Annotated in this window: 119 protein-coding genes, 1 tRNA gene and 1 pseudogene (2 of these 121 only partly in view); 39 read left to right on the top strand and 82 right to left on the bottom strand. The window is 58.9% G+C overall.

Annotated features, from left to right (window positions below; translation table 11 throughout):
- On the top strand, positions 1 to 1001 hold the 3' portion of the coding sequence (locus V8G57_RS16070) for an AraC family transcriptional regulator (protein ID WP_342830220.1). 13 nt of this gene lie to the left of the window's left edge; only the last 1001 of its 1014 coding nucleotides appear in the window; the start codon falls outside the window, past its left edge; its stop codon occupies positions 999 to 1001.
- 1 nt (position 1002) lies between these two features.
- Here the strand turns inward: V8G57_RS16070 and nhaR are convergent, their stop codons facing one another.
- Positions 1003 to 1923 (bottom strand): transcriptional activator NhaR, encoded by a 921-nt coding sequence (gene nhaR, locus V8G57_RS16065; protein ID WP_342830219.1) that lies wholly within the window; start codon positions 1921 to 1923, stop codon positions 1003 to 1005.
- Between the two features lie 98 nt (positions 1924 to 2021).
- On the opposite strand from nhaR, the gene V8G57_RS16060 reads away from it, so the two are divergent.
- The 3 genes from V8G57_RS16060 to V8G57_RS16050 all read left to right on the top strand — a co-directional run bounded on the left by V8G57_RS16060 (position 2022) and on the right by V8G57_RS16050 (position 3429).
- Positions 2022 to 2384 carry an HPF/RaiA family ribosome-associated protein gene (locus V8G57_RS16060; protein ID WP_092398210.1) on the top strand — a complete coding sequence of 121 codons (363 nt, stop codon included), beginning with the start codon at positions 2022 to 2024 and terminating at the stop codon, positions 2382 to 2384.
- Between the two features lie 17 nt (positions 2385 to 2401).
- The gene (locus V8G57_RS16055; protein WP_425458290.1) at positions 2402 to 3088 is read left to right on the top strand and encodes a Bax inhibitor-1/YccA family protein; all 687 of its coding nucleotides are present in this window, start codon (positions 2402 to 2404) and stop codon (positions 3086 to 3088) included.
- Between the two features lie 62 nt (positions 3089 to 3150).
- On the top strand, positions 3151 to 3429 hold the full coding sequence (locus tag V8G57_RS16050; RefSeq protein WP_342830218.1) for a TFIIB-type zinc ribbon-containing protein: 279 nt from the start codon (positions 3151 to 3153) through the stop codon (positions 3427 to 3429).
- A gap of 60 nt (positions 3430 to 3489) precedes the next feature.
- Here V8G57_RS16050 and V8G57_RS16045 read toward each other — a convergent pair whose 3' ends face one another.
- From V8G57_RS16045 to V8G57_RS16015, 7 genes are all read right to left on the bottom strand, one after another.
- Positions 3490 to 5799 (bottom strand): NADP-dependent malic enzyme, encoded by a 2310-nt coding sequence (locus V8G57_RS16045; protein WP_092398206.1) that lies wholly within the window; start codon positions 5797 to 5799, stop codon positions 3490 to 3492.
- Between the two features lie 296 nt (positions 5800 to 6095).
- Complete coding sequence (locus V8G57_RS16040) at positions 6096 to 6536, bottom strand: dihydroneopterin aldolase (protein WP_092398204.1); 441 nt, start codon at positions 6534 to 6536, stop codon at positions 6096 to 6098.
- Positions 6533 to 7141 carry a sarcosine oxidase subunit gamma gene (locus V8G57_RS16035; protein WP_342830217.1) on the bottom strand — a complete coding sequence of 203 codons (609 nt, stop codon included), beginning with the start codon at positions 7139 to 7141 and terminating at the stop codon, positions 6533 to 6535. Before V8G57_RS16035 ends, V8G57_RS16040 begins: the two co-directional genes overlap by 4 nt.
- Positions 7131 to 10136, bottom strand: coding sequence for a sarcosine oxidase subunit alpha family protein (locus V8G57_RS16030; RefSeq protein WP_342830216.1), 3006 nt, complete (start codon positions 10134 to 10136; stop codon positions 7131 to 7133). The genes V8G57_RS16035 and V8G57_RS16030 overlap by 11 nt, the downstream gene beginning before the upstream one ends.
- Complete coding sequence (locus tag V8G57_RS16025) at positions 10133 to 10417, bottom strand: sarcosine oxidase subunit delta (RefSeq protein WP_061541023.1); 285 nt, start codon at positions 10415 to 10417, stop codon at positions 10133 to 10135. The genes V8G57_RS16030 and V8G57_RS16025 overlap by 4 nt, the downstream gene beginning before the upstream one ends.
- 27 nt (positions 10418 to 10444) lie before the next feature.
- Positions 10445 to 11689, bottom strand: a complete 1245-nt coding sequence (locus V8G57_RS16020; RefSeq protein WP_342830215.1) for a sarcosine oxidase subunit beta family protein — start codon at positions 11687 to 11689, stop codon at positions 10445 to 10447.
- Positions 11690 to 11734: 45 nt separating this feature from the next.
- Entirely contained in the window at positions 11735 to 13126 is a 1392-nt protein-coding gene (locus tag V8G57_RS16015; RefSeq protein WP_092398194.1) for an L-serine ammonia-lyase, read from the bottom strand.
- A gap of 463 nt (positions 13127 to 13589) precedes the next feature.
- Here V8G57_RS16015 and V8G57_RS16010 point away from each other — a divergent pair, with 463 nt between their 5' ends.
- On the top strand, positions 13590 to 14678 hold the full coding sequence (locus V8G57_RS16010) for a threonine aldolase family protein (RefSeq protein ID WP_342830214.1): 1089 nt from the start codon (positions 13590 to 13592) through the stop codon (positions 14676 to 14678).
- Positions 14679 to 14733: 55 nt separating this feature from the next.
- On the opposite strand, the gene fdhA is transcribed toward V8G57_RS16010, so the two are convergent.
- From fdhA to V8G57_RS15985, 5 genes are all read right to left on the bottom strand, one after another.
- Positions 14734 to 15936: a formaldehyde dehydrogenase, glutathione-independent gene (fdhA, locus tag V8G57_RS16005; protein WP_342830213.1), complete on the bottom strand. Its 1203-nt coding sequence runs from the start codon at positions 15934 to 15936 to the stop codon at positions 14734 to 14736.
- Positions 15937 to 15990: 54 nt separating this feature from the next.
- Positions 15991 to 16935 carry a choline ABC transporter substrate-binding protein gene (locus V8G57_RS16000; RefSeq protein WP_425458289.1) on the bottom strand — a complete coding sequence of 315 codons (945 nt, stop codon included), beginning with the start codon at positions 16933 to 16935 and terminating at the stop codon, positions 15991 to 15993.
- 162 nt (positions 16936 to 17097) lie between these two features.
- Positions 17098 to 18153, bottom strand: coding sequence for a GlxA family transcriptional regulator (locus V8G57_RS15995; RefSeq protein WP_342830231.1), 1056 nt, complete (start codon positions 18151 to 18153; stop codon positions 17098 to 17100).
- Between the two features lie 160 nt (positions 18154 to 18313).
- Positions 18314 to 19210 carry a choline ABC transporter permease subunit gene (gene choW, locus V8G57_RS15990; protein WP_425458288.1) on the bottom strand — a complete coding sequence of 299 codons (897 nt, stop codon included), beginning with the start codon at positions 19208 to 19210 and terminating at the stop codon, positions 18314 to 18316.
- A complete protein-coding gene (locus V8G57_RS15985) occupies positions 19203 to 20393 on the bottom strand; it encodes a quaternary amine ABC transporter ATP-binding protein (protein WP_092398184.1) in 1191 nt (396 codons plus the stop codon). The genes choW and V8G57_RS15985 overlap by 8 nt, the downstream gene beginning before the upstream one ends.
- Before the next feature lie 566 nt (positions 20394 to 20959).
- Between V8G57_RS15985 and V8G57_RS15980 the strand changes: the two genes are divergently transcribed.
- Entirely contained in the window at positions 20960 to 21838 is an 879-nt protein-coding gene (locus V8G57_RS15980) for a TorF family putative porin (protein ID WP_342830212.1), read from the top strand.
- A gap of 124 nt (positions 21839 to 21962) precedes the next feature.
- On the opposite strand, the gene V8G57_RS15975 is transcribed toward V8G57_RS15980, so the two are convergent.
- From V8G57_RS15975 to V8G57_RS15925, 12 genes and pseudogenes are all read right to left on the bottom strand, one after another.
- The gene (locus V8G57_RS15975) at positions 21963 to 23240 is read right to left on the bottom strand and encodes an amidohydrolase family protein (protein ID WP_092398180.1); all 1278 of its coding nucleotides are present in this window, start codon (positions 23238 to 23240) and stop codon (positions 21963 to 21965) included.
- A 133-nt stretch (positions 23241 to 23373) separates the two neighbouring features.
- Complete coding sequence (locus V8G57_RS15970; protein WP_092398178.1) at positions 23374 to 24231, bottom strand: glycine betaine ABC transporter substrate-binding protein; 858 nt, start codon at positions 24229 to 24231, stop codon at positions 23374 to 23376.
- A 93-nt stretch (positions 24232 to 24324) separates the two neighbouring features.
- Entirely contained in the window at positions 24325 to 24558 is a 234-nt protein-coding gene (locus V8G57_RS26275) for a 2Fe-2S iron-sulfur cluster-binding protein (protein ID WP_425458292.1), read from the bottom strand.
- Positions 24559 to 24629: 71 nt separating this feature from the next.
- Positions 24630 to 25374: pseudogene (locus tag V8G57_RS15965) on the bottom strand (FAD-binding oxidoreductase); the annotation flags it as partial.
- An 81-nt stretch (positions 25375 to 25455) separates the two neighbouring features.
- Complete coding sequence (locus tag V8G57_RS15960) at positions 25456 to 26769, bottom strand: aromatic ring-hydroxylating oxygenase subunit alpha (RefSeq protein ID WP_425458287.1); 1314 nt, start codon at positions 26767 to 26769, stop codon at positions 25456 to 25458.
- 48 nt (positions 26770 to 26817) lie between these two features.
- On the bottom strand, positions 26818 to 27630 hold the full coding sequence (locus V8G57_RS15955) for an electron transfer flavoprotein subunit beta/FixA family protein (RefSeq protein ID WP_342830209.1): 813 nt from the start codon (positions 27628 to 27630) through the stop codon (positions 26818 to 26820).
- A complete protein-coding gene (locus tag V8G57_RS15950) occupies positions 27627 to 28787 on the bottom strand; it encodes an electron transfer flavoprotein subunit alpha/FixB family protein (RefSeq protein ID WP_342830208.1) in 1161 nt (386 codons plus the stop codon). Before V8G57_RS15950 ends, V8G57_RS15955 begins: the two co-directional genes overlap by 4 nt.
- A 2-nt stretch (positions 28788 to 28789) precedes the next feature.
- A complete protein-coding gene (locus V8G57_RS15945) occupies positions 28790 to 30712 on the bottom strand; it encodes a (Fe-S)-binding protein (RefSeq protein ID WP_342830207.1) in 1923 nt (640 codons plus the stop codon).
- Positions 30713 to 30714: 2 nt separating this feature from the next.
- On the bottom strand, positions 30715 to 32778 hold the full coding sequence (locus V8G57_RS15940) for an oxidoreductase (RefSeq protein ID WP_342830206.1): 2064 nt from the start codon (positions 32776 to 32778) through the stop codon (positions 30715 to 30717).
- A 9-nt stretch (positions 32779 to 32787) separates the two neighbouring features.
- The gene (locus V8G57_RS15935; protein ID WP_092398166.1) at positions 32788 to 33318 is read right to left on the bottom strand and encodes a DUF5943 domain-containing protein; all 531 of its coding nucleotides are present in this window, start codon (positions 33316 to 33318) and stop codon (positions 32788 to 32790) included.
- A gap of 28 nt (positions 33319 to 33346) precedes the next feature.
- Positions 33347 to 34318 carry a dipeptidase gene (locus V8G57_RS15930; RefSeq protein WP_342830204.1) on the bottom strand — a complete coding sequence of 324 codons (972 nt, stop codon included), beginning with the start codon at positions 34316 to 34318 and terminating at the stop codon, positions 33347 to 33349.
- A 10-nt stretch (positions 34319 to 34328) separates the two neighbouring features.
- On the bottom strand, positions 34329 to 35597 hold the full coding sequence (locus tag V8G57_RS15925) for a serine hydroxymethyltransferase (protein ID WP_342830203.1): 1269 nt from the start codon (positions 35595 to 35597) through the stop codon (positions 34329 to 34331).
- Between the two features lie 464 nt (positions 35598 to 36061).
- On the opposite strand from V8G57_RS15925, the gene V8G57_RS15920 reads away from it, so the two are divergent.
- Complete coding sequence (locus V8G57_RS15920) at positions 36062 to 37075, top strand: GlxA family transcriptional regulator (RefSeq protein WP_342830202.1); 1014 nt, start codon at positions 36062 to 36064, stop codon at positions 37073 to 37075.
- 95 nt (positions 37076 to 37170) lie between these two features.
- Here V8G57_RS15920 and mgrA read toward each other — a convergent pair whose 3' ends face one another.
- Positions 37171 to 38214 carry an L-glyceraldehyde 3-phosphate reductase gene (gene mgrA, locus V8G57_RS15915; RefSeq protein ID WP_092398155.1) on the bottom strand — a complete coding sequence of 348 codons (1044 nt, stop codon included), beginning with the start codon at positions 38212 to 38214 and terminating at the stop codon, positions 37171 to 37173.
- Between the two features lie 242 nt (positions 38215 to 38456).
- On the opposite strand from mgrA, the gene V8G57_RS15910 reads away from it, so the two are divergent.
- Both V8G57_RS15910 and V8G57_RS15905 read left to right on the top strand, forming a co-directional pair.
- Positions 38457 to 40610, top strand: a complete 2154-nt coding sequence (locus V8G57_RS15910) for a TonB-dependent siderophore receptor (protein ID WP_342830200.1) — start codon at positions 38457 to 38459, stop codon at positions 40608 to 40610.
- A gap of 11 nt (positions 40611 to 40621) precedes the next feature.
- Positions 40622 to 42544, top strand: coding sequence for a PstS family phosphate ABC transporter substrate-binding protein (locus V8G57_RS15905; RefSeq protein WP_342830198.1), 1923 nt, complete (start codon positions 40622 to 40624; stop codon positions 42542 to 42544).
- Between the two features lie 51 nt (positions 42545 to 42595).
- On the opposite strand, the gene V8G57_RS15900 is transcribed toward V8G57_RS15905, so the two are convergent.
- On the bottom strand, positions 42596 to 43105 hold the full coding sequence (locus V8G57_RS15900; protein WP_092398149.1) for a DinB family protein: 510 nt from the start codon (positions 43103 to 43105) through the stop codon (positions 42596 to 42598).
- Positions 43106 to 43232: 127 nt separating this feature from the next.
- Between V8G57_RS15900 and V8G57_RS15895 the strand changes: the two genes are divergently transcribed.
- Together V8G57_RS15895 and recJ are read left to right on the top strand one after the other, a co-directional pair.
- Positions 43233 to 44312, top strand: a complete 1080-nt coding sequence (locus V8G57_RS15895) for a hypothetical protein (protein WP_342830197.1) — start codon at positions 43233 to 43235, stop codon at positions 44310 to 44312.
- On the top strand, positions 44309 to 46003 hold the full coding sequence (recJ, locus tag V8G57_RS15890) for a single-stranded-DNA-specific exonuclease RecJ (protein WP_342830195.1): 1695 nt from the start codon (positions 44309 to 44311) through the stop codon (positions 46001 to 46003). Before V8G57_RS15895 ends, recJ begins: the two co-directional genes overlap by 4 nt.
- Positions 46004 to 46119: 116 nt before the next feature.
- Here recJ and V8G57_RS15885 read toward each other — a convergent pair whose 3' ends face one another.
- The 3 genes from V8G57_RS15885 to V8G57_RS15875 form a co-directional block, all read right to left on the bottom strand.
- Positions 46120 to 47127 (bottom strand): GlxA family transcriptional regulator, encoded by a 1008-nt coding sequence (locus V8G57_RS15885; protein ID WP_342830194.1) that lies wholly within the window; start codon positions 47125 to 47127, stop codon positions 46120 to 46122.
- Complete coding sequence (locus V8G57_RS15880) at positions 47115 to 47717, bottom strand: DJ-1/PfpI family protein (protein WP_092398143.1); 603 nt, start codon at positions 47715 to 47717, stop codon at positions 47115 to 47117. Before V8G57_RS15880 ends, V8G57_RS15885 begins: the two co-directional genes overlap by 13 nt.
- A 136-nt stretch (positions 47718 to 47853) precedes the next feature.
- Complete coding sequence (locus tag V8G57_RS15875) at positions 47854 to 48618, bottom strand: hypothetical protein (RefSeq protein ID WP_092398141.1); 765 nt, start codon at positions 48616 to 48618, stop codon at positions 47854 to 47856.
- A gap of 204 nt (positions 48619 to 48822) precedes the next feature.
- Between V8G57_RS15875 and prfB the strand changes: the two genes are divergently transcribed.
- From prfB to V8G57_RS15860, 3 genes are all read left to right on the top strand, one after another.
- Positions 48823 to 49927, top strand: a protein-coding gene (prfB, locus tag V8G57_RS15870; protein WP_139220064.1) for a peptide chain release factor 2 whose coding sequence is annotated in 2 segments (ribosomal slippage) — positions 48823 to 48903 and positions 48905 to 49927 — 1104 coding nt in all. Because the reading frame shifts where the segments join, the coding sequence is not laid out codon by codon here.
- Between the two features lie 106 nt (positions 49928 to 50033).
- Positions 50034 to 51560, top strand: a complete 1527-nt coding sequence (gene lysS, locus V8G57_RS15865; protein WP_342830193.1) for a lysine--tRNA ligase — start codon at positions 50034 to 50036, stop codon at positions 51558 to 51560.
- A gap of 329 nt (positions 51561 to 51889) precedes the next feature.
- A complete protein-coding gene (locus V8G57_RS15860; RefSeq protein ID WP_175501015.1) occupies positions 51890 to 52570 on the top strand; it encodes an outer membrane lipoprotein in 681 nt (226 codons plus the stop codon).
- An 85-nt stretch (positions 52571 to 52655) separates the two neighbouring features.
- Here the strand turns inward: V8G57_RS15860 and iscX are convergent, their stop codons facing one another.
- The 9 genes from iscX to iscR all read right to left on the bottom strand — a co-directional run bounded on the left by iscX (position 52656) and on the right by iscR (position 59053).
- Positions 52656 to 52850, bottom strand: coding sequence for a Fe-S cluster assembly protein IscX (iscX, locus tag V8G57_RS15855; RefSeq protein WP_342830229.1), 195 nt, complete (start codon positions 52848 to 52850; stop codon positions 52656 to 52658).
- Positions 52851 to 52878: 28 nt separating this feature from the next.
- Positions 52879 to 53217 (bottom strand): ISC system 2Fe-2S type ferredoxin, encoded by a 339-nt coding sequence (gene fdx / locus V8G57_RS15850; RefSeq protein WP_092398135.1) that lies wholly within the window; start codon positions 53215 to 53217, stop codon positions 52879 to 52881.
- A gap of 49 nt (positions 53218 to 53266) precedes the next feature.
- Complete coding sequence (gene hscA, locus V8G57_RS15845; protein ID WP_342830192.1) at positions 53267 to 55132, bottom strand: Fe-S protein assembly chaperone HscA; 1866 nt, start codon at positions 55130 to 55132, stop codon at positions 53267 to 53269.
- 21 nt (positions 55133 to 55153) lie between these two features.
- Positions 55154 to 55768: a LysE family translocator gene (locus V8G57_RS15840; RefSeq protein WP_342830191.1), complete on the bottom strand. Its 615-nt coding sequence runs from the start codon at positions 55766 to 55768 to the stop codon at positions 55154 to 55156.
- Positions 55769 to 55809: 41 nt separating this feature from the next.
- A complete protein-coding gene (gene hscB, locus V8G57_RS15835) occupies positions 55810 to 56325 on the bottom strand; it encodes a Fe-S protein assembly co-chaperone HscB (RefSeq protein ID WP_092398129.1) in 516 nt (171 codons plus the stop codon).
- Positions 56326 to 56414: 89 nt separating this feature from the next.
- Entirely contained in the window at positions 56415 to 56738 is a 324-nt protein-coding gene (gene iscA / locus V8G57_RS15830) for an iron-sulfur cluster assembly protein IscA (RefSeq protein ID WP_014007106.1), read from the bottom strand.
- Between the two features lie 32 nt (positions 56739 to 56770).
- On the bottom strand, positions 56771 to 57169 hold the full coding sequence (gene iscU / locus V8G57_RS15825; protein WP_092357272.1) for a Fe-S cluster assembly scaffold IscU: 399 nt from the start codon (positions 57167 to 57169) through the stop codon (positions 56771 to 56773).
- Positions 57170 to 57287: 118 nt separating this feature from the next.
- Complete coding sequence (locus tag V8G57_RS15820) at positions 57288 to 58541, bottom strand: IscS subfamily cysteine desulfurase (protein WP_342830190.1); 1254 nt, start codon at positions 58539 to 58541, stop codon at positions 57288 to 57290.
- 17 nt (positions 58542 to 58558) lie between these two features.
- Complete coding sequence (gene iscR / locus V8G57_RS15815; RefSeq protein WP_092398125.1) at positions 58559 to 59053, bottom strand: Fe-S cluster assembly transcriptional regulator IscR; 495 nt, start codon at positions 59051 to 59053, stop codon at positions 58559 to 58561.
- Between the two features lie 332 nt (positions 59054 to 59385).
- On the opposite strand from iscR, the gene V8G57_RS15810 reads away from it, so the two are divergent.
- Positions 59386 to 60162 (top strand): TetR/AcrR family transcriptional regulator, encoded by a 777-nt coding sequence (locus V8G57_RS15810; RefSeq protein ID WP_342830189.1) that lies wholly within the window; start codon positions 59386 to 59388, stop codon positions 60160 to 60162.
- Here the strand turns inward: V8G57_RS15810 and V8G57_RS15805 are convergent.
- Positions 60159 to 60947 (bottom strand): uracil-DNA glycosylase family protein, encoded by a 789-nt coding sequence (locus V8G57_RS15805; protein ID WP_342830188.1) that lies wholly within the window; start codon positions 60945 to 60947, stop codon positions 60159 to 60161. The genes V8G57_RS15810 and V8G57_RS15805 overlap by 4 nt on opposite strands.
- Before the next feature lie 76 nt (positions 60948 to 61023).
- Positions 61024 to 63105 carry an excinuclease ABC subunit UvrB gene (gene uvrB, locus V8G57_RS15800; RefSeq protein WP_342830187.1) on the bottom strand — a complete coding sequence of 694 codons (2082 nt, stop codon included), beginning with the start codon at positions 63103 to 63105 and terminating at the stop codon, positions 61024 to 61026.
- Between the two features lie 127 nt (positions 63106 to 63232).
- On the opposite strand from uvrB, the gene V8G57_RS15795 reads away from it, so the two are divergent.
- Together V8G57_RS15795 and V8G57_RS15790 are read left to right on the top strand one after the other, a co-directional pair.
- Positions 63233 to 64450, top strand: coding sequence for an amino acid aminotransferase (locus V8G57_RS15795; RefSeq protein WP_092398115.1), 1218 nt, complete (start codon positions 63233 to 63235; stop codon positions 64448 to 64450).
- A 106-nt stretch (positions 64451 to 64556) separates the two neighbouring features.
- Positions 64557 to 64632: transfer RNA gene (locus tag V8G57_RS15790), tRNA-Asn, on the top strand.
- 93 nt (positions 64633 to 64725) lie between these two features.
- Here V8G57_RS15790 and V8G57_RS15785 read toward each other — a convergent pair.
- The 3 genes from V8G57_RS15785 to V8G57_RS15775 are packed head-to-tail and all read right to left on the bottom strand — an operon-like array spanning position 64726 to position 66289.
- Positions 64726 to 65064, bottom strand: a complete 339-nt coding sequence (locus tag V8G57_RS15785) for a hypothetical protein (RefSeq protein WP_342830186.1) — start codon at positions 65062 to 65064, stop codon at positions 64726 to 64728.
- Positions 65061 to 65699: a type VI secretion system amidase effector protein Tae4 gene (locus V8G57_RS15780; protein WP_342830185.1), complete on the bottom strand. Its 639-nt coding sequence runs from the start codon at positions 65697 to 65699 to the stop codon at positions 65061 to 65063. Before V8G57_RS15780 ends, V8G57_RS15785 begins: the two co-directional genes overlap by 4 nt.
- Positions 65696 to 66289 (bottom strand): PAAR domain-containing protein, encoded by a 594-nt coding sequence (locus V8G57_RS15775; RefSeq protein ID WP_342830184.1) that lies wholly within the window; start codon positions 66287 to 66289, stop codon positions 65696 to 65698. Before V8G57_RS15775 ends, V8G57_RS15780 begins: the two co-directional genes overlap by 4 nt.
- Before the next feature lie 161 nt (positions 66290 to 66450).
- On the opposite strand from V8G57_RS15775, the gene V8G57_RS15770 reads away from it, so the two are divergent.
- From V8G57_RS15770 to V8G57_RS15750, 5 genes are all read left to right on the top strand, one after another.
- Positions 66451 to 67131, top strand: coding sequence for an SOS response-associated peptidase (locus tag V8G57_RS15770; protein ID WP_342830183.1), 681 nt, complete (start codon positions 66451 to 66453; stop codon positions 67129 to 67131).
- Positions 67132 to 67146: 15 nt separating this feature from the next.
- Positions 67147 to 67428 (top strand): hypothetical protein, encoded by a 282-nt coding sequence (locus V8G57_RS15765; protein ID WP_342830182.1) that lies wholly within the window; start codon positions 67147 to 67149, stop codon positions 67426 to 67428.
- A gap of 2 nt (positions 67429 to 67430) precedes the next feature.
- Positions 67431 to 68135, top strand: a complete 705-nt coding sequence (locus V8G57_RS15760) for an SOS response-associated peptidase (RefSeq protein ID WP_342830181.1) — start codon at positions 67431 to 67433, stop codon at positions 68133 to 68135.
- A 161-nt stretch (positions 68136 to 68296) separates the two neighbouring features.
- Positions 68297 to 69280 (top strand): DUF2971 domain-containing protein, encoded by a 984-nt coding sequence (locus V8G57_RS15755; RefSeq protein WP_342830180.1) that lies wholly within the window; start codon positions 68297 to 68299, stop codon positions 69278 to 69280.
- Positions 69281 to 69364: 84 nt separating this feature from the next.
- The gene (locus V8G57_RS15750) at positions 69365 to 70060 is read left to right on the top strand and encodes a hypothetical protein (protein ID WP_342830179.1); all 696 of its coding nucleotides are present in this window, start codon (positions 69365 to 69367) and stop codon (positions 70058 to 70060) included.
- A 167-nt stretch (positions 70061 to 70227) separates the two neighbouring features.
- On the opposite strand, the gene V8G57_RS15745 is transcribed toward V8G57_RS15750, so the two are convergent.
- The 32 genes from V8G57_RS15745 to V8G57_RS15590 all read right to left on the bottom strand — a co-directional run bounded on the left by V8G57_RS15745 (position 70228) and on the right by V8G57_RS15590 (position 95351).
- Positions 70228 to 70599, bottom strand: coding sequence for a hypothetical protein (locus tag V8G57_RS15745; RefSeq protein ID WP_342830178.1), 372 nt, complete (start codon positions 70597 to 70599; stop codon positions 70228 to 70230).
- Entirely contained in the window at positions 70596 to 70874 is a 279-nt protein-coding gene (locus tag V8G57_RS15740) for a hypothetical protein (protein ID WP_342830177.1), read from the bottom strand. Before V8G57_RS15740 ends, V8G57_RS15745 begins: the two co-directional genes overlap by 4 nt.
- The gene (locus V8G57_RS15735) at positions 70871 to 71242 is read right to left on the bottom strand and encodes a restriction endonuclease (protein WP_342830176.1); all 372 of its coding nucleotides are present in this window, start codon (positions 71240 to 71242) and stop codon (positions 70871 to 70873) included. Before V8G57_RS15735 ends, V8G57_RS15740 begins: the two co-directional genes overlap by 4 nt.
- 36 nt (positions 71243 to 71278) lie before the next feature.
- The gene (locus tag V8G57_RS15730) at positions 71279 to 71824 is read right to left on the bottom strand and encodes a D-Ala-D-Ala carboxypeptidase family metallohydrolase (RefSeq protein ID WP_342830174.1); all 546 of its coding nucleotides are present in this window, start codon (positions 71822 to 71824) and stop codon (positions 71279 to 71281) included.
- Entirely contained in the window at positions 71800 to 72228 is a 429-nt protein-coding gene (locus tag V8G57_RS15725) for a tail fiber assembly protein (protein ID WP_342830173.1), read from the bottom strand. Before V8G57_RS15725 ends, V8G57_RS15730 begins: the two co-directional genes overlap by 25 nt.
- 1 nt (position 72229) lies before the next feature.
- Positions 72230 to 73177, bottom strand: a complete 948-nt coding sequence (locus tag V8G57_RS15720; RefSeq protein ID WP_342830172.1) for a gp53-like domain-containing protein — start codon at positions 73175 to 73177, stop codon at positions 72230 to 72232.
- Positions 73177 to 73779 (bottom strand): YmfQ family protein, encoded by a 603-nt coding sequence (locus tag V8G57_RS15715; RefSeq protein WP_342830171.1) that lies wholly within the window; start codon positions 73777 to 73779, stop codon positions 73177 to 73179. Before V8G57_RS15715 ends, V8G57_RS15720 begins: the two co-directional genes overlap by 1 nt.
- Entirely contained in the window at positions 73770 to 74855 is a 1086-nt protein-coding gene (locus V8G57_RS15710) for a baseplate J/gp47 family protein (protein WP_342830169.1), read from the bottom strand. Before V8G57_RS15710 ends, V8G57_RS15715 begins: the two co-directional genes overlap by 10 nt.
- Entirely contained in the window at positions 74845 to 75270 is a 426-nt protein-coding gene (locus V8G57_RS15705; protein ID WP_342830167.1) for a phage GP46 family protein, read from the bottom strand. Before V8G57_RS15705 ends, V8G57_RS15710 begins: the two co-directional genes overlap by 11 nt.
- Complete coding sequence (locus V8G57_RS15700; protein ID WP_342830165.1) at positions 75242 to 75781, bottom strand: phage baseplate assembly protein V; 540 nt, start codon at positions 75779 to 75781, stop codon at positions 75242 to 75244. The genes V8G57_RS15705 and V8G57_RS15700 overlap by 29 nt, the downstream gene beginning before the upstream one ends.
- Positions 75781 to 76881 (bottom strand): phage baseplate assembly protein, encoded by a 1101-nt coding sequence (locus tag V8G57_RS15695; protein ID WP_342830163.1) that lies wholly within the window; start codon positions 76879 to 76881, stop codon positions 75781 to 75783. The genes V8G57_RS15700 and V8G57_RS15695 overlap by 1 nt, the downstream gene beginning before the upstream one ends.
- Positions 76882 to 76889: 8 nt before the next feature.
- On the bottom strand, positions 76890 to 78122 hold the full coding sequence (locus V8G57_RS15690) for a DNA circularization protein (protein ID WP_342830162.1): 1233 nt from the start codon (positions 78120 to 78122) through the stop codon (positions 76890 to 76892).
- Entirely contained in the window at positions 78119 to 80086 is a 1968-nt protein-coding gene (locus tag V8G57_RS15685; RefSeq protein WP_342830161.1) for a phage tail tape measure protein, read from the bottom strand. Before V8G57_RS15685 ends, V8G57_RS15690 begins: the two co-directional genes overlap by 4 nt.
- A 126-nt stretch (positions 80087 to 80212) precedes the next feature.
- The gene (locus V8G57_RS15680) at positions 80213 to 80503 is read right to left on the bottom strand and encodes a phage tail assembly protein (RefSeq protein ID WP_342830160.1); all 291 of its coding nucleotides are present in this window, start codon (positions 80501 to 80503) and stop codon (positions 80213 to 80215) included.
- Positions 80500 to 80847: a phage tail tube protein gene (locus tag V8G57_RS15675; RefSeq protein WP_120237039.1), complete on the bottom strand. Its 348-nt coding sequence runs from the start codon at positions 80845 to 80847 to the stop codon at positions 80500 to 80502. The genes V8G57_RS15680 and V8G57_RS15675 overlap by 4 nt, the downstream gene beginning before the upstream one ends.
- Before the next feature lie 59 nt (positions 80848 to 80906).
- Positions 80907 to 82394 carry a phage tail sheath subtilisin-like domain-containing protein gene (locus V8G57_RS15670; protein WP_342830159.1) on the bottom strand — a complete coding sequence of 496 codons (1488 nt, stop codon included), beginning with the start codon at positions 82392 to 82394 and terminating at the stop codon, positions 80907 to 80909.
- A 1-nt stretch (position 82395) separates the two neighbouring features.
- Positions 82396 to 82593 carry a DUF2635 domain-containing protein gene (locus tag V8G57_RS15665; RefSeq protein ID WP_342830158.1) on the bottom strand — a complete coding sequence of 66 codons (198 nt, stop codon included), beginning with the start codon at positions 82591 to 82593 and terminating at the stop codon, positions 82396 to 82398.
- Complete coding sequence (locus tag V8G57_RS15660) at positions 82590 to 83171, bottom strand: phage tail terminator protein (protein WP_342830157.1); 582 nt, start codon at positions 83169 to 83171, stop codon at positions 82590 to 82592. The genes V8G57_RS15665 and V8G57_RS15660 overlap by 4 nt, the downstream gene beginning before the upstream one ends.
- A 55-nt stretch (positions 83172 to 83226) precedes the next feature.
- Complete coding sequence (locus V8G57_RS15655; protein ID WP_342830156.1) at positions 83227 to 83646, bottom strand: hypothetical protein; 420 nt, start codon at positions 83644 to 83646, stop codon at positions 83227 to 83229.
- The gene (locus V8G57_RS15650; protein WP_342830155.1) at positions 83615 to 83986 is read right to left on the bottom strand and encodes a head-tail adaptor protein; all 372 of its coding nucleotides are present in this window, start codon (positions 83984 to 83986) and stop codon (positions 83615 to 83617) included. The genes V8G57_RS15655 and V8G57_RS15650 overlap by 32 nt, the downstream gene beginning before the upstream one ends.
- A gap of 4 nt (positions 83987 to 83990) precedes the next feature.
- A complete protein-coding gene (locus V8G57_RS15645) occupies positions 83991 to 84335 on the bottom strand; it encodes a head-tail connector protein (protein ID WP_342830154.1) in 345 nt (114 codons plus the stop codon).
- Positions 84332 to 84562 (bottom strand): hypothetical protein, encoded by a 231-nt coding sequence (locus V8G57_RS15640; protein ID WP_342830153.1) that lies wholly within the window; start codon positions 84560 to 84562, stop codon positions 84332 to 84334. Before V8G57_RS15640 ends, V8G57_RS15645 begins: the two co-directional genes overlap by 4 nt.
- A 54-nt stretch (positions 84563 to 84616) precedes the next feature.
- Positions 84617 to 85948: a phage major capsid protein gene (locus V8G57_RS15635; protein ID WP_342830152.1), complete on the bottom strand. Its 1332-nt coding sequence runs from the start codon at positions 85946 to 85948 to the stop codon at positions 84617 to 84619.
- Positions 85949 to 86013: 65 nt separating this feature from the next.
- Positions 86014 to 86658, bottom strand: coding sequence for an HK97 family phage prohead protease (locus tag V8G57_RS15630; protein ID WP_342830151.1), 645 nt, complete (start codon positions 86656 to 86658; stop codon positions 86014 to 86016).
- A gap of 23 nt (positions 86659 to 86681) precedes the next feature.
- Entirely contained in the window at positions 86682 to 87980 is a 1299-nt protein-coding gene (locus V8G57_RS15625) for a phage portal protein (protein ID WP_342830150.1), read from the bottom strand.
- Positions 87970 to 88137: a hypothetical protein gene (locus V8G57_RS15620; protein WP_342830149.1), complete on the bottom strand. Its 168-nt coding sequence runs from the start codon at positions 88135 to 88137 to the stop codon at positions 87970 to 87972. The genes V8G57_RS15625 and V8G57_RS15620 overlap by 11 nt, the downstream gene beginning before the upstream one ends.
- A gap of 2 nt (positions 88138 to 88139) precedes the next feature.
- Positions 88140 to 89873 (bottom strand): terminase large subunit, encoded by a 1734-nt coding sequence (locus tag V8G57_RS15615; RefSeq protein ID WP_342830148.1) that lies wholly within the window; start codon positions 89871 to 89873, stop codon positions 88140 to 88142.
- Entirely contained in the window at positions 89833 to 90303 is a 471-nt protein-coding gene (locus V8G57_RS15610; RefSeq protein ID WP_342830147.1) for a phage terminase small subunit P27 family, read from the bottom strand. The genes V8G57_RS15615 and V8G57_RS15610 overlap by 41 nt, the downstream gene beginning before the upstream one ends.
- A 164-nt stretch (positions 90304 to 90467) precedes the next feature.
- Complete coding sequence (locus tag V8G57_RS15605) at positions 90468 to 90872, bottom strand: HNH endonuclease (RefSeq protein WP_342830146.1); 405 nt, start codon at positions 90870 to 90872, stop codon at positions 90468 to 90470.
- A 657-nt stretch (positions 90873 to 91529) separates the two neighbouring features.
- The gene (locus V8G57_RS15600; protein ID WP_342830145.1) at positions 91530 to 91982 is read right to left on the bottom strand and encodes a hypothetical protein; all 453 of its coding nucleotides are present in this window, start codon (positions 91980 to 91982) and stop codon (positions 91530 to 91532) included.
- Between the two features lie 34 nt (positions 91983 to 92016).
- Positions 92017 to 94566, bottom strand: coding sequence for a VapE domain-containing protein (locus V8G57_RS15595; protein ID WP_342830144.1), 2550 nt, complete (start codon positions 94564 to 94566; stop codon positions 92017 to 92019).
- Positions 94567 to 94838: 272 nt separating this feature from the next.
- Positions 94839 to 95351, bottom strand: a complete 513-nt coding sequence (locus V8G57_RS15590) for a phage regulatory CII family protein (protein ID WP_342830143.1) — start codon at positions 95349 to 95351, stop codon at positions 94839 to 94841.
- 86 nt (positions 95352 to 95437) lie between these two features.
- Between V8G57_RS15590 and V8G57_RS15585 the strand changes: the two genes are divergently transcribed.
- The 15 genes from V8G57_RS15585 to V8G57_RS15515 all read left to right on the top strand — a co-directional run bounded on the left by V8G57_RS15585 (position 95438) and on the right by V8G57_RS15515 (position 104117).
- Positions 95438 to 95746, top strand: a complete 309-nt coding sequence (locus V8G57_RS15585) for a hypothetical protein (RefSeq protein WP_342830141.1) — start codon at positions 95438 to 95440, stop codon at positions 95744 to 95746.
- Positions 95739 to 96524 carry a S24 family peptidase gene (locus V8G57_RS15580; RefSeq protein WP_342830139.1) on the top strand — a complete coding sequence of 262 codons (786 nt, stop codon included), beginning with the start codon at positions 95739 to 95741 and terminating at the stop codon, positions 96522 to 96524. The genes V8G57_RS15585 and V8G57_RS15580 overlap by 8 nt, the downstream gene beginning before the upstream one ends.
- A 327-nt stretch (positions 96525 to 96851) precedes the next feature.
- A complete protein-coding gene (locus V8G57_RS15575) occupies positions 96852 to 97124 on the top strand; it encodes a hypothetical protein (RefSeq protein ID WP_342830138.1) in 273 nt (90 codons plus the stop codon).
- 9 nt (positions 97125 to 97133) lie between these two features.
- A complete protein-coding gene (locus tag V8G57_RS15570) occupies positions 97134 to 97352 on the top strand; it encodes a hypothetical protein (RefSeq protein ID WP_342830137.1) in 219 nt (72 codons plus the stop codon).
- The gene (locus tag V8G57_RS15565) at positions 97349 to 97630 is read left to right on the top strand and encodes a hypothetical protein (RefSeq protein ID WP_342830136.1); all 282 of its coding nucleotides are present in this window, start codon (positions 97349 to 97351) and stop codon (positions 97628 to 97630) included. Before V8G57_RS15570 ends, V8G57_RS15565 begins: the two co-directional genes overlap by 4 nt.
- A 24-nt stretch (positions 97631 to 97654) precedes the next feature.
- Positions 97655 to 98284 carry a PRTRC system protein E gene (locus tag V8G57_RS15560; protein ID WP_342830135.1) on the top strand — a complete coding sequence of 210 codons (630 nt, stop codon included), beginning with the start codon at positions 97655 to 97657 and terminating at the stop codon, positions 98282 to 98284.
- Between the two features lie 9 nt (positions 98285 to 98293).
- Positions 98294 to 98683, top strand: a complete 390-nt coding sequence (locus V8G57_RS15555; protein WP_342830134.1) for a PRTRC system protein C — start codon at positions 98294 to 98296, stop codon at positions 98681 to 98683.
- The gene (locus V8G57_RS15550) at positions 98680 to 98916 is read left to right on the top strand and encodes a hypothetical protein (RefSeq protein WP_342830133.1); all 237 of its coding nucleotides are present in this window, start codon (positions 98680 to 98682) and stop codon (positions 98914 to 98916) included. The genes V8G57_RS15555 and V8G57_RS15550 overlap by 4 nt, the downstream gene beginning before the upstream one ends.
- Positions 98913 to 99935: a PRTRC system protein F gene (locus V8G57_RS15545; protein ID WP_342830132.1), complete on the top strand. Its 1023-nt coding sequence runs from the start codon at positions 98913 to 98915 to the stop codon at positions 99933 to 99935. The genes V8G57_RS15550 and V8G57_RS15545 overlap by 4 nt, the downstream gene beginning before the upstream one ends.
- Positions 99932 to 100675 (top strand): PRTRC system protein B, encoded by a 744-nt coding sequence (locus tag V8G57_RS15540; RefSeq protein ID WP_342830131.1) that lies wholly within the window; start codon positions 99932 to 99934, stop codon positions 100673 to 100675. Before V8G57_RS15545 ends, V8G57_RS15540 begins: the two co-directional genes overlap by 4 nt.
- Positions 100672 to 101460 (top strand): PRTRC system protein A, encoded by a 789-nt coding sequence (locus tag V8G57_RS15535; RefSeq protein WP_342830129.1) that lies wholly within the window; start codon positions 100672 to 100674, stop codon positions 101458 to 101460. The genes V8G57_RS15540 and V8G57_RS15535 overlap by 4 nt, the downstream gene beginning before the upstream one ends.
- A gap of 2 nt (positions 101461 to 101462) precedes the next feature.
- Positions 101463 to 102209 carry a PRTRC system ThiF family protein gene (locus V8G57_RS15530; RefSeq protein WP_342830127.1) on the top strand — a complete coding sequence of 249 codons (747 nt, stop codon included), beginning with the start codon at positions 101463 to 101465 and terminating at the stop codon, positions 102207 to 102209.
- The gene (locus V8G57_RS15525) at positions 102206 to 102472 is read left to right on the top strand and encodes a hypothetical protein (RefSeq protein WP_342830126.1); all 267 of its coding nucleotides are present in this window, start codon (positions 102206 to 102208) and stop codon (positions 102470 to 102472) included. The genes V8G57_RS15530 and V8G57_RS15525 overlap by 4 nt, the downstream gene beginning before the upstream one ends.
- Entirely contained in the window at positions 102469 to 102678 is a 210-nt protein-coding gene (locus tag V8G57_RS15520) for a hypothetical protein (protein ID WP_342830125.1), read from the top strand. The genes V8G57_RS15525 and V8G57_RS15520 overlap by 4 nt, the downstream gene beginning before the upstream one ends.
- Before the next feature lie 284 nt (positions 102679 to 102962).
- A complete protein-coding gene (locus V8G57_RS15515; RefSeq protein WP_342830123.1) occupies positions 102963 to 104117 on the top strand; it encodes a tyrosine-type recombinase/integrase in 1155 nt (384 codons plus the stop codon).
- Here the strand turns inward: V8G57_RS15515 and V8G57_RS15510 are convergent.
- Positions 104097 to 105206, bottom strand: coding sequence for an FRG domain-containing protein (locus V8G57_RS15510; RefSeq protein ID WP_342830121.1), 1110 nt, complete (start codon positions 105204 to 105206; stop codon positions 104097 to 104099). The two genes, V8G57_RS15515 and V8G57_RS15510, sit on opposite strands and share 21 nt — an antisense overlap.
- A 308-nt stretch (positions 105207 to 105514) precedes the next feature.
- On the opposite strand from V8G57_RS15510, the gene V8G57_RS15505 reads away from it, so the two are divergent.
- The gene (locus tag V8G57_RS15505; RefSeq protein ID WP_342830119.1) at positions 105515 to 106414 is read left to right on the top strand and encodes a hypothetical protein; all 900 of its coding nucleotides are present in this window, start codon (positions 105515 to 105517) and stop codon (positions 106412 to 106414) included.
- Positions 106415 to 106601: 187 nt separating this feature from the next.
- Here V8G57_RS15505 and V8G57_RS15500 read toward each other — a convergent pair whose 3' ends face one another.
- The 5 genes from V8G57_RS15500 to V8G57_RS15480 all read right to left on the bottom strand — a co-directional run bounded on the left by V8G57_RS15500 (position 106602) and on the right by V8G57_RS15480 (position 111350).
- Positions 106602 to 107651, bottom strand: a complete 1050-nt coding sequence (locus tag V8G57_RS15500; protein ID WP_342830117.1) for a tyrosine-type recombinase/integrase — start codon at positions 107649 to 107651, stop codon at positions 106602 to 106604.
- A 208-nt stretch (positions 107652 to 107859) separates the two neighbouring features.
- Positions 107860 to 109191, bottom strand: a complete 1332-nt coding sequence (locus tag V8G57_RS15495; protein WP_342830115.1) for a hypothetical protein — start codon at positions 109189 to 109191, stop codon at positions 107860 to 107862.
- Between the two features lie 91 nt (positions 109192 to 109282).
- A complete protein-coding gene (locus V8G57_RS15490; protein WP_342830114.1) occupies positions 109283 to 110071 on the bottom strand; it encodes a hypothetical protein in 789 nt (262 codons plus the stop codon).
- A gap of 75 nt (positions 110072 to 110146) precedes the next feature.
- Positions 110147 to 110872, bottom strand: a complete 726-nt coding sequence (locus tag V8G57_RS15485; protein ID WP_342830113.1) for a hypothetical protein — start codon at positions 110870 to 110872, stop codon at positions 110147 to 110149.
- Positions 110862 to 111350, bottom strand: a complete 489-nt coding sequence (locus tag V8G57_RS15480; RefSeq protein WP_342830112.1) for a hypothetical protein — start codon at positions 111348 to 111350, stop codon at positions 110862 to 110864. The genes V8G57_RS15485 and V8G57_RS15480 overlap by 11 nt, the downstream gene beginning before the upstream one ends.
- A gap of 461 nt (positions 111351 to 111811) precedes the next feature.
- Between V8G57_RS15480 and V8G57_RS15475 the strand changes: the two genes are divergently transcribed.
- Positions 111812 to 111938, top strand: partial view of a hypothetical protein gene (locus tag V8G57_RS15475; protein WP_342830110.1) — the 5' portion only. It continues 77 nt past the right edge of the window; 127 of the gene's 204 nt are visible here — the first part of the coding sequence; it begins with the start codon at positions 111812 to 111814; the stop codon falls past the right edge of the window.

Here is a 111938-nt window from a genome sequence, read left to right as displayed (position 1 = left end):
AAAAGGGTACGATCGCCATCAGCTTCGTCGATGAAGCGCTGCACAGCATGCGCCAGCGCGGCATGGATACCGAATCGCTGCTGCTCGAGGCCGGCATCGCGCCGCGCTGGCTGCACGAACCGCACGCCCGGGTCGCCGCCGCCAACTACGGCCGGCTGTGGTACCTGATCGCGCATGCCATGGACGATGAATTCTTCGGCATGGACAGCCATCCGATGCGGGTCGGCAGCTTCAACATGCTGTGCCGCAGCGCCCTGCACAGCGCCAATCTCGGCAAGGCCCTTGAACGCATGCTGGTTTTCCTGCGTCTGGTGCTGGACGACATGTCAGCCACCCTCACCGAACAAGACGGCCTGGCGCGCATCGCCATCAGCGACAGCGGCCACCCGCGCCGCATGTTCGCCTACGGCACCTTCCTGATGATCGTGCACGGCATCGGCAGCTGGCTGATCGGACGCCGCATCCAGCTGCTGTCGGCGGACTTCCGCTGCGAGGAACCGCTGGCCAGCCTGGACTACAAGATCCGCTTTTGCGACCAGGCGCGTTTCAGCCAGCCGCAAACCAGCATCACCTTTGACGCCGCCTGCCTGGCTTTGCCGATCGTGCAGAACCAGCGCACGCTGCAGCCTTTCCTGCGCGAAGCGCCCGGCAACCTGCTGGTGAAATACAGCAACCACGACAGCCTGGCGGCGACCATCCGCCGCCGGCTGCGCCAGCTGCCGCTGACGGAATGGTCGGATTTCGACAGCCTGTCGAGACAGCTGAACACGCCGGCTTCGACCCTGCGCCGCAAGCTTAGCCAGGAGGGGCAATCGTACCAGGCGATCAAGGACAACCTGCGGCGCGACCTGGCGATCAATTACCTGAGCGGCTCAGCCAGGAGCATAGAAGAGATAGCCATCAGCCTTGGTTTTGCCGATTCCAGCGCCTTCCACCGAGCCTTCAAGAAATGGACAGGAAGCAGCCCCGGCGAGCACCGGCGCGCCTTGTCAGAGGCCTAGCTCATTTACGCTTGACCGGGGTGAACACCCTGCCGTGTATCGCCGACAGAATCGCCTCCACCGCCGGATGCTTGATCTTGCGCTCATTCGACACCGCATAGAACTGCTCATGCACCTGGTCCAGCTCGCCGATCAGCACCGCGCCGAACTGTTCCTCGACGTCTACGGCGAGCGCCGACGGCGCCGGAAACAGGCCCAGGCCGTTGCGGCCGAAGGTGTTCAGCAACGCATTGTCATCGAATTCGCCGACCACGTCCGGCCGCAGTTCATGCGTCTCGAACCAATGGTCGATGCGGCCGCGGATCACGTTGTTGCGGGTCGGCAGCAGCAAGGGCGCGCCGCTCAGGCTGGCCGGGAATCCTGCGCGGTAACGCTTGGCCAGCTCCTTGCTGCCAAACAGCGCGATGTCGCTTTCGCCGAGCAGATGGCTGAACACACGTAATGCCGCGCCGGACGGCGCCGGCCGGTCAGTCAGCACCACATCCAGTTTGTGCATGGTGAGGTCGCCCAGCAGCGACTCGAACTTGTCCTCGAAACACACCAGCTTGACCCGTTGCGGCAGGCGCAGCGCGGCTTCCAGCAGGCGCGACGAGATCAGTTTCGGCAGCGAATCCGAAATGCCGACCGCCAGCCGCAAGGTAGGTTCGTCTTCGACGGCGGCAAGCGCCTCCTGCATCTGTTCGCCCAGCAGGAAGATCTGGTCGGCGTAGCCCAGCGCCAGGCGTCCCGCTTCGGTCAATACCAGCCGCCGCCCCTGCGGCGCCAGCAGCGACTTTCCTATCGCCTGCTCCAGCAGCGACAGCTGGGCGCTGACGGTTTGCACCGCCAGTCCCAGCCGTTCGGCGGCGCGCGTGACGCTGCCCTCCTTGGCCACCACCCAGAAATAATGCAGGTGGCGGAAATTCAGTCCCGATGTCTTCATTGTTCCGTTTTTCCGAAGTAATTCTTCGATTATCTTCGCTTTTTAAGTTCATGTCGCGGCTATATGATGATTTCTCCTGAAACGAACTGGAGTCTTTGATGAAACCGACTATCGCCATCGTCGCTACCAAAGGTGTAAAACTCAGCCGCAGGCTGCGCGAGTACGTTATCCGTCGCTTGAGCCTGGCGCTCGACAGGAGGCAATACAGCATCCAGGCAATGAAAGTGCGCATCAGCGACCAGAACGGCCCCAAGGGCGGCATCGACAAGCATTGCCAGATCCAGCTGACCTTGCCCGGCCTGCCGACCGTGGTGATCACCGAAAAAGGAAACGATGTCGCGGCCATGGTCGACCAGGCCGCGCATCGCGCCGCACAAGCCATCGACCGCCTGCTGTCGCGCGCCAAATCGATCCGGCATACCAGATACACGGTGCCGGTCAGCGAACCAGCTCTTATCTAATTTGACGAAAGACCATCATGAACAACCGTTACAACACTCTCAGAAACAGCAGCGCCAGGCATGCCGCCACCACGGTGATGGACGGCGCTGCGCGCAAGGTCCTGCGCAACACCTACCTGCTGCTGTCGCTGTGCCTGGGCTTCAGCGCCATCGTCGCCGGCGCCTCGATAGCGTTCAGCCTGCCCGCGCCCGGCATCATCATTACCCTGATCGGCTATTTCGGCTTGCTGTTCCTGGTGACCAAATACCGTGACCAGGGGCTCGGCGTGGGGCTGGTGTTCGCCCTGACCGGCTTCATGGGCTACACCCTGGGACCGATCGTCAGCCATTACCTGAGCCTGCCTAACGGCGGCTTGACGGTGATGATGGCGCTGGCCGGCACCGCCGTCATTTTCCTGGGGATGTCCGCCTACGCGCTGGTCACCAAGCGCGACCTGTCCTTCATGGGCGGCATGCTGACGGTTGGCGTGCTGGTGGCTTTCGTGGCCGGACTGGCAGCGATCTTCTTCAGCATCCCGGCCTTGTCGCTGACCGTATCCGCGGTGTTCGTGCTGCTGATGTCGGGCATGATCCTGTTTGAAACCAACAATATCGTGCGCGGCGGCGAGACCAATTATGTGATGGCTACCGTCAGCCTGTTCGTCTCGATTTTCAACCTGTTCACCAGCCTGCTGCAGCTGCTGGGATTCGCCAACAAAGAATGACGTCCGCAGGCAGGGTCGGCATGACCTGCCTGGCTTACGTTTGAATATTATGGAGAGTGCCTATGTATTGCCCCGTATGTAAAGACAAGGAGCTCGTCATGAGCGAGCGCCAGAGCATCGAAATCGATTATTGTCCCGGCTGCCGCGGTGTCTGGCTGGACCGCGGCGAACTGGACAAGATCATCCAGCAATCGACGCATGAACTGGCAAGCGCCAGGGTGCAGCCGGCAGCTCCGGTCCGGCATCAGCCCGAATATCGTCAGGAGCAGCACGGATCGCAGTACAGCGATTACCGCCGGCCGAAGAAGAAAGAGAGTTTCTGGCAAGAGCTGTTCGACTGACAGCATTGCAGGTATTGCATTGAGCGGGGGACAGGATCAAGCATCCTGTCCCCCGTCAGCTTATGCTCCCTGCTTGGCAGAGATCGCGTTCGCCACCACCAGCGCCGTCATGTTGACCACCCGCCGCACAGTCGCCGACGGATTCAGGATGTGCACCGGCGCCGCGGCGCCCAGCAATACCGGCCCCACTGTAACGCCCTGGCCGCCGGTCATCTTCAGCACATTGAACAGGATATTGGCGGCGTCCAGGTTCGGCGTCACCAGCACATTGGCATCGCCGCTGAGCGTGGATTTCGGCAGGAACTGCGCCCTCACCTCCGCGCTCAAGGCTGCATCGCCGTGCATCTCGCCATCGGCTTCGACGTCCGGCATGCGCTTGACGAACAGGTCGCGCGCGGCGCGCATTTTCTTGGCCGACGGCCGCGTGCTGGAACCGAACATCGAATGCGACAGGAACGCCACCTTGGGCGGCACGCCGAAACGCCGCACCTCTTCCACCGCCATCGCCGCGATATCGGCCAGCTGCTCGGCGTCCGGATCGTCGTTGACGAAAGTGTCGGCGATGAACAAGGTGTGCTTGTCCAGCACCAGGCCGTTCATGGTAGCGAAGCACTTGGCGCCGTCACGCAGGCCGATGATGTCGCTCACATGTTCCAGGTGGTTGTCGAAACGCCCGACCAGGCCGCACAGCATGCCGTCGGCGTCGCCCAGCTTGACCAGCAGCGAGGCGATGGTGGTGTTCGAACGGCGCAGCGTCGATTTCGCCATCTCCGGCGTAACGCCGTCGCGCGCCTTGATCTCGTGGTAGGTTTCCCAGTACTGGCGGAAACGCACATCGTCTTCCGGATTGATCAGCTCGAAATCGCGCCCTGCCTGCAAACGCAAGCCGGCGCGCTTGATGCGTGCCTCGATCACCGCCGGACGGCCGATCAGGATCGGCCGCACCAGCTTTTCTTCGAGCGCGATCTGCACCGCGCGCAATACGCGCTCATCCTCGCCCTCAGCGTAGACGATACGCTGCGGCTCGCCGCGCGCCGCGACGAACACCGGACGCATGAACATGCCGGTATGGCTGACGAAACGCATCAGCGACTGGCGATAAGCCTCCATGTCCTTGATCGGACGCGTCGCCACGCCCGACTCTTCGGCGGCGCGGGCGACCGCAGGCGCGATACGCAGGATCAGGCGTGAATCGAACGGCTTCGGGATGAGGTATTCAGGACCGAAATGCAGTTCCTGGCCGGCATAGGCGGAAGCCACTTCTTCGCTGATCTCGGCCTTGGTCAGGTCGGCGATCTCGCGCACGCAGGCGACCTTCATCGCTTCCGTGATGCTGGTGGCGCCGCAATCGAGCGCGCCGCGGAAAATATAAGGGAAGCACAAAACGTTGTTGACCTGGTTCGGATAGTCCGAACGGCCGGTGGCGATGATGCAGTCCGGCCGCGCTTCCAGCGCCAGCTCCGGGCGGATTTCCGGTTCCGGGTTGGCCAATGCCAGGATGATGGGCTGCGAACCCATGGCCCTGACCATGTCCTGGGTCAGCACGCCGGGCGCCGAGCAGCCGAGGAACACATCGGCGCCGACAATCGCGTCGGCCAGGGTGCGGGCATTGGTGGTTTGCTGATAGCGTTGCTTGGACACATCCAGCTTGTCTTCGCGCTTGTCATGGATCACGCCGCGCGAGTCGCAGACAAAAATGTTTTCACGCTTGACGCCCAGCTCGACCATCAGGTCGAGGCAGGCAATCGCCGCCGCGCCGGCGCCGGAAGCCACCAGCTTGACTTCGCCGATCTTTTTGTTGACCAGCTCCAGGCCGTTCAGCAAGGCTGCCGAGGAAATGATCGCGGTGCCGTGCTGGTCGTCGTGGAAGACCGGGATCTTCATGCGTTCGCGCAGCTTCTTCTCGATATAGAAACATTCCGGCGCCTTGATGTCTTCCAGGTTGATGCCGCCCAGCGTCGGCTCCAGCGCGGCGATGATCTCGACCAGCTTGTCCGGGTCGCGCTCGGCCAGTTCGATGTCGAACACGTCGATGCCGGCAAAATTGTGGAACAGGCAGCCCTTGCCTTCCATGACCGGCTTGCCGGCCAGCGGCCCGATGTCGCCCAGGCCCAGCACCGCGGTGCCGTTGGTGACCACGCCCACCAGGTTGGCGCGCGAGGTGTATTCCACCGCCATCTCTGGATCTTCGTGGATCGCCAGGCAGGCATAGGCGACGCCGGGCGAATACGCCAGCGACAGGTCGCGCTGGTTCGACAGGGGCTTGGTCGGCACCACGGCGATCTTGCCGCGCGTCGGGCTGCGATGGTACTCGAGCGCAGCGTCGCGCAGGGCCTGCTCGGCCGCAGAAAGAGTGGTAGGGGTGCTCATTGATGGTCTCCTGGGTACGCTAATGAAAATTCGGTGGCAGCGACATTATCACAATGTCTATCGATGCGGTTTCCCGGCGACCGATATCTCTGCTGGGGAAGATGCTTTTTGGAAAGGGAAATTATCCCGTGGGATCGTGGTTTGAATTGTGCGGCTCATGACAAATGGTAGACGAATCCCGGGCAACTTGCAGCGTTACCGCGAAAAATACCAGCCTAACTTATTCCGCAGTGCCGCATAAAAAAAGCCCGCGCATGCGGGCTTGCCATCGGAAGATTACTGCCATCATGCCAATGTCAGGCTGCGACGCTGCTTTCCAGCGGCTGCTGTATCAGCAGCGTCTCATAACTCCAGCGCGTCCAGCTCGAAGCCACGCCCAGCCGCGCGGTATTGGGACGGATCTTCGGTTTGTGGATCGCAACCCGGATTTCATCCAGCATGGGGAATTCGCGGAACGACAGGCTGGCGACTTCCGACGCCAGCGTCTCCAGCAGGCGGGTGTGCGGCTTGGCCTGCAGGAAAGCAGTCACCACGCCGCAGTAATGATCGTAGTCGATCACCGAAGCGGCGTCGTCATCGTGCTGGCCGCCGCCGGTGCGGTAGGACAGCTCGATATCCAGCTCCACCGGCTGCGGCTTTTCATGCTCATGCGGATGCAGGCCGATGCGCGTGATCGTCGACAAGGCTTCGACGAAGATCTGCCAGCGGACGCCGCTAGCGATGTTTTCATTCTTCATCGGAGATACTCCTGGCAAGCGTCGAGCAGGATACGGCCGAAATAGTCAGCGAAGCTGCGCCGGATGACCAGTTCATACGCATCGTCGGCCAGCGGCCGCAGCAAGACGCCGGCCTTGAAGAAATGACTCTGGGCGCATTGGCCAAGCGTGAACACAGCCGGATGAAAATCCAGCGGACACCCCTTCTGCAGCACCTCGCGCGCCTTCGTTCCGCTGAGCACCAGGCTGGTGTTGCCGCTGCTGACATCCACCACGGAAGCAAACTCTCCCGCCAGCGCGCCGGCCAGGTCGGTGCACAGCGCCGGCAGGCGCGGCTGCTTCGACTGGATCAGCCATTCGTTGGGCGCCAGCCAGTAGATGGTGAACTGTTCGCTGTCGCTTACCGTGTTCGGCTGCAGCGGCAAAACCGCGCCTGTGAGGCTTTTGACAGCTTTCTGCAATACCGTGGATTCCGCCCCGCCCTTGAGGTTGATCAATTCAAGGAAGGGTTTCTCCTCCATGCTGACGGCTGCGTTGGCGCCCGCCGCAAGCGGCGCCAGCATTTGCGTCAGTTCGGTGAACGGCGATTCCTGCTGCACCTGGAAAAGCTGGGTTTCATTCAACATGTTGACGGACTCCTTCTGCATCGTAAAACACCAGGCTGCTGATCTTGGCCGCGAGATTGCGTCCGTTCGCCAGCGGAATGCTGACTTCCTGCCCCATCTTGCCGAGGCCGCCCTTGATCAGCGCGAATGCAATCGAGCGCTGCAGGATCGGGCTGAAATAGCTGGACGTCACGTGCCCTATCATGTCGGCCACCGGTTCATTGCTCGGCTCCGCCAGGATCTGGCTGCCTTCGGGCAAGACAACATCCTTGTCATCGCTCAGCAGTCCGACCAGCTGCTTGCGGTCGCCGCGCGCGGTATCGGAACGGATCAGCGAACGCTTGCCGAGGAAATCCTTGGATTTGGCGACCAGGCCGCCCATGCCGAGGTCGAATGGCGTCACCGAGCCATCGGTATCCTGGCCGACGATGATGTAGCCCTTCTCTGCCCGCAGCACGTGCATGGTCTCGGTGCCGTAAGGCGTGATATCGAATTCCTGGCCGGCTTCGATGATCGCATCCCAGATCGCGCGCCCCATGTTGGCCGGCACGTTGACCTCATACGACAGTTCGCCGGAAAAGCTGATGCGCATGATGCGGGTGAACACGCTGTTGATGCTGCCTTCGCGGAACGACATGAACGGGAATTTCTCGTTCGAGAAATCAATGTCCTTGCACACTTTCTGCAGCACGCGCCGGGCATTCGGCCCCACCACCGCAAACGTCGCGAAGTGGTCGGTCACGGAAGTCAGGTTGACCTTCAGGTGCGGCCATTCGGTCTGCAGCCAACGCTCCATCCAATCCAGCACGCGCGCCGCGCCGCCGGTCGTGGTGCTCATCAGGAAATGCTGTTCGCCCAGGCGCACCGTGACGCCGTCGTCGAACACCATGCCGTTTTCATCCAGCATCAGGCCGTAGCGGCATTTGCCGACTTCCAGCTTGTTCCACGGATTGGTGTAGATCCAGTTCAGCAAGGTCACCGCATCCGGCCCCTGCACATCGATCTTGCCCAGGGTCGAAGCATCCAGGATGCCGACGCTGTTGCGCGCCGCCAGGCATTCGCGCGCCACCGCGGCGTGCAGGTCTTCCTTGCCGCGCGGGTAATACCATGGCCGTTTCCAGTTGCCGACATCTTCAAACAAGGCGCCCTGCTCCTGGTGCCAGGGATGGATGCAGGTCTTGCGGATCGGCGTCAGGAACTCGCCCAGTTCGCGCCCGGCCACGGTGCCGAAGGTCACCGGCGTGTAATTCGGGCGGAAGGTGGTGGTGCCGGTTTCCGGGATGGTCTTGCCCAGCACTTCAGCCAGGATCGCCATGCCGTTGATATTGCCGAGCTTGCCCTGGTCGGTGCCGAAGCCGAGCGCGGTGTACCGCTTGACGTGTTCCACCGAGTGGTAGCCCTCGCGCGCCGCCAGGTAGATGTCCGCCGCCGAAACGTCGTTCTGGTAATCGACGAACTGCTTGGGGCCGCGCCCCACCTGCTTGCGGTCGCCCACCAGCCACAAGGGCAAGATGGCGGCTTCGGACAGCTCAGCCACTTTCCAGTTAGGCAGCGCCACCGGCTTCAGGCCGGCTGCAAGGATCGCTTGCCGGGCCGCCAGAGCGCCGTCGCGCAAGGCGCCGCCGAGGCTGAAATCGCCGTTGGCGGCGCCCGCGCTGGTTTCCTTTTGCATCGCCGAGCCCGGCACAAAACAGGCCTTCTCGTTACTCCAATGGGCCTTGCCGCCGGACTGGGCAAACAGGTGGATCACCGGATTCCAGCCGCCCGACACGCCCAGCAGGTCGCAGGAAACCGAGGTGATGAACTGTCCCGGCACACCATCCTGGTGACGCGCCACCTCCACCAGCTTGACATGGCGGCCGCCGCTGGCAGCCACCACCACGGCGTCGTTGATGATGTTGACGCCATGCCGCCTGGCGGCAGCCGGCAAGCTGCTGCTGCCAGCCGGGCGCGGATCGACCACGGTCACTTCGGCGCCGTTGGCCTTCAGGTCCAGCGCGGTCTGGTAAGCATCGTCGTTATTGGTGAAGATCACTGCCTTGCGCCCCGGCAGCACGCCATAGCGGTGGATATAGGTCGATACCGCCGACGCCAGCATGATGCCTGGCAGGTCGTTGTTGCCAAACACGATCGGCCGCTCATGGGCGCCGGTAGCCAGTATCACGTGCTTGGCGCGCACTTTCCACAGGCGCTCGCGCACCGGGCCGCGCGCCGCCAGCGGCAAATGCTCGCTCAGGCGCTGGGTCACGGTCAGCAGGTTGTGGTCCTGGTAGCCGAATACCGTGCTGCGCGACAAGATCGTCACTTCCGGCAAACGCCTCAGGTCGGCGCTGATCTTTGCCACCCACTCGGCGGCAGGCAAACCGTCGATCACGGCCGGCCCGGACAGCAGGCTGCCGCCCAGTTCCGACTGGTCGTCGACCAGCACCACCCGCGCGCCAGAGCTGGCAGCCACCCATGCCGCCGCCAGGCCGGCCGGACCGGCGCCTGCAACCAGCACATCGCAATGCGCGTAGGTCTTTTCGTAGCGGTCAGGATCGAGCTCGGTCGGCGCCTTGCCGAAGCCGGCCGCTTCCCGTATCACTTCTTCGTACTTGCCCCACCAGCTGCGCGGCCACTTGAATGTCTTGTAATAGAAACCGGCAGGGATGAAGCGGGCAAACAGCTGGTTCACCGCCATCCGGTCGTTCTCGATGCTGGGGCTGGCGTTGACGCTGGCCGCGCTCAAGCCCTGGTACAGCTCGATTTCGGTGGCGCGGGCGTTGGGCACCGTGTAAGCGCCGGTTTCCAGCTGCACCAGCGCATTTGGTTCTTCCACGCCGGCGGTGACGATGCCGCGCGGACGATGGTATTTCCAGCTGCGCGCCACAAAATGCACGCCGTTCGCCAGCAGCGCCGAGGCCAGCGTATCGCCCTGGAAACCCTGGTAACTCTTGCCGTTGAAGGTAAAGCTGAGCGCCGCGCCGCGGTCTATGCGGCCGCCGCTCTGCAGTCGATGCGTTTGGCGGTTGCTCATGTTGCGCTCCCTGTTTCAGTCTTTTCGCCGAACTTGCTGTAGCCGAGGAATTCGTAAGTGACGGTGTCGCGCTCAGCCATGAACCAGCGCCGGCAGCCATGGCTGTGCAGCCACTGCTCGCGGTGCACGCCGCGCGGATTCTTGCGCATGAACAGATAGTCGCCCCAGGCTTCGTCGCTGATGTTTTCGGTGTCCAGCGGACGCGCGATGTCGGCTTCGCCGCCGCAATGGAATTCACTCTCGGCGCGCGGCCCGCACCAAGGGCAGGTAATCAATAACATGATGGATCTCCAGGCAGATGGCGGAAATTAGTGGGCGACGGCGGCGGCGCCGTGTTCGTCGATCAGGTGGCCGCTGTAGAAACGGTCCAGCGCAAACGGTGCGTTCAAGGGGTGCGGATTATCGTTGGCAATCGTGTGGGCGAACACCCAGCCCGAGCCAGGCGTAGCCTTGAAGCCGCCGGTGCCCCAGCCGCAGTTGAAGTACAAACCCTTGACCGGAGTCTTGGAAATGATCGGGCAAGCGTCCGGCGAAACATCGACGATGCCGCCCCACTGCCGGTTCATGCGGACCCGGCTCAGCACCGGGAACATTTCAACGATCGCCTGCAGCGTGCCTTCGATCACGTGGTAGCTGCCGCGCTGGCCGTAGCCGGTGTACTGGTCGACGCCGGCGCCGATCACCAGGTCGCCCTTGTCGGACTGGCTGATGTAGGCGTGCACCGCATTCGACATCACCACCGTATCGATGATCGGCTTGATCGGTTCCGACACCAGCGCCTGCAACGGATGGCTCTCCAGCGGCAGGCGGATGCCCGCCATCGCCGCCAGCACGCTGGAATGGCCGGCGGCGACTACCGCTACTTTCTTCGCCTTGATGAAACCTTTGACGGTATCCACCCCGGTCACCGCGCCATTCTCGCGCCGGATCCCGGTGACGCCGCAATTCTGCAAGATATCCACGCCGCGCTCATCGGCGCCGCGCGCAAAGCCCCATGCCACCGCATCGTGCCGCGCCACCCCGCCGCGCCGCTGGAACGAAGCGCCCAGCACCGGATAGTGGCTGTTCAGGTTAATGATCGGCACGATTTCCTTGACCTGCGCCGGCGTCAGCCATTCGGCGTCGACGCCGTTGAGGCGGTTGGCGTTGATGCGGCGGTCGGTATCGCGCACGTCCTGCAGGGTATGCGCCAGGTTCATCACGCCGCGCTGGCTGAACATGACGTTGTAGTTCAGGTCCTGCGACAAGCCTTCCCACAGCTGCATGGCTTTTTCATACAGCATGGCCGACTCGTCCCACAGGTAGTTCGAGCGCACGATGGTGGTGTTGCGGGCAGTGTTGCCGCCGCCTATCCAGCCTTTTTCGATCACCGCGATATTGCGCAAGCCGTGCACCTTGGCCAGGTAATAGGCAGTAGCCAAGCCATGGCCGCCGCCGCCGACGATGACAATGTCGTATTCCTTTTTCGGTTCCGGACTTTTCCAGGCCCGCTGCCAGTTCTCATGGTAGGAGAGCCCGTTGCGGATCAGGCTGAATATCGAATAATTGCTCATACACTCCTCAAAGTTCCGGAACCGCTGTTTATTGCCGCCGACTACTCAGCACTCGATGACATTTACCGCCAAACCGCCACGTGATGTTTCTTTGTATTTGGTCTTCATGTCGGCGCCGGTCTGCATCATGGTCTTGATCACATTGTCCAGCGACACATAATGCTTGCCGTTGCCGCGCAAGGCCATGCGGGCGGCGTTGATTGCCTTCACCGCGCCCATTGCATTGCGTTCTATGCAGGGAATCTGCACCAGGCCGCCGACCGGGTCGCAGGTCATGCCGAGGTTGTGTTCCATGCCGATTTCGGCAGCGTTCTCGATCTGCTCTGGCGTGCCGCCCTGGACCGCCGCCAATGCTCCCGCTGCCATCGAACAGGCGACGCCGACCTCGCCCTGGCAACCGACTTCAGCGCCCGAGATGGAAGCGTTTTCCTTGTAGATCAGGCCGATCGCTGCAGCCGTCAGCATGAAGGTCATGATCCCGTCTTTATTCGAACCGGGAATGAACTTGGTGTAGTAATGCAGCACCGCCGGCAATACGCCCGCCGCGCCGTTGGTGGGCGCGGTGACGATCCGCCCGCCCGCGGCGTTTTCTTCATTCACCGCCATCGCATACAGGTTGACCCAGTCCAGCATGGACAAAGGATCCGTGAACGATTCCTCGGAACGCTCCTTCAGCTGCCGGTACAGTTCGGAAGCGCGGCGCTTGACCCGCATCGGGCCCGGCAATTCACCGTCTATCGAACAGCCGCGCTTGACCGCCGCCGCCATCACGTCCCAGATGCCGAGCAGCTTGGTCCGCACTTCTTCCGCCGAACGCCAATGCTTTTCGTTTTCCATCATCAGCGCGGCAATCGTCAGGCCGCTTTCAGCGCACATGCGCAACAGCTCGTCGCCGGAATGGAACGGATACGGCAGCTCGCCTTCGCTTTGCACGCTGCCCGCCTGCACCAGGTTGACGCGCTGGCCTTCCTTGCTGACCACGAAACCGCCGCCGACCGAGTAGTATTCCTTTTCCGCGATCACGCTGCCGGCAGCATCCAGGGCGACAAAACGCATGCCGTTCGGATGTTGCGGCAAGGCTTCGCGGCGGAAAAACAGCACATGCTCTTTCTCCACGCAGCCAATCGGATGGCTGCCGTTCAACAGCAGTTTCCTGGTGCTGCGGATTTCCGCCAGGCGCGGCTCGACGTGGTCCGGGTCGATGTTGTCCGGCAGGTTACCTTCCAGTCCAAGCAGCACTGCCTTGTCGCTGCCGTGGCCCTTGCCGGTCGCGCCCAGCGAACCGTATAGCTCGACCCTGACCGCATGCACCGCATCGAGCAGGCCGCTATCGTGCAAATGCGCAGCAAACCGATTGGCGGCAATCATCGGTCCCACCGTATGCGAACTGGAGGGGCCGATGCCGACCTTGAATAAATCGAATGTGCTGATGTTCATAGGGAACCCGATTGGAAACACTGGCAAAACATGGTGCTAACGTTCATGACAACTCCTGGGTGGGTTGAAGTATTTTTCCCGGCAAACGGCAAGCAGCGCACGAGACACGACAACGCCAGGGTACAGCGCAACAGCCCCGATCCGGGCTTCGCTTCAAGCCACAATTCAAGCCACAATTCAAGCCTCAATCGGCAATCGGTTGCAGTGCTATTCCTTGGCATCATTTTGTCCTTGCACAGGCCGGCCTATTTTCCGTAGCTGACAAGTGTTTGTCCTTTTCCGACAAGCACGACAATATTTAATTTTACGGCCAAGTCACGGGTGCGGCGCGATGACATTTTCTTGTAGGGCATAAGCCGAATCCCGGAATATTACCAATTAGACATGTTCAGCCGGCATGCCGAATCCGGGTAAGATGGCAATCCCCTTCCTAACCCTGGCCCACGGGCCTGAGCCGCACACCATGTCAAACGCCGATCTGCGCAATCAATGCCATACCTTCTTTTCCGGCGCCGCACCGCGTCCTGCCGCCCAGGATTTTGCCGAGATGGCCGCCTGGTGCCAGGCGCACGGCATCCAGCACGACAGCTACGGCGAAGGCGCCCTGCTCCAGGATTTCGAAAACAAGGTTGCGGCGCTGCTGGGTTTCGAGGCGGCCCGCTTCGTGATTACCGGGACGCTTGCCCAGGCCGTCGCGCTTCGCATCGCCGGCCAGGACAGGAACAATCCGCTGGTGGCGCTGCATCCCACCGCGCATGTCTTGCTGCACGAAAGCAGCAATTACCAGCTGCTCGACCATTTCACCGCGCTCAATGTCGGCAATCCGCACCGGCCATGGACGGTCGATGACCTGAAAGCCATCCCTGACCGCCTGGGAGCTGCGCTGTACGAGCTGCCCATGCGTGAAATCGGCGGCCAGCTGCCGGCATGGGAAGAACTGGAGGCGGTCAAGCGATATTGCCGCGAACAACACATTCACCTGCACCTGGACGGCGCCCGCCTGTGGGAAGCAGCTGCCGGCTACGGCAAACCGCTGGACAGCGTGGCGGCCGGCTTCGACAGCGCGTACGTCTCGTTCTACAAGGGCATCGGCGGCCTGGGCGGCGCCATGCTGCTGGGCAGCCGCGATTTCATCGGCCGCACCTCGGCATGGATGAAACGGCTGGGCGGCAACGTCTACCAGCGCTCACCCTATGTAGTGGCGGCGGCAATGCGCTTCGATGAAAAACTGGCGCGCATGCCGGCCTACCTGCAGCGCACCCGGCAGCTGTACCAGCTGCTGGCGCGCTACCCGCTGTGGCAGGTCAATCCGCGGCAGCCGCATTGCAACATGCTGCATCTCTACCTGCCTGTCGGCCGCGAGGCAGCGAATGCCGCGCGTGACCAGCTGGCCAGGGAGCACGGCGTCTGGCTGTTCGGCGAAGCCAGGCATGCGGCCTTGCCGCAGCAGAGCCATGTCGAGTGGTATGTGGGAGAGGCGCTGCTGTCTTTGTCCGACGACAGGATTGCCGCGATCCTGGACCAGTTCCAGGCGCTGCTGGCGCCTGCGTGAGCGGCCCCTGACGGCGTAAAAAACAGCCATCAGCAGGCCATCAAGCCGATATTGCTCAGGCGGCTTTTTGCAGCAAGCGATGCGGATCGATGACAAATTTCTTCGGCGCGCCGGCATCGAACTGCTGGTAACCGGCCGGCGCCTGGTCCAAGGTGATGACTTCAACGCCGACGATCTCGGCGATCTTGATGCGGTCCCACAGGATCGCCTGCATCAGCTGCCGGTTGTATTTCATCACCGGCGTCTGCCCGGTATGGAAGCTGTGCGACTTGGCCCAGCCCAGTCCAAGGCGGATGCTCAAGCTGCCGCGCTTGGCGGCGCTGTCGACGGCGCCCGGATCGTCGGTCACGTACAGTCCCGGAATGCCGATCTTGCCGGCCACGCGGGTCACCTCCATCAGCGAATTGAGCACGGTCGCCGGCGCTTCCGACTGCGCCCCGGCGTGGCCGTGGCCGCGCGCCTCGAAACCGACGCAGTCGATCGCGCAATCCACTTCCGGCACGCCCAGGATCTGCGTGATCTGGTCGCCCAGCGACGCATCGAGGGACAGGTCGACCGTTTCAAAACCGACGCTGCGCGCATGCACCAGCCGCAGCGGATTGACGTCGCCGACGATCACCACCGCCGCTCCCAGCAAGCGCGCCGAGGCTGCCGCAGCCAGGCCGACCGGACCGGCGCCGGCGACATACACCGTGGCGCCGGGGCCGACCCCGGCCGTCACCGCGCCGTGGTAGCCGGTGGGCAGGATATCCGACAGGCAGGTCAGGTCGCGGATCTTGCCCATCGCTTGTTCTTTGTCGGGAAAACGCAGCAAATTGAAGTCGGCGTAAGGCACCATCACATACTCGGCCTGGCCGCCTATCCAGCCGCCCATGTCGACGTAACCGTAAGCGCCGCCGGCGCGCGCCGGATTGACGGTTTCGCAGACGCCGGTGTGCTGTTCCTTGCAAGTGCGGCAGCGGCCGCAGGCGACGTTGAAGGGTACCGAAACCAGGTCGCCCTTCCTGATGGTTTCGACATCGGAACCGACCTCGATCACTTCGCCGGTAATTTCATGGCCCAGCACCAGCCCGGCCTGGGCGGTAGTGCGGCCGCGCACCATGTGCTGGTCGGAGCCGCAGATGTTGGTGGAAACCACTTTCAGGATCACGCCATGCTCGATTTTCTTGCCTTGCGGATTGTCGAGCTTGGGAAAAGGGATCGACTGTATTTCGACCTTGCCCTGCTCGATATAAACCACGCCACGATTTTCAGACATTGTGTCTCCTCCAGTTATTAATTATGAAGATGGAAGCCGGAAAACGTTACGCCGTTACAGCCCCAGCGAGGTCTTGACCGCCGGCAGGCCGTCCTTGCCGTCGAAGGTCTTGACCCCGGCCAGCAGCTTGTCCAGGATCTCGGGATTCTTTTTCAGCCATTCCTTGGCCGCGGCCTTGGGATCGGATTTGTCCATGATGCGTCCCATCAGCTGGTTTTCGATGCCGGTGGAAAACTGCAGGTTGCCGGCCAGCTTGTCCGCGTTCGGACAGCGCGCCGCATAGTCGTTGGCCGCCACGGTGTACACCTTGGCCTCGCCGTAGTTGGGACCGAACACATCGTCGCCGCCGCTCAGGTAGCTGATCTTTTGCTGTACATTCATCGGATGCGGTTCCCAGCCCAGGATCACGATCCATTTCTTTTGCTTGACCGCCCGCCCCAGCTCGATCAGCATGCCGGCCTCGCTCGATTCCACCATCTTGAAATTCTTCAGGTTGAACTGGTTCTTGCTGATCATGCCCTGGATCAGCGCATTGCCGTCGTTGCCGGGCTCGATGCCGTAGATCTTGCCGTCCAGCTCTTTCGAGTACCTGGCGATATCGGCGAACGTCTTGAGGCCGGCATCGTAAGCATAGGTCGGCACCGCCAGCGTGTATTTGGCGCCGGTCAGGTTCGGCGTAGGCAATACCTTGAGCGATTTTTCCTTGACGAAGGGGGCAATGATGGGATCCATGGTGGGCGCCCAGTAACCGAGGAACAGGTCGATCTGCTTGTTCTTTACGCCGGCAAAGGTGATCGGCACCGAGGCGATGGTCTTGCTGGTGTGGTAACCCAGGCCCTCGTACACGGCGGAAGCCAGCCCGGTGGTGGCGGCGATGTCGGTCCAGCCGACATCGGCGAAACGCACGATCTGGCACGATTTCGGTTCCTGCGCCTGCACCGGCGCCAGCAGGCTGCACGCCACGCCGGCGCCGGCGACCATCAATCTGAATGATTTCATTGCTTTTTTCTCCTGAAACAAAGACGGCAGTCCGATGCAGGCATCGGCACAAGATGAATGGAAAGGGCATGCACGCAGACGCAACAGGAATAAATCATGCGTACCGGTACAGGTAAGAAATTACATCGCATCCGGGCTGGGCTTTAGACCGATTGCGACATGCTATTGCCTGCCGGCGTCAAACAGCTCGTCCACCGCCAGCGGCAAGGCCGGCAAAGGCGGCAGTTCGTCGACCGCGGACAGGTAGGGATGGCGCAGGTGCCGTTCGCTGCTGGGGGAGCGGCCGAACTGGTTGCGGTACGCCTTGCTGAAATGGCAGGACGACTGGAACCCGCAAGCCACCGTCACGCTCATGATCGACATGGTGGTCTGCAGCAGCAGCTCGCGCGCGCGCCGCAAGCGCAGCTGCAGGTAATAGTGGGTAGGCGTGACGTCCAGGTAATACTTGAACATGCGCTGCAGCTGGCGTTGCGACAAGCCCACCAGCCTGGCGATTTCTTCAAAGGACAGGGTTTCTTCGATGTGGGTTTCCATCAGCCTGGCGACTTCGATCAACTCCTTGCGGCTGAAGCCGAGCCGTGCGGCAATCGGGATATGCTGCTGGTAAGCGCCGTCGCGTATGCGCTCCAGGATGAACTGCTCGGAAATCTCGGCCGCCAGCGTCTTGCCGTAGCGGTTGGCGGTCAGGTTCAGCATCAGGTCGATGGGCGCGGTGCCGCCGGAACAGGTAAGGCGGTCGCGGTCTACCGCAAACAGTCCCTCGGTAAACAGCACGCGCGGAAATTCTTCGCGCAGGGCGGAAATGTTTTCCCAGTGGATGGCGCACTGGTAGCCGTTCATCAGGCCGGCCTTGACCAGCGCGTAGCTGCCGGTGCAGATGCCGCCCAGCTTGACGTTGCGCCGCGCCAGCTGGGCCAGCATGGCGTTCAGCTTGTCGTTGACCGCCTCGTGGATCTTGACGCCGCCGCAGACAAACAGGATATCCGGCGTGCCGGCCTGCTCCAGGGTCAGCGTCGGCGTAATCGGCAAGCCGTTGCTGGCCTGCGCCGGCGCGCCGTCGACGCTGATCACCGACCAGCGGTACAGGGTCTGGCGGCTGATGTAATTGGCCATGCGCAAAACTTCGATCGCACTGGCGAAAGCAATCATCGAGAAATTCGGCAAGGTCAGGAAACCGAAGTGCAGCACCGGCGCCGGCGCGGCGCCTGGCGGCAGCATGGGCGTTGACGGCGTTCCCGGTTTCGAAGCGGCTTGGTACGAAGACATCCTGCCTCCATCTATGGCTACCGGCACCGGACCTCCGGCGCGCGGATCACGTTGCTGCTATCTGTTGCTGCTATCTGTTGCTGCTATCTGTTGCCGCCCTTTTCCCCTGCCCTTAGCCAGCGACCAGCGCAGGGCTCTTGCGAAACCATTTGCGCAGCCGGAAAAAGCGCTGCACCTTGCCGGCTTCCGGCGTGCGGCCGAAACTTTCGGTGATGCGGTCGAGGATGATCGCCAGCAGCACCACGCTCAGGCCGCTCTCGAAGCCGAGGCCGATGTCGAGCCGCTGGATGCTGGCCAGCACATCGTTGCCGAGGCCGCCGGCGCCCACCATGGAAGCGATGATCACCATCGACAGCGCCATCATGATGGTCTGGTTGATGCCGGCCATGATCGACGGCAAGGCGTTCGGGAACTGCACCTTGTACAGCAGCTGCCAGCCGGTGCAGCCGAAAGCCTGGCCGGCTTCGACGATCTCGCTGTTGACCTGGCGGATGCCGAGCGCGGTCAGGCGCACCGCCGGCGGCATCGCAAAAATCACGGTGGACAATATGCCCGGCACCCGGCCCAGGCCGAACATCATGGCGGCCGGGATCAGGTAGACGAAGGCCGGCATGGTCTGCATCAGGTCCAGGATGGGACGCACCACCATCGCCACCCGCTTGCTCTTGGCGGCCCAGACCCCGACCGGGATGCCCAGCGCCAGGCTGATCAGGGTCGATGAAATGGTCAGCCCCAGGGTGACGATGGTCTGGTCCCAGAACCCTGTGTTATAGATGACGAAGAAAGACACCACGGTGAACAGCGCGAACTTGAAGCCGACGCGCCAGATACCCAGCACGATGAAAAAGCCCATCAGCAGCCAGAGCGGCAAAACCTGCAGGCCGTGCTCGATGGTTTCGGCAAACCAGCTGATGGCATTGCCGAAGCTGTCGAAACTGTTGCCGTGCTTATCGAGTATGTAATGGACGAACTGGTCGACCCAGCGTCCCAGCGGAAGATGTTCAGACATGCGAACCTCGGGATTTTGACAAAGCTTGGAGCACCATGGACTGGCTGATCGCGCCGCAATAGCAGCCGTCGCCGTCCACTACCGGCAATGGACTGCGGCTGCTGATCAGCCGGTCCATCACATCTTCCAGGTTGCTGCGGTGATGGATCACGTCGATGCGGTCCAGCCCGTTCAGCTGCAGGTTGCCGCTGGCGTCGGCATGGCGGCGCGTGGCAACGATGCCTTGCACCTTGCGCGCGGCGTCCACCACGAAGGCATAATCGGAGCGGCTGCTGCGGTACAGGTCGCCGTTGGCCTGCACCTCGCCGGCGGAAGCCACCAGAGGCACGGCATCGGTTTGCATGAGGTCGCCGGCGGTAAGATAGCGGTTGGTGTCGACGCCGTCGAAAAAGGCGCGCACATATTCTTCGGCAGGATGGTCGATGATTTCCTGGGCGGTGCCGACCTGCACCAGCCGGCCGCCCTCCATGATGGCGATGCGGCTGCCGATGCGCAGCGCTTCTTCCAGGTCGTGCGAGACAAAAATGATGGTGCGCTGCTGTTCCTTTTGCAAATCCAGCAGCACGTCCTGCATTTCCTTGCGCTTGAGCGGATCGAGCGCGGAGAACGCCTCATCCATGATCATCAGCGACGGGTTGACCGCCAGCGCGCGCGCCAGGCCGACCCGCTGCTGCATGCCGCCCGACAGTTCGCACGGCAGCTTGTTGGCGAACGACGCCAGGCCGACCTGCTCCAGCACCGCCATGGTGCGGCGCTCGCGCTCTTTCTTGCCGACCCCGGCCACTTCCAGGCCGAAGCAGGCATTCGACAACACCGTCCGGTGCGGCATCAGCGCAAACGACTGGAACACCATGCTCATGTCGCGCCGGCGCAGCTTGATCAATTGCGAATTCGTCATCTGCGCCACGTTCTGGCCATCCACCAGGACATTGCCGGCGCTGGGATCGACCAGGCGGTTGATCAGCCGGATCAGGGTCGACTTGCCCGAACCGGACAAGCCCATCAGCACGAATATCTCGCCCTCCTGCACCTCGAACGACACGTTTTGCACGCCGACCACCTGCCCGGTCTCGGCAAATATCTGGTCTTTCGACTGCCCTCTCTCCAGCATGTCCAAGGCTGACTGCGGGTTATTGCCGAAGACCTTGTACAAACGGTCAACTACTACTTTTGCAGACTTCATTACCTGTCTCCTGATTGTGCATTCGACGCTATTGCAGCCGGGATCATTCCTCACTGCAACAAATCGCTAGCGTGCGGGTCTGGCCGTCCTTGCCCGCTTGTTTCAAATCCACTGCTGCAGAGTGTATGTGCAGCACGGCTGGGAAGACAAGCGGCAACGCGTTGCCCGGCGCCCTTACGACGGCGGGAAATCCATGAGAAAAATTCGTCTTACGTTATTCACATAGTCGCGACAAAGGTTTTTTGCCGGATGACGATTTACGACAAGCACTTAATCAAAAACGACGAAGCACTTGTCGTGCCATGACTAGCCATTGCCTGTCCGTCACCAGTCGATTTTTTTATGTCGCAATTCCATCATTTTTAGTCGCAATTGCAGGGAGTTAGGTTTTCCTGCCGGGACAATAATTATCTGCAGGTATCGAAGCGAGCAATAAAACCGAGCGAGCCGCACAGCCTTGTTTCCTGTTGCTGCAATCGCTTGCTATCACGATATCGCGAAGGCGCAATCGGCAAGACAGGCGATTGATATCAAAATGGAAATACACCAAAAGGGGAGTTGCCAGCATGCTTCAGAAATCCAGCAGGACCCGCAGTTACCCGTGGCTTGCCGCGGCCGTCGCATTCAGTTTCCAGTTGCCGGCATCGGCCCAGGCCATCGACAGCAGCGCCGCTACGGCGCCGGCCGCCGCGGCACCGGCTGCCGCAGCATCGGCTGCCGCACCTGCATCGCCGTTCACCGCCAACGTCACCATCGCCTCGCAATACGTGTCGCGCGGCTTCCGCCAGACCTGGGGCAAGCCGGCGATCCAGGGCGGCTTTGACTATGCGCATCCGAGCGGCCTGTTTGCCGGCACCTGGATGTCGACCGTCAGCGACCATTTCATCGAAGGCGGTTCGGTCGAGTGGGACCTGTACGGCGGTTACACCGGCACCGCCGGCGATTTCACCTACACCGGGCAGATCTACTATTACCTCTACCCCGGCGCCGAGGCGTCGTTTGCAAAAACCAAATACAACTACGGCGAAGCGGTCGCCTCGCTGACCTACAAGTGGTTCAACGTCAAATACTGGCTGACTTACACCCCTGACTATTTCGGCTACAACAGCGCAACGCTAGGCATAGGCAGCGGCCAGCACAGCCGCGGCTCGGGCTACCTGGACCTGAACGGCACGTTCGACCTCGGCAGCGGCTACAGCCTGCTGCTGCACTACGGCAACGAGCGGGTGAGGAATTTCTCTGCCTACAGTTTCCAGGACGGCAAAATCGCCCTGTCCAAGGCGTTTGACGGCGGCTGGACTGTCGCCGGCGCGGTCACCAAAGGCTGGGGCAAGAATGGCGTTTATGACCACTACACCACCGGCGTGCTGAATTCGGCGGGCCAGGCCGAGGTATCCAACCCGCTGGCCACGACGCTGGTGCTGTCGCTGACCAAGACCTTCTGATCGTCCAGGTCCCCGGTCGCTTCGCGAGAAAAATGCTGCTCCGGCAAACGCGAGGCGCATTGCCGAAGTCATCGGATGCGCATGGCTTCGGTTCTTTTCAACAGCCTGCTCCAGGCGTCCTCGCTCAACCGGGATGCAAGCGGAAATCGACCGTTGCCGGCCGGCCCGGCAGCGCCAGCGTAGCCTGTATTGCCGGCGACTGGCTGATGACCTTGCCGCGCCGGATCACATATCTTCTGCCGGCACGCAGCCTGATCGCTTCGACCGTGCTGCGCGCATCGAGCACCACCAGGTCGGCGTTGCAGCCAGGCGTCAAACCGTAGCCGCTCAGGCCGAGTATCCGCGCCGGCGTTTCCGTCACGGCCAGGAAACAGGCGTGCATCGCTTCCTGCCCGGTCATCTGCGCCACGTGCAGGCCCATGTGCGCCACCTCCAGCATGTCGCCGGAGCCCAGGCTGTACCAGGGATCCATCACGCAATCGTGGCCGAAAGCGACATCGATGCCGGCCGCCAGCATTTCCGGCACGCGGGTCATGCCGCGGCGTTTCGGATAGCTGTCATGCCGGCCCTGCAAGGTGATGTTGATCAGAGGATTGGCGATCGCCGCCACCCCCGCTTCGCGGATCAGCGGCAGCAGCTTGCTGACATAGTAGTTGTCCATCGAATGCATTGAGGTCAGGTGCGATCCTGTCACCCGACCTTGCAACCCCAGCCGCTGCGCATGAAATGCCAGGGTTTCGATATGACGCGACATGGGGTCGTCCGATTCGTCGCAATGCATGTCGACGCGCAAGCCCTTTTCCGCGGCAAACTCGCACAGCAGGCGGACCGACTCGGCGCCGTCGGCCATGGTGCGTTCAAAATGCGGGATGCCGCCGACCACATCGACTCCCATGGCAATCGCTCGCTTCAGGTTGGCAAACGCGCTTGGGCTGCGCAACAGTCCATCTTGCGGAAACGCCACCAACTGCAAGTCAAGGTAAGGCGCCACCTGGCGCTTGACGTGCAGCAGCGCTTCTACCGCAAGCAAGCGGTCGTCGCAGATATCGACATGCGAGCGGATCGCCAGCAAGCCGCGCGCCACGGCCCAGTCGCAATATTGCATTGCCCTGGCGACCAGCGCTTCCTGCGTCAGCACCGGTTTCAGCTCGCCCCACAGCGCGATTCCTTCCAGCAGCGTACCGGAGCTGTTAACGCGCGGCAGCCCATAGCTGAGGGTGGCATCCATATGAAAATGCGCATCGACCAACGGCGGCGTCACCAGGTTGCCGCCGGCATCGATCTCCTGGGCGGCGCTGACCGCGAGCGCCGAGCCGACTGCCTGGATGCGGCCGTCGGCCATGGCGATATCAACACCGCTCCTGCCGTCCGGCAGCGTGGCATTACGAATAAGCAGGTCCATAGGCATCCTTTTAACTGCGCTACATGGCCGACTGCCGGGCATGATACCGGCACAGCGATGGACCATAGTAACGCCAAAGGAAATCCGATGACAACGCTAGCGCCGCGTCACCCTGCTTTAAAACCTGAGCGCTCTACTTCTGCAGCCACTGGCTGACGCGCTGCGGATGCGCATCGACCCATTGCTTGGCCGCCGCTTCCGGCTTGGCGCCGTTTTCAATGGCCAGCATGACGCTGTCGATTTCGCCCGGCTGCCATGAGAAACGCTTCAGCAGATCGTTGACCGGCCTGGCCTTCGCTTCCAGGCCAGGATTGGCGATGCTGTCGACATGCTCGGCTTCGCCGTAGACCTTTTTTGGATCGTCCAGGAACTTGAGTTTCCACTTGGCGAACATCCAGTGCGGCACCCAGCCGGTCACCGCAATCGCCTTGTTGTTGCGGATCGAACGCTCCAGCTCGGCCACCATGCCGCTGCCCGAACTAGGCACCAGCTTGTAATCCAGCCCGTAGTCCTTTATCGCCAGTTCCGTCTTGGTCATGACCCCGGCGCCGGCATCGATGCCGACGATGCGTCCCTCGAACGCAGCCTTCTGCGCAGGCAGATCGGCAATGCTGCCGGCATTCACGTAAGCAGGCACGATCAGCCCGATCCTGGCGCCCGGATAATTCACCCCCAGGTTCACCACCTTGTCCTTCAGCTTCTCGTAATACGCACCCTGCGTCACCGGCAGCCAGGCCGACATGGTAGCGTCCAGGTCGCCACGCGCCACGCCCTGCCACATCAGTCCGGCGGAAACCGGCACCAGCTTGACCTCATACCCCAAGTGCTGCCGGATGATCTGCGCCGCGACATAAGTAGTCGCCACACTGTCCGACCATCCTTCCACATAGCCGATCTTGATCCCCGGCTTGCCATCCGCCGCCGCCCCTCCCGCACCAGCCACGCACGCCAGCGCAACGATCAGCCAACATAATTTTCGTATCAGACTCATGCTCAACCCCTTCAATATATTCCAATCGGTGCTGCTGCTTTAATTAGGGTCAGAGTCGAATTAATTTTAAAAACAATTCGACTCTGACCCTAATTATTTGTCTACGACCAGGTTGCTTAGCGGTTTGCTGCAGCAGAGGAGCACCATGCCTTGGTCGATTTCGCGTTGGCGGATGCCGCCTTTGTGCTGCATGTCTACCGTTCCGGACACCAGCTTGACCTTGCAGGTGCCGCACATGCCTTGGGCGCATGAGGATGCCAGGCGGACGCCTGCGTTGCGGGCGGCGTCCAGCACATGCTGCTGCGGACCGCAGGTGATCTGGCGCATGCTTTTCTGGAAATTGACTTCGAAGCCGGTTGCTGTCGGCGCGTTTTCTGGCGTTGCCTGCGGTTGGCTCTCCTGTTGCAACGCCTCGAAGGAAAAACTTTCTTCATGGTAGCGGGCACGGTCGAAACCGGCTTCGTCGAGCATGCCGCGCACCGCTTTCATGTAAGGCGCGGGGCCGCAGACGAAGATTTCCCGCTCCATGAAATCGGGCGCCATCAGCTTCAGCGCCGCCAGCGACAGCATGCCGGTCGGACCCGACCAGTCGCGCCGCTGGCCCAGCCGCTCGCAGATGAAGCGCGTGCGGAAATTCTGCTGGCTGGCGGCGATCAGGCTCAGCTCGCGTTCGAAGATGATGTCGTCCGGCGTGCGCGCGCTGTGGACGAAAACGATGTCCCGGTCATCGCACAGGTCATGATGCGCGCGCGACATCGACATCAGCGGCGTGATGCCCGAGCCGGCCGAGAGGAACAGGTATTTTTCCGCCGGATGGACAGCGCAGGTAAATTCGCCGGCTGCGCGCAGCACCTTGAGCTTGTCGCCGGCCTTGAGATTGTCATGCAGCCAGTTCGAGACCGGCCCGCCGGGAACCCGCTTGACCGTGATCGAAATCGTGTGCGGCCGTGCCGGCGAGGATGAAATGGTGTAGCAGCGGTTGATCGCTTCGCCGTTGATTTCCAGCTCCAGCGTGATGAACTGGCCGGGCTGGAACGCAAAGGCGCCGCCGCCGGGCGCGGCGAAGAAAAAACTCTTTACATCGTGCGTCTCTGGCCGCACCTGGCAGCAGGCCAGCATCTCTTCGCTGTCGCTGTTCCACAGCGGCGGCATGCTGTCCCAGAAATTCCGGCGATTCAGTTTATAAGTATCCATGACCGGCCCTGGCAATATTTCGGCTTTCAATCAATTCTCCACGGCGATCGCTATGACGGTTGCCGAGCCCGTGCCTGGACCGGCAGCCAGGCCGGCCGACAAGCGGCCGATGTACCAGCTGCAGAATTTCTCGACCAGGCCCTCGGTAAACGGCGAATAAGGACCGGGCTGATAGGCTGCGCTGCGTGCTCCTTGCTGCGACAGCTCGACCAGTCGCTTGTCCTGGTCGTTGGTGGCGTTCCACACCGCGGTCAGGTTGTCGAGCTGGTAGTCGATGCCTTCGCGCGCATCCTTGTGCACCAGCCATTTGGTGCGCACCAGGGTGCGTTCCGCCGACAAGGGCAAGACCGAAAAACTGACGATATGGTCGCTCATGAAGTGGTGCCAGGAATTCGGCTGGGTCCAGAATGACAGGCCGCCCAGGTCGGCGCGTTCGAACTGTCCCAGCAGCTTGCCGGAAGCGACCTTGCCGTCCAGCGTCTGCGATTCGCCGGCGCGGTCCAGCGGCAGGCGCTGGGTGCGGAAGCCGGTCACCAGTTCGTCCAGCCGCTCTATCTCCGCCGACGGCAAGCCGCCCTGCTCCCATTCGGCGCAGCGCTGCGCGGCCAGGCGATCGAATTCGGCGATCTGTTCTGCATTGCCAGGCGCCGACTGGTAGCCGAAACCGAACTCGAACAGCGAGGCGGTCAGCTCAGGATGATTGCTCGCGCAGTGATAGCATTCGCGATTGTTTTCCATGGTCAGCTTCCAGTTGCCCTCCTCGATCAGATCGACCTGCTTGGCGATCTTGCAGTCCTGCAGCCCGTGCGGCAGCAGATAGGGCGCCATGGCGTCGCGCATGACCGCAAAATCCTGCGGCGGCTGTTCCGCCAGGCAGATGAATATCAGGCCCGCCAGGTTCTCGACGTGCACCGGCTTCAGGCCGTGCTTGCTGCGGTCGAATTTCTCGCCCATGTGGTCGGCATGGATCAGCTGTCCGTCCAGGTTGTAAGTCCACTGGTGATAAGGGCAGACCAGGTTGCCCACCGAACCCTTGTGTTCAGAACACAAACGCGCGCCCCGATGGCGGCATACATTGTGATAAGCACGCACCGACATGTCGTCGTCACGCACCACCACGATGGAATTGAGGCCGATCTCGACCGTGACGTAATCGCCCGGCTCGGGAATATCCGGCTCGACCGCCACATGGATCCAGTGCTTGCTGAAAATCTCCCGGATATCCAGGTCGAAGATTTCCGGGCTCAGGTAAAACGGCGCATCCAGGCTATGGCCAGGCAGGCGTCCGGCGATCAGTGATTGAATCTCTTTGGATACTTTCAATTGTTTCTCCATGCATTGCATTGATGGAACCGCCGCTTTGCAAATCCGGTTGCAAACCCATTTATAAAATCAATAAGCGACCAGGCGATGCTCGCGCAGATAGACCAGCACCACTTGCGCCTTGTCGGCCGCGCTGCCGTCCTGGACCACCTTGCCGCCGCGGCTTTCGCTCACGGTGGCGGCTTGCATGCGGGCATGGCCGGAGCGCTTTTCAGGCGCGACCAGCTTGCGCGGCACGGCTTTGGCAGGTTCGACCGTCCATTCCCCGGCGCTATCGCCGCTCGCCGCCGCGGCAGCAGAAAACGCCTGCTTCCTGATTTCGCCGCTACGCAACCTGGCGTAGGCATAACGCAAGCCGTTTGGCGCCAGCGGATGGACTGTCATCAGGGCCGGCAGCTTGAGCGCTACTTCACGGCGCCGGCCCTTGGGCAGGTATTGCTGGGCGACGATGCTGTCCCGGTCCCGGTCCGGCGTCACGGCAACCACGCCGGCCAGCAACGGCAGGCCCAGGCGCGCCGCCAGCAGGTAAGGCAGCATGCCGCTAGCCGCCCCGCCTTCGGCACGGCTGCCGCACAGCACCAGGTCATATGGTTGCAACTGAGCCTGCAGCTGTGATTGCAATGCCGGCAATACGTCCCGCGACGCCGCGGCTTCGATCAGGGTGATGCTAGCCGCACCCAACGCCAGGTATTCAGGCAGGGCTGGATTGCCGGCGTCGCCGGCATGGATCACATCGATGCTGGTTCCAGCCGAGCGCTGCGCCAGCTTGCCGGCCATGTCCAGCGCGGCGGCATCGTTACGGCTGTAGCGCGGCACGCCGCTGACCGGATGGCGGCCTATCGACACCAGCACGGCAATCCGTTTGATGACAGCCTGGTTCATGATCCGCCCTCCATGCTGCGGGCTTGCCGCACCTGGTCCAGCAGCGCCGTCATCAATTCCTGGGCGTCGCCGATGATGCTGAGGTCGGCGCGCTTGATCATCGGCGCGCTGGCGTCCAGGTTGACCGCGATCACATGGCGGCAATCCTTGATGCCCTGCAGGTGCTGGACCGCGCCGGAAATGCCGAAGGCCAGGTAGGCGCTGGCGCTGACGGTCTTGCCAGTAGCGCCGATCTGCTTGTCGCGCTGGAATTTGCCGTCGTCGACCGCGACCCGGCTTGCGCCTACCGCCGCATCCAGCGCATTTGCCAGCGAATTGAACAGCGCGACATCGTCAACGCCGTTGCCCGCCGAGACGATGAAATCGGCTTCATCCAGCGCCATCTGCGATGCCGCCATGGTCTTGCTGCCGAGATCCAGGAATGGACTGGATGATTTTTCCGCCTCCGCCTTGACGCCGATGGCCGCGCTCAGCTCGCCAGCGACCTGTCCGCGCCCGAGGAAAGGCAAACGCGCATCCACGACATCGGTTTCCAGCAGGACCACCTGCGCCAGGCTGCGCCGAGCCAGCATGCTGCCTTGCTGGCGGTAGGCCGCCAGGCCGCACTTGCTGATTTCGACCACATGGGTAGCGATGCTGGCCGCGGTCCCGGCCGCGCCCAGGCGCCGACCGAGGTCGCTGCCGGCGACGCCATCGTCGGCTATGAACACATGGGCTGGCTGCAATGTTTCCATCAAAGCCTGCAGCGCTGCAAGTTCCGCTTCCGGCGCAAACGCATGGTTGCCATATTGCGGCAGCACGACGCAGCGGTCGACACCCAGCGCGGCGGCGTCGTCGTCCAGGCCGCCGAACACCAGCAGCGCCACTTCGGTCGCGCCGTCGGCCAGCAGCGCCGCGGCAGCCACCGCCTGGCGCGCGTGCTCATCCAGCGCGCCGCGATCGCTGTGCGCCACCGCCAGCAGGCAGCCTGTGGTCACGGCATCGGCGGCCAGGCGCACAGGTTTTGCAGCCTGGTGCGGCTGGCTTTGCAGCGCGACCTGGCTGCCGCCGCTGTCGCCAAGCTGGCCCAGCACGATACGCTTGACGCCATCGGCATTGATGCTGAATGGACGGCGCGGGTTGATGCGCCTGACGCTGTTTTGTATCGCCATGTCCATCGTCAATTCTCCAGTGCCGCGGCCAGCAGTTCGGCGATGTCGCGCACTTCCGGGCGCGGCCCTACCACGCCTTCCAGCATCGCAGTGCAATTCGGACAAGCCACCACCACCGTATCGGCGCGCACGGCGCGGGCGTCATGGATGCGGATGTCGGGAATGCGCTGCTTGCCGGGGATATCGGTCAGGGGCGCGCCGCCGCCGCCGCCGCAGCAGCGCCCGCGCATGCCGTTGCGCTCCATCTCGTGCAGCGGCAGGCCCAGCATCTTGAGCAGTTCGCGCGGCGCTTCGATCTCGCCGTTGTAGCGTCCCAGGTAGCACGGATCGTGATAGGTGAAACGCTGGTCGCTGCCGGGGGCCGGTTCAACCCTCGGCTTGATTTTTCCGGAACTCACCAGCGCCGCCATGAAGGTGGTGTGATGAAAAACCTCGTAGCGGCCGCCGAACGCCGGATATTCGTTGCGCAGGCAGTGCATGACATGCGGATCGGCAGTGACAATCCGCTTGAAGGTGAAAGCAGACAACTGGGCAATCATGTGCTGCGCCATTCCCTGGAACGTCGCTTCGTCGCCCAGGCGGCGGGCTACGTCGCCGGTGTCGGTTTCCAGCGAGCCCAGCACGGCGAAATCCACGTCCGCAGCCTGCAGCACCTTGACCAGCGCGCGCAAGCTGCGCTGGTAGCGCATGTCGAAACCGCCCTCGCCCACCATCAGCAACACGTCGACCGCCTGGCCGGGAACGATCTGCCGCACGCCGAGGTCGATCGCCCAGTTGTAGCGCACGCCCAGGTCAAAGCCGCCGGCGCTGCCGGTCTCGCGCAGGTTCGCCAGCACTTCCGGACCCTTGCCAGGCACCTCGCCGAACTGCAAGGCCTGGTGGCGCCGCATGTCGACAATGGCGTCGACATGCTCGATCAGCATCGGGCATTCCTGCACGCAGGCGCGGCAGGTGGTGCAGGACCACAGGGTCTCGGGAGAGACCAGGCCCGGCACGATCGCATCCAGCGGCCGGCCTTGATGCTTGCCAAGCGGAATGCCGGGATACGGGCTGCCGGCAAAATCGGCGTCGCTGCCGCCGGCCATGCCGGTCACCATGTCTTGTATCAGCTTCTTCGGGTTCAAAGGCTGGCCGGCGGCGAAGGCCGGACACGCCGCTTCGCACTTGCCGCACTGGACGCAGGCATCGAAACCCAGCAGCTGGTTCCAGCGAAACTCGACCGGCTTGCCGACGCCCAGCTCGCCCTGCTCCAGCTTGAGCGGCTTGAGCGCGGTAACCGGTGTGCCTTTGCCGTCATGTGTGAAATCTTGCTTGAACCGTTCCTGGCGCGGATGGAACGCCAGGTGCAGCAGGCCGGCCAGCGCGTGTTTCATCGGCCCGCCGCGGGCCGCGCCCACGGTCAAGGTCCAAGCGCCCAATCCCAGCAGCAGCACGGTCACCAGCGCGCACAAGCCTGACATCAATTGCAAGGGAAGCAGGCCCAGCGCCAGCAAACCCAGCGCAAACGCCGCCAGCATCCAGGGCAAACGCATCCAGGCGCCGCGCGACAAGCGCGCCGGCGGCGTGCGGCGCCGGTGCCAGACGAACAGCACGCCGGCCAGCATGACCAGCGCAAACAGGCCGATCGCCTTGTCCAGCGCCGAGGCATACAGCATCAGGCCGTAATTGACCGCCACCAGCGCCATCGCCGCTATCGCGCCGCCGGCGGTCGCCACGTGGGTGCGGGCAATATAGGGATCGCGCGCCACCACATGATGCAGGTCGACAAAATAGCGCTTTGGAATCGCCAGCAGGCCCAGCCAGGATACCGAGGCGTCGCGGCCGGCGCGCCACAAGGCAGCCCGCCGCGCCAGGCCGGCAGACAATCCCGCCACCGACAGCCAGAACAGCACGGTGATGGCGTGGTTGAGAGAAGAAGCCAGGGCGCCCATGGTCAGAAATCCTTGCACAGGCGCAGCGCATCGTAGATCGCTGCGTGGATGTTATGCATGGAGATGCAGTCGCCGACCCGGAACAGCAGGAAGCGGCCGCCGCCCAGGGTTTCCGCCAAGGCCGGCTGCGGCTCGGCGGCGAACAGCTTGTTGACGTCGATCTGGCCGCGGTTGAGCGATTGCGGCTTGAGCGACCAGTACAGATGATCGTTGGGCAGGATGCCGTTTTCAATCACCACCTGGTCGACTACCCGCTCTTCCTGTATCTCGGTGTATTCGTTGCGCAGCACCGCGACCTTCTTGTCGCCCTCGGCGTAGACCCGGTCCAGCCAGTAGTTCGGCGTCGGGATCACGCCTTGCGCATACAGGCGGCGATAGAAAATCGGGAAAGTGGTGCCGCCGGTGTCGTCGGCGATCTTGACGTCGGGCGTGACGATTTCCACCAGGCTGCCGCGGCTGGCCAGGAAATCGGCGACGCCGAAACCGGCGTGGGTGCTGATGCCGTCGTACACCAGCACGTTCTTGCCGGGCGCGACGCGGCCTTGCAGGATATCCCAGGAACTGACCGACAGGCCCTCGGCAATGCCCCAGGCCGCAACCTGGCCGGTGTAATTGCTGCCGCCGGTCGCCAGCACCACGATATCCGGCTGTTCGGCCATGATCATCGCTTCATCGGCATCCACGCCCAGCCGGCGGTCGACGCCGAGGCGCCTGGTTTCCATGTCGAACCAGCGCACGATGCCGGCCATCTGCTCGCGCTGCGGCGCCTTGGCCGCCAGGTTGATCTGGCCGCCGACGACATCGCTGCGCTCGAACAGCACTACATCGTGGCCGCGTTCACGCGCCACCCGCGCTGCTTCCAGTCCAGCGGGGCCGGCTCCCACCACTACTACCTTGCGTTTCGGGCCACGGCTCCTGGCGATCTGGTGCGGCATGCTTTGTTCGCGCGAGGTCGCGGCGTTCTGTACGCACAGCACGTCGAGCCCGTTGTACTGGCGGTCGATGCAGTAGTTGGCGCCCACGCATTGCTTGATTTCGTCTTCACGGCCGTCGCGGATCTTGATCACCATGTGCGGATCGGCGATCTGCGCGCGCGTCATGCCTACCAGGTCGACCATGCCGGAAGACAGTATGCGTTCCGCCTGGCCGGCGTCGCGTATGCTTTGCGCGTGCATCACCGGCACCTTGGACACCGCCTTGATGCCGGCCGCCAGGTGGACAAACGGTTCCGGCGGCAGCGCCATCGGCGGCATGCAGTTGGCCAGGGTATTGTGGGTATCGGCGCCGGAGCCGACCACGCTCAGGAAATCGACCAGGCCGCTGGCCGACATCGCTTGCGCGATTTCCTTGGCGGTTTCGTGATCGACGCCGTCTTCATGGAACTCGTCGCCGCACATGCGCAGGCCAACGCAGAAATCGCTGCCGACCGCTTCCCGCACCGCGGTCAGCACTTCAATGCCGAAGCGCATGCGGTTTTCCAGGCTGCCGCCGTATTCGTCGCTGCGCTGGTTGACGCGCGGACTCCAGAACTGGTCGATCAGCTGCTGGTGGGCGGCGGAAATCTCGATGCCGTCCATGCCGGCCTGCTTGACGCGTTTGGCGGCAGCGGCAAAGTCGGCGACGATGCGGCGGATTTCTTCAATCTCGATGATCTTGGCGTTGCCGCGATGGACCGGTTCGCGGATCCCCGACGGGCTGACCAGGTGCGGCCAGTTCTCGCCATGCCATGCCGTGCGGCGCCCCATGTGGGTAGCCTGGATCATGATCTTGGCGCCGTGCCGGTGCATGGCCTCCGCCAGCCGCGACAAAGGCTCGATCACCTTGTCGGTGGTCAGGTTGACCGATTTCCACCAGCCTTGCGGGCTGTCGATGGAAACCGTGCTGGAGCCGCCGCAAATCGCCAGCCCCAGGCCGCCCTTGGCCTTTTCTTCGTAATACCGTATATAGCGTTCGCCCGGCAAGCCGCCGGCTTCCGCGTACACCTCTGCGTGGGCGGTGCTGACTACCCGGTTGCGCAGGGTCACCTGGTTCAGGGTCAACGGCGAAAACAAAGTCGGATAACGCATGGTCTGTATCTATCCCTGAGCGGCGACTGCCGTGACTGTAAACACGCAATGATCGTGGCCTTCGCCGCCGCACTGGGTTTCGCTGCAGCTCGAGCGCAACGGATTGCCGGTGGTGTCGGAGACCCAGTCCATGGCGCCGGCAAACCAGCCGGCGAACATGTAGCAAAGCTTGCCGTGCGCTTCCGGCTGCTGCAGCACGAACGATGAATTGAGCAGCTTGATGCTGGCGCTGGCCTTGGCCGCATCTACCTCGGTGAAAGAGAACAGGCCCCAGCCGCGCTGCGACAGGCGCTTCAGGTAATGTTTGTAGACGTCGAGGCCGGACATGCCGTGCTGCCTGGCTTCCTTTTCGCACCAGAAATAGGCGGACTTGTGGCCGGCCTGGTACAGGATCTCGGCATATTCTTCGCGTCCCAGCGCGGCTTCCACCGCGGTATGGTTGTTGGTGAAAAAATGGCGCGGGACATACAGCATCGGCAGTTTGTCGGTAGTCCAGACGCCGGTGCTGGCGTCGACTTCAATCGGCAATTGGGGTTGCATCGCTACTCCTCGGTATCTTGCTTGACGTTCAATCGTTCCAGACTTCGCCGAAAACCCGCAGCCAGTTTTCGCCCAGCACCTTGCGTATGCGGCTTTCTTTCCAGCCGGCGCGTTCCATCGCGCTGGTCAGGTTGGGGAAATCGCCTATGGTGCGAAAACCTTCAGGATTGATCACCGTGCCGAAATCGGTCAGGCGGCGATGGCGGCCCTTGTCGTGCGTCAGCCATTCAAAGAACGGCTTGCCGTAGCCTTGCGTGAAATCGGTGCCGATGCCGACGCAATCGTCGCCGACCAGGTTGATGATGTAATCGAAGGCTTCCACGTAGTCGTCGACATTGGCGCTGCTGCCGCGCTTGAGGAAAGGCGGGAACATGGTGACGCCGATGAAGCCGCCATGGCCGGCGATGAATTTCAGCTGCTCGTCGCTCTTGTTGCGCGGATGCTGTTTCAGGCCGGACGGCAGGCAGTGCGAATAACAGACCGGTTTCTTCGAGGCCAGGATCGCTTCGGTCGAGGTATTGCCGCCGACATGCGACAGGTCGACCATGATGCCGACCCGGTTCATCTCTTCGATCACCTCGCGGCCAAAACCGGACAAGCCGCCGTCGCGCTCGTAGCAGCCGGTGCCGATCAGGTTCTGGGTGTTGTAGCAAAGCTGCACCACCCGCACGCCCAGCTCGGCGAACACTTCGATATAGCCAAGGTTGTCTTCAAACGCATGGGCGTTCTGGAAACCCAGGATGACGCCGGTGCGCCCTTCCTTTTTTGCGCGCCTGATATCGTCGACGCCGCGCACCAGGGTCAGCAGGTCGGCGTTGTCGCGGATCAGGTTCTTCATGTCGACCACATTGCCGACCGTGCCCTGGAAACTTTCCCAGACCGAGATGGTGCAGTTGACGGCGCTCAGGCCGCCCTTCTTCATGTCTTCGAATACCGGCCGCTCCCATTTGGAAATGTTCAGGCCGTCGATGACCAGGCTTTGCTGGTGCAGGTTGCTCATGCCGGACTCCTCAATAGATTGGGAAACGCTTGCACAGCGCGCGTACTTCAGCCAGCACGCGCTGCTCGACTTCGGCGTCGCCCTCGGGCTTGCGCGCCAGTGCATCGAAGATCTCGACGGTCAGGCGGCCGATGGTGCGGAACTCGTCGACGCCGAAACCGCGCGCGGTGCCGGCCGGTGTGCCGAGCCGGATACCGGAGGTGACTGTCGGCTTTTCGGTATCGAACGGGATGCCGTTCTTGTTGCAGGTAATGCCGGCGCGTTCCAGCGCATGCTCCACTTGCGTGCCCTTCAAACCCTTCGGCCGCAGGTCGACCAGCAGCAGGTGGTTTTCCGTGCCGCCGGTCACCAGGTCGACGCCGCCGGCCAGCAGCACTTCGCCCAAGGCTTTGGCGTTGGCCACCACGCTGGCGATGTATTGCTTGAACTCTGGCTCCAGCGCCTCGCCGAAGGCGACCGCCTTGCCGGCGATGACATGCATCAGGGGACCGCCCTGCAAGCCGGGGAACACCGCGGAATTGATTTTCTTGGCGATGTCCTCGTCATTGGTCAGCACGAAGCCGCCGCGCGGACCGCGCAAAGTCTTGTGCGTGGTCGACGTAACCACATGCGCATGCGGCACCGGACTTGGATGATGGCCGGTCGCGACCAGTCCGGCGATATGCGCCATGTCGACCATCAGCAGCGCATCGACGCTGTCGGCGATGGCGCGGAAACGGGCGAAATCGAGCTGGCGCGGGTAGGCGGAATAACCAGCGATGATCAGGCGCGGCTTGTGCTGTTTCGCCAGCGCTTCCACTTCGTCGTAGTCGATCAGGTAAGTATCGCGGTTGACGCCGTATTGCACGGCGTTGAACCATTTCCCCGACATCGCCGGCCGCGCGCCGTGCGTCAAATGGCCGCCGGCGTCGAGCGACATGCCGAGCACGGTATCTCCCGGTTTCACCAGCGCCAGCATGACGGCGCCGTTAGCCTGGGCGCCGGAGTGCGGCTGCACATTGGCGTACCTGGCGCCGAACAGCTGCTTGACCCGTTCCAGCGCCAGGGTTTCCACCTGGTCGACGAATTCGCAGCCGCCGTAATAGCGCTTGCCGGGATAACCTTCCGCATACTTGTTGGTCAGCACCGAGCCCTGCGCTTCCAGCACCGCGCGCGAAACGATGTTTTCGGAAGCAATCATCTCGATCTGGTTTTGCTGGCGTTCCAGTTCAAGGTTGATGGCTTGCTTGACCGCGGCGTCGCGTTGGGCCAGCGACTGGGAAAATGCAGGAAGTGTCATTTGTATATGCCTGGGAAAAAGAGGGTGTCGTGAGTGGTTCGTTGGTTGACACCATTTTGTCCCAGCCCCTTCCTCGCTATTGACTTGATCTGACGGGAACCTTTCAATTTGCGACATTGCCGTCACTTTTAGCCAAGCGCCGTTTGCAGGCCGGTCCGCCGGCCATGGCGACGGCCGGCGCGCCGCTTGCGCCGAAATGGTTCACGTGCACAAAAAGCGGGATCGCCGGCAATATTTTTTTGCGCCTGCACAGCCTGGGAAGACGGGTCGGGGCAATGCACTGGAAATCAAATCCTGCGTCTGCGGCCAGCGCCTTTTTCCTCTTTTCCGGCGGCCGCAAGCGTTGAAAATAAATCATCTGGTCGGCTTGGCATGCTTATTGCGACGCACAACCGAAAGCATTTGTTGTTCAGTCGTTTCAACGTTACATTGTCCATCGCTGATGTTTGCCAACGGAGCAGGTCATGTCTAAAAGCAGTTCTTCCTTCACCCATTTTGCTTTCATGCCGCTCAACAACTTTACGATGCTGGCATTTTCAAATGCCATCGAAGTACTGAGGATGGCCAACTACCTGGAAGGAACGATCCTGTACCGCTGGTCGGTGGTCAGCCCTGAAGGCGGCCACGTGACAGCCAGCAACGGCCTTTCCGTGACCACCATCCGCGCCGACCAATGCCCTGCCGCCGATGTCGTGTTCGTCTGCGGCGGCACCGACATCGACGCCGCGGTCAACCCTGCCACGCTGGAATTGCTGCAATACCTGGCGACCCAGGACCTGACCCTGGGCAGCCTGTGCACCGGCGCCTTCGCCTTGGCCAAGGCCGGCCTGCTGGACGGCTACACTTGCGCCACCCATTGGGAAAACTTGTCGAGCCTGAAACAAACCTATCCCGCGATTTCTTTCGCGCCGGACCTGTTTGTCGTCGATCGCGACCGCATCACCTGCACCGGCGGCATAGCGCCGCTGGACATGATGCTGAACCTGATTTCGACCCAGGTCGGCAAGACCACGATTGCGGCGATTGCCGATCAATTCATCCTGGAGCACGTGCGCGACCACAAGGACCAGCAGCGGGTGCCGCTGACGGTGCGCATGACATCTGCCCGCCCGGCCATGGTGGAAGTGGTGTCGCTGATGGAAGCAAATATAGAGGAACCCTTGTCGCTGGACGAGCTGGCGCAGTTGTCGAACTCATCGCCGCGCCAGCTGCAGCGCATGTTCAAGGAACACATGGGCATGTCGCCTACCCATTATTACCTGACGCTGCGCCTGCGCAAGGCGCGCGAACTGCTGCGCCAGACCGACATGTCGATACTCAGCATCACGGTGGCTTGCGGTTTCCAGTCTGCCTGCCATTTCAGCAAGACCTATCGCGAAGTATTCAGCGTTGCGCCCAGCACCGAGCGCCGGCAGCCCAGCCAGGTTCCGGCGGCCTTGCTGGCAGCGCCAACGCAGCAGGCGGCAGTTTTCATTTAGCGGCGAAGCATCAGGGAGAGAAGAAAAAACGGGCGCCTCTGGCGCCCGTTTTTATATCTGCAAAACAGCAGTTCTCCATCGTGTAACCTTATGGCTTATGGCGCCAGCTCTTTTATCGAACGCTCCCACAGGTTGATGCCGCCCTCCTTGGCCTGCTCGTCGATGGCCGCCAGTTCTTCTTTCGTAAAATCCAGGCGCTGCAAGGCAGCCACATTTTCCCGGATCTGGCCCGGGCTGCTGGCGCCGATCAAGGTGGTGGTCACGCGCGGATCGCGCAATACCCAGGCCAGCGCCATCTGCGCCAGGCTCTGGCCACGGGCCTTGGCGATCTCGTTGAGCGCCCGCACCCGCGCCAGGTTTTCCGGGCTCAGGTGAGCCTGCTGCAGCGAACCGCCGCCCTCGCGATTGATGCGCGAATCCTGCGGCACACCGTTCAGGTATTTGTCGCTCAGCAGTCCCTGCGCCAAGGCGGTAAAGGTAATGCAGCCCATGCCTTCCTGTTCCAGGGTATCGAGCAAGCCGTCTTCAATCCAGCGGTTGAACATGTTGTAGGACGGCTGGTGGATCAGGCAAGGCACTTTCCAGTCGCGCAGCAGCTTGGCGGCTTCCGCGGTCTTGGCCGGCGAATAGGACGAGACGCCGACATACAGCGCCTTGCCCTGCTGCACCGCCGTCGCCAGCGCGCTCATGGTTTCTTCCAGCGGCGTTTCCGGATCGAAGCGGTGCGAATAAAAGATATCGACGTAGTCCAGGCCCATGCGCTGCAGGCTCTGGTCGAGGCTGGCCAGCACGTACTTGCGCGAACCGCCGCCCTGGCCGTACGGCCCCGGCCACATGTCCCAGCCGGCCTTGGTCGAGATGATCAGCTCGTCGCGGTAAGGCCGCAGGTCCTCCTTCAGGATGCGGCCGAAATTGGTTTCGGCGCTGCCGTACGGCGGCCCGTAGTTATTGGCCAGGTCGAAATGGGTGATGCCGAGGTCGAACGCGGTGTGCACCATTTCCCGCTGGCGCGCCAGCGAGGTAGTGTCGCCGAAATTGTGCCAGAGCCCCATGGACAACAATGGCAGCTTGAGGCCGCTGCGGCCGCAAAAGCGGTACTGCATTTCGTCGTAGCGTTTGCTTGATGCGTGATAACTCATGACTGGAATATTCCTTTTGACGATGGTCTGGTGGTCTCTTTGAAAATTCTGTTTTACCGGCGGGACTTGCATCCAGCAATTCTACAGAGCTCTCTTGCGTCTCGCTGAGAGCGGCCGATTTGATATTTTGGCAAATTGCGTTGTATTTTGAAAAAATCCTGCCTCACTTAATTACGAATGATTCTCATTTGTATATAATGACGCCTATTACTAAAAATAAATAGCCAGGCGAGGATAAAGTTTTGAGAAAGCAATTAGCAGGAATATGCACCGCCATGCTGGCGCACGGCGCCATTGCAGCCGATGCGCAGGCACAAGCAAACACCAGTGCGGCAGCCAGTGAAAACACGCTGCCTACCGTGTCCGTCAAAGCCAGCCGGGAAGACACGGCGGAAAAAGGCTACCAGGCAAAACGCGCCGCCGTCGGCAGCCGCAGCGATGCTGCCCTGATCGACGTGCCGCAGGCAGTCAGCGTCGTCACTTCCCAGTTCCTGCAAGACCGCCAGCCGAGCAGCCTGGCGGAATCGCTGGATACGGTGTCCGGCGTCCATATGGGCAATACGCTGGGCGGCACGCTGGATGCAATCATCAAGCGCGGCTTCGGCGACAACCGCGACAACTCCATGCTGCGCGACGGCATGCTGTCGGTCCAGCCGCGCAATTTCACGCCGACCACGGAACGTATCGAAGTGCTGAAAGGTCCTTCGTCAATGCTCTACGGCAGCATGGACCCGGGCGGCGTCATCAACGTCGTCAGCAAGAAACCGCTGCTGGAAAGCCAGCGCTCGGTCACGCTCGGCGTCACCAGCTACGGCGGCGTCAGCGAACAGGTCGACCTGACCGGACCGATCGGCGATTCGGGGCTGGCGTACCGGCTGATCGCCGACCATGAGCGCAGCAACTACTGGCGCAACTTCGGCGAAACCACGCAATCGGTGGTGGCGCCGTCGCTGGCCTGGTATGGCCGCGATACGACGCTGTCGTTCGCCTACGAACACATGAACTATTCGGTGCCTATCGACCGCGGCACCGTCATCGATACGCGCACCGGCAACCCGGTGGCCGTGCCCAAGGAGCGCCGCTTCGACGAAGCCTACAACGTGTCGGCCGGCCGTTCCGACGCCGTCAACCTGCGCTTCGACCACAAGCTCAACGCCGACTGGACCCTGCATGGCGGCTACGGCTTCAGCCGCAGCTACTACAACGACTGGCAGGCGCGCGTGCTGTCGGTCAACTACGCCACCGGCATCGCCACGCGGCGCGTCGACTCCACCCAGAACGGCGTGCAGTCGGCGCATACGCTGACCTTGAACCTGGAAGGAAAATTCAACTGGGGCGAGGTGCGCCACGACATCGTCGGCGGCGTCGACTACATGCGCAACTACCGGGTGCTGGGCGACCTCTACCGCGGCCCGAGCAATACCCAGTTCAACATCTACAATCCGGTCTACGGCCAGCTGACGCCTGCCGGCAGCAAGATCAGCCCGGCCGACAGCGACCAGACCGACAAGCTGATCTCGCGCGGCGTGTTCGTGCAGGATTCGATGCACCTGGATGAACGCTGGATCCTGCTGGCCGGCGCACGCTACGAATATTTCAATGAACTGACCGGCAAGGGCCGTCCTTTCATCGTCGGCAGCAAGGTCGCCGCCGGACGCGCCACGCCGCGCGCCGGCGTGGTCTACAAGCTGGCGCCGGACTGGTCGATGTACGCCAGCTACAGCGAATCATTCAAGCCGAATACTTCGATTGCAACGCCGATCGGCGAGTTGCCGCCGGAACTGGCCAAGGGCTACGAGATCGGCTCGAAACTGGAAACCGACAACCTGACTGCCACGGTAGCCGTGTTCGATATCCAGAAGCGCAACATCCAGACCACGGAAACCATCGGCGGCGTCAACTACACCCGCAACGCCGGCAAAGCCAGGTCGCGCGGCCTGGAGTTCGACGCCAGCGGCCGCATCAGCCAGGACTTGAGCCTGGTCGGCAGCTACGCCTACACCGAAGCGCGCTACGCTGACGATCCCAAGCTGGCCGGCAATCCCCTGCCGAATACACCAAAGCATTCGGCGTCGCTGTACCTGACGCGCGATTTCGGCGTCTCGCGCCTCGGCCCGGTCGAAGGCCGCGTCAGGGCCGGCGCCGGCGCCCGCGTGTTCAGCAGCCTGCCGGTGGGCGACGGCACCGGCAAGGTCTACCACCTGCCCTACGGCCGCGTGATGGATGCGTTCATATCCTGGAACACGCTGCTCGGCGGCCAGTCGGTCGACTGGCAGTTCAACATCAAGAACATCTTCGATTCGACTTATTACACTGCCAGCTGCTGCACCGGCACGCCGTTCGTCAACATCGGCGCCGGCCGCGAGTTTACGCTCAACGCCAAGCTGAATTTCTGAGGATGGCCAGGATGAGGAAAGCATTGCTGGCTTGCGCGCTGCCGCTCCTCGCCGGGGCTGCGCATGCAGCGCCGGCGCCGGACCAGGAAATGCCAGAGTATCAAGCGCAGAGCGTGAGCTTGCCGCCCCACGCCAGCTATCTCGATGAGCAAAACGCGATCCGCATCGGCGGCGCCGAGCACGCGCAATTCGTGATCGACCGTTTCAATGCCCTGTTCGCCGGCAGCCATCCTGGCGTGCGCTTTTCCGGCCATGTCAAGGGCACTACCGCCACCATGCCGCTGCTGACTTACGGACGGATGCTGTACGGCCCGATGGGACGCAGCGCCAATGCGGCGGAGCTGGAAGCCTATGAAAAAGCGGTCGGCGCGGCGCCGCTGGAAATCCGCATCGCCCATACTTCCGACGATGCGCAGCAGGAAATGTCGTATTCGATCGGCATCTACGTCAACCGCGCCAATCCGATCGAACGCCTGAGCGCAAGCCAGGTGGCGCGCATCTTCACCAACGGCAACCCGGACGGCGACCTCTCCCACTGGGGCCAGCTGGGCGCCGGCGGCGCCTGGAAAGAACGCGCCATCCATCCTTTCGGCACGCCTGAATATACCGGCATGGGCACCTACATGCAGTCCGGGCCGCTGCAAGGACGGACCTTCACGCCGGCGTACGAACAATGGGGCAGCACCGAAACCATCCTGAAACGGCTGGAACAGGATCCGGCCGGCATCGCGTTTGCCGCCATCGGCCACGAAAACGCGGCGCTCAGGCAACTCGCCATCGTATCCGGCGATGGCCGCAGCGAGACACGCGGCAGCCGCCAGGAGGTGGCTGCCGGCGCCTACCCTTACGGCCGTTACGTGTATTTCTATTTGCGGCGCGAACCGGGACAAGCGCTTGACCCGGTCGCCAAGGAGTACCTGCGCCTGGTGCTGTCGCGCCAGGGCCAGGAAATCATCGCCAGCCAGGCCGGCGGCTATATTCCGCTGTCGGCGGCGGAAGTCCGCGCTGAATTGCAAAAAATAGAACTGGCGGGAAGCGGCGCCAGCGTATCGGCCCCGGTTCTGCCTGGACTGCTGCTGGCCGGCGCGGATGACGCAACCGATCTGTTCAAGCGCTTCAACGCCATGTTTGCCCGCACGCAGCCGCAAGCGAGCATCGGCATGGCGCTCAAAGGCTCGTCAACCGGCTTGCCGGCACTGACAGCCGGCACCGCTTCCATGGCAATCGTCACGCATGAAGCAAGCGCCGCCGAAATCGCTGCGTTTCGGCAAGCGTGGGGTTATGCGCCGTTCCTGGTTCGCATCGGCTACGCCGGTTCCGGGCAAGAAGCCCCCGCCGTCTACGTCAACCGGCGCAATCCCCTGCCCGGCCTGAGCATGCAGCAGCTGGCCCGGGTGTTTACCGCGGGTTCGGCAGCGGGCAATCTGAATTTCTGGTCGCAGCTGGGACTGAAGGACGGCTGGCAGCAACGCCGCATCCACTTGTACGGGCTGCGCGACGATGGCGGCAGCGCTACCGTCTTGCGTACCGCACACCTGGGAAAATATCCCTTCGCTGCGCACTACGAAGCGCTGGACACCGCGCAAGCCGTCTTGGCGGCAGTCGCCGACGATCCTTACGGGATTGCCTTGCTCGCGCCGACCAGCGACGCTCCGATCCCCGCGTCGCTGCGCATCTTGCCGCTGTCGCCGGCCGATGGCGCCGTCGCGGTCATGCCTTCTCCTGAAAACGTGGCGGCGGGAAAATATCCGCTCTCCGTGTACCTGCAGCTGTATTTGAACCGGCCGCCCGGCAAGGCCCTCGACGGACAGCTGGCGGATTACCTGAAGATGATATTGTCGCCGGCAGGGCAAAGCCTGCTAGCCGGCGCGGCAGGCGGTTACCTGCCGCTGTCGGCCGGCGATTTGACCAAGGAAAAGAAAAAACTCGACTAGGACAAAGCTACGGACAGGGAAGCGCTATCGGCAACGCAGATGCCGGCTCCTTTAGATCGGATCTGCCCGAAGGTGTTCCGGCCGGTGCAGGAAGACGGTGAGCGTATCCCGTTGCGGCGGCACGCCGATCTGCGACAGGATACGGCCGACGGCGCCGCGATGGTAGTTGCCGTGCGTGACCACATGGGCCAGCATCTCGCCGCGGGACATGCGGCCGGCCGAACCATCGACGAAGGTGAACTCGACCACCTCTGCAAGCTCGGCTTCCGATACCGTATCGGCATACGATAGCAGCCAGCGGTCGGTTTCGCGGACCGCTGCGCGCAGGTCGGCGAGTTCCGGCGTCGCCGTGGTATTGAGCGCCTTGTAATCGTGCGGCTTGCGCTCCAGGTTTGCTTCGAAAATCCGGTCCACGACGTAGACATGGTTCAAGATGCGCGCGGCGTCGTGTTTTTCCCGCTCGTGGGATTCCGGCGGCAACGCGGCCAGCGCCGAAAACAGGGTGTCGTTGGCCCAGGCTTTGTATTCAAACAGGGTGGTCAGCAGTTTTTGTGTATTCATGGCGTCTGGTTTTGCATCGGCAGGCTGGTCGGGATTTGCTGCAATCCAGCCATTCTATGCCAAGCGCGGAATCCGCACAGGTGAAGGCAAATCGACTCAAGACCCCGGGATGCCCTACAATCGCGCCATGAGTCATTTAGATATCCTATTGCCCTTCGGCCTGCCGCCGCCGGAACTGGCGCGCGATTTATTGCGCGATTTGAAATTGCCTGCCCTCGCCACCCTGATGACGCGCGCCAAGACCGCTCCGCGGCGCCAGCTGTTTGACGATTTTGCAAGAGCCCTGCCGCATGAGATGTGGCTGGCCTCGCAATTTTCCTTGCCCGGCTTCGGCCCGGCGGCAACCGCCGCCGACCACCAGAACAGCCCTGCGCTCGCCTGCGCCGCCATGCGCGCCATGGGGCTAAGCGTTGCAGAAGGCGCCTGGTTCATGCTGCATCCGGCCCATATCCATATCGCCCGCGACCACCTGGTGCTGACCGACATCCGCCAGATCGGCTTGAGCGATGCGGAATCGCGCGAACTGTTCGATGCTGCGCTGCCGCTGTTCGGCGAAGCCGGCCGCGAGCTGGTCTACGGCGATGCCGGCACCTGGTTCCTGCGCGCCGACGACTGGCAAGGCTTGCTGTCGTCCACGCCGGACGCCACTTGCGGCCACAACATCGATATCTGGATGCCGAAAGGCAGCGGCGACCAGGCTTGGCGCAAATTGCAGAATGAAGTGCAGATGTTATGGTTTGCCCATCCCTTGAACGAAGGCCGCGAAATGCAGGGACGGCAAACCGTCAATTCCCTGTGGCTATGGGGCGGCGCGGTCGCGCAGCCGCCGGCACCCAGCCAGCGCGAAGTATTCAACCTGCCGGACGGCTTCGCTGGCCTCGGCCAATACGCCAAGACGGCGCATGCCGGCGTCGGCGTGAGCGAGGTAATCGCGACCAGGCCCGAACACGGCCTGCTGACTTTGAGCCAGCTGATCCAGCCGGCCTTGACCGGCGAATGGTCGGACTGGCTGCAGCAGCTGCAAGCCCTGGAAAGCGCATGCTTCGCGCCTTTGCTGCAAGCCATGCAACAACGCCGGCTCGACAGCCTGTCCCTGGTCGTCACGGACAGCGGACACGCGCTTGAATTGAGCACCACCCGGCTCTCTCTCAAGAAATTCTGGCTGAAGCCAACCCTTACCGGCTTATTGCCATCGCATTCACCATGACCCGCATCACTACCCGCCCCTATTCCTTCCGCGACTCCGAACGCCTGCGCCAAAGCGGCGTCCATCCAGTGCTGGCCCGCGTGTATACAGCGCGCGGCCTGCTCGACGCCAAGGAGCTTGAAAGCGAACTGAATGCCCTCATCCCGCCGTCGGGCTTGCTGCACATCGACGCCGCCGCCAGCTTCCTGGCCGACGCCATCGCCGCCAGGAAAAAAATGGTGATCGTCGCCGATTACGATTGCGACGGCGCCACCGCCTGCGCCGTCGGCTTGCGCGGCTTGCGCCTGCTGGGCGCCAACATCGACTTCATCGTGCCGAACCGGTTTGAGTACGGCTACGGCTTGACGCCGGAAATCGTCGAACTGACCGCGCGCGAAAAATCGCCCGACATCATCGTCACGGTCGACAACGGCATCGCCAGCATCGACGGCGTGGCCGAAGCCAACCGGCGCGGCATCGAAGTCGTGGTGACCGACCATCACTTGCCTGCGGATACGCTGCCGGCGGCGCGTGTCATCGTCAACCCGAACCAGCCTGAATGCGGTTTTCCCAGCAAGAACCTGGCCGGGGTCGGCGTCATGTTCTATGTCTTGCTGGCCTTGCGCGCGGAACTGCGCCGGCGCGGCATGTTCGACGCCCAGAGCCAGCCGAAGCTGGATGTGCTGCTCGACCTGGTGGCGCTCGGCACCGTGGCCGACGTGGTCAAGCTCGACGCCAACAACCGCATCCTGGTGGCGCAAGGCCTCAAGCGCATGCGCGCCGGCCGCATGCATGCCGGCATCGCCGCCCTGTTCCGCGCCGCCGGCCGCGAAGCGCGGCGCGCCACGCCGTTCGATCTCGGTTTTGCGCTGGGCCCGCGCCTGAACGCCGCCGGCCGCCTGGCCGACATGGCGCTCGGCATCGAATGCCTGACCACCGACGACGAAGGCCGCGCCTGGGCCATCGCCCAGCAGCTCGACGCCATCAACCGCGAACGGCGCGATATCGAAGCCGGCATGCAGGACACCGCGCTGGCGCTGCTGGACGATTTCAAGCCGCAGGACAGCACTACCATCAGCGTGTTCGACGCTTCATGGCACCAGGGCGTGATCGGCATTGTCGCCTCGCGCCTGAAGGACAAGTTTTATCGCCCGACCATTACTTTCGCGCCGGGCGGCGAAGGCTTGATCAAAGGATCGGGCCGCTCGATTCCCGGTTTCCATTTGCGCGACGCGCTGGACCTGGTTTCCAAGCACGCCCCCAGCCTGATCCAGAAATTCGGCGGCCACGCGATGGCAGCCGGGCTGACCATCCGCGCCGACGCCTTCGACGCTTTCGCCGCCGCCTTTGAAAAAGTCGGACGCGAATGGCTGGGACAAAGCCAGCTGGAGCGCGTGATTGAAACCGACGGGCCGCTGGAAGATGCCTACTACACCACCCAATTCATTGAACTGATGGATGGCCAGGTGTGGGGACAAGGTTTTGCACCGCCGCTGTTTTGCGACGAATTCAGGGTGGTCAGCCAGCGTATCCTGAAAGAGAAACACCTGAAGCTGCTGCTGGAGCGCAACGGCACCCGCTACGACGCGATCTGGTTCGGACATACCGATGAACTGGGCAGCAAGGCCAAGGTAGCGTTCCGGCTGGACGCCAATGAATACAACGGCGTGACCAAGGTACAGCTAATGGTGGAGCACGCAGAACCGACGTAATTCCCGAACGCCGAATGCAATACTCCGCGGCCCATCAATTAGGGTCAGAGTCGAATTGTTTCGCTAATTAGGGTCAGAGTCGAATTAATTGGGCAAACAATAATTCGACTCTGACCCTAATTGCTGAACTGGCGTTGCTGGCTTGGGGGGAAGTTTTCGAATTTGCTCCACACTCGGCGCAGCTGGCGGGTTGAGTTGAAACCTGCTTGCTGGGCTACCTGTTCCATGTCGAGCTTGGATTGCGTGAGCAGCTCGCGCACCAGGGCTACCCGGATGCGCTGGATGTAGTCGACCAGGCTGCTGCCGGTGTGTTCCCTGAACAGGCGCGTCAGATGGCGTTCGCTGGTGCAGGCGATTGCCGCCAGCTGTTCCAGGTCCCAGTCATGGGCTGGATTGCCGATCACGGCGTCTTGCACCCGGTGTATCGCCGGATGCAGGTGGTTGCGGCAAGCCTGCCATGGCGACAGCTGCGGATCGCTGCCGGCGCGCCGCATGTAGATCACCAGCGAGCGCGCAATCGACGCGCTGCGGGCATGGCCGGCGATTTGCGCGACTACGTGCAAGGCCAGGTCGATGCCGGTGGTGACGCCGGCGCTGGTGTAGACATTGCGGTCTTCGACAAAGATGCGGTTTTCCAATACATGCGCTCGCGGCGCAATACGCCGCAAGTCGTCGCAATGGCTGTGGTGCGTGGTGCACTGGCGGCCATCGAGCAGGCCGGCATAGCCCGCCAGCAAAGCGCCGGTGCAGCTGCACAGCAGGCGATGGGAATCCTGCCAGTGCGCGCGCAGCCAGGCTACGGCGCGCTGGTCGTTGGCGCTGGTGAAATCGTCGTCGCTGCCTACGCAGCCGTGCAGCATCAGCATAGCGTTGGCCGGCAGGCTGTCCGGCAAGTCGCTGAAACCGGTCAGGCCAAGGCCAAGCGAAATGTTGATGGTGCTGGCCGCACTGACGTAGCGCAGGTCGAAAAAATCCGCGCGGCCTTCCCGTTCCGCAATCCGGTTGGCATAACGCAGCACCTCCGCCGGACCCATCAGGTCAAGCGTCATGGTAGCGTCGCGCAGCAGGAAATAGACCGGGACGGTGGTTTCTCCAGCGCGCGCGTGGTCGGCTATTGCAGCCATCGATACTCCATCTGTTTGGCAGTGGCGGCGGCCAGTTCGGGTCCTGCCAATCGCTCGACCAGGTGCAGGCTCATGTCGATGCCTGCCGAAATGCCGCCGGAAGTCACCACTTTACCGCAATCGACCCAGGCTACGTTGCGCTTGACCGTGAGCGCCGGAAAACTTGCCTGCAAGTCATCCTGGTCTTCCCAGTGCGTGGTCACATCCAGGCCGTCCAGCAAACCGGCCTTGGCCAGCAGGAATGCGCCGGTGCAGACCGATGCCGTAATCACCGTGCCGGGATGCTGGGCTGCAATCCAGCGGATTACCGCGTCATCATTGAGGATCGCCGACACGTCGCCGCCCGGCACGATCAGCACGTCGAGGTCGGCGGACGGCGTCAGCACGCAATCCGGCAACACCTTTATGCCGCCTCTCGCCCGCACCGGCCGCATCGCCGGCGCTACCAGGAAACATTGAAACAGGTTTGCCGCCGCGCCATTGCGGGCGGTTCGCCCGTGGACCCGCGCGGCGGTAGAAAATACTTCATAGGGGCCGGAAAAATCCAGGATTTCCACATCGTCAAACACCAGTATCCCTACGCTCAGCATGCTGCAGCCTCATCTGACATCCTGGCAGTCCGGGATCGGAGCGCCATTGTTGAGGACCATGTTAAGCGTCGGCCAGGCATTGCGAAATGCTGCGGGTAGACATATAACGGACAAAAAAGGACATGCCGGGAATATCTCAGCGCACCGGCAAGAACTGCAGGAAACTGCCGCCCACCAGGTTCTGCATGTAGCTGATGCCGGCGCGCTTGTATTTCTCTGTCGTCATCTCGGCCAGCAAATCGATGCGGCCGATGATCTTGCCGAACTCCCGTTCAAAACTGATGTTGCGCTCGCTGTCGCTGATGTCGTTGGACAGCAGCAAAGGCTGGCCGGCGGCATTTTTCCGGCTGTTGAGTATCCACGATGCGATTTCCATGTTGCGGGCGGCGTTGTACAGGTATTGGGCGTCGAAGCCGTCGATCAGGTAGAACCTGGTTTTGCCGCCGTGGGCGACGATGATCATGTCGGCCGCGCCGTAGATAAAGGCGGCGGCCCGGTCGCCGCTGAAGTCAGGCGCCAGCGCCAGCGACAACGCCTGGACGTCATGCTTGCCTTGCAGCTCGGGCCACGGCTGGCGCGTTTCGATGGCGTCGCGCACGCGCTTGATCGCCAGCTCGCGGCTGGCGGCGGTCTTTTTCCATTCGGCGGGATTGCGCCGGTACAATTTATCCAGCAGGCGGTACAGGCTGTCGAGATTGTCGCGCATGCCGAGGGTAGCGAAACGGTTGACATCAGACTGCGCCAGTTCGCTGCCGCTGGTGGAGGAGCCCTGCACTTCGCCGTGCGGAGCCGGGGTCGGCGCCAGCAGGCCGCAAGCGCTGAGCGCCAGGCACAGCAAGGCCATCGGCAGATACGATGGCAAAACAACATCGCAGCGATGGATTCTTGCCTTAATCGACATGGGCGGCTGGGTCGGGCTGGTAAACTATCAAGCGTGCAATCCATTCTAAGCGGTTGCAGCTTCGATATCCGGCTTCTTGCAATGGTTCACATTTGTGCATATTTGCTGCAAAACAGCCGTCAATCAGGGACAAAACGCAAACTGCAGCGCCATCTGCCATGCTGCTGGCGTATAATTTAGGGTTTGATTGCAAAAGAGCCGAAAATGGAAGCCGAACGCTTAAATTCCCTACAAAACCTGCTTGCGGACCTGACCAGCCGCGAAGCCGAACTACGGAGGTATCTTTGACTTCGATACGAAGTTAGAGAAACTCGACCAGGTCAACGGCGAACTGGAAGATCCGGAAGTCTGGAACGACCAGAAGCGCGCCCAGGACCTGGGCAAGGAAAAGAAATCGCTGGAAGCCATCGTGCTGACGCTGACCAAGATCGAAGCCGACCTGCGCGACACCACCGATCTGTTCCAGATGGCGCGCGAAGAGCAGGATGAAGAAACCATAGAGGCGGTCGAAGCCGATACGGAAGGCCTGCGCAAGCTGGTCGAAGGCATGGAATTCCGCCGCATGTTCAGCAATCCGATGGATCCCAACAACTGCTTCATCGACATCCAGGCCGGCGCCGGCGGCACCGAGGCGCAGGACTGGGCATCGATGCTGCTGCGTCAGTACCTGCGTTATTGCGAACGCAAGGGTTTCAAGGTCGAGATCCTGGAACAGTCCGACGGTGAAATCGCCGGCATCAAGACCGCTACGCTGAAAGTCGAAGGCGAATACGCCTACGGTTTCCTGCGCACTGAAACCGGCGTGCACCGCCTGGTGCGCAAGTCGCCTTTCGACTCTGCCAACGGCCGCCACACCTCGTTCTCCAGCTTGTTCGTGTACCCGGAAGTGGATGACTCGATCGATATCGACGTCAACCCGGCCGACGTCCGCGTCGACACCTACCGCGCCTCCGGCGCCGGCGGCCAGCACATCAACAAGACCGACTCCGCGGTGCGCCTGACGCATATGCCGTCCGGCATTGTGGTGCAATGCCAGAACGACCGCAGCCAGCACCGTAACCGCGCCGAAGCGTGGGACATGCTGAAAGCCAAGCTGTACGAACTGGAACTGCGCAAGCGCATGAGCGAACAGCAGAAACTGGAAGACTCCAAGACCGACGTCGGCTGGGGCCACCAGATCCGCTCTTACGTGCTGGACCAGTCGCGCATCAAGGACCTGCGCACCAACTTCGAGAGCGGCAACACCAAGGCCATTCTCGACGGCGACCTTGACGATTTCATCGCCGCTTCGCTCAAGCAAGGCGTATAAGCTGCAAATCCGGTTGCAAACCATGCCGCGGGCAGCGTCCGTGGCATTGCCTTCCCCGCCGCTACACAGACAGACGTTTCACCGCATCATTTGAAAAGACACTGACATGACGACAGACACTCAGCAGCAACCTGTCCCGCAAGACGAAAACAAGATCATTGCGGAACGCCGCAGCAAGCTCGGCGCCCTGCGCGCGCAAGGCGTGGCCTTCCCTAACGACTTCCGGCCGACGCACAAGGCAGCCCCGATCCAGGCCGAATACGCGGCGCAGGAAAACGAAACGCTGGACGCTGCTGCAGTCAAGGTCGTGGTCGCCGGCCGCATGATGCTGAAACGCGTGATGGGCAAGGCTTCCTTCGCCACCCTGCAGGACGCGTCCGGCAGCAAGGCCGACGGCCGCATCCAGCTGTTCATCACCAAGGAAAACATCGGCGAAGCGGAATACGACAGCTTCAAGCACTACGACCTGGGCGACATCCTCGGCGCCGAAGGCACGCTGTTCAAGACCAAGACCGGCGAGCTGTCGATCAAGGTCACCACCCTGCGCCTGCTGACCAAGTCGCTGCGTCCGCTGCCGGACAAGTTCCACGGCCTGGCCGACCAGGAAACCAAGTACCGCCAGCGCTACGTCGACCTGATCATCAACGAAGATACGCGCCGCACTTTCAAGGTGCGCACCGCGGCGATGTCGTCGATCCGCCGCTTCATGGAAAAGAACGACTTCATGGAAGTCGAAACGCCGATGCTGCACGCCATCCCCGGCGGCGCCGCGGCCAAGCCTTTCATCACCCACCACAATGCGCTGGACATGCAGATGTTCCTGCGCATCGCGCCTGAGCTGTACCTGAAGCGCCTGGTGGTCGGCGGTTTCGAACGCGTGTTCGAAGTCAACCGCAACTTCCGCAATGAAGGTGTATCGCCGCGCCACAATCCAGAATTCACGATGATGGAATTCTATGCGGCTTATGTCGATTACCAATGGCTGATGAACTTCACCGAGCAGGTGATCCGCCAGGCCGCGATCGACGCCCACGGCACCGCCACCCTGACCTACCAGGGCCGCGAGCTGGACCTGAGCAAGCCGTTCCAGCGCCTGACCATCGTCGGCGCCATCAACAAATACGCGCCGCAATACCAGGACGCGCAGCTGCAGGATGCCGAATTCATCAAGGCCGAGCTGAAAAAATTCGGCGTCAAGCCGCACGCCCACGCCGGCCTCGGCGCGCTGCAGCTGGCGCTGTTTGAAGAAACCGCCGAAGGGCAGCTGTGGGATCCGACCTACATCGTCGACTATCCGGTCGAAGTGTCGCCGCTGGCGCGCGCCTCCGATACCGTGCCCGGCATCACCGAACGTTTCGAACTGTTCGTCACCGGCCGCGAAATCGCCAACGGCTTCTCCGAGCTGAACGATTCGGAAGACCAGGCCGCGCGCTTCCAGGCGCAGGTTGCAGCCAAGGACGCCGGCGACGAAGAAGCCATGTACTTCGACGCCGACTACATCCGCGCGCTGGAATACGGCATGCCTCCGACCGGCGGCTGCGGCATCGGCATCGACCGCCTGATGATGCTGATCACCGACTCGCCCAACATCCGCGACGTCCTCCTGTTCCCGCACCTGCGCCGCGAAGACTAAATCATCAACGTGCTCAGTCAAATGGGGTCAGAGTTTTTTTACGACAGTCTCATCGTCGTAAATTACTCTGCCCCATTTGACGTACCACGGAATACAAATCTATGCAGTCGCCAGGATTAATTCGACTCTGACCCTAATTATTCGCAGTCGCGAGAATTAATTCGACTCTGACCCTAATTACTCTAATTATTGGCCTGTTTTGCAGTTTTTCCGGGTAGCGCTTAAACTCGTTACATAAGGATACATCTGACACATTATCAACATAGCGTTCGTTATCTGAACCTTTGATAATTACATTAGTCAACAAACAAAAATTCCTGGAGGTAATAATGGACAGCCCGAAACCAAACAACCGCATTCACCCTTTGGTTGCTGCTGCTGCGGTAGCAGTTACCTTGGCCAGCCTGGTAGGCGTAGCCGCCATGACCGGCCTGTTTCCTAGCTCGAACTCGACGCCGGCGCCGGTAGCGGCCATGTCGGCGGCGCCTGGGGACTATAACAGCCAGCAGCCTGGCGCCCTGCCGCAGGCAAACGGTGCGCCGGCGGGCCAGAACGGCTATTACCAGCAACAGCAGCAGCCGGTCCAGGCTCAGCAGCAACAACAGCCGCGCTCGGCGCCGCGCCCGGAATATGCACAGGCTCCGCGCCAGTCGGAACCAGCACCGCAGCCATCCGTCTGCCACAGCTGCGGCCGGGTTGAATCGATACAAGCGATCCAGCATGCAGTCCCGCCTAGCGGCTTGGGGATTGCCGCCGGCGCAGTGCTGGGCGGCGTGCTCGGCCACCAGGTCGGCCATGGCAACGGTAATACCCTGGCGACTGTAGCAGGCGCTGTCGGCGGCGGTTTTGCCGGCAATGAAGTGGAAAAACGCACCCGCACCAACACCACCTACCAGGTTGTGGTGCGCATGGATGACGGCAAGGTACGCACCTTCCCGCAATCCAGCCAGGGATGGCGTGTCGGCGATCCGGTGCAGGTCGTCAACGGCCACCTGGAAGGCCGCGGCTGATACCGGTTCGGTCAATAAAAAACCCGCTGTCGCTACGATTGTAGCCACAGCGGGGTTTTCTTTGCGCCGGCGCTTCTTAAGTCTCTTAGCGGGCTTCTTCTATCCAGGCTGCCTGTATCGCTTCCAGGATTTTTTCGCCGGAGCGGTTTGGCTCGTCGTCGAAGCCGTCCAGCTCCAGCACCCACTTGTGCAGGTCGGTAAAGCGGATCTTTTCTGGATCGATATCCGGGAATTTGTCGTACAGGGCTTCGGCAACGCGCAATGTATCAGTCCATTTCATGGTGTCGGTCATGGTGCTGTCCTCTGGCTTAGTGGTTTTCGCTGGCGTGGTTGATCGTGTACTTCGGAATCTCGACCACCAGGTCTTCCTCGCCGAGGATGGCCTGGCACGACAGGCGCGAGGTTGCTTCCAGGCCCCAGGCCATGTCCAGCAAATCCTCTTCCTTGTCGTCCAGCTCGCCCAGCGACGCAAAACCTTCGCGCACCACTACGTGGCAGGTGGTGCAGGCGCAGGATTTCTCGCAAGCGTGTTCGATCTCGATATCGTTCGCGAGCAAGGCGTCGCACACGGATTGGCCGCGCGGGGCTTCGATCACGACGCCTTCGGGACAGTAAGTAGGATGGGGCAATACGACGATTTGGGGCACTTGGTTTACCTCGGGAATAGGTTGAGTCTTTATGAATTTGTACGGTTTTCTATGACACCTGGTCCAGCGTCTTGCCGGTCAACGCATCATGTACGCTGCGGTCCATGCGGCGCGCGGCGAATTCTTCGGTGCCGTGCGCCAGGGCATCGACCGCCGCCTTGATCGCCAGGTGGTCCGTGCCCTGCACCTGCCCGCGCACGGCATCGATCAAGGCGGCTATGCCGGCCCGTTCCTGCTCCGACAGCAAGGCAGCGTCGGCTGCCAAGGCCGATTCGGTAGCCAGCACGATACGCTCGGCTTCCACCTGCTCTTCTTTCAGTGCGCGCGCCTGCATGTCGACGTCGGCCGAAGCGAACGATTCCTGCAGCATCCTGGCGATGTCGTCATCCGCCAGGCCGTAAGAAGGCTTGACGCTGATCGACGCTTCCACGCCGGAGCGCAGTTCGCGCGCCGAAACCGACAGCAAGCCATCGGCATCGACCTGGTAGGTCACCCGTATCCGTGCCGCACCGGCCGCCATCGGCGGAATGCCGCGCAGCTCGAACTTCGCCAGCGAACGGCAATCGCTGACCAGTTCACGCTCGCCTTGCAGGACCTGGATCGCCATCGCGGTCTGGCCATCCTTGAAGGTGGTGAATTCCTGCGCACGCGCGCAAGGGATGGTCGAGTTACGCGGAATCACCTTCTCCACCAGGCCGCCCATGGTTTCTATGCCCAGCGACAGCGGGATCACGTCCAGCAGCAGCCAGTCGTCGCCCGGGGCGCGGTTGCCGGCCAGCAGGTTGGCCTGGATCGCGGCGCCCAGCGCCACTACCTTGTCGGGATCGATATTCGCCAGCGGCGTTGTTTCGAAGTAAGCGCCGACCGCCTTGCGGATGCTCGGCATGCGGGTGGCGCCGCCGACCAGCACCACGCCGTCGACATCATCCACGGTCAGTTCGGCATCGCGCAGCGCCTTGCGCGTCGGCGTCAGGGTCTTCGCCACCAGGTGCTGGGTGATCTCGTCAAAGATCGCCGACGTCAGTTGCAGATGCACTTGTTCGCCCGAATTCAGAGCAGCATCGATGCTGACTTCGGTTTTGGTGGAAAGCAGTTCCTTGGCTTCACGCGCCTTGACCATCAGCACTCGCGTATCCTCGTCGGACAGCGGCGCCAGTCCTGCCTGCTGGCTGATCCAGCAAAATATCCTGTGGTCGAAATCGTCGCCGCCCAGCGCCGAATCGCCGCCGGTGGCCAGCACTTCAAACACGCCCTTGGTCAGCTTCAGGATCGAGATGTCGAAGGTGCCGCCGCCCAGGTCGTAGACCACGTACACGCCTTCCGAAGCGTTATCCAGGCCGTAGGCGATCGCTGCCGCGGTAGGTTCGTTGAGCAGGCGCAGTACATTCAGGCCGGCCAGCTTGGCCGCATCCTTGGTCGCCTGGCGCTGCGCGTCGTCGAAATAGGCAGGCACGGTAATCACGGCGCCGACCAGGTCGTCGCCCAAGGCGTCTTCCGCCTGCTGGCGCAGAGTCGCCAGGATTTCGGCGGAGATTTCGACCGGGCTCTTGACCCCGGCCGCCGTCTTCAACTGCACCATGCCCGGCACATCGAGGAAATCGTAAGGCAGGTTTTCGGCGTAGGCGATATCTTTCAGGCCGCGCCCCATGAAACGCTTGACCGACAGGATGGTGTTCTTCGGATCGGTGGTCTGCGCAGCCTGCGCCTTGTAGCCGATATGCGCATTGCCGTTCGGCAGGTAGCGCACGATGGACGGCAGCAAAGGCCGCCCCGCTTCATCGTTAAGCACCTCGGGAATGCTGTTGCGCACCGTGGCGACCAGTGAATTGGTGGTGCCCAGGTCTATCCCTACCGCCAACCGATGCTGGTGCGGAGCGGTCGACATGCCCGGTTCGGAAATTTGTAAAAGTGCCATAGGGTGTTTTCTTCTATTATTTTATTGTGGCAAAGCGATGCGGATACCGAGCGCGATAAACGCAGAACCCGCCAGCCGGTTCATGGTAGTGGCGGCCGATTTCTTGCGCTGGAAAAACGCGCCGACCATGCCGGAAAACAGGGCGACCACGCTAAAGATGGCCAGCGCCTGCAAGATGAAGATAGCCGCCAGCAGCAGCATCTGCGCCGGGATATTGCCCGCGCCCGCGTTGACGAACTGCGGCAGGAAGGCAATGAAAAACAGCGTCACCTTCGGATTCAATATATTGGCGATCACGCTTTGCCAGTAGATGCGCGACAGCTTCATCGGCTCGGCAGCGCCCTGCAGCTGGATCGCCGAATGCGAACGCAAGGTGCGCACGCCGATGTAAACCAGATAGGCCGCGCCGGCATAACGCAACAAGGAATACGCCAGCGGCGACGCCTTGATCAGCGCGGCGAAACCCAGCACCGCCAGCATGGTATGGAAAATCAGGCCGGAACTGAAACCCGCCGCGGCGACCAGGCCGGCCTTGCGGCCCTGGGTGATGCCGCGCGTCAGCACGTAGATATTGTCCGGCCCCGGCGCCAGGGTCAGCGTCATTGCGGCGATCAGGAATAACCAGATTTCAGGCATGCTCGTACTCGACTAATGATATTGAACTTACAGCGTTGATCTTACGATTCGAGAACGGCGAACGCATTGCCGATCTCTTCCCCAAATTTTTCCAGGAACATCAGCTGCCGCACGTATTGCGCAGCCTGCTGGAAATCCTGCGCATCCAGTAAAGCGCCTATGCGCTGCAGGTCGGCCTTGCGCGCCGCGCGCAGTTCAAGGTCCAGCTGCTCCAGCGCCGCCAGGTCCTTGCCGGCGCGCGCGTCGTCCAGCGTTTCGCGCCATTCCATCTGCTGCATCAGGAACGCCGCCGGCATCGCCGTATTCGACTCCGCCTGCAGCTCGACGCCGTTCAGCTCGCACAGGTAGGCGGCGCGCTTGAACGGGCTTTTCAGGGTCTGGTAAGCCTCGTTGGCGCGGGTGGTCCATTGCATCGCCACCCGCTTCTCGGCGCCGCTGGCGCTGGCAAAACGGTCGGGGTGCGTCTGGTTCTGCACCTCGTGATAGGCGCGGTCCAGCGCCGCGCTATCCAGCGTGAAGCGTTGCGGCAAATGGAATAGTTCAAAGTGATTTTGCATGGCTCTTAAAACAAAAGCCTGTTGGAGTGCAACAGGCTTGGTCATCCATCTGGTCCAATGTGATGCGGATCAAGCAGGCAGGTCCAGCGTCAGATCCGGAAACTTTCGCCGCAACCGCACTCATCCTTGACGTTCGGGTTGTAGAACTTGAAGCCTTCGTTCAAACCCTCGCGCGCAAAATCGAGCTCGGTGCCGTCGATGTACGGCAAGCTCTTGGGATCGACAAACACCTGGATCCCGTGCGATTCGAACACTGCATCTTCGTCAGTCTTCTCATCCACGTATTCCAGCTTGTAAGCCAGCCCCGAGCAACCGGTAGTGCGCACGCCGAAGCGCAGGCCGATGCCCTTGCCGCGCCGTTCGATATAGCGGTTGATGTGCTTGGCCGCTTTTTCCGTAAGTGTGATTGCCATATGCCGTCGATCTCTTTTCGCTAGATTGGCTTTTACGCTGCCTGCTTTTGCTCGCCGTGCTTGGCTTTGTAATCCTCAACCGCAGCCTTGATCGCATCTTCAGCCAGGATCGAGCAGTGGATCTTGACCGGCGGCAGCGCCAGTTCTTCGGCGATCTGGGTGTTCTTGATCGACATCGCCTGGTCCAGCGTCTTGCCCTTGACCCATTCAGTCACCAGCGACGACGAAGCGATCGCCGAACCGCAACCGTAGGTCTTGAACTTGGCGTCCTGGATGATGCCGTCGGCGCCGACCTTGATCTGCAACTTCATGACGTCGCCGCATGCAGGCGCGCCGACCATGCCGGTGCCTACGGTTTCGTCGCCTTTTTCAAAAGCGCCGACGTTGCGTGGGTTTTCGTAATGGTCCAAAACTTTTGCTGAATAAGACATTTTGCTACTCCTTGTTTGAGCCGCGGCGGTGACCTCTCACCGGCCGCAGAGGAATCAGTTGAGGACAGAGTAATTCGCCACGCTACGGTGGCTCTTAAACTCTGTCCCCAATTAGCTACTAATGCGCCGCCCATTGGATCGTACTGATATCGATCCCGTCCTTATACATATCCCACAGCGGCGACAGCTCGCGCAGTTTCGCAACCTTGGCCTTGATCAGTTCAATCGTGAAATCAATGTCTTCTTCGGTCGTGAAACGGCCGATGGTGAAACGGATCGAGCTGTGCGCCAGCTCGTCGCTGCGGCCCAGCGCACGCAGCACATACGAAGGCTCCAGGCTGGCCGAAGTACAGGCCGAGCCGGACGACACGGCGATGTCCTTGATCGCCATGATCAGCGATTCGCCTTCAACGTAGTTGAAGCTGACGTTGAGGTTATGCGGCACGCGGTGCGCCATGTCGCCGTTGACATACACTTCTTCGATCGTTTGCAGGCCGTTCGCCAGGCGGTCGCGCAGCACCTTGATGCGGACGATTTCTTCATCCATTTCTTCACGGGCGATTTCAAAAGCCGCGCCCATGCCGACGATCTGGTGGGTAGGCAAGGTGCCCGAACGCAGCCCGCGCTCATGGCCGCCGCCGTGCATCTGCGCTTCCAGCCGCACGCGCGGTTTGCGCCGCACGTACAGGGCGCCGATGCCCTTCGGACCGTAAGTCTTGTGGGCAGTGAAAGTCATCAGGTCGACTTTCCATTTTTCCAGGTCGATGGCGACCTTGCCGGTGGCTTGCGCCGCGTCGCAATGGAAAATGATGCCCTTCTGGCGGCACAGTTCGCCGATTTCCTCGATGGGCTGGATCACGCCGATTTCATTGTTGACCAGCATCACCGAAACCAGGATGGTGTCGGGACGGATCGCTGCTTCCAGCTGTTCCAGCGTGATCAGGCCATTGTCTTGCGGCTGCAGGTAAGTCGCTTCGAAACCTTGGCGCTCCAGTTCGCGCACCACGTCCAGCACGGCTTTGTGCTCGGTCTTGACGGTGATGATGTGCTTGCCCTTGGTCTTGTAGAAATTGGCTGCGCCCTTGATCGCCAGGTTGTTGCCTTCGGTGGCGCCGGACGTCCAGATGATCTCGCGCGAATCGGCGTTGACCAGCTTGGCGACCTGCTCGCGCGCATCTTCCACGGCTTTTTCAGCGGACCAGCCGTACATGTGGCTGCGCGAAGCCGGATTGCCGAACTGCTCGCGCAAATAAGGGATCATCTTGTCGGCCACGCGCGGATCGATAGGCGTGGTTGCCGAATAGTCCATGTAAATCGGGAAGTGAGGCGCCTTCAATGTGTCTATCAGGCTTTTTTCCAAGGGTGCGTTCATACTTTTTCTAGCTCCAATCAAGCGACCAGGTGGGACCTATGCATCACCACCACATTTTGTTCCAGGGTCTTCCTCTGCTGCGCCTGCTGCTGCGCATGTTGCTGATCCACCAAATCCTTCAGCGACACCGAATCCAGGTATTCGACCATCTTGGCGTTCAAGGTCGACCACAGGTCGTGTGTCATGCAACGGCTGCCGCCCTCATGGTCCGGGCTGTGGCAGTTTTCCTTGCCGCCGCACTGGGTCGCATCCAGCGGTTCGTCGACCGCGATGATGATGTCCGCCACCGTGACGTCTTCGGCCTTGCGCGCCAGGTTGTATCCGCCGCCTGGCCCGCGCACGGATTCAACAATCTGGTGACGACGCAATTTACCGAACAATTGTTCCAGATATGACAGGGAAATCTCTTGACGCTCGCTAATTGCGGACAAAGTTACCGGACCTTTGCCTTGGCGCAATGCCAAATCGATCATCGCAGTTACCGCAAACCGGCCTTTTGTAGTCAGACGCATGTAATCTCCGCTCTTGAACCTATCTATCCGTGTATCCCGAATGCTGGATTACGCAGTGTTGTGACAGTATACCAAACTTGAGTGAATCCGTCAGGTATTGCCCGATTCCTGGAATCCCGCACCGGACATGGCTTTGAAGCCGATTGTCATATATACAATTACAACATTTAAGGACATCTTGAGAGCACTCGATTCGCCCCAGGAAATTGCCATATAGATACAAGTTGTCGCGAAGAGAATAGTGTCAAATGCAAAAATATATTCAAGGAAGCGGCGCTTAAACCTATAATACCGACCCTCCCGCACAGTCCTCTTTTTGAGCAGCACTCAGTATGGCCATCCGCAAATCCAAGACACCGCAATCCCCGACGCAGAGAGCTGACCAGAAACGCGTCGACATCCTGAAGTCCGCAGGAAAGTGCTTCCGCAAGACCGGTTTCCACCAGACCTCGATGCAGGAAATCTGCACCGAAGTCGGCCTCGGGCCGGGCGCGGTGTACCGCTATTTCACCAGCAAGGATGCGATCATTGCGGCCATGGCCGAGGATGAAAGGCGCCAGGCGCGCACTTTGTTGTCGGAATTCCACGATACCGAAGACCTGCCGCAAGCGCTGTCCGCCATCACCCGCGCCTTCGCCCGCCGCTACGCCGCGATCAGCGACGCCGGCCTGATGACTGAAATCTATGCCGAAGGCTTGCGCAACAAGCGCGTGGGCGCGGTGATCAAGACCGCGGAAACGGAATGGGTGGACGGCCTGGCCGACATGCTGCGCACCGCCCAAGAACGCGGCCAGATCGACCAGGCACTGGATGCCCAAGCAGCGGCGCTGCTGCTGACCGCCATGTGGGACGGCATCGTGATTCGCCAGGCTTACACGCCGGAATTGCCGGAAGCAATGCTGGCGCTGTTTGACGACATGCTCAAGCGCTGGCTGGCAAGCGCCAGCGTCAGCGCCGCGCCGGCCGGCGGCAAACGGACCAAACCGGCGCCGGCGCCGAAAGCCGCGGCGCCTGTCGCCGAACCGCAGCTGGATCTGAGCCCGGCCCCTGTCGCCGAAAAACCGCTGACCCAGGCCGAAATCGACCTGCGGCAAATGAGCCTGATCTAAGCGCGACGCAACAGCTGCATCGGCCCAAACAATGCCTGCATGCCGGCGTTGCCGATAAAACTCAGGTTGTAAGGATGCTCGGCGACTGCTTTCGGAAACCGCACAGTCACCGGATAGGCATTCAGCTGCTCCGCGATTTTTCCCCACAACACCAGCGTCGGCAGGCCCGCGCCGCGCTTCTCCGCGGCATCCGCCAGCCCCTGCAACACCGCCTGCATGAACGGTTGCCAGGCCTTGGCATCCTTGACCGGCGGCACATCCGGACGGAACACCAGCGAAGCGTTCAGCAACAAGAAGCCATGCTTCACCATGTTCGCCTGCAGATCTGCCAGCAGCTGTATCGCTTGCGAATCGTCTTGCCGGGCCCGCAACGCCACGCCAGACATCGCATCGCCGGTCGTGTTTTCCAGCGCCAGCTGGCCATCGGCCACCAGCAGCATCTTCATGAAATTGCGCAAGGAAGTCGCGCGATTGACCTGCTTCGACAAACCCTTCTCCGACCACAAGGAACCAACCGCGCCGTCCATGAAACACACGCCGGTGGCGCTCGCCGCGCGCGGATAAGGCCCCTCGCCCACCAGCACATAACGCACCGCTTCCAGCGGCTGGGTGAAGGCCGCGAACATGCGGCCCTCGGTAGGAAGGTAGTCGGCTTCGGCCAGGTCCTTCAGATAGGCCGGATTGGCCTGGATCACGGTACGCAAGCCGTGTTCCAGGATGACGAGCCAGGAAGCATGCACGCCGCTCAAGGCGGAACGGATTGGAGCAGGAAGAAAATCAGTCATATATCATCAAAAAAACAGCATCAAAAAAACAACATCAAAAAACAGCATCAAACACAGGCCGTAAAAAATCCTGCGGCTACAAAACGATATTGTCCGCCCCCGGCGCGCCGAACAGCTGCTGCTTCAGCACATGCAGCTGGTCGCGCACCTGCGCGGCTTTCTCGAACTCCAGGTTCTTGGCGTGGTCGACCATCTGCTTCTCCAGGCGCTTGATTTCCTTGCTCACCTGCTTCTCGCTCATCGCCTCGTATTTGGCCTGGTCCTGCGCCGCATGCAGCTCTTCGCGCGCTTCCTGCGGGCTGTAGACGCCGTCGATCAATTCCTTGATCTGCTTGCTGATGCCGATCGGCGTGATGCCGTTGGCGGTATTGAAGGCGATCTGCTTGTTGCGGCGGCGTTCGGTTTCGTCGATCGCGCGGCGCATGGAATCGGTCATGCGGTCCGCATACAGGATCGCGGTGCCGTTCAGGTTACGCGCGGCGCGGCCTATGGTCTGGATCAGGCTGCGCTCGGAACGCAGGAAGCCTTCCTTGTCCGCATCGAGGATCGCCACCAGCGACACTTCGGGGATATCCAGGCCCTCGCGCAGCAAGTTGATGCCGACCAGCACGTCGAACGTGCCCAGGCGCAGGTCGCGGATGATTTCCACGCGCTCGACGGTTTCGATATCGCTGTGCAGGTAGCGCACCTTGATGCCGTTATCGCTCAGGAATTCCGTCAGCTGCTCGGCCATGCGCTTGGTCAGCGTCGTGACCAGCACCCGTTCATTCTTCTTGATGCGGGCATTGGCCTCGTTCATCAGGTCGTCGACCTGGCTCAGGGCCGGCCGCACTTCGATCGCGGGATCGATCAGGCCGGTCGGCCGCACCACCTGCTCCACCACCTGGTCGGCATGCTGGTTTTCATAATCGGCCGGCGTCGCCGAGACAAAAATCGTCTGCCGCATCTTGCCTTCGAACTCGTCGAAGCGCAGCGGCCGGTTATCCAGCGCCGACGGCAGCCGGAAGCCGTAATCCACCAGGTTGGTCTTGCGCGAGCGGTCGCCGTTGTACATGGCGTTCAACTGGCCGATCAGCACGTGCGATTCGTCCAGGAACATCAACGCGTCCTGCGGCAGGTAATCGACCAGCGTCGGCGGCGGTTCGCCCGGCAAGGCGCCGCTCAGGTGGCGCGAATAGTTTTCGATGCCCTTGGTGAAGCCGATTTCCTGCATCATTTCCAGGTCGAAACGGGTGCGCTGTTCTATGCGCTGCTCTTCGATCAGTTTATTTTCCTTGCGGAAAAATTCGAGCCGGTCGCGCAGTTCATCCTTGATGGTTTCGATGGCGCGCAGCACGGTGGCGCGCGGCGTCACGTAGTGCGAACCGGGATAGACGGTGAAACGCGGGATCTTTTGCCGCACGCGGCCGGTGAGCGGATCGAACAGCTGCAGGCTGTCGATTTCATCGTCGAACATCTCGATGCGCAAGGCCAGCTCGGCATGTTCGGCGGGAAACACATCGATAGTATCGCCGCGCACGCGGAAGGTGCCGCGGCCGAAATCGATTTCGTTGCGGGTGTACTGCATCTGGATCAGGCGCGCGATGACGTCGCGCTGGCTGACCTTGTCCTTGGCGCGCAAGGTCAGGATCATCTGGTGGTATTCGTTGGGATTACCGATACCGTAGATTGCCGACACCGTTGCCACAATGACCACATCGCGCCGTTCCATCAGCGATTTGGTGCAGGACAGGCGCATCTGTTCTATATGCTCATTGATCGAGGAGTCTTTCTCGATGAACAAGTCGCGCTGCGGCACGTAGGCTTCCGGCTGGTAATAATCGTAGTAGCTGACGAAATATTCCACGGCGTTCTGCGGAAAAAACTCGCGGAACTCGCTGTACAGCTGGGCCGCCAGCGTTTTGTTGGGAGCAAAGACGATAGCCGGCCGCCCCATGCGGGCGATCACGTTGGCCATCGTATAGGTCTTGCCGGAGCCGGTCACCCCCAGCAGGGTCTGGTAAAACAGGCCGTCTTCCACGCCCTCGGAGAGCTTGTCGATGGCCGCAGGCTGGTCGCCGGCCGGCTGGAACGGCTGGAACAGCTTGTACGGCGAATTGGGAAAAGTGACGATTTTGGACTCGTCGACGGTGCTTGCAACCTGTGATATGTCAGCCATGGGCCTCGACCTTTGGTAAAATAGACGGTAGTAAATCCGCGCCGATCAGCGATCTGTCTCGTGACCCGGCACAGCATTCAACCCGGCTACAAAATCTCTTTTGCAGCCAACTTTTTATGTTATCACGATGAACGCACCTCTTTCAGCCTCCCTCTTTACCGCCATCGAAATGGCGCCACGCGATCCTATCCTCGGCATCACCGAAGGTTTCAATGCGGACCAGAACCCAGGCAAGACCAACCTCGGCGTCGGCGTCTATTACGATGACAACGGCAAGGTGCCGCTGCTGGCATGCGTGCAAAAGGCTGAAGCGCTGCTGATTGAAAAACTAGCGCCGCGCACCTACCTGCCGATCGAAGGCCTGGCGGCTTACGACAAGGCTGTGCAAGAACTGGTATTTGGCGCCGACAGCGCCGTAGTTCAAGAGAAGCGCGCGATCACCGTGCAAGCCATCGGCGGCACCGGCGCGCTGAAACTGGGCGCCGATTTCCTCAAGCGCTTCAGCGCCGACAGCGCGCAAGTCTGGATCAGCGATCCAAGCTGGGAAAACCACCGCGCGCTGTTCGAATCGGCCGGCTTCACCGTCAACAACTATCCTTACTACGACCCGGCCACCCGCGGCGTCAACTTCAGCGGCATGCTGAACGCGCTGCAAGCCATGCCTAGCGGCTCGATAGTCCTGCTGCACGCCTGCTGCCACAACCCGACCGGCGCCGACCTCAGCGACGACGAATGGACCCAGGTCATCGACGTCGTCACCCAGCGCGGCCTGATTCCTTTCCTCGACATGGCCTACCAGGGCTTTGGCGACGGCATCGAAGCCGACGGCCAGGTAGTGCGCCGCTTCACCGAAGCCGGCGGCCCGCTGTTCGTTTCCAACTCGTTCTCGAAATCGTTCTCGCTGTATGGCGAACGCGTGGGCGCACTGAGCATCGTCGCCGCCAGCAAGGAAGAAGCCGGCCGCGTGCTGTCGCAACTCAAGCGCGTGGTGCGCACCAACTACTCCAACCCGCCGATCCACGGCGGCCAGGTAGTCGCCACCGCCCTGGCCTCGCCGGAGCTGCGCAAGCTGTGGGAAGAAGAACTGGCCGGCATGCGCCTGCGCATCCGCGAAATGCGCCACCTGCTGGTAAAAAAACTGAAGGAACAAGCCCCAGGCCACGACTTCGATTTCGTCACCAAGCAACGCGGCATGTTCTCCTACTCCGGCCTGACCAAGGCCCAGGTCGAACGCCTGCGCGACGAGTTCTCGATCTACGCCGTCGACACCGGCCGCATCTGCGTTGCCGCGCTCAACACAAAAAATATTGATAATGTTGTCGCCGCAATCGCAAAAGTCCTGTAATATTCGGCTCCCGGAGAAGTTGTAGCGACGGCTCCGGGATGTAGAAAAGTTCAGAAAAAGCTTTGACAATTCAGCGAATTCGAGACTATAATTCTGCTTCTTCAATTCCCTGATAGCTCAGTTGGTAGAGCGACGGACTGTTAATCCGCAGGTCCCTGGTTCGAGTCCAGGTCGGGGAGCCAAGACATATAAAGGGTTGCAAGCGATTGCAACCCTTTTTCTTTTGTCGTTTTAGATGCGTTGTTAGACAGTGTCTAACAAACTCAAAATTTCCATCAAAATTTAAGCAATCTGACACCCACAAAAGTGAGGAGCCAGTGCACAAGAACGGCGATTACCGCAGCTGCAAGCAAACGGTTAATAGCGCGTTCTTTTTTGCTCAACACAAAGCCAACGATCCCAAATGCGATTGGCGGGCCAAATACAAATAGAACCAACCCCACTATCATGTGTAGCGACGTCGGGCAGTGATCGATCTCCGTGCAGGCACCTGCTCGCGGCGCACACAGGCTCGGATACATTGAACAAATAATTGAGTCGATAGCCCCCCAGGCTACAAGGCTAAAAAAACCAAGAATCGCAAATGAAATTGTCAGTGTCGCGCGCTTGATCATTTAATTTCCCAAAATAGAATTTGCTTGGACCCAGCAAGGTCGGACCAACCGTAATCGGTGCCCGCAAACAAAGAACGCATGCCTAAATAGCGCCCGATCGTCGCGATGGAATCGATGGGGCCACTGATCGTCAATCGCTTACCGTTCCACAGGTCGATGTGGCCGCCGCTTGCGTCGGCGGTGGATTCATTGCCACGCGTCCAGTAACCTGAAAAAGCGATGATACCAGTCCGCCCTTTTACTTTGCTCTCCCAATCCTTGCCTGTAATATTTTCCGGCTTTGCGGGCAACCCACAGAATGGAACTTTCGTCAGCCAAGAGGCCAATTCGTCGGCCCTGGTTGCCGTCGCCTTCCCATCGAGCAAAATGCGGCCTATGCTTGACTTCCCTCTCGCCGGTGGCACCACCTTTTGCGAAAACGATTTCATATCGACGCCAACCTTATGGAACGTCGCACTCAGCCGGATCGCACATTGATTCGAATAAGCGCCTGTTGGATCGTCATACGGTGACCCAGTGACGTAGTTATCCCACAACTTCTGAAATGTGATCGCCTGAACTTGCAAGCACACGCGGGAGTCGGGAGTTGTGTTTGTCTTTACGGTGTGTTTCCCCGTCGCCGGCACTTGCGTCATTCCGCGTCTCCTCGGGCAAGGGCCTCATCGCCCCAATATATATCGTAGCTCTCCTGGGTGGCAGTGCCGATCCGTGGCATCTCACCATTGTCCGGTACGACTCCAGAGAATACGCGGCCGTCATTGACTTCAATGCGGTAAAACATACCGGCTAGGCTTGGAGCCCCTGGCCCGTCGAGTTGCACCATCTCGTCATGCGGCAGATCAGTCTGCGCATTAGTCGCCCCAGGTGCGGCCGCAACAAGGCCGGCGCCGGCGGCTTCGCTTGCGGTTTGAGATCCGACTGAGGTCGCCCCGTCGTCGTAGGTCATCGTCTGGTGCAAGTTCGCAACGACTTTTGGATGAACCGGACATCCACAAATAACGACGTCGTTCTCCAGAGCGACTTCCCCCATGAAGTTCATCCGGCGCGGCCCGCCGGCCTTCGCGATGAGTCCCACACCTTTGCAGGCCAGGCATGTTGCCTGGTCGCCGATTAGCGCAACCTTGTGGCCGGCATCTCCAACGGAAAATGTCGAGTTTGCATTTGGCAGAATCACCCCGCTCGTAGTCGTTTTATCGCCAACAACAACAATCTTTCGCATCACCATGGTCGACCCCGAATAATTTCCACTATGACATCTTTGCAGAAATAGCTTGCCATGGATATAAGTAAACACCGAAAACATAGTGGTCGGTTACCAAAAGACAACGTTGCGGCCAATCGTAAACGTTTTATACTGTATGTTCGTACAGGTAAATAGGTGGCGAGATGTGCACAAACTACAATGCGACACCACGCGACAGGCTCCCATCGATAGTCTCAGCGATGCGCCCTCCAAAACCGGACTGGGACTGGCCACACGAGATATACAACGACTACGCGGCACCGATCATCCGCCTAGGAGAGGACGGCCCCGAAGTGATCCTGGCCAGCTATGCGATGGTACCAAAACAACATATCCCGCCTGGCGTCAAAAAATTCTCAACGATGAACGCGCGTGCCGAAACCATCGGCGAAAAGCGAAGCTACTCCAAGCAATGGCGTGATGGCCAACTGTGCTTGGTGCCGATGGAATCGTTTTACGAGCCCTGCTACGAGACCGGCGTTGCCGTTCGATGGAATATTGGGATGGCTGATGACGCACCGTTTGCGGTCGCGGGCCTGTGGCGCTCCTGGAATGAACCGGATGGCTCGACGGCCCATTCCTTCACGCAGATTACCGTCAACGCCGACGAACATCCGTTGATGAAGCGATTTCATAAACCAGGCGATGAGAAACGGTCCTTGGTCATCGTCCCAGAGTCGGAGTATGAAGACTGGCTGGAGTGCCACGACCCCGAGCGCGCCAGGTCGTATCTCCAGCTCTACCCTGCCGAATTGATGGCCGCCCGGCCGGCGCCGGCGCCACCACGAAAAAAGAAAGCCGAGCCAAACGGTGTGCTGTTTTAACTCGAAGGAGACATCGTGAACTTAGAAAGAAAATGGAGAAATGCGGCAACGATGAATTGCGGATCGCCGCTCAACACTAATACGCGCCACCGATTGATCGACGCACTGATGCGCGGCGAGTCGGTAATTATCGATGGCACGCTGCTGGTGAACTATGAAGATCCATTAGGCGAAAAATTCATTTTCGGCCAGAACCAATTTGGATACGGAACCGCGGCTGGCGAAACCTTCGACCTTCGCGGGTGTGCAGATGCGGTCGCGTGGGCTGAGAAACAACTGGAAAGTCCGGACAAATAAATATGTGCGTACGAATTACACAACTAAGTACTCGCATAGAGTACGTGACCGAATTAGGCGCCCCAATTGATCCCAGGGAGTGGCAGGGTGGAAACACGATCCCAGACTTCAATGCAGCGCCAGGCCGCGCCGTTTTGACGCTTCACCGGCTATCGCAAGGAAAACTCGGGAGCGACTACCTTCGCTGGGGCTATCGAACACCACCGGCCGTGGAGCGCGACGAAGCCCTGGAAGCCTGCGTTTTAATTGAGCGAGCAGCACTCGGCCGCTACATTCGACATATGTGGTTGTCCGGACGAGTATTGGTTCCAATAAATGGCTGGTACGAGTGGACTGGCGACAACAAAAATCGATTGCCCTGGTATGTCCGCCTGAAAAATAACGAGCCGATGTTTCTTGCGGGGGTGACCAACTACATGCCAGGTACAAACCAAACGGCCGAACGTGGTGTCGCAATCATTGCGGATTCCAGCATCTCTGGTTTGATAGATTCGGGATACCTTCGCCCTGTTGTATTCACTTCTGACTTTGCGTTACAGTGGCTGGATCCGCGAATGAATCGAGACGAGGCAATATACCTCGCCAGCAAGTACTCGCGGCCGCCTGACGACTTCGAATGGTATCGGGTCGGAACAGCAGTAAATAAAGTTGACCTCAAGGGGGAGCTAGACTGGGCAGCAGCGAGTGCCTTGATTAAGCCCATCTGATCACGTACCGACGCTTACGAGAAAACTAAATCTCCCTGAGCAAGCGCGAGATAAATAAGCGGCAGAAAAAGCTGTTTGATGACGAAACGGCACCAGACCATTCGTGAAGCTATAATCAGGCGGCTATCACGTAGTTATCACATTCAACCGGATCCCTGCACATGAGCGATATTCCCAATCACATGTCGCCGCCATACTCTGAAGAGAATCGAGATGACGCGCTCTTCCATTACACCTCCGCGAATGGACTCATTGGCATCCTTGGAAGTAAAGAGATTTGGGGTACGGCGTACTACTGTGCAAACGATGAATCAGAGCTGGCAACTGGCAAGGGAATTCTTTCGCCGCTGTTTTGGTCAGCGACCAGCGAGATGATCAAAGCGGACGACCCACTTGTACATACATTCAGCAGTCGTGGTATTGACATACGGGAGTACGCGCAGGATTTCGAGCAGAAGATCACGTTGCAAGCGCTTGGCTCTCTATGCGCATATATCACCTGCTTCTGCAAGCCAAAAAACGAAGAGGACTTCCGTCACGGCCTCTTGAGCCAGTGGAGAGGGTACGGAACAGACGGGGGCTACGCGCTGCAGTTCAGCAGGAAGAAACTGCTGGCAGCAATAGAGAACGCCAACAATTGTGCCGGCTTGAACTACCAGCTTCAGGATGCCTACTACACCGTTGAGAATCCGCTGAAATCAGAGGTACTTAGCCATACAAGTGCTTTTCTTCGGGCGTATAAGGGCTATTTGGATGGTTTGGGTAAACTAGACTTTCGCAAGAAGAGCATGCCCAACCCACTCGCAACCCTTCTGGAGGGGCCGCTAGAGAGCCTGCTTGATTATCTAGTGCACACAAAGAACGAGCACTTTGGCGAAGAGAGGGAGTGTAGACTTAGCCTTGTCGACGCTGTATCGTCGAACCTCAATGTTCTACCCATCAACTACTTCAATCGCAACGGTCTCATCGTCCCCTATAAAAAGACTCCCTCTTCGAGCTTTTACCTTCTCGATTGCGTGGAATGGATCGTTGTTGGTCCAGGTCCGCGCATGAGCGCCCGATTCAAATCAGTTGTTCAGATGGTTCGGCAGGCCGGTCTAGAAATTGATGTTCGCCCGTCGCATATCCCGTTCACCAGGGTGTGACATATTGCGCCGTTTGTCACTGGCCTCCCCAATGGCTAAAAAAGGTTTACAGTTTACAAGTCGTCAGGGATATGGGAGGAAGTTTTGAAACCAGTAATGGATTGCTGGATTTGCGGCCAGCCTGCCGACTCGGCGGAACACCTGTTGAAAGGATCAGACTTGCGCGCGGAATTTGGCCCTGTGTCACAGAATCGCCCTCTTTACTTTCACTCCTCGGTCGCAAAAAACGTTCGAAAGCGTAGCATCAAAGACGACGCTTTCAAATCGAAGGCTTTGCTCTGTTCCCACTGCAACAACGCGTTAAGCCAACCTTATGACCGAGCTTGGGAACGCCTTTCCGCTGCCCTGAGAAATCAATCTGCTCTCGCGCCTTGGCAGTTTATTCATTTGAACAAAATCTTTCCCCATCACCGCACCAGTATGTTGGATGTTCATCTTTATTTTGTGAAAACATTCGGTTGCAGGATTGTTGAAGACGGCATCCCAATCGACATTAAACCTTTCCGTGACGCCTTGACGAAAGGGGAGGCACATCCGCAGGTCTTCATTGCAATCGGTCCGCCGCAAATCAGCCTGCCGGGGGCGAAAGTGATGGCATACACAAAAATAACAACAGTCAAAACAGCGGACGACCGCCATGTCTATGCACATTGGGCCTTACACCTGAAGAAAACTACGGTACTCATCATGTACGCGGAACAGGGCCAACGGATAAATAGCGAATTGCAAGCGTGGCATCCCGATACACAGCGTCGATTGCTGCGAATTGCCAAATTCTGACAAAGAAAATGGTTTTCTATTTCGGCCAGGCACGTACCGTCTCGCGATGCTTGGCCGCACAATCCCCATAATTCCGCAGCACCACATCAATCAACCAGGTTAGCCAGGCGTCGTAATCCGGTTCCTCCGGATACGAAAGCTGCGCACATGACTCAGCAAGACGTGTCTCAAGGGGCGGCGGTGGCATTGACTGTATCAATGGCGCGTTGGAGGAGCAGGCCCCGAGCATCCCCAGGGCGGCAATCAGCGCCCAGAGGCGCACTATCTTTAACATGCTTCAAATCCTTTATGATGGTGTTGATCTGCCCGGTTTGATATTTTTGAGCCGCGAGATAATTGGCTGATGACAGCTGCAGCGTATCGATGTAACGTGCCAGATCCGCGCGCGCCTCGGTGGCCAACGTGGCTTTAACGGTGGCAGCATCCGTTTCCAATCGGGAAACGACCAGCTCCTGGCGCCAGCCATTCACCGTCCAACCGGAGGCGAACGACCCCGCCACCAATACGCCGGCCAGCGCCCATGTCAGCCAGGGCTTCATTGGCATACCTCGCCAGTCGGCGCGCGTACCTCGCGCAGCCACCAGCCTCGGATCAGCACCAGCCCGGCGCCGGCATTGAACAACACCTCAGACCATTGCGGTTTCGCGTAGCTGTAAAATGGACTGATAGCTACGGCCAGGGCACTTACCGCCAGGAGGATGTAACCCAGACGGTAAACATGGTCAGTCTGTCGCGTCATGGCATTGATACTGCAAGTCGCATGCACCACGACGACCCAACCGACCAGAATATTGACGATCAATACGAAATTCATTTCTGACCTCCTAAGCGATTTTTCAGAATGTTGAGCCCAAGCGGCACCACGGTCTGCGTGCTGATACCTATCAGGACGGCACAGAACATCCGCAGCGGCTCCTCTCCTGCCCTAGCAATCGACGGAAAATGCTCCGCCGCCAGCAGCGCAATAATCGGGGTAGAAAACGCTGCTAATACAGCGCTGGTTATTACCGACGCCGCCATGCGCAGGCGTGACGACTGCGACGCGAACGACAGCGCCACTAGGCCGCCGAACATTCCGGCCAGCAAATAGTCGTACTGCAGGCCCAGGAACGAGCCAGTGATCGTGATGACACCAGCGGATAATGCAATCCCCGATGCCGCGCTTGACGCGGGTTCAGCCATGTTCACTCCCTTTTTATAGTTGATGTTATGTAGCGCTTATACCGGCAGGCCCATCGTGTAGGATGTCGGCTTGCCTGTTGAGAAATGCGCAGTCAGCACTTGCATGCGCGCCTTGACGCCCTCCGCGGCCAGGCCGATGTGTACCCAGGTGCCCTCCCAGATCAACTGATCAAAGGCGATGTTGCTGGCGAGGATCTTGCGGCAAATCGATAAGGGTGAGCCGTAGTCCGGACAAACGAAATCGGCAGCCAGACCGAACGAATGCGCGCTGGTGGTGGAACCACCGACTTTCTTGTTGAGCGCATCGCAGCGATAACCGGAATTGATACGAATTGCCTTAGTGCCGAGGACAGTGCGCACCAGTTCCAGCGTCTGGCAGGTACGTAAGAGGTTTGTCTGAATTGCCGGGCTGGCTGAATTGTCGATACCGAAACGCACCGCGTTGTCGCTGGCGGTCATCTCCGCCAGGGTGAAGTGGTCAGTCAGTTGCATTTTCTTCTTTCGTAAAAAAACCACCCGAAGGTGGTTATAGTTTTGTTGTGACGCCAAATCGGTCTTCAGCTTGCCGGCGGCACTGGCCAAGCAATCGCGCGCGGATACTGTGGTAGGTTCTGGATGCGGTTAACATCGACCCGGTATTGCTTCCATTTCGTCAGCAGGCCTATTTCTTCCTGTGTCGCCACGTCGAGATCGACCGCGTCCTGCAGCGGAGCAATGGCATCGGCGGCGTTGGCCAAAAGCGCATCTCGCTTGGCTTTTGCCGCATCGATCAGCTGCGCATCGGTAGGAGGTGGCGCCGGCGCTGTAATCCATTCCCCTGCCGTGCGTGATATCGTGCCGCCAGTCGACAGGCAGTCGCGAATAAGAATCTCATCCGCGTCGGATAACTCAACCGCATCCGCCGGCCAACTACCGGCAGCGTCGTAATCAGCACGCATTTCGGCAGGATAGAAGCCGCCGGTTTTTACAGAGTAATGTTTTGTCATTTTATTTTCCAATCGCATTCCATGAAACACTGATGCCCGCACCGCCCGACGTGCCAGCAGGAGCCCAGACGTTTATCGGTCCCCCGGCGATGCCGAAAGTGCCCGCAGTAGCGTAGCCGGCCCCGCTATTTATCTCCGCAACCGTGATATTGAAAAGCTGGTTTGGGAACGCAATGGGAAAGGTCAAGTTGGCTGTTCCACCACCACCAGACTGAACAATTCCCCACTGAAGTATCAGACCACTTGGGTATTTCTGATAACCGGATGCTCCAAGGGACGACGCATTGGTGAGCGCCACCCGCGACACGTAAGAGCCGAATGCCTGCCAAGCCACGCCACTCCATACAAGTGTTACAGACTCCCCGCCATTCAGAACGATTGAAGCAAATACGCCATATGCGCTGTCGATTATTGCGTTTCCAGTATTGGACTTGATCGTGAGTGAGAACGACGAAACTGACCTCGTCAATGTCACTGCGGAACCTGGCAGCAATCCAATTTCACTTGGTAGTGTCGCGGTTTGATTCAGCCCTCCATTGAAGTAAAGATATGCACCAACGTGCGCGTTCGTTAATGGCGTAGCGGCAGCGTTGATGCCATCACCTGTATTGCTTCCTAGATTAAAACTGCCTATCGCCCGCTGCACCGCCGCCGTCGTCGCCAATCTCTGGCTGTTATCGAACTGCGCAGGCGTCGGTGCAGTTGGCGTGCCCTTCAATGCCGGACTGTCCAATGCCGCAAAAATTATCCGCAGTCCCTTCAACACCTGCCCGTGGTCCGCTTCATCCGGTGCGACGCCGGCAGCGCCGAGTACGTTAAGCAGTTCGTCGGTGACCGAATTTCCCCAAACAGACGGGATCAATGATCCAACCTGCCCGCTCACCGCATCTTCATCTACAAATTTGCCATCCACCAGCCCAACACCCGGCACGCTCTTCGGATAATCCATTACACGTCTCCATAATCAAAAAATACGATCGTGTGGGCAGGATTCTCCCGCCGCACCACGCACTCAATTGCCTGGTGTGGATTCTTGCCAAACCGTTCACCCCACACCGAAATCCCCCACCTGCGTCCCGCCGGTTGCCTCTCCCCCAGATGCAGCGTCCACAGGAACTGCGCGCCCCAGGTACCAAAATGAGATGCGCCGAAGCGCGCCCGGCCGAAGCGCGGCGCCCTGTGTTCCGTGATACGCGGATTGGGATAGCCAAGATCCCTGGAGATTTGCAGGAAGTAGTCTCGATCCTGCCGGCCGACGGCGACCAGCCGCACGCGGACCGCCTTTTGTCGATCAGAAAACGACGGCGCCGCGCCAAAACAGGGATCAGGCAGGTTCATGACCTTTTCCCAATCCGGCACCAGTTCGCGCACCGTTGCCGGATCCATCTCATTGAGTAGATCATTGGCGCGACCATCGACGCGCGCGAACTCGGGCGCCAGGTCCTCCAACACAGCATGCACGTCCGGCGCGAATTCTTGCTCCCACGCCGGACCGGGTGGCAGCAGCATCGTCAGCTGGTGCAGATAATCGTCGCTCGTTTTTACCCCCATGTGATCCCTCCAAAGATGGCAATGGCGTGGCCCGGCAAGATGATGTCGGTCGTGGGCTTGATTAGCTTGTGGTCATATTCGCCAGGTGAGCCGCTGATCGCTTCGGCGATATGGGTGAGCGGTATCCGTCGCGGCTTATCGACCTCCGACTGCGGAATTGCTGCAGCACCTTCCTCCTCGCGTTTCAGCAGATCGCGCAAACTCGCCTCCACGGCCGCCCTGGTCACGCTGGAATCCGGATCGAGCTCAATGACAAAAGCGACCCGCACTTGTGGCGGCGCCTGCACATAGATCTCGGCCGTGACCGGACGCACATTGACGGCGTTAATATGATCGGCAACCAATTTGATCTCGTTCTCGTCAGGGACCGGCTCGTCGTCGTTGTCCCGCATAAAAAACACCCCAACCGTCCCCGGCCCCATGTAGGCCCGAACGCACCAGGCCCGCGTGACGCCAGGCACCTCCAACGCCCAATCGACGTAATCACCTGCATTGCCACCGTGAGGCACGCGCTGATAAGAACGCATCACGCGCTGGCGATACTCCTCGATCGTCTCCTGTTGGCTCCCCCCGGAAATACCGGGAGCATTGACGACACCATCGTCTTCCACGTCCAAGACTGGCGATACCATGGACAATTTGGCGCCGGCAGGCAAATTGCCGTCCGAACCGGCAACCATTGCTTCAACCTCAACGGAGGAACTCACAGCGCCCAATCTGACTGAGCTGGTGACCCGGTAACGTCGACCATCCTCGGACTGCATCAGCACGTCTTCATCAACGATCGCCCCAACCTTCCCCTTGACGGTCGCCGTACCGAATGCCGACGACGCATCCTTGCGCTGCTGTCGCAAGCGCAAGCGCCCCTGCCGGATGAGCATCTCTTCGTCAGCTGTATCCGGCAAGATCTGCTTGGCGTTCCAGCTGAGGTGCCCATGAAGCCCGTGCGAAGCTCCGGCGTGCGTACGTGCCAAGACCTGGCGATCGGCGCGCCGCAGTGACGATGTCGATTTGTTGGATAGGTCGACGCTGACGCGTTCAATCAATTTCGGCAACGATGGTGTATCAAATGGCATGAATTACTCTCCATAAATCGTCAAATGTGACGGCCTCGTCGGCATAGGCGTTTTGCTTCAACGTCGCCGTCATACGCAAATCGGCATTTCCCTTGCGCTCAATGCTGATGTCGATCCCGGTCACGAGCTCGTCATCCAGCATCCATTGCAGCGACTCGCGGACATATTCTTCAGCCTCGCGCACCAGCTCGGCGTTGATCGTCCTGCGACGTAACAACCAGAGACGCGAACCAATCTTGTCGTTAGGCACATCGGGGAACGAATCGCCCCACCAGCCCATGCGGACATCGTCGTCCAGCTTGTCGTCCGGTTCGGCGCGGCGCCAGGTAAAAATGCTGATAACAACCGCGCGGCGCAGTAACTCCGTCCGGCTCCCGGTGACATCATCAGATTGGCGTGCTTGTAGACGGGCCATCGTGTTCCTTATGAATGTGAGTAACCATCGAGGTGTCCGCCAACACGATGTCCGGCGCAGTGATCTTCCCGCTGGAGGCGACATTGGCGGCATTGATGGTTAGCGTGGTCGCGCTTAACATCTGCTGCTCCGCCGTCATGGTGATTTTCTTGGCCTTGACGTTGTATTCGTCGCAGTCAACATCGATGACGCGACCGTTCTTCAACTTGATGAAGGCTCCCTCATGGGTGTAAATCGCCAGTTCGCCCGGCTCCAACCCGCTGATGCGGTAGCGTCGGTCGGCGGTCACGATTACATAGCCCACTGATCTATCCCCGCCCGGAAATATGGCAATGCCCTCGGCGCCGGCCAGCGGATTGCTGGTAAATCCGTACGGTTCCATATGTTCCACGCCCGACTTCACTTCACCCGCCAGCAGTCGAATCTGCAGCTGCTGCAGCTTGCCAGACGCGTTGCTTAGCGCCACCGTGCACCTGGCCACCATGTTCTGTATTGCGTTGCCAACACCCATCATTTCTCCCAATTCGGCGGTAACAAGTACTCGAAGGCATCGCCTTTTTTTCCCTTCGCCTTTTTTGCGCGTCGCTCAGGCTCCGGCGGATCCGGCATGAAGCCCTCCGGCGGTGCCACGGTCATGCTGGTGATCGTGCCGCGTTCTTCGCTCAGGCCGTATTCAATCTCCGAAATCAACATGTCCCGGTCAAAGCCAATGAGGGGATCCACTACCCGCACAATCTGGTTATGGCGCCACAAGTCGCCGTTGGCTTGCCGCCACCCCTGCACCTCATAGCGAGTTTCCAGCGCTTTGCTGATGCGGTTCTCCCGTTCCCAGCTCACCCTTTTGGTGGCGATGTCCGTCGTCATCTGCCCGCTCTCGTTGAGCACCAGCGTCCTTCGCCTGGCAACACGGTCATCCGTGACGCGTGCTTCCACCTCGCTGGCCGCCGGACCGAAGTCGCTGTCCGTCCCGCTACGCTGTCCCTTGCAGACGTATTCCGAGAACACATCCGAAAAATCCAGCGGCGCTTCACCGCCCAGGATGTTGTAACCCAGCTCCAGCCGATCCGATGCCCTGCCGGCACTGCCAGGTTCAGCAATGACCAGGCGCCCGTAGGCGTCATCGGTCGACAGCAAGCGCGACATCCGCAGCAGGCGGTCGATCGATTCGAACGCCGTCTCGCCTGGGTCGACCATATGGTCGGCCAACGATAAGCCGGCATCGGCTTCGCCGATGACCGCGATGCCGTAGGGGGCCGCCAGTGCCTTGACGATATTCAAGATGCTGGTGTTCCGCCATTGCGATGGTCGGTTGTCTGCGGCACAATCGACAACATCCGCTGTCATCGATCGACCGCCGATGGCCAGGGAAATTGACGCGTCGTCGTAACGAATCGGCGTGGCGAACACGTAACCAGTGAGGACCAGGTCCTGGCCGATCCTGACCTGGCACTTGTCGCCCTGCGTTACCCGCCGCGGAACGTCTGCGCCAGGCCATTTCCACGTAATACCGACGGTAAAATCCCGGCATTGCCGTTCGATGCCGGCGGAAATGCTGGTATCGAGCCAGCCGCCGTAGTCAATCCCGTTCACCGCCAGGGATACTGCATTCATTGTGTCTGTCATTTAGCTGCCACCTGTATCGGCGTTACCGGCAAAAAGCCAGGATGGGAAATTTTGTTACGCTCTACGATCTCAGCGGCGCGTGCCGCGGTGCCGTACAGCTCGTAAGACAGCACCAGCGCCGGCTGTACCTGGGTGGCGCCGTGGTACTGCAAACGCACACCCTGCCGCGCAACCGCCTGCAGGTGGTTTTCGACCTGGCGCCGAATATCAGCAATGGCTTCGAATTGTTCATAGGGCGCCTGCAGGGCCTGCTCCCACAGTTGATCCGTCACTACGTCGATGACGCCGACGATATCGTCAGACGTCGGTACCTCCGGATACGCCATGGGCGCCACAACCTGCACGTCCACCGACGGCGCTCCGGTCGGCGATGCTGGCGGGGTCACGATCGGCATGGCGGCAACGTCGCGCACGACATCGACCAGAATTACGTTTTGCGCCAGGTCAACCAGCGCCGCATGAACGGCTTTGGCTTGCGTGCCTTGCGGAGACGGCACGCCGTCAAGTGATTGCACAGCCGAACATTTGCCGGCCGCGTCGGAGCAAGAACTCTGGAACCCATCGAAGGCAGTGACGTAGCCACCGAAAGCCGCCTGTATCTGCGCAGGAATCCGTGAAGGCGCGTTCATGACCAGATAGGCAAGGTTCTGGGCGCTGCGAAATGCGTCCGCAATGGGCCGCACGGTTTCATACAGCGTGGTAAACACCGCCGTTGCCGAGTCCAGAATGCTCTCGATACCGATCTGCCCCGTCTTGATGAGTGCCATAGCCTGCTCAAACTGCGTCAAGCTGGCGCTCAAATAATCCTCGGCGCCCATCTCCAGCACCTGGCCGGTGTTTACCGTCTCTGCCGGAAATTCCTGGTCGTCATCCTCAATAAAATTGAGGTCGAAATCGACCACGCCGCCATTGCGTCGGTCATGTGATACCGATCCCACACCCGCCTTGACGCGCATGGTCCCGTAGTACGGATGCACCAGCTGGCCGGCGCCCTCTTCGTTGACCGCCCGTAGCAGAACATCGCGCTGCTCGAAACAGTCTGGACCGCCGACAAACGCACGGATGTTGAATTCGCGCGCCACCCGCCCCATATCTTCCGAATAAGGACGGTCGCGCTGCGGATAGCGATGCGTCTGCAGCCGCCGCCCGATGGGCAAGTCATCGGTATCGAAGAAGAATGGCACGCCCTTGAACGACGCCTCGCGCACAGAATCTCTCCAGGTCGTCATGCTGGTGCTGCCTTTCTTGAATTGCTGCTGTAGCCGACCTTTGGCGATACCGACACGTTCGGATTGTTGGTCTTGGCCGTCACGATGCTGGTCCCTGGCGGCGCGCCTTCGAAGCGCACCGCAATGTCGCCCTTTACTGCATTGCTGGCCCGTTGCTCGTTAACAGAGGCGGTGAACGAATTGAGAACACTGGTCCCGCCAGCCAACCCCTTGCCGGCACCACCATTAACCGCCTCGCTCACGCCAGAGACTGCTGCGCCAGCCGCCCCGGCCGCCCCGCTGATTTTTTCACCGACCCACTTCGCGCCATTCAGGATCGGCTCGATGTACACCTTGACGCGGTCCCAAAGGCCCTTGAACCAGTCCACAATGGGCTCCCAGTTCTGGATAATGATGCCCAGCGGGTGGTAATTCATGAAGATGTCCTTGATCCAATCCCAGGCAAGGCCGGTCACCGCCTTGATGGCGTCCCATAGCGCAGAGAAAAAAGTCTTGATCGGCTCCCAATTGTTCGCAATCAAGGCAATCGGGGCATAACCCAAGACCTTCCCTTTTATCCAGTCCCACACACCGGAAGTGACTGCTTTGACACTGGTCCACAGCTTGGAGAAAAAGGCCGATACTGCCGACCAGTTAGCAATCAGGAAACCAGCCGCCAAAGCGAGTACCCGTACCGCGATGCCAATCGGTGTCAAACTGCTGACTAGCGTGAATATCCGCATCGCCACCGTGGCGCCAACAACCGCCAGGCGCAACACCATTAATCCGGCCGCGGCGCCAAGAACTCCCTTGATGACTGCTGGATTCGCGTTCGCAAAATCGGCCATTTGATCAATGACAGGACCGACCGCGCCCAGGAACTGATTAAGCGACGGCAGCAATATATTGCCAACACTGATTCCCAGACCCACCACCCGATTCTTGACCAGCTGGATGGCGTTCGCCGTTGTCGCCGCACGCGCCTCGTATTCCTTATTCATCGACCCGGCGTACTGGGTCGCGTCGCCAACTTTCTGCAGGTTCTTCTTGAGCAGGTCAAGATTGTCCAGCATCGGGGCAATCGCACCAATCGATTCACGCCCGAACAGGTTTTCCAGCACCGCTGCCTGCTTGGTCTTGTCGACCTTGCTAATTGCGGTCAGCACGCGTTGCGTGGTGCCCTCGGCATCCTTCTGCAGATCGACGGCGATCTTGCGCGCGTCCATGCGCAGGGCCTTGAAGGTTTCCTGCTGCTTCTTGGTCGCGGACGAACCGGACGCCAAGGTCAGCATGAAGTTCTTGATGCCGGTCGACGCGATTTCTTCCTGCACGCCCATGCCGGCCAGCGTGGCACCCATGGCGGCAATCTGGCCTGACGCGAAACCCGCCACCTTGCCCAACGGGCCGATACGGGTAACGATGCTGGAGATCTGCCGGGCATTGGCCGGGCCGGTGTTGCCGAGGTAATTGATCTTGTCAGCAAGCTCCACCACCTCCGTCTGCCCAAGTTTGAAGGCGGTACGCCACTTGGCCATCATGTCGCCGGATTCATCGGCCGACTGATCGAAGGCCACACCCATCTTGACAGCGTCCTCCGCGAACCGGCCCAACTCTCCCTTGTCGATGCCGGATTGGCCCCCAGCGGCAGTGATCTTGGCGATCTCGGTCGCCGCCATCGGCAGCCGCTTCGACATCGTGATGATGTCATCGCCCATTTGTTTGAATTGCAATGGCGTATCGAAATCCACTACCTTGCGGACATCGGCCATCGCCGATTCAAAATCGATCGCCGCTTTCGTGGCCGCCGCGATCGGCGCCACGATGGCGGCCCCCTTCAACACATCGCCAAACGACAAACCGTCGCCCAGCCCGTCCGCTTTCAAGCCCTTGCGAAATCCAGCCACCTTCTTGCGCAACCCGTCGAGTGTCGGCGACAGTTTGTCGACGCCGGTAATGAGCGCCTTTAATTGGAATTTGTCAGCCATTCTTCGATTTCCGTGTATTGATGCGGGTGGATTGCTGGACGATTTCCAGAAACACACTCAGCGGCCTGGTCATCATGTTTTCTGGATCCGTGTTCCAGAAGTGCGCGACGTCATAGGCCGCATTGGCTAACTCGTCGTAGTCTCCGGCCTGGAGTTCAAGAAAAAACCCACAATCCACCAGCAGAGAGTGTTGTAGTCGCTCAGGTCCAGTTGATCGACAGAGCTCGGAGGAATTGCCGCGCAACGGACAATGATCCTGGCGCAAACATCGGTCTTGAGCGAAACCTCCTCGTCGGCGCCGATGAAATAAGGAAGCGATTTCACGGCACGAGCGTCGGCTATATTCGGTTCCCGCAGTTCCAGCTCAGTGATTTCCTGATCGTGCGCGTGAATCGGTTTAGTAAGGGTGATTTTCATTGCCAGACTCCTTTACGGCCGTTGAATTCGAGAGCAACCTTGCCATCGTCACCCGATGCTGCCGGCTCGCCGACCACATAGGCTTCAGTCAGCACGTACACACGCCCATTGCGGTATTCGACCGTGACGGTCATGTCCTTGGCAGCACGCAGCTTGTTGATCGGAAAATCCTTTGTAAAAGCTGCGTCCACCTTCACATACGGTGTCAGGTCTTCTTCTTTGTACAGACCCGGCAACACGCTTTCACGCTTGACGTCAAACAGCGGGCATTCGATGCCGCCCATGACGGAGAACTGCTGTCCATCGGCCTTGACGTAACAGGTCCCTGCTATTGCTTGTCCCATCTAGGACTCCTTAAAGTGAAAAACCGCCCGAAGGCGGCTTGTTGATTGGCTGCAGTCGCTTACGCTTCTGCCGGGTACTGCAGGCGGAACTGATTGAGCAGTGCGAACACGCGCAGCTGATTCACATAGTCCGGCGGGAACAAGACGTTCACGCGGTTCGGACTGTTCACATCGCGCTCAACAATCAGGTATTGATTGAACAGATCGGCGTTCTCGACAATGCCTTCATATTCCAGCGCCGAATAAGCCGCCACCAGTTCACCGCGGATTACATTGGGCGTGACGATTGCCTGGCCGGCGCCGAACTTGGTGCCGTCATCGGCCAACTTGTGGCGCCCATACTTGCTGGTAATTCGCCCCTTCAGGAAGCGCAGGATGTACGCCGTCTGGTGCAATGTCTCGCTGTCCAGATACGACCGGTCCGTCTGGCCGTAGGCATTGCGCTGGTAGGTCGTCACCGCCCGCTCGATTCGGACGGCGCCGCCGCTATAGATCGATGTCGCCATGCCGTTAGACAGCAGCGACTGCCGCTCATTGAGTAAAAAGCGCTGGCCGGCCGGCGCCGGGTTGATCCCCACCAGCTCACCGGTTTGTGTTGGCCGGGCCGGGTCCGCAGAAATAAAGACCGCGTTACGCGCCGCCGAAGCTGCCGCGTTTTCCCATACCGGTTCCGGCATCCCCACTTCCATGGTGTTGATGGTGATGTGCGGATCGTTCCTGGCGCGGCCGAACGCGACCGACTCGCCCAGCGTGCCGCGCCTGGCGGAATATACGTGCCCATAGATCTGCGCCGAATACGCCCAGCGGCCGGAAATGTCGTTCATCCAGTCACGCAAAGCATCCAGCGACGCCGTATCGGTATACGGCTGCACGATGAAATCGAATTCTTCGTCACCCACCGCCGCCAGCAATTCCACCATCTCAGGCGAACCGGTACCGCCGGCCATGGCGGTAACCGCCACAGTCAGCCCGCTTGGCGTTTTCTCGCCACCGGCGCTGCCGAGCCGATTCATCTCCAGCTGGACATCGTTGCCGGTCAATCCCAGCCACTTGCAGGTTAGTGTCACCTCCGGGCCGGCCGCAACTGCCAGGACCGCAGCATCAGTGCTGGCGTTAATGGCTGTTGCCAAAGCTGCCGCCATCGCGGCCGCCGTGCCGCCGTTCGGCACCGTCGCCCGAATACGTTTGCCACCTATATAAAGAGACAGCAGCCCAGGTTCACCTGCAACACCGGACAGGGTCACCTTGCCAGAAGCCGCACTGCCGTCGTCCAGCTTGAACGGCAAGCACCAGATTTCGCCCAGCGGATCGCCGCTGCGGAACTTGGTGTGCATCGCATGCAGCATCGAACCGGGACCACCAATCTGCGCAGCCTGGCTGGAGCCGGAAACAAGAATCAGCGCACCATCTGTCTCAACGTCGCTGTTGACCTGACCAATGATCAACCGGCGAAGCTGCGTCAGGCCGCCGCCGGCTTGCGAATTGTCGGTTTCTGCGTAGAACAGCGGTACCGCCAAGTCTGCTGGGATCTGATTGAAACTAACCATGTTATGCCGCTCCTTCTGTTTTAGCCGACTTGACAGCAGGCTTCTTTGTTTGCGCTTCGATCACATCGCCGTCCTTCAACCGGCGCACCCAATAAGGCGTTTTTGGGACATCCCGTCCCTCGGCTGGAAGGTCGTCTCCGTATTCGGGATCGGGAACTATCCGGCCTGGCGCCGGCTTGACTGCGTAGGTATTGCTCATGGGAGATCGTCCTTAAGTTGAAATTCAATCCGGCCGTCAGGCCCTGGGTACTTCACGTTTTTATCGGCCATCGGATCGATGGCGTCGACCTGCAGGCTGTAGCCTTCGAACTTGGCCAGGCCGGCCAGCTCGACTTCCTGCCAGGTTTCTGGCTCTTCGCCGCCACCCAGCGTCCATGTCGCAGAAAAGCCGTATTTGTAGAGCGCCCGATTCCTGTCCAAGTTGAGCAACAGGGAATCTTCGTACTCGATACCCTCGTACCCGCTTGCGGGCTCCAAGCCAACCAGGGCACACAGCAGTTCCGCGCGAATGTCGTGCAGCTCGTCGGCCAACGACTGGCCGCGTTCGTCTTTCGTGGCCAAGAACACCACCACGTCGAACTCATCCTTGATTTCCTGGCTGGTCTCGTTCTGCAGCGCGTTTTCGGCAGGGCTGTCGCCGGTATAGATGACATACGCCGCCGGCATCGCCATTTGCGCGCTCTCGCGCGCAGCATCAAATTCGATGCCACCGCCGACCCGGCCGGCAAACGTCGGGCACTGGGCACGCAGGTGCGCAATGATTGGTGTAATTTTCATGGGCGAAAAAAAGCCGCACTAGGCGGCGTGGTAAAGAGTTGGAAAAGACCTGGTGTTACTTGATGGACAATGCACCGTCCAGCGCGCCGGTAAGCTCGTGCCTTACATCGTCCTGCTTGCGCTCCAGGGCGTCGGCCATGTAATTGCCCTTGGGCCGGATACGCCAGCCGCCGTGCTTGTTTTTTACGCCGTAGTTGAGATACGCCGGGTAAAAATCCCGCATGCCGGCAATTTTTTGAGGCGCAATCCGCACCAGGAAGCCGGAGCGGCTGACCTTTACCTTGATCGACCTAGCCAACAGGCCAGCCTTCCGCTTTGGGTAGTCGCCGCCGGAAACGGCCAGCTTGCGCCCTTCCCGCTGCACGATCCGCCCTACCTTTTGCATGCCCTTGCGCACCCGTTTCTTGTCGAAATCGATCCGTTTATCAAAGCCTTCGAAGCCTTCAATATGCAGATACATGGCTGGCTTGGCCATTTCCTATCTCCTCAACGTCAAGTATCGTAAAGCGGCTCTCGCCCTTCAAGTCGGCAATGCGTCGAATCCGGTACACCGTATCCCCATGCACTACCTCCTGCGATCCAGACTGGATGCCGGGCAGGAAACGTATGAAAATACGATGCGTGGTCGCGCGATCCGTCTGCGCAGTGCCGGCGTAGATCGCGCCGCCAACGGGTTCGATCCGCGCCCACCGAGGCTTATCGTAGGGAAAGATCTGATCCACTCCCATGTCCGCCGCAGGCAGATCGACGCGCAAGCGGATATGAATCCGATGGCGTAACTTGCCAATGGTCGGCGTCTTGAATACCGTTTGCATGGCATTACACTCCCATATTGACCCGGTACGGCTGCAGCAATGCGCGTGAGCCTCGCGGGAGGTTTTCAGCGGTCAGGCCAATCACCACGTCTTCCCGATTCTCGTACAGCATGCCGAGAATCAGCAGCACCGCGGCCCGGATGGCATCGTTCGCCACCATCGGATAGTCGCCGGCAACACCAGCTACCACCGCAGCGTCCAGCGCGGCCTGATCTTCGAATACCCTGCGATTCATAAACTCACAGGCAGACTCGGCCGCGCCGCCGAGGTAAACCTCGATCAGGTCGACATCGTCACCATCAGCTTCAACGCGCAAATGCTTGAGCGCTATTGGCAAGGACACGATCATTGCTTGTTGCCGGCTTTGTTCTTCGGCTCTCTTGCCATCTTGTTCTCCGGCGCCGGCGCGGCTTTGCCGTCCGACTGGGCAGCTGGCGCCTTGTCTGCTTTGATCTCGACCAGACCGCACAAGGCCAGCTCGTTTGCCAAAGTTTCGTGCACGACAATCTCATCGCCGACGGCGAGGTCATGGGAGCAGTGGATGAAACGTTGTTTTGCGATGATTGTTACAGTCATCATTCTCTCCATCTATCTGTTAGTGCGCCCCGACTACTACCGGGACGGCCATGACTAGGCAATGACGACCAGCTTGCCCTTGATGAAGGCTTCCGGACGATAGACCGCCAGGCCCAGTCGCTCCTCGATCAGGATCGCCACCATGTTCTTGATGAAGTCATCCTCATTCTCGGTAGCGACAGCGATGCTGGCCTGCAGGCGATCGAAGATCTGCGCACCCAGCTTGAACGCGCCGACCAGGAAGTCGTTGAAGCTCATGGCCTGGGTCGCAACAACCGGCCGGCCCCACAATGCCGGCTGAGATATGCTCTGCGGATTGGCAAAAATGTAGGCGCCAGTACTGTCTTTCTGTAATTCAATCGCGGCCCAGTCGATCGGGTTCAGGACAATCCCAGTCGACGGGTATTCAGCCAACTCGGCCTGCAGCAGCGCCAGACGCAAAATATCGATACGGGTGGCGCCGTCCACAGGAATCGGAGCGGCATACTGCGACGCCTGGGTAAAAATGCCGTTCAGGTTGTTGCCGACGCCGGACCCATTGAGCAGCTGCCCTTCTTCCTTCAGCGCCAAGCCGTAGCGCAGGCGGCCGTCAATGTAGCTCTGCATCATCGGCGCATCCGCCAAGATTTCTGTCGACGCCTTGACGTAGTGCGCCACTTTCACCACCGCCTGGGCGACCAGGTCGAACGTGATATCCGATTTTGGCTTTGCAGCGCCTTCGGCAACGGTCGCCGCCATATTTTGGAAGCCAGTTTCCTTGACGTACTGGATCAGATTCGAGTTAGTGGTGCCGGGCGTCAGCAAGTCGCGCACCGTCAGGCGGCGATCCGGTGGCGCCACGATGCCGGCACGGCGGTCTGGCGCGATGGTGGCGCCAGCGCTGGCCGGGTCCGAGGTAATGCTGACCACTGCCTTGATTGGGAAAGAAAATCCCTTGCGATAGTCGCCGGCAGCCACATAATCCTTGAATTCCTTGGAACCGGTCACCACGTCACCGACCGATTTCACGCCCTGGTCGTCGTCACCGCCGGCACGACGGTCCAATTTTTGCTCGGCTTCCTGCAGGCGAGCCTGCAGTTCGCCCTGCTTCACCAGCATTTCATCGATCTTGCCTTTGGTTTCAATCGACATGTCACCGGATTTCTTCGCTTCGGCGAGGGCTTTCTCGCCGAGTTCCTTGGTCTGGTCGCTGATCTTGTCGAGCGCAGCCTTGATTTCAGCGGGGTTGACCAAGGTCGTCTCGCCGGCAAAACCGATCAAGGACAAGCCTGCGAGGACATCGGCATGCGACGTGACAAACGCATGTACATCGACACCCATGGCCTGAGCGGCCAGGGAGAAAACCGACAAGCCGAGGACTGCAACTACGAGGATAGAACGTTTCATATGTAAAACCTTTCGGAAATAAAAAAAGCCGCATAAGCGGCCGGATTGCTGAGATGGATAAAAAACTACAGGTTGAATGCATTCAAAAGGCGCAACGTTTCGCTGATTCCGGCCCCGCACTCCCGTGCCTGCCAATGCTTGAAGCCGTGCACAGCGATATGCTCGGCATCCGAGCGCGCAAAACCCTTCTCCCGAAGCAGTTCCTCGAACTCGCGAATTGTGGGCTTGTCGCCCAGCAGCAGCTTGGACTTGACCGCATCGATCTGCGCCTCGACATTGGCCGGAAAAGTGACGATGCTGATCTCCTGCAGGTCCAGCTTGGTTAGCGTCCGTACGCGGTCTTTCTCGTTCCAGCTGTCTTCCAGCACGTAATAGCCAATCGACAGCCCTTTGACGACCCGGCGCAACATCAAGGCATGTGCCTGCGCCGCCAGCGGTATCTGGTCTTTCAGCAACCAGCCTTCCACCCGCAGGCCGCGCGCATCCTCTTCCAGAATGTCGTAGCCGCCAATTGGCTGAGAGAAATTGTGCTGCCACAGCGCCGGCAAAGGGTCGCCGGATGCCTTGATCGCCTTCAAACTGTCCGCGAAGGCACCAGGTGCGACAATTTCGCGGTAACTATCGACGTTCCCGAACACCGAACCGTAGCCAGAGAAGGTACCGTCCTCGTTGACCGCATCGGCCTTGAAGCCGAATTGTTTGTGTTTCATGCCCACAAGAGCATTTTTTGTTCTCATTTCTGGTCCTTTTCCCCGTTATCGAGCCATGCAAGCAAGGCGTTTTTGGCCGTTGTACCGGCGCCACCGCCCTCGCCCAGCTTGTCGATGGGCAGCATGTTCGATTGCACCGTCAGGACAGCAGCATTGCCGCCCAGCGCCGGCAGGTTCTCTTTCTGGCGGCAATCGTCGCGGGTCATGATCCCGTTTTGCGTCATCACGCTGTAGAACGCGGCACGCGCCGCACTGTCGCCGCGCAGCAGTCCTTCCAGCGCGACTTCCGCCGAATAGCGCTGACGCTCGGCAGGCGTGAGCAAATCCTTGCGGATGCCCTGTTCCAACCGCACCGCCCAGGGACGCAGGGTCAGCGTGACCAGCCAGATCATTTTCTCTTCGAGGCCGGTGCCCCAGTTGCTGTCCTTGCCGCCGTGGCCGATCAGCGCCGGGTCCACCCGGAACCAGCGGCACATCTCTTCGATATTGAAGATCCGCGTCGACAGCAGCTCGGCATCCTGCGGATTCATTCGCATCTGCTGGAACTCACTGCCCTTCTCCAGCACCATCACGCCGCCGCTGTCGGAGACTTGCTTGACGTGCTTCCGGATGTCCGCGCGCTGATCCGGCTTGAGCACCACATCCATCGTGACCAGGCCGGACGCTTTCATGCCATTGGTGAACGTCTCGGCGCTCGCTTCATCTGCAGCCATCGCGGCGCCGAACACGTTGGCGCCGTATGCCACCGGCGACAGGCCCGTCTCGCCATCGATCGTGAACGCGGGAACGTGCCACATGCGATTCTCTGGAATGGTGCGAGTCTCACCTGTCAGCGGATCGTTGTAGCGCCATAGGATGGCGCCAGATTTCAATCTCCTGCGGGTTACAAATTCGGGTCGCAAGAATTCCAGCGACGTGATCACACCGGCACTCATCCTCTTTTCGACGTAAGAATTGCCATGCAACAGTAGACTCAGCAGCAGCACCTGCCAGAAGACCGCCGCCGTCATGGTCGCGTTTGGCTGGGTATGCAGCAGATAGTAGAGCTGGTGATCGGTCGCCGGTATCTGCGCCCCCTTGGCGTCCTTGTAGAACAAACCGAAGGGAAGCGTGGACAGCACCTCGGAGATGAGGCGCACACATGCCATGACGGTGCCGATCTGCAGAGCAGAGTTGACGGTGACCGACTTGCCAGAGAAATTCGACATGCCCAGCCAGCGCGACCAAAACGCGCCATCCGTCAAGCTGATGCTGCCGGTACTCTTGAGCTCCAGAGGACGCATGCCATGGCTCAGCACGGCCGCAAGTGTTTTATTTTGCACCGGTCAGTCCTCGCATCAGCACCGCACTAAGCGCCAGGAACGGCACGGCGCCGATAAGCAGTGCCCAGCCGAGTCCGGCCAGCACATACACGCCGGCCGCCACCATGCTCACGCCTATCACTGCGGCAAAAATCATAATCAGGATTGGTTTTGTCATTTTTATACAATGATGGGGTTGGACAAGAACTCGCTTATATCTTCTTCGGTTTCACCGCTACCAGAGCGGCCTATCGCCATAACGGCAGCAACCATACCGTCCACGCGGCCGGTGGCACGCTCTTTGGCAATCTTGCGGTTTCCCGCCGGGTCCGTCATCAGCACCGCGTTAGCCGCGCACCAGGTCATGACCGGGTTGCCGTTGTGCGCAACGCGGCGGTCCAGCAGCATGCGCTCCAGCTCGTCAATGGCTGGCGCCATGTCCTTGAACCCTTGGCCGAACGGCACCAGCGGCGGCAACGGCACGCCCTCGCGCTCGACCAGCTGCTGGAAATCTTCCAGCCGCCAGCGGTCACAGGCGATTTCCCGGATGTCGAACTGGGACGCCAGGACGGAAGCGCGATTCAACACCGCCAACTTGTCCACGGCGCGCCCCGGCAGCGCCTCCAGGTGGCCGGCGTCGCGCCATGCCAGGTAAGGCACGCGGTCTTTGTCGGCTTTGTCGTGCAAACCGTCGCCAGGTAGCCAAAAATACGGAATCAGCCGCGTCACCGGATCGTCTTCGGTCGGGTCCAGGGCCACAACAAGCGCGGTCAAATCCTGGGTACTCGACAAATCCAGTCCTGCGGTCCCGGTACGGCCATACAGGCTTTCAATCGGCACCGGCGGATCGGCCTCACAGCCGAACCACACATCGGCGGAAATCCATGGCGACTCGGCCTCGGTCCACTCGCAAAAGTTGAGACGCCGCACCATCGATTCCTTCGATGGCATGCCGCGCGCCTGCGTTACCTGCTCGCGCAGATATTTCAGACCAGGTACGCCGTCGTTAAGACTAGGATTCGCCTTCAACCAGCACGATTCATCCTTGAACGGGTCGTCGCCGATGTCCAACGAACAGATGAATGCAAAAAAACTGTCATCCACCAGCTGGCCGGCCGACACTTTGCTGCCGTAGTCGTGGTAGTCCCAGCACACGGTCCGCTTGTCAGTGCCGGAATTGGTGATCATGAAGATCAGCGCCTGCTCCCGGCTCTTGGTGCCGGCACGCATCATCTCGATGACGTGCGGCGTTTTGTGTTCATGCACCTCATCGATCAGTGCAATGTGTGGCCGCGGGCCGGACTGGCCATCGTCAGCGCTAATGGTCCGAAAGAAACTGGACGTCGCGTGATAGGCCAGGTTGAATTCCTTGCCGCGACTGCCCGATGCGACCAGGCGCGCTTCGAGCTGCGGCGACTGTTCTTTCATCGCTACTGCATCCCGAAAGAGAATCTGCGCCTGGTCTTTCTTGGTCGCTGCCGCGTAGATCTCGGCGCGCGACTCACGGTCGGCCGTCAAACCGAACAACCCAACACCAGCCGCTAGCGGCGACTTGCCACTACCCTTCCCGGTTTCCACGTACGCCACACGGAAACGCCGCAGGCCATCCGCTCCCATCCAGCCAAACAGGCTGCCGACGATGAACGCCTGCCAGCCAAGCAGCAGGAATGGTTTGCCTTCAAATTTACCGCCATTGAGGCGCAGAACCTCTTCGAAGAATTCGATGGCACGCTGCGCAGCAGCCAGGTCCCATGTCAGGCCGCGCGAGGGGCCCTGCTCCAGGTCATTCAAATGGCGCTTGCACGCCGCGCGTACGTCAGGTCCTGCAACGATCAGCCCAGCTGTGACATCCAGGGCGTATGCGGTGACGCGATCAGGCGCCGAAGAACTTGTTTGCTGCTTCTTTTTGCTCATTAGGGAACAGCTCCGCTTGTGGCGCCTGCACTTGCAGGCGTGAACGCGCGGAAGGGTTCAGCCCGAATGAGGCGCCCGCCGTGCGCATCCGGTCTTCGGCGCGATTCGCAATCTGCATCCACACCGACATTTGCTTATAGCCGCTCGGCGTGATTTCCTCGAAGCCGGCGTCCTTCAGCACGCTCATTTTTTGGCGCGCCATCTTCCAGTCGCCCCAGGCCTGGCAATACACCGCCAGCTCAGCCCGGTCGATCCGCGACAGCACGCCCATTACCGTCAGGTCGCTGACAATGCGCTTCCATTCGGTCTTCGCGTCAGGCGTGAGAAAGTCGGGGCATGTAGGCGGCGCGATCGGCGCAGCCGGCGCCATGCCGGCGGCAGCCAATTCAGAGGCCGATTTTTTGCTTTTGTTACCGCCGATCAGATGCAAAGCCGCGGGCAAGGCCTTGCGGCCAGAATTATTGTTTCCTGCCATATGAAACTCCTTGAGATACCCCCCTCTGATATTTCCCGCTCACACAAAGAAAGAGAGGCAATCGGTCTGGGAGAAAAATGCTGCAAGCTTTTGACCCGCCCCCGCCCCTATTTGGTGCATCAGGGACGCGGCGAGCGCCAGTGGTGATTCGCGTCGAGCGGCAAGCCGTTGACGTCGCAGCCCCGCAGCGTGCCGCTCTTCTCAAGCTGCTGCTTGGCGCCGTCGTGGCACGGCTTGCACAGTGACTGCAAGTTCTCTTCGTCGAAGAACAATGCTTCATCGCCGCGATGCGGCGTGATGTGATCGGCGACCGTTGCTTCAACTACTTGCCCGAGTGCCTGGTGCATCGCACATAGCGGGTGGTCGTTCAACTGATGCCACCGCAACCGATACCAGCGCTTGGTGTTGTAGAGATGTTTGTACGAAATTTTTGCCATCGAAAAGCCAAATGAAAAAGCCCCAATCGATTTCTCGATTGAGGCTCTGTTTTCTTTACCCGTGAGATGACCGCCATCTGGCATCATCTCAAGGGCGCGCTACGGCGGCACGTAAATTGTTGATGCAATTTTCGTTGCAATCAAAAAAATTATCAAGCGTTTTTTTCTGGTTCCGATTTTGAAGTTAGGCAAGTCAAATCTGACGGTGGCTCATCAGAATTTTCAGAGTAACTCTCTTGCTTATCCTCTATGTCCTATTGTCCCAGTTGTCCCAGTAAAAAAGAAAGATGATGCGTGTGCGCGTATACGCGCGTACGCGTGTGCACGCGCATGTGTACGCACACACACGTACACATGAGGAAAACACTGGGACAACTGGGACAATGGGACGAACCTTTTTACCCTGAAAATATGGCGTCCGTCCCATGTCCGTCCCATTGGACGGAAGCACTGGGACAATGGGACGAACCCAATGTTTATAAGGCCGTAGCTGTTTTGACGAACCAATGCATTCACCCCGTCAAAATGACGTGCGCCCCAGGTCCGTGCCGTTGGACGGAGACACTGGGACAATGGGACGGAGCATGTTGTAGGACTGGTCATCATCAAATTTTTGTGTGTCGATAGCACTCGTTTTTATCCACAGGACATCGCATCTAAGCGACATCAAGCGCATATTGCCAGACGCTGAAATTCAGCATCTGGCGCAATTTGTTCAAGGGGGAAGCGTTCGGCGATCACATCTCAAGGACGCGCTACAGGGTCGCGTGAATGCGTACCGCCGATTGTAGTGGAATCAGAAAACGTATCAAGATTCTTTTTCAGGCTCACCTTCGCGCGGGCCAGCAGCAACGGCACACCCAATCGTCGCAGGCCAAGCTTGCGCTTGATCCAATGCTCCGGATACTGGTACACGAACCAAAACTTCAGCGCCTGCTTTTCGTCAAAATCCAACATTGCCTTCCAGGCCGCTTCAACCATCCAGCCATCCAGCTCCTCGACTGTAATGTCGGCACGCGGCGGCGCTGGCGCCACGGCCGCCTCTTTCTCACTGATACGCGATTTCAAGTACAACTCGGCCCAGAACGCGCAAGCGCTGCCACCTCTACCGCGCACGTACAGCACAGTTCGGCGCCAATTATTGAGCCGCTTCTCAAGCGTCACCGCTTCTGCGGCATCATCCAGCATATTTATCATGTTCCTCCTATTGCCCTCTATCAGATCAAGTACGCTACAACGGTCCGTCGTCAGGTTCCGGCGTATCGCTAGCACTCTCCGGCTTCACATACATCCACTCACGTTTGGTGCCTCCTGCACCCGATCCTCGCTTACGTAACCACCCGAGCTGCGTCATGCTTCGGCCGACGCGCTGCTGCTCCGGCATCGTCCACTTGGAAATATCCAGTTTCAATATGTCGCGCAGGATCTCAGTAATAGTGACCTGCTTGCGTCCCAGCAACCCCTTGGTAATTTCATCGGTATATGCATCGTTGATGAAGCGCGATTCCTGTTCGCCGCGGAACATCTCAACATCTGCCGGCGTTTCCCACCATGCTTCACCGCCCTTGAATGCGGTAACTGCCTCGGCCCATAGCTGATCACGCGCTGCGCGTAGCCCATACAGGTTGATCTCGATAGCCCGGACTGGCCAATAGCGCCGATTCCCGGTCTCATCCTTCAGATAGACGTATTTATTGGTGGTGCCCGCGAATACTTGCTGGCGCGGCACGTCGCTGGCACGCTTGCCATAGAAATTCCGATAGCGGTCGATGTATTGTCCAAAGAACTGCTTGGCGGCTTCCGATTCGGCCTTGTTGAACGAATCCATCTCGGCCAGTTCGATCACCCAGCGGCCCTGCATAATCGCGTAACTGTCCTTGTCTCCGAAGCGCAACGGCGCATCGGTGAACCACTCGCCCCCCAATACCTTCAGCGCAGTCGATTTATACAAGCCCTGAGAGCCTTCAAGAATTAGCACGTTGTCGACTTTGCAGCCAGGTCGGTAGATCCGAGCGACGGCGCCAATCATCCACTTGCGCCCGACGCGCCGCACATACTCGCTATCCTCGGCCCCCAAGAAGTCACTCATCCAATGCGACAGGCGTTCAACACCATCCCATTTCAACGGATTGAGGTACGCGCGCACCACATGATGCGACTGCAGATCGGCCACCAGCAACACTGCCTTCATGACGATATCTTCGCGCGGGTGAAAGCTGTATTTCTGCTGCATCCACAGTGCTGTACGTAGGTCGTCCATATCGCTCCACTCGCCCAGCTCACCCTTGTCGAATGGCGGTGGCTTGAGTTTGACGACATGCCCGCTAAACTCCTCATAGGCGATGACGCCGGCCCACTCCTCACTGTTTTTGAGTATTTCGTAAATGTTGTTCAGCACTGGAAGGATGGCGCCTTTGTCGGTGCGCGCCAGGCGCGCTTCCCACCGCAGTATGCTGTTTTCCGGATCGCTGTCAGGCGGATTACCGGCATCCGACATCGGCGCTTCGCCAGCGCCAGCGTCGGAAGGGGTGGATTTACTTTTCTTCTTGCCGGTGCCCTTGGACTTGAGCTCGATCACGTTGGAAGATGCAGCAGCGTCTTCCTCGCGCTTGGCAGTCAGCTGCGCGGCTTCGGGTATCAAGCCGGCCATCATCGCTGCCGAGACCTGATCCTTGACGGCCGCAAGCCCCTGCTGCACATGCAGGTCGTTAAAGTCAGTCCACTTGGCCTCGTCGCGATCGGCGAACAGCGGCCAGGTCGCAGATGCATTGCCAACGATTTTGCAAGCCATCAACGCGCTGGCAATGCCGGCGTTTTCAAACTTGGCGGTGCGGGTCTTCCCGGCCGCTGCAACGGTCAACTGAATGAACTGCACGCCGGCATGGTCGTGCAGATACTCAGCCTTGATCAGGGAAACAATCCCTTTGGACGATGTCAGTTCGCGTTCGATGCCGTCGACCTCGATAGCAACGTCGATATCATGGGTCTCCTGCAATTCGATATGCAGTCGCTGCACCAGCTGCCAGTCGTCATCCGCACAAAACAGGATATGGGCCTTCGGATGGCGCGCGCGAACCATGCGCGCCACATCCAGCAAGTTTCCGGCGTTGAATGCAACATAACCGGGCAGCGTATCTTCCATCGCCATGCGGACGGACCTGGCCGTGGCATAGCCTTCGGCAATAAAGACAATGCGTTCGTCAGCAGCCGGACGCCCTATCGGGCAGCACGCTGCTTTCATTGCCATGTGCTTGTTGAACAGCTTTTCGCCGTTCGCGTCAATCTTTTGCAAGCCGACCAGCTTGACTTCGTCGCCCACGAATTTGACGGCCGGAATGAGCAACACGCCGTCCTTGCCATACCGCATCCCTGGCGCACTAATCTGCTTGCGCTCAACATACGGAGAGATGCCTTCGGCAGCTGCCCCCCGCCATTGCTGGGCAGCACGGTTCGCCGCCCATTGGGCCTGTTCCGCTTTTTTTTCCGCGTTGCGCTCTTCCGTTTCGCGTTGCTTCCTTTCCAGCGCGGCACGTTCGTCAGCACTGATACCGGTCCAGTCCGTTTCAATCTTGACTGGATTGCTTTCCTGCCCCTGCCAAATGCCGAAGGCGCCGGAGTACGAAAACTCGCCGTTCTTCAACTGCATTTCATGCAGGACGTACCAAGCCTTTTTACCGCGGCCGAAGCGGCGAATCTTGCCATCATAGAGTGGATGGCCGGCCGGCAAAGGCGGCATTTTTGCCGCCGCCATTTGGTCGATTACCTGATCAAGCGTTGCCATGGGCCTCCCTGGCGCCATGCGTCAAATGAGTGGAATGCAGCTTATGTGACATGTATTTCCTTTCGGTTATGACTTTTGACGCAGCAGGGGCCATTGGATGCGGACCCTGCGTTCGATATCGTCAATGAATTCGGATGGGTGTTTCTTGCGCATCAGGGCAAGAAATGCGTGCCGACGCTCTTTGGTTGGCAGATTGCAGATGTGTCTCGCTAGGCAATCAAGGAGGTAATCTTCAGACGTGGTGTCTACCGATGCTGTCTCGCCCATATCACCTACTGCACTGCGTCGGGAATCGGGCCGCTGTCCGCGACGGTTCTGGCGCGAACGCGTTCTCGCCATTCAATCAGCGCGCTCATGGCTTCAGCAAAGTCCCGCTCGATCAAGTCAAACTCAACATGTGTGATCTTCCTATCTTCCAGCGCGCCAGAGACGCTATTTGCAACCTCGCCTATTTCCTTGACCACTCGATAGATATTGGAGGCCAGCTCGTCGTCGCTCAGGCAGGATGCAGTAGGCACTTGAAATGAAACCAGGCCGAGCCGCCAGTTCATAGCACGAACCGCAAGCAGCGCATCGTCGCGCCGCGCCTCCTGGCACAACTCCGTGATTTCTGACACCTCCTCAAACGACGCGTAATGCGTGCTGATTGCTGGGCTCAGCTTGTTGCGCAGGACATTCACTGAAATGCCCATGCGCTGGGCCAATGCCTCCAGTCCACCGGGATAGCCACGCGCTTGTTTGTAGAGCGCATCGTGCTGATTCATTTCCAAATATAGTTTTGTCACGGTAAACATCCTTTGTTATTACCGGTGCGCCAATTCGGCTCACCGGATATTCTGGGAACACTGATTATTTGAAGTGGGTTTTAAGCATGAAAAAAATGATGACCACGCGCCGAACTGGGGAAAATTACACCTTCGTTGCTCAGACGCCGCCCCCACGTATTGCCTCTGACCTACCTGGGCGCATTTGGGGTGGGCCTCAAATGAGGCATGAACAGGTCCGGTCTATCGACCTTTTGCTGTGCAGGAATTCCGCGGGTCATCCAGTTTTGGACGCGCTGCACGCCCCCTGGTTTGTCGAATCCAAGGATTTCGGCAACCTTCGCCGGACCACCAAGGTCAAGAATGAGAGTCTTATCGTCTTTATCGGTCATGCCGACATTAAACACTATGTTTAAATTTGAGGCAAACAGTTTGTGTAACAACAGTTTGTTTAAATCGGGCACTATCACGCGCATGCATGAAACAAGCAAAAGACTTTATGAGGCAGCAGCTGCCTTGCGCGACGTGCGGGACCCGAGTTCGGTTGCCCGCTTAATCGGCGCGTCCCCACAAACCTTGAAAAACTGGGAAAGTCGCGGCGTCTCCAATCAAGGCATGTTTGACGCCGAACGGGTAATCGGTTGCCGGGCAGCCTGGATTCGCACAGGGGAAGGCCCCATGACCGCCGACGAGTCCACCACCGTAGACGAAAATATCACTCAGTACTTGCCAAAAGACTACCGACGGGTGGTAGAGTACGACCCTGAAAATGATAATTACATTGAAATTAAAAAAGTTAAATTGAAGCTGTCAGCAGGAATAACAGGTTTTGCAATTGAGCCGGAGGGTGACCAGGGTCGTCCGATTGTTTTTCGCAAGGAATGGTTTCGCAAAAATGGCTACATCCCAGAGAAATTAATTGCTCTGGGCGTGAAGGGCGAAAGCATGGAACCAACCATGTCGGACGGTGACACTGTTGTTGTTAACACCGGTGACATCGCGCTGAAAGATGGCGAAACGTATGCCATCAATTACGATGGTGAAGACATCATCAAACGTCTCGTGAAAGACTACGGCCGCTGGTTCCTAGTGTCAGACAATCCCGACCAGAAGCGCTACCATCGGCAAGAATGTACCGGCGCCACTTGTATTGTTGTCGGCCGAGTGATTGTGCTTCAACGCGAAAACTTCTAACCTCCGCCCCGCTCTCCCATCAAGCCCGCCTCATGCGGGCTTTTTTATCGAGATAGAAAACTATCTGTTTATAGCAATAAGATAGTTTTCTATCCATCTCACTCTCCCGCAGCATTAAATATATGAAAATTGTACTTATTTTCATTTCTATATAACTATTTGATCTAATTTAAACATCATGTTTTAAACAAACTGTTTGAGTGATTTTTAAACATAGTGTTTAATAACGCCATCAACAAACCACTTGTAGATGGAGATCGAAATGCAACTCGCGAACACAACTTTATACGGCCGTCAATTGCACGACACCGCCGTTCAGGCGGCTGCATGAGCGCCACGGCCCGATATTTCAATCGCCACCCGTTCCAGGGCGGTCTGCTGATTGTCATTTTGTTCTGCGCAGTAACCGCGCTCGAACACGACGACGAAGTGCGCGCTGAGGCATATCAAGCCGGCTTACTCAGCGGCATGAAATTGGCGGAAGAAATCAACGTTCACGACAGCGACATCGGCTTGCAGTTGGCCGACCTTTGCGGCCAGGAATGGCGCGACGTTCCAAACGCCAAGCAAGCCAAGAAACGCGCCTGCGGCCCGCTGTAGGCAACTTTCATGACGATCAATCACACCATCCCAGACGCCGAATTGCAGCGCGCATGGCGTGAATGCGCAATCGTCGGCAAATCTTTCAAAGAAGCCATGGCAGTACCGGCCCTCGCCATTGCCATTCGCAACAAGGCGGTCAGCAACCAGCGCCGCCACCAGCAACTCATCGATCAACAGCGCTTTGACCGGAAGCGTGCACAAGCTAACGACCTTTTCGACCTATGACCAAACCACCACTTTTCCCCTCGCAATATCGCGAGGGAACGACCCTGGCCGTCCGTACTTATAGTCCGCACGACCCCAGGGAGTACAAGGATTATTCGCCGATCTCCATCGGCGCCTTTCGAGTCCAGCGCCAACCGCTGCCTGGTACGCCAATGACGCACTATCGCATTTTCCTGCAGGACGCCCTGATCGGCATGCAAAGCAGCTATCCCACCGAGGCCGATTGCCTTTCATGGGCAAAGCGCCACAGGCTCCACCAGCCCTTCTCGACTATCTGATTTTTCACCACGCAAAGGACCGCTATGTTCTCAGCATTACAAGCACTTACGCAGAAAGCCACACTGTTGATCGTCGTCGCGGCAGAAGGCGAACTACTGCGCGTCAGCATTACCCCCACCATTACCGGCAAAGATGCTGACCAGCCGCTGCATCCCATCTCGCTTGTGGCCACACCGGCGGAACTGGATGCCGGTTTCGTGGAAGCCTTGAACGCCTGGCAGGTGCCGCGCCGTTCTTTGATCGAGCAGGTAGAGGCCGCAGCTGCCGCCAGCGATGAAAACAACGATAGAGCCAAGAAGCCAGCCGCAACGAAGACAACCAAGCCACTGACGCCAAAACAGGCGGCCAAAGTCGCCAAGACAGCTAAGCCGCACGCAGAACCTGAAGTTACGGCACAGGGCACGCCTTCGGCGACGCCAAACGGCACATCCACTTCCGATGTCACACCGGGTGATCTGGTCGGATCAGGTAGCACGCCATCCCCAACTGGGGTGTTTATCAGTACCACTCAATCCGCAGAACCTAACGCCATGCCCCCGCGTGCGGCCGACAGCAATGCAATGCCGCCAGATGCTCCAGGAGATCCAGTGGTGCCGGCAGAATCCGCGACCCAAGGTCCTCCCGACGACAAATTCACCATCGATCTATTCTAAGGAAGCGTCATGCAAATTCAAGAATTGCAACGAGAGTTCAAATACAACAGCGTCAAACTTGCTGATCCGAATCCACAGTTCACACTCATGCAGGTGCGGGATTTTTTCTCGACTGTGTACCCTGAAATCATCAGTGCCGACATCGAAGGCCCCGATGTGGTCGGCAACAAGACCGTGTATTCATTCCGGCGCGCAGTAGGCACCAAGGGCGGAAAAAACTTGGACTATATGATCGCCGATCTGGCCACGCTGGTGCAGATCAACTGGTTGGAGGAACATGAAGCGGTGTTCGTCCGCGCCCTGCAAGAAAAATCCTCGCTAGACCTCGACGAAACCATGTCAGTGATTGCGTTGCATATTCGTTACTGCAGCCGAGAAACGGCGGGAGCACAGGCATGAAGCGCGGTAAATCGATGCCCGCTGCGGTTGATCTCGGCCCGGGCTGTCGTGACGCCATCCGTACTCTGGAGGAGACCGGCAACCTGCGGTCGACCGCTGCCAATAATGTGTTGCCCAGCGTTGCCATGAACGGTGTCGTCACCCTGGCCACAGATCGACTCATCCATCGCACTGGCAAGCGCCAGGATGAAGCCTGGTTCGCACCATCAACTTTCATGATGGTGCTGCCATGATGACCGCCTCGGCTTTACCGCTCCTGCCGGCAGACTTGCCCACCAGCTTCCGGACGGATGGAAACAGTCGTATTTCAGGGCCGTTGGCACTTGCAATGCTGCGGGCCGGCCTTATCCGCGAAGACGATCTGCATGGCAATGACGACGAAAAAACCCTGGTAGAAACCGTGCTGACTCGTTGGTGGCGCGAGATGACCGCCCCACTGCGGCTGTTCAAATGGAATTTGCATATACAGATTGTCGAGCATTATCAATTCGACCGAAATACGCCTGTGTTTTGTATTTCGGTGCAAAAAGGCGATATACCCCAACGCACGCTGGCGCTACGCGTGGAGGAACTCGAAGCCGAATGCACTGGGTTCGGGCAGACGGTAGTCGCGGTCTTGTACGATAGCCTGAGCTACTTGCCTGAAGTATGGTCGCCCATCAATGTCATGAGAATGGCGGAATCGGCCTATTGGGGAGGCAATGCAGATGAGAATGGCTGGTTCGAGGATAACATTGGCTGCGGCGAATACGCCTCGCGTGAGGAGTTCCTCGATGACGTCGGCAAGGAATCCTTGGTTACACGGGCAGAGCTGCTGAACGGCATGCCCGATTGGTTGCCTGCGGCAAAACGCGTCTGTCGACGCAAACATCTAGAACGTGCTGCTTGCAGCACGTTAGGTAAAGACGTCATTGCGGCGTGCGACCGCATTCACGCACTGGCACACTCATCCAGTTTTTCTATCGAGCCTTGGTCGTTCGCTGTTGACGTCCAGGCCGACGCGACTGAGGCATGTCTTTTCCTGCGCTGGAACGACGCCGACAGCCTGGTGCGCATCCTCGATGACTACATGCACGGCGCCTACGAATCCGGCGAATATATGGAATGTGTTGCGGCAACCAACGTATCGACGACACCGCAGGCAGTTCACACATACTTCAGTAACGTTGAAGCGATGCTGCTGATGGCGAAAGCGGCCGAAGACTTGCTCTTGTTGATCAGCACTCCCGCCTCTGCCGGAGATCCAACATGAGTGCGGCGCCAGTCAAAATTATCGAACCTGATGCCACATCGCTCAGCCTACAGTCGGCCATCCTGCTCTATTCGTCCGGCCGCGGTGACGTGTATGCAACGGTCCATGCTATCGATACCCATCCAGAGCAACCGGAGCGCCGCCTGCTTGGGGCCGGCATTCCTGCGAGCAAGTCAGCACTCGCCGCATTTGCCGCGGCTGTCTCCGACGCGACTTCATTTACCGGCATGATTCCCGAGCGGCTGCTATACACCGCGCCTAACGCCATCGCCTGGTGGTTACCGTCGCAGGCCCGGCGCGTCTGGTTTAAGTCGACGGACCCGGCCATCGGCAGCGTGTCTGCTGTCGTCACACATCCTCCGTTATTCTTCCTCGTGGCGAACGATGCATGGTATATCGCCGCCTTGGCTGACAACAAGCGGCCGCTCGCCACGACCAAGCTATACAAAGCCCCCTACTTCAATGTATGGGACGGCAACGAGATCTGCACCGGGAATGTCGGCCTGCCTAGCCACACCTCGCCGGACGCGATCAAGGCATATGAAAATGCCTTCTTCCGCAGCAATTTCACTCATCCCAATCAAACCAAGCTGGTCAAGTATCCCGGCGACGCGACCGCGCTCTGGTCCGCTCAGCTGCGCGACCCGGAGCAGATATTGCTAACCGCCGACATATTGCAGCCTACCAAAGAAACCATTGCGCAGTTTATTGCGCGCGCCACGACGGAGAAATCACGATGAACGGCCAACAATTCCTGATCAACATGCAAAACCACTTTGACGCGATCGCTACAAACGTCTCGTCGCTTGAGGATGCGATCGAACAGCGCGCCTATTCCCGCCGGCCGCAAATTCTGGCGATTGATTCGAACACTCCCGATGATGACGACATGTTTCTCGGTGATACCTCCCTCTTGTCGCTGGCACCAGTCGCCGTAGTACCCAAGTATTCCGCATTTTCTCCATTGGCGAACAATGGCCACCGCTTCTTGTTGGCTGCCGACGGTATGTATCTCGAAGTCCGCCGGCCGTGGCTCTACGTAGTGCACCGCTTAGTCGAACAAACAGCCGTGACTATGCCCTTCGGCGAAATTGAACCCTGCACACAACTGGCGTTCGGCCGCATCAGTCACATCGTCCCCCAAATTCAGCAATTTGCGGCATCCGCCATCCGTGAATTACCCAACGAACATGCTGACATGTTGGTCTGGAATCAGACGGATAAAACCTTGTCGGATCTAAACGTCGCCATCTCTCATGCCACGCCTGGCTCATTGACGTACGAAGCACGCGCGCTAATGGATCACGAATCGCTTGCCGTCGATATCCACAGTCACGGCGCGGCGCCGGCATTTTTCAGTGACACGGACAACCAGGACGACGCCGGCAGCGTGAAACTTTCCGCAGTGATTGGCGACCTCGACAAAGTCCAGCCGAGCATCGCGGTCCGACTCTGCCTATTAGGCCTGTACTTGCCCATCCCTGTTCCCGCCGACAAAGTGTTTGCCGGACTGGAGGCGCTGTAACCATGCCGCACTTTACGCCATCAGGCTTTCTCGATCACCAAGTCGGCATCGTCCTTGCCGGCTGCGGCGGTAATGGTTCACAGATGTTGACCGGGCTGGCCAGGCTGAATCACGCTCTCGTCGCGCTTGGCCATCCAGGCTTGCATGTCACCGCGTACGACGACGACGTTGTCAGCGAGGCCAATATCGGTCGCCAGCTGTTTAGCCGTGCCGATGTCGGCCAGAGCAAAGCGGCCGTATTGATGTCCCGAGTCAATCATTTTTTTGGCACGACATGGAAATCTGAACCTGTTCGCTTCGAGGGCAACGTTGAGCCAGAGCTACTCGTTCTCTGCGTCGATAGTGCCGCCGCCCGCCGTCTTATTTATGAAGACTATCAGTCCGACTGGCATCACTCGTATGTTTTGGATGTCGGCAACAGAGCAGCTGACGGCCAGGCAATCTTCGGCGAATGGGGTGGACAGAACCGTCAGCCTAAAAAATCTCCAGCCGGCCATGTGCCTTTACCGGATCCCTATCAACTACTTCCAGAGCTGATAGATATCACTGTGCCAGAAGACGATACGCCTAGTTGCGGCCTGGCCGAGGCGCTGGAGCGCCAGGAGCTTTTTATCAACCAAGCCGTCGTGACGCCGGCGCTGGCCATCTTGTGGGAGTTTTTCCGCTACGGCCAGCTTAGCTGGCACGGCGCATTCGTCAACCTACGGACAGGCAGCAGCCGGCCGTTACTCGTTAAGGAGTCTCAGTGAGCACCACACAACAAAACAACCGGGTCGATGAGGTACAGCTGCTGGATGACCACGCGGTTGACCTTTTCGCTAAGGCGATGAAAGAGAAACTCGCTAAGAAGCGTCTACAGGGCTTCGGCGGATGGCATGACATCAGCACGCTCCGCGACGCGACGCTGAATGAATTGCTTCTTCGCGCAGTGGCTAAGGGTGATCCAGTGGATGTCGGCAACTTCGCAATGATGCTGTTCTGTCGAAACGACAACAATAAGGAATCAGCATGAGCCTCGCGCTATCAGAAATACTTGCCCAGTACCGCGCTGGCGAACGCGGCCTGCCTAGTTACACGGAGCTGGTGGAGATTGAACGGGAAATCTTTCGGCGCACGCACGAGCGACGTGATACTTGCCTTGATCAAAGTTTCACTTTCGATTCACCTATCGACAACGAGGGGGCTGTCACAAAAAACATCTGCGAGGTCGGGAAATGAAAATTCCACCTCCATATCTTACCGAGGCGGAAATTCGGGAAATTGTCGCCCCACTGCGTCAACCAGCTGCGATCGTACGCTGGTTTAGAAATAGCGGCTTCGACGTCACGGTCCGGCCCAACGGGATGCCACTAATCACTCGCTCGAACTTCGACGCAGTTACGGGCGGCATTGCAACGACGACCCGAACTCAGCCGCATGGTGAAGCACCAGACGTAGCCGGGTATCTCAAGAGTCTCAGCAAACGAACGCAACAAAAATTGTCTCAGCAAAAAGCATAGAATATGACAACAGGCCGCAAACGAAGCAATAACCCACTGGGTCTCCCGGATAGGGTATACGCAAAACATGGTGCCCTCTACTATGTCCATCGCGATAAAACATGGGAACGGCTAGGCACAGATCTGGCCGAAGCAAAACGGAAAGGAAATCTATACAACGATCCTGACAGTTCATATGGAACGATGGCGTACTATCTAGATTCGTTCATCGTCCATTGTGAGAAACGAGTTGCAAAAAACACCCTGGCGACGCGCACGTACGAGGACTACAAGCGGAACGTGGAAATTCTGAAACCATTTTTTGGCAGGATGACGCCTCCAGGAATCGAACCTAAACACGTCGCACAGTACCTGGATCTCGGTGTCGACAATGATCGCCCAGTTCGCGCCAACCGGGAGAAGGCCTGCCTGTCGGCTTGCTTTACCTGGCTAATTCGCACGGGCGAAGGCAGCATCAAGGTAAACCCATGCTCCGGTGTTCGACGGAACAAAGAAACCCCCAGGGAGCGATACGTCGAGCACAACGAATTTCATGGCGTACGCAAACTAGCCGTTCGCCAGGTTCGCGGCCTCATGGACCTCATCTATCGAACACTGCAGCGTCCGGAGGACATCATTCAGTGGACGCCAGCAGAAAATATCGTGGTCAAACGCGAACCTGACGGTAGCACGCGGCGAGTCATTCGCAATGATCAGGGAAAGACAGGTGCAATCGTCGATATAGCGATCACGCCAGATATTGACGCAATCATCAAAGACTTGCGTATGGACGGAGTGCCTGCAAATTCCGATATGACACTGATTCACCGCATGGATGGTGAGCCTTATACATACGATGGCCTATGCGCAATGTTGCGTCGATATGTAAGCAAAACACCAGACAACAAACAACGCAAGTCGAGGAAGGAGCCGATCGCGGGGTTCGGCTTTTACGATTTAAAGGCGAAAGGAGCCACCGACATGTGGCTGTCCGGAATTCCACTAGAGCAAATTCAAGTGCTGTGCGGGCATGACTCAGTGACGACAACAGAGATATATGTAAAATGCCGCTGGCGAGGCACAGTAGAGCCCAATCGAGTCAAGATGGAGCATGAACATGTTCAAAGCAAGCCGCAGCTAAATTGTACTTTGGCAGAGTCAGAAAAAACGCTCTTTTAATTCTTCACAGCTTCCGTCAAGCCCCGGAAACAATGACCCGGCCGTTACGCCCATCATGCTAAGTTCCCGCATGATGGATGGGCGGTCCCGAATGGACAGGTCAAAGACCTCCAAATATTTACGCGTCCCGTCGTTCTCACGCGTACGGATGTAGCGTTCGATGTCATCAATGTTTGTTAAGATCGACATCGCCTGCTGAGGAATCATTCGTTCGTTGTCAATTGCCAGGAATTCATAGGCAGATATATGTAATTTCAACGCGTCGAGCTTTGTTTCCTCGGCGTATGTCTCCTGCCACGCCTGCTTATCAAATTTATAAATTCGCACTCGTTGTGTCTCTTCTGCGACCGCGGCTTGAGAATTTCGAGAGGACCGATACGCGAAAAAAGACGCTACATACGGCGAGAACGACCAATCTAACAATGGGGTTGGGTAGCCGTGATGTTGGGCCAAGTGTAAAAATGCGCCGTATTCCTTGGGGTCTTGCAAATTGAAGAAATGACGCGTACGACTGCTCAAGTATTGATGAAGCGCGGGGATGTCTTGATATGCATATCTCGTAAGATCTGCCCGGCCAGTTCGGTGATACGTTGTTCGTAGTCGTTTTTGATCGCTTTGACCTCGAAACACAAATCTCCGCGGCTCCAGCCCGGCTACCATTCGTTTGAATTCATCCCACGTTATTGGGTTTTGAACATATTCAGACTCGGTCCCGGCCGTTGTTCGGGAAAGAACTGCCTGCCCCTCATTGCCGATGTCCGAGACCCACTTTAGGGTTAGATGCTGCGCATCCCAACTTGCTGTTACTTGGAGCGTTTTCGCAAATTTGGTGCCCGGATATCGCGGAGCGACGTCGTCCCAAGCCATGAAGAATCCAGTATTCGGATCGGCCGGACCAAGCGGCACAGAAAATTGAATAGGATTCGACTGCGATAGCGTATCGAAACTCCCTACAATAGTAGGCGTTAGCTCAACAGGGCCAAAAGCCACCGCTCGGCCGGCAAATCCCGACGTTGTTTCGTCAACATCAATTCGCAAGAAGCCCTTCATTGTTGGATTCTGAAATTCGCCGAACCATTGCCCCTTCATCTGTCCTCCTGTGCTTTCATTTGTAACTATGCGATCCAATAGACCTGGACATTTTCATTTGGCCGTCGCCATAACATCATATATTACCCCTGGCCAATGGATCTTTGCACGATTAGGGGGCCGAGAAGACGCGCACATTCATACGAAAGCGGTTGGAGTCCACTCGACGTAGACATGACGGAAGCAACTCCAACGGCGGCCGACTACTCTCGGGACCATTAGTCGCATCAAAAATAAACATCGTCGTCAGCTAAAATAGCAAAGAATATTATCAATAAAACCGAATAATTTTCACTTGGGAATCGCACATGGAGCTGGTCAAAATTGTAGAAAAATTAAACGCCAAAGTTTCAATTGCGAATCTATATCAACGATCCGTTAAGGACACCGTTGAAAAGGAACTGGCCGCTATTGAACGTTACGTAAAATCTCTCGACGAGGCCGGCATACTGAATCACGGTGAGCGCCGGGACAATATGGCTTTCCTTACTGCCGAAGAAGGAGAATGGAAAACGTACGGATATTTCACAAGTACGAATGACGACAGGCGACGTCAATTTATTTTGCATAAAAATAAACAGTACCAGTGGTTCCTGGTCAATGTATTTGAAGCATTCGAGGCCTATCTAAAAGACATATACGCATTTGCCGGCTATGTCGATAACAATTTGTGGCCACTTGCCGATTTTGGCAACATCTCGCTCGATGAACTGCCCGGGCAGAAATTTGATTGGTTCTTGAAACGCTCAAAAGCGAAAAAAGGCAGTTTTCCTGAAAACATTCTGAACCAGCTTAGATTAAAATTTCCCAGAATCGCCAAAGTAGAGTCCGAAAATCACTTCGGCATAAATCTTAAACTTATTGTATTTTTCGTTGAGCATCTCAGACATGCGATCGTCCATACCGATGGCGTTGTGCAGAACAAGCAGAATTTTATTGACTCGATGTTCGAAAAATCCGGTTTGTCGTTCAGCGACGAGAAGAAGAACTATCACGTAAAGTTTTTGTTAAATTTCTTCGACACGGGAGAGCATGAAAACACCATCTCGTTGATTGAAAATCATCTTGTGGATACTGGCTCGGGTATGCATTGGAACCGGTTGAACGCACTGACTGATTTCATAATGGCGTATGCAGACGTTATAGCAAAGACTTTAGACGCTCACGCACAGCCACTACAACTGTCTAAACATAGATCTACCCCCTAGCGTTTATGCGGCTCTCCAAGGGGTCAACAAGATCAATTTATTAGACGCCGATCTCGGCAAAAACCTATGTGCCATGCGGGCTAGAGCCGCGAAAGACTGTGAGCCTGTTAATCCGCAGGTCCCTGGTTCGAGTCCAGGTCGGGGAGCCAAGATATATAAGGGGTTGCATGTAAATGCAGCCCCTTTTCTATTTGTGACCGTGACGCAAACGTGACAGGCTCACCACGTTCCCACCCCGCCCTTCTTCGATCCTAGACGCCGCAGCTTGCAAATGCTCAGTTGCAAATTTCGCGTAACGATCCACCATCACACGCGACTTCCAGCCGCCTAAATCTTTCAGCTCATCACAAGACGTTCCCGCCTGGCGATGCCATGATGCCCAGGTATGCCGGAGATCATGGAATCTGAAATCTTCTAGCTCCGCTTTCTTAATCGCGTTATGCCATGCGGTGTTGGTAACGTCCCACCCTATGGGCTTGCCGCGATAGGTAAAACAAGATTGCGGATGCAGGCCAATTTGCTCCTGTAAAACGACGACTGCATCGTGATTCAATGGAACACCTCGCGGCGTGCCATTTTTGGTTTGATTCAGCCAAGCGGTCCGCCTGGATAAATCCACCCTGTTCCACTCCAATCCAGTAATCTCTCTTGCGCGCAAGCCTGTAGCTAAAGCAAAACGAACCAGTGCAGCCAAATGCGATGGACAAACTTGAATCAACCTCTCAGCTTCTTCGCGTGTCAACCAGCGGTCCCGCTCAACTTCGCCTGACAACATGCGGATTTTAGGAAAATTGTCGATCCACTGCCATTCGTCCCTTGCCATATGCAGCAGGTTACGAATCAGCGCCAGATAGCGATTCACCGTTGCGGGCTTGTTGCCCCGCTTCAGCTCTCCTTGTGCGATGGTCCACACCACATCCCCGCTAATTTGATTCAGGGTGAGGCCACCGACATAGGGATGAAGCTGGCGGCAAATGCGCTGCACATCTCTAAAACTACGCAAGCTTGCTTTTAATTCGAGATACCGGACAACGGCGTCTTGCCAGGAACGCTCGGGCTTAATGCCGAAATGGGCTTCGCGGTAGGCGTCAAGGGTGAGCTTGGCGAGATACGCTTCTGCTTCTTCGCGGCTTTCAGTCCCAGCGCTTTGGCGTAGGCGCTTGCCGTTGGGGAGGGTAACGTTAATCCAATAGAACCGGGAATCCGGTCTTTTGAACACTCCAATTTCTCGAGCCATAAAGTTTCCCTTCCGGCTCGCCCTCGCTGCTTATAGTCGTCCAGCCAAGCATCTAAGTCAACCGTATCGTACACACAGCGGCGACCAAATTTTACGCAGGGGACTCCCAACTCATTGAGCAAGGTGACCCCGATGCCAAGATAATGGGCGGCCTGCTCCCTGGTCAGGCAACGAATAGCAGGCAAAGGCAAGCCAGTGTCATCCACGATTAATAGCCTTGCGTTTGCCTGCGATATTCCTTAGCAATCGGATCATCCTCCGTTGCACCAGGCGTTGGCGTATTCAACGCCGTGTTGTACTTGCGCTGGAGGACTTCGACTTTTTCTTGGAATACGTCCCAATGACTCAGTCCAAGCCCATACGCCTGATTGTCTAGCACGTTAAACGCGGCATCTCCCAACGCAGCCAACGCCGCATCGAAGTTCTTAACCCCGTTCAATGCGCCAATCGAAGCCATCGCGCTTAAGGCACGCCTTCCCACCCACTCCTTGCTTGGCGCACGTGACGGCGAGTATTCACGCAAGAGCGAACCGCCCTGGGATTCCCAATCAATCGACGACAGCGCGATCCAGAGCGGATGGATCGGCCAACGGCTACGAGTTCGGTCCGTGTCGCTTGGCATGGTCAGCTTGAGCCATTCGGTCGTGACATAACTCCACAGGCCGTTGAGATTGTCGAGGACGCCAGGTACGCTATTCAAACCAAGCTGATCCAGCACCTCCCGTTTGAACTGAAATTCTAGTCGCCACACCGGTTGCACTGCATCCCATCCTGCTTCCCGCCATAGCGGTTCAAGGTAGGTCTTGCCACTCTTTTCAATTTCAATGCGCTTGTTGTACAGGCGTGCCATCAACGCACTGCCCGCGCCGATGAGCCAGCCGGTAAAATTTTGATCCTGCGCATATTGGCTGACACCACTGGCTTTTGTGACCCAGGCTGTGCGGCTCCAGCTTTCCATATCCACCGACGAGGAGAAATCGACGAATAAATCGATTCTGCTGACCTTGGGCGGGTTAACCTCACCGAGCTGGTACAGCAGGCTACGCAGGTGCGCTTCTGCCTCTGCGGGCGTCTTGTGGCACAGATAATGGCTTGAGACTTTGGCGTAGGCCATCGGCAATGCTTTGGCGTGATGAGCCGACAACCGAATCTGAAACGTATTGTCTTCGATGGTGAAGGGAAACAAACCCGAGCTTTTATCTTTGACCTCGAAGATATGCTCCCCTAGAGGGTATTGAGCTTTGGCGGCGAGGCCATCACGATCCTGAGCCAACTTCTTGAGGGCGCGTAAATCACTATCGACCGTTTCGGATAGTTGACCTGGGTAAGACAAATACAGGCTATCAACACCCCAGCGTAAGGCCTGAAAATATGGAGGTTTGCTGTTATTGGGTACTGTGTTACTAGGCGGCGTACCCAGGGTTCCGTCGAGGTTTCCCCCGCGCCCGGCAATGCCGGCCACAGAGGAAACCTCGACGGCTACTGGAACTGCGTCCGATTGACTCGGCTTTCCTGATTTGTGACGTGATGACTTTGACATAAAGTTCTCCGTTTCGGCAGGCAGACATTTGTTTCCTGCAACGGATATGAACTTTATGGATCAAGGAGTCGTGGAGCGACCATCTAAAAAGTCATTTTGGAATGGTTTTCTTGTGACGAAATTTTCGGATCAATTCGTTTAGATTTTTCTCTGCGCCTGGATTGTCGGCATAGACATCCAGCTCGAATGCAAGAGATCGAATCTCGGCGTTAGGCCGATCCAGAAGCCCTGACTCCAAAAGTATCTGCATTAGAACCTTGAATTTTTGAAGATATCGGGCCTGTTTCCCCGTTTTTCCTAGAAGAGCATTCTGAAGTCCGCTAAAGAACTTAGCATCTGCTTGAACCACCGCACGACTAATACGGTGTGCCGCAGTCTCACTGGTAATAGCAACCGGATCAACGCGAATAGCATTAAACAACGCTTCATCATTACCCTGCGAATTAGCAATCGCGAGCAACTCATTGAGGTAGTAGCCGTACAGCATAAGACATTCGAACGTCCCGAATAGGCCGTATAGCGCACCCAGCAGATCATGAATTTCAAACTGCTTACCCGCTCCACCAGCCCATTCTTGATATTCGGGATGATCATCCAGCTTCGCCAGTTCGGCCATCGGATCAGGTGCCTTGGCCGCCTGGACAACGAAGTCTGTAAGGCCCGCAACGGCCAAAAAGAGAGCCAGTTGCTCTTCTATTGGATAATCGTACGCGTTGCCCCACGCAACTCCTGGCTTGAAAAATTGGGCTGCCTTTTCTGGTTTCGCTGCCATTAGGGCCGCCAACTCCGGCCTTGCCTGCTCCAAAAATGGAACGAACTGGATTAGCTGGCGGATCTGATCGATAGAAAGTTTTCCAAACCGCTTTACTTCGTCTTCCATATGGACCCTATCACCGCGTGAACAGGATCAACGCTCAATTTACTCCGGAAAATTTGGCTATCGTGCCCTGCGTGACTAGATAGCATGCTTCGAAAACACGTTTAAAATTAGTGTTTCTATATGGGAAGTTACCCTGTGTTCGCCAAGCCTATGATTATTTGGATGACCGCAGGCATTCCGCAATTTCAGACAATGCTCCAATTCATCTTTTGTATTTTTTCCAATTACTGAGAGACCGTGGAGTACTTGGAGCAAGTCGTACTCCTTCATCTGCGACAAATCATCTATTGTCTTCGCAGTTTTCCACTTAGGAAATCTCCTGATCGCCTCCGCGTTAAATTCAGGTAAATGATTCACCAAGATCACTTCATAGAAAACAGAGACAGCTCCTACCCAAGATAGAACCACCGCGGACCGGTAGAGATTCAGTTCTAAAGCAGCAATCGCCTCTTCCACAAACCCCCTTACGTTTGGGCTTGAGATGCTACTCGCATACCTTCGAAGCGTTGGTTGAACGACCTTTGAAGGCCCCCCCGTCTGTATCCCAAGGCTATCAAGCAAAGATAGCCCCGCCTCAGTCAGTGCCCAGCCATCCGGAAGTCTGACAACAGCCCCGTCGAGATCTTTCAATAACTGAGAGATGTTCCAATTCTTGGAGTCACGAAGTCCATTCGCAACCGCCAATTCACGGATCTCTACAACGGGCTTTTCTGCCCCCTTCGTGGAGGCCAATAAAATAAGTATTTTTTCTTTTCGAGAAAAGCTTTTGTTAGACAAAAGATTTTTGAGATCAAGCTCCACTTAGCTTGGCCTCAATCCTCGTTTTCTCTTTGGCATCCAAAGCATATACATCTGCAGCGGTTTCCAAAAGCTTACCTCCTTTTACCAAAGTCTTTAAGGACGCACTTAGATTATTGTTGTAGGTAGTTTTATAAAAATTTGAGGCAAGTTTCATTTCACCTAAAATATTTGATCTGCTGTATTTATCAGCCCCCTTAACTAGGCAGAGATGTGCGCACGCCGCCAGTACCAACTCCGCCCCGCTACCAACACCTAGTTTGGATGCAATTGTATTTGTAGTCATTTGCAATGTTTTCCCGGCGGGATCGGCAACAGAGGGGAGAACATCTGCCACCTCATCATTCTCATCATTTACGTTCACAGATGAGATGTCGCCAAGAAGTTCGATTAGTTTAGGTAGCTCTTCCCGCATATAGTCTTCTGAACCCTCAAACTCAATTTCAGTGCTACCCACCTTCACCCGTATCTTGCTCACCATTGCGTCCTCCCTTTATTTGAAACATTTTCATGCTTATTGCACAAATGTAACTATATTATCGTGCGAATACAACCTCGGATCTACGAATGATCCCGATCCGATATTGTAAAAAGGGATCCATATAGAAAAAATATCTATATAGCAAGTATAAAAAGGAATTAATACCTATCCAAGTTGAACCTAAAAGAGCGTGACAGTTTTGGCGAGCATCAACAAAACGTGACGAGTGAGGGCGAGCCAATAGTCAATTAAATCAATGAGTTAATCAAACTGTTAATCCGCAGGTCCCTGGTTCGAGTCCAGGTCGGGGAGCCAGAATACTAGTAGTAATAAAAACAGTGAGTTACGACGAAAGTCGTAGCTCATTTTTTTTTGTCCTAAATTTAGGAATAGAGGTAAGTCTTTGAGTTATCTCGATTTTTAAGATATTTTTATGGTTCGAGTCCAGATCGGGGTTACCCATGAAAATCGACACCGCAAAAGGAAAGAAGAAAAAGCGAACTTCTCTGAATGAGAGTTCTATCAAGCAAATGACGGTTCGATCCAATCTTCCCGAGGGCGCAGAAATTGTCGATCTCAGCGAAATCT

The sequence above is a fragment of the Collimonas rhizosphaerae genome (assembly GCF_038896935.1).
Taxonomy (GTDB): Bacteria; Pseudomonadota; Gammaproteobacteria; order Burkholderiales; family Burkholderiaceae_D; genus Collimonas; species Collimonas rhizosphaerae.
The sequence above is the reverse complement of the archived record's forward strand: the minus strand, read 5'-3'. Positions and strand labels throughout refer to the sequence as shown.

Coding starts and splice junctions, on each gene's coding strand:
- V8G57_RS15690 (WP_342830162.1), bottom strand. CDS start 78,122: ATGACGACCTGGAGAGATTCTGTGCGCGAGGCGTCGTTCAAGGGCGTG.
- V8G57_RS15950 (WP_342830208.1), bottom strand. CDS start 28,787: ATGGACATGGCGATACAAAACAGCGTCAGGCGCATCAACCCGCGCCGT.
- V8G57_RS15940 (WP_342830206.1), bottom strand. CDS start 32,778: ATGCGTTATCCGACTTTGTTTTCGCCGTTGACCCTGAACCAGGTGACC.
- V8G57_RS15820 (WP_342830190.1), bottom strand. CDS start 58,541: ATGAACGCACCCTTGGAAAAAAGCCTGATAGACACATTGAAGGCGCCT.
- V8G57_RS16020 (WP_342830215.1), bottom strand. CDS start 11,689: ATGAGCAATTATTCGATATTCAGCCTGATCCGCAACGGGCTCTCCTAC.
- V8G57_RS15680 (WP_342830160.1), bottom strand. CDS start 80,503: ATGAAAATCACCCTTACTAAACCGATTCACGCGCACGATCAGGAAATC.
- V8G57_RS15565 (WP_342830136.1), top strand. CDS start 97,349: ATGACCAAACCACCACTTTTCCCCTCGCAATATCGCGAGGGAACGACC.
- choW (WP_425458288.1), bottom strand. CDS start 19,210: ATGTCTGAACATCTTCCGCTGGGACGCTGGGTCGACCAGTTCGTCCAT.
- V8G57_RS15675 (WP_120237039.1), bottom strand. CDS start 80,847: ATGGGACAAGCAATAGCAGGGACCTGTTACGTCAAGGCCGATGGACAG.
- iscU (WP_092357272.1), bottom strand. CDS start 57,169: ATGTCTTATTCAGCAAAAGTTTTGGACCATTACGAAAACCCACGCAAC.
- V8G57_RS15995 (WP_342830231.1), bottom strand. CDS start 18,153: ATGCTGCCGCCAGGCGCCGCGCCGGCGCCGGTGCTGCACTTCGGTTTC.
- V8G57_RS15515 (WP_342830123.1), top strand. CDS start 102,963: ATGACAACAGGCCGCAAACGAAGCAATAACCCACTGGGTCTCCCGGAT.
- V8G57_RS15575 (WP_342830138.1), top strand. CDS start 96,852: ATGAGCGCCACGGCCCGATATTTCAATCGCCACCCGTTCCAGGGCGGT.
- V8G57_RS15495 (WP_342830115.1), bottom strand. CDS start 109,191: ATGTCAAAGTCATCACGTCACAAATCAGGAAAGCCGAGTCAATCGGAC.
- V8G57_RS15615 (WP_342830148.1), bottom strand. CDS start 89,873: ATGAGCAAAAAGAAGCAGCAAACAAGTTCTTCGGCGCCTGATCGCGTC.
- V8G57_RS15770 (WP_342830183.1), top strand. CDS start 66,451: ATGTGCACAAACTACAATGCGACACCACGCGACAGGCTCCCATCGATA.
- V8G57_RS15510 (WP_342830121.1), bottom strand. CDS start 105,206: ATGAAGGGGCAATGGTTCGGCGAATTTCAGAATCCAACAATGAAGGGC.
- V8G57_RS15570 (WP_342830137.1), top strand. CDS start 97,134: ATGACGATCAATCACACCATCCCAGACGCCGAATTGCAGCGCGCATGG.
- V8G57_RS15755 (WP_342830180.1), top strand. CDS start 68,297: ATGAGCGATATTCCCAATCACATGTCGCCGCCATACTCTGAAGAGAAT.
- V8G57_RS15715 (WP_342830171.1), bottom strand. CDS start 73,779: ATGGGGGTAAAAACGAGCGACGATTATCTGCACCAGCTGACGATGCTG.
- V8G57_RS15810 (WP_342830189.1), top strand. CDS start 59,386: ATGGCCATCCGCAAATCCAAGACACCGCAATCCCCGACGCAGAGAGCT.
- V8G57_RS15540 (WP_342830131.1), top strand. CDS start 99,932: ATGAGTGCGGCGCCAGTCAAAATTATCGAACCTGATGCCACATCGCTC.
- V8G57_RS15905 (WP_342830198.1), top strand. CDS start 40,622: ATGAGGAAAGCATTGCTGGCTTGCGCGCTGCCGCTCCTCGCCGGGGCT.
- V8G57_RS15805 (WP_342830188.1), bottom strand. CDS start 60,947: ATGACTGATTTTCTTCCTGCTCCAATCCGTTCCGCCTTGAGCGGCGTG.
- V8G57_RS15530 (WP_342830127.1), top strand. CDS start 101,463: ATGCCGCACTTTACGCCATCAGGCTTTCTCGATCACCAAGTCGGCATC.
- V8G57_RS15895 (WP_342830197.1), top strand. CDS start 43,233: ATGAGTCATTTAGATATCCTATTGCCCTTCGGCCTGCCGCCGCCGGAA.
- V8G57_RS15595 (WP_342830144.1), bottom strand. CDS start 94,566: ATGGCAACGCTTGATCAGGTAATCGACCAAATGGCGGCGGCAAAAATG.
- V8G57_RS15980 (WP_342830212.1), top strand. CDS start 20,960: ATGCTTCAGAAATCCAGCAGGACCCGCAGTTACCCGTGGCTTGCCGCG.
- iscX (WP_342830229.1), bottom strand. CDS start 52,850: ATGAAATGGACTGATACATTGCGCGTTGCCGAAGCCCTGTACGACAAA.
- V8G57_RS15695 (WP_342830163.1), bottom strand. CDS start 76,881: ATGAATGCAGTATCCCTGGCGGTGAACGGGATTGACTACGGCGGCTGG.
- V8G57_RS15670 (WP_342830159.1), bottom strand. CDS start 82,394: ATGGTTAGTTTCAATCAGATCCCAGCAGACTTGGCGGTACCGCTGTTC.
- V8G57_RS15500 (WP_342830117.1), bottom strand. CDS start 107,651: ATGGCTCGAGAAATTGGAGTGTTCAAAAGACCGGATTCCCGGTTCTAT.
- V8G57_RS15635 (WP_342830152.1), bottom strand. CDS start 85,948: ATGAAACGTTCTATCCTCGTAGTTGCAGTCCTCGGCTTGTCGGTTTTC.
- V8G57_RS15795 (WP_092398115.1), top strand. CDS start 63,233: ATGAACGCACCTCTTTCAGCCTCCCTCTTTACCGCCATCGAAATGGCG.
- iscA (WP_014007106.1), bottom strand. CDS start 56,738: ATGGCAATCACACTTACGGAAAAAGCGGCCAAGCACATCAACCGCTAT.
- iscR (WP_092398125.1), bottom strand. CDS start 59,053: ATGCGTCTGACTACAAAAGGCCGGTTTGCGGTAACTGCGATGATCGAT.
- V8G57_RS15720 (WP_342830172.1), bottom strand. CDS start 73,177: ATGGATTATCCGAAGAGCGTGCCGGGTGTTGGGCTGGTGGATGGCAAA.
- V8G57_RS16035 (WP_342830217.1), bottom strand. CDS start 7,141: ATGTTGAATGAAACCCAGCTTTTCCAGGTGCAGCAGGAATCGCCGTTC.
- V8G57_RS15780 (WP_342830185.1), bottom strand. CDS start 65,699: ATGACGCAAGTGCCGGCGACGGGGAAACACACCGTAAAGACAAACACA.
- V8G57_RS15975 (WP_092398180.1), bottom strand. CDS start 23,240: ATGGACCTGCTTATTCGTAATGCCACGCTGCCGGACGGCAGGAGCGGT.
- V8G57_RS15550 (WP_342830133.1), top strand. CDS start 98,680: ATGAAGCGCGGTAAATCGATGCCCGCTGCGGTTGATCTCGGCCCGGGC.
- V8G57_RS15490 (WP_342830114.1), bottom strand. CDS start 110,071: ATGGAAGACGAAGTAAAGCGGTTTGGAAAACTTTCTATCGATCAGATC.
- V8G57_RS16050 (WP_342830218.1), top strand. CDS start 3,151: ATGTATTGCCCCGTATGTAAAGACAAGGAGCTCGTCATGAGCGAGCGC.
- V8G57_RS15985 (WP_092398184.1), bottom strand. CDS start 20,393: ATGAAGTCTGCAAAAGTAGTAGTTGACCGTTTGTACAAGGTCTTCGGC.
- V8G57_RS15885 (WP_342830194.1), bottom strand. CDS start 47,127: ATGGCTGCAATAGCCGACCACGCGCGCGCTGGAGAAACCACCGTCCCG.
- V8G57_RS16040 (WP_092398204.1), bottom strand. CDS start 6,536: ATGAAGAATGAAAACATCGCTAGCGGCGTCCGCTGGCAGATCTTCGTC.
- V8G57_RS15630 (WP_342830151.1), bottom strand. CDS start 86,658: ATGAAACACAAACAATTCGGCTTCAAGGCCGATGCGGTCAACGAGGAC.
- V8G57_RS15900 (WP_092398149.1), bottom strand. CDS start 43,105: ATGAATACACAAAAACTGCTGACCACCCTGTTTGAATACAAAGCCTGG.
- V8G57_RS15480 (WP_342830112.1), bottom strand. CDS start 111,350: ATGGTGAGCAAGATACGGGTGAAGGTGGGTAGCACTGAAATTGAGTTT.
- V8G57_RS15700 (WP_342830165.1), bottom strand. CDS start 75,781: ATGGGTGTTGGCAACGCAATACAGAACATGGTGGCCAGGTGCACGGTG.
- V8G57_RS15505 (WP_342830119.1), top strand. CDS start 105,515: ATGGAGCTGGTCAAAATTGTAGAAAAATTAAACGCCAAAGTTTCAATT.
- V8G57_RS16025 (WP_061541023.1), bottom strand. CDS start 10,417: ATGTTATTGATTACCTGCCCTTGGTGCGGGCCGCGCGCCGAGAGTGAA.
- V8G57_RS15535 (WP_342830129.1), top strand. CDS start 100,672: ATGAACGGCCAACAATTCCTGATCAACATGCAAAACCACTTTGACGCG.
- V8G57_RS15545 (WP_342830132.1), top strand. CDS start 98,913: ATGATGACCGCCTCGGCTTTACCGCTCCTGCCGGCAGACTTGCCCACC.
- V8G57_RS26275 (WP_425458292.1), bottom strand. CDS start 24,558: ATGCGCCAGATCACCTGCGGTCCGCAGCAGCATGTGCTGGACGCCGCC.
- V8G57_RS15955 (WP_342830209.1), bottom strand. CDS start 27,630: ATGAACCAGGCTGTCATCAAACGGATTGCCGTGCTGGTGTCGATAGGC.
- V8G57_RS15880 (WP_092398143.1), bottom strand. CDS start 47,717: ATGCTGAGCGTAGGGATACTGGTGTTTGACGATGTGGAAATCCTGGAT.
- V8G57_RS15925 (WP_342830203.1), bottom strand. CDS start 35,597: ATGACACTTCCTGCATTTTCCCAGTCGCTGGCCCAACGCGACGCCGCG.
- V8G57_RS15710 (WP_342830169.1), bottom strand. CDS start 74,855: ATGCCATTTGATACACCATCGTTGCCGAAATTGATTGAACGCGTCAGC.
- V8G57_RS15725 (WP_342830173.1), bottom strand. CDS start 72,228: ATGACAAAACATTACTCTGTAAAAACCGGCGGCTTCTATCCTGCCGAA.
- V8G57_RS15970 (WP_092398178.1), bottom strand. CDS start 24,231: ATGAGTCTGATACGAAAATTATGTTGGCTGATCGTTGCGCTGGCGTGC.
- V8G57_RS15745 (WP_342830178.1), bottom strand. CDS start 70,599: ATGAAGCCCTGGCTGACATGGGCGCTGGCCGGCGTATTGGTGGCGGGG.
- hscA (WP_342830192.1), bottom strand. CDS start 55,132: ATGGCACTTTTACAAATTTCCGAACCGGGCATGTCGACCGCTCCGCAC.
- V8G57_RS15945 (WP_342830207.1), bottom strand. CDS start 30,712: ATGGGCGCCCTGGCTTCTTCTCTCAACCACGCCATCACCGTGCTGTTC.
- nhaR (WP_342830219.1), bottom strand. CDS start 1,923: ATGAAGACATCGGGACTGAATTTCCGCCACCTGCATTATTTCTGGGTG.
- V8G57_RS15560 (WP_342830135.1), top strand. CDS start 97,655: ATGTTCTCAGCATTACAAGCACTTACGCAGAAAGCCACACTGTTGATC.
- V8G57_RS15960 (WP_425458287.1), bottom strand. CDS start 26,769: ATGCAATGCATGGAGAAACAATTGAAAGTATCCAAAGAGATTCAATCA.
- V8G57_RS15605 (WP_342830146.1), bottom strand. CDS start 90,872: ATGATGCCAGATGGCGGTCATCTCACGGGTAAAGAAAACAGAGCCTCA.
- V8G57_RS15760 (WP_342830181.1), top strand. CDS start 67,431: ATGTGCGTACGAATTACACAACTAAGTACTCGCATAGAGTACGTGACC.
- V8G57_RS15840 (WP_342830191.1), bottom strand. CDS start 55,768: ATGCCTGAAATCTGGTTATTCCTGATCGCCGCAATGACGCTGACCCTG.
- V8G57_RS15655 (WP_342830156.1), bottom strand. CDS start 83,646: ATGGCCAAGCCAGCCATGTATCTGCATATTGAAGGCTTCGAAGGCTTT.
- V8G57_RS15875 (WP_092398141.1), bottom strand. CDS start 48,618: ATGTCGATTAAGGCAAGAATCCATCGCTGCGATGTTGTTTTGCCATCG.
- V8G57_RS16045 (WP_092398206.1), bottom strand. CDS start 5,799: ATGAGCACCCCTACCACTCTTTCTGCGGCCGAGCAGGCCCTGCGCGAC.
- V8G57_RS15645 (WP_342830154.1), bottom strand. CDS start 84,335: ATGATCGTGTCCTTGCCAATAGCGCTCAAGCATTTGCGCGTTGAAGCT.
- V8G57_RS15935 (WP_092398166.1), bottom strand. CDS start 33,318: ATGCAACCCCAATTGCCGATTGAAGTCGACGCCAGCACCGGCGTCTGG.
- V8G57_RS15660 (WP_342830157.1), bottom strand. CDS start 83,171: ATGAAAATTACACCAATCATTGCGCACCTGCGTGCCCAGTGCCCGACG.
- V8G57_RS16010 (WP_342830214.1), top strand. CDS start 13,590: ATGTCAAACGCCGATCTGCGCAATCAATGCCATACCTTCTTTTCCGGC.
- V8G57_RS15785 (WP_342830186.1), bottom strand. CDS start 65,064: ATGATCAAGCGCGCGACACTGACAATTTCATTTGCGATTCTTGGTTTT.
- V8G57_RS15520 (WP_342830125.1), top strand. CDS start 102,469: ATGAGCCTCGCGCTATCAGAAATACTTGCCCAGTACCGCGCTGGCGAA.
- V8G57_RS15930 (WP_342830204.1), bottom strand. CDS start 34,318: ATGAGCAACCTGCACCAGCAAAGCCTGGTCATCGACGGCCTGAACATT.
- V8G57_RS15665 (WP_342830158.1), bottom strand. CDS start 82,593: ATGAGCAATACCTACGCAGTCAAGCCGGCGCCAGGCCGGATAGTTCCC.
- hscB (WP_092398129.1), bottom strand. CDS start 56,325: ATGCAAAATCACTTTGAACTATTCCATTTGCCGCAACGCTTCACGCTG.
- V8G57_RS15580 (WP_342830139.1), top strand. CDS start 95,739: ATGTTTAAATTTGAGGCAAACAGTTTGTGTAACAACAGTTTGTTTAAA.
- recJ (WP_342830195.1), top strand. CDS start 44,309: ATGACCCGCATCACTACCCGCCCCTATTCCTTCCGCGACTCCGAACGC.
- V8G57_RS15650 (WP_342830155.1), bottom strand. CDS start 83,986: ATGCAAACGGTATTCAAGACGCCGACCATTGGCAAGTTACGCCATCGG.
- V8G57_RS16055 (WP_425458290.1), top strand. CDS start 2,402: ATGAACAACCGTTACAACACTCTCAGAAACAGCAGCGCCAGGCATGCC.
- V8G57_RS15705 (WP_342830167.1), bottom strand. CDS start 75,270: ATGGCCCGTCTACAAGCACGCCAATCTGATGATGTCACCGGGAGCCGG.
- V8G57_RS15685 (WP_342830161.1), bottom strand. CDS start 80,086: ATGGCTGACAAATTCCAATTAAAGGCGCTCATTACCGGCGTCGACAAA.
- V8G57_RS16000 (WP_425458289.1), bottom strand. CDS start 16,935: ATGAAATCATTCAGATTGATGGTCGCCGGCGCCGGCGTGGCGTGCAGC.
- V8G57_RS15740 (WP_342830177.1), bottom strand. CDS start 70,874: ATGAATTTCGTATTGATCGTCAATATTCTGGTCGGTTGGGTCGTCGTG.
- uvrB (WP_342830187.1), bottom strand. CDS start 63,105: ATGGCTGACATATCACAGGTTGCAAGCACCGTCGACGAGTCCAAAATC.
- V8G57_RS16030 (WP_342830216.1), bottom strand. CDS start 10,136: ATGAGCAACCGCCAAACGCATCGACTGCAGAGCGGCGGCCGCATAGAC.
- V8G57_RS15775 (WP_342830184.1), bottom strand. CDS start 66,289: ATGGTGATGCGAAAGATTGTTGTTGTTGGCGATAAAACGACTACGAGC.
- V8G57_RS15640 (WP_342830153.1), bottom strand. CDS start 84,562: ATGACTGTAACAATCATCGCAAAACAACGTTTCATCCACTGCTCCCAT.
- fdhA (WP_342830213.1), bottom strand. CDS start 15,936: ATGTCTGAAAATCGTGGCGTGGTTTATATCGAGCAGGGCAAGGTCGAA.
- V8G57_RS15920 (WP_342830202.1), top strand. CDS start 36,062: ATGTCTAAAAGCAGTTCTTCCTTCACCCATTTTGCTTTCATGCCGCTC.
- V8G57_RS15860 (WP_175501015.1), top strand. CDS start 51,890: ATGGACAGCCCGAAACCAAACAACCGCATTCACCCTTTGGTTGCTGCT.
- V8G57_RS15555 (WP_342830134.1), top strand. CDS start 98,294: ATGCAAATTCAAGAATTGCAACGAGAGTTCAAATACAACAGCGTCAAA.
- V8G57_RS15600 (WP_342830145.1), bottom strand. CDS start 91,982: ATGATAAATATGCTGGATGATGCCGCAGAAGCGGTGACGCTTGAGAAG.
- lysS (WP_342830193.1), top strand. CDS start 50,034: ATGACGACAGACACTCAGCAGCAACCTGTCCCGCAAGACGAAAACAAG.
- V8G57_RS15620 (WP_342830149.1), bottom strand. CDS start 88,137: ATGACAAAACCAATCCTGATTATGATTTTTGCCGCAGTGATAGGCGTG.
- mgrA (WP_092398155.1), bottom strand. CDS start 38,214: ATGAGTTATCACGCATCAAGCAAACGCTACGACGAAATGCAGTACCGC.
- V8G57_RS16015 (WP_092398194.1), bottom strand. CDS start 13,126: ATGAACATCAGCACATTCGATTTATTCAAGGTCGGCATCGGCCCCTCC.
- V8G57_RS16060 (WP_092398210.1), top strand. CDS start 2,022: ATGAAACCGACTATCGCCATCGTCGCTACCAAAGGTGTAAAACTCAGC.
- V8G57_RS15735 (WP_342830176.1), bottom strand. CDS start 71,242: ATGGCTGAACCCGCGTCAAGCGCGGCATCGGGGATTGCATTATCCGCT.
- V8G57_RS15585 (WP_342830141.1), top strand. CDS start 95,438: ATGAAAAAAATGATGACCACGCGCCGAACTGGGGAAAATTACACCTTC.